This window comes from Sphingobacterium suaedae, assembly GCF_042684625.1.
Classification (GTDB): Bacteria; Bacteroidota; Bacteroidia; order Sphingobacteriales; family Sphingobacteriaceae; genus Sphingobacterium; species Sphingobacterium suaedae.
Genome location: NZ_JBHULR010000005.1, coordinates 57,672 through 173,014, shown reverse-complemented (window position 1 = coordinate 173,014; position 115,343 = coordinate 57,672). Strand labels below are relative to the sequence as shown.

105 protein-coding genes and 1 riboswitch (2 of these 106 cut by a window edge) are annotated in these 115,343 nt (G+C 42.7%); of the genes, 71 read left to right on the top strand and 34 right to left on the bottom strand.

Annotated features, from left to right (window positions below; genetic code table 11):
• Nucleotides 1–1,782, top strand: partial view of a prolyl oligopeptidase family serine peptidase gene (locus ACFSR5_RS13560; protein ID WP_380904662.1) — the 3' portion only. Its footprint begins 366 nt before the window's first position; 1,782 of the gene's 2,148 nt are visible here — the last part of the coding sequence; the start codon falls outside the window, past its left edge; its stop codon occupies nucleotides 1,780–1,782.
• Between the two features lie 65 nt (nucleotides 1,783–1,847).
• Here the strand turns inward: ACFSR5_RS13560 and ACFSR5_RS13555 are convergent, their stop codons facing one another.
• The 18 genes from ACFSR5_RS13555 to ACFSR5_RS13470 form a co-directional block, all read right to left on the bottom strand.
• Entirely contained in the window at nucleotides 1,848–3,086 is a 1,239-nt protein-coding gene (locus ACFSR5_RS13555; protein ID WP_380904660.1) for a thioredoxin family protein, read from the bottom strand.
• A 106-nt stretch (nucleotides 3,087–3,192) separates the two neighbouring features.
• Nucleotides 3,193–4,377, bottom strand: a complete 1,185-nt coding sequence (locus tag ACFSR5_RS13550; RefSeq protein ID WP_380904658.1) for a C1 family peptidase — start codon at nucleotides 4,375–4,377, stop codon at nucleotides 3,193–3,195.
• A gap of 179 nt (nucleotides 4,378–4,556) precedes the next feature.
• The gene (locus ACFSR5_RS13545; protein ID WP_380904656.1) at nucleotides 4,557–5,609 is read right to left on the bottom strand and encodes a TerC family protein; all 1,053 of its coding nucleotides are present in this window, start codon (nucleotides 5,607–5,609) and stop codon (nucleotides 4,557–4,559) included.
• A gap of 13 nt (nucleotides 5,610–5,622) precedes the next feature.
• Nucleotides 5,623–6,594, bottom strand: coding sequence for a polyprenyl synthetase family protein (locus ACFSR5_RS13540; protein WP_380904654.1), 972 nt, complete (start codon nucleotides 6,592–6,594; stop codon nucleotides 5,623–5,625).
• Nucleotides 6,595–6,659: 65 nt separating this feature from the next.
• A complete protein-coding gene (locus tag ACFSR5_RS13535; protein ID WP_380904652.1) occupies nucleotides 6,660–7,223 on the bottom strand; it encodes a DUF3109 family protein in 564 nt (187 codons plus the stop codon).
• An 8-nt stretch (nucleotides 7,224–7,231) separates the two neighbouring features.
• Nucleotides 7,232–8,023 carry a DUF3108 domain-containing protein gene (locus tag ACFSR5_RS13530; RefSeq protein WP_380904650.1) on the bottom strand — a complete coding sequence of 264 codons (792 nt, stop codon included), beginning with the start codon at nucleotides 8,021–8,023 and terminating at the stop codon, nucleotides 7,232–7,234.
• A 30-nt stretch (nucleotides 8,024–8,053) separates the two neighbouring features.
• Nucleotides 8,054–8,569, bottom strand: a complete 516-nt coding sequence (locus ACFSR5_RS13525) for a DUF2480 family protein (protein WP_380904648.1) — start codon at nucleotides 8,567–8,569, stop codon at nucleotides 8,054–8,056.
• A gap of 61 nt (nucleotides 8,570–8,630) precedes the next feature.
• A complete protein-coding gene (locus ACFSR5_RS13520; RefSeq protein WP_380904646.1) occupies nucleotides 8,631–10,739 on the bottom strand; it encodes a peptidylprolyl isomerase in 2,109 nt (702 codons plus the stop codon).
• A 155-nt stretch (nucleotides 10,740–10,894) separates the two neighbouring features.
• A complete protein-coding gene (gene lptC / locus ACFSR5_RS13515; protein WP_380904644.1) occupies nucleotides 10,895–11,497 on the bottom strand; it encodes an LPS export ABC transporter periplasmic protein LptC in 603 nt (200 codons plus the stop codon).
• A 5-nt stretch (nucleotides 11,498–11,502) separates the two neighbouring features.
• Nucleotides 11,503–12,870: a hypothetical protein gene (locus ACFSR5_RS13510; RefSeq protein ID WP_380904642.1), complete on the bottom strand. Its 1,368-nt coding sequence runs from the start codon at nucleotides 12,868–12,870 to the stop codon at nucleotides 11,503–11,505.
• 185 nt (nucleotides 12,871–13,055) lie between these two features.
• Nucleotides 13,056–14,039: a beta-carotene 15,15'-monooxygenase gene (locus ACFSR5_RS13505; RefSeq protein ID WP_380904640.1), complete on the bottom strand. Its 984-nt coding sequence runs from the start codon at nucleotides 14,037–14,039 to the stop codon at nucleotides 13,056–13,058.
• Nucleotides 14,040–14,055: 16 nt separating this feature from the next.
• On the bottom strand, nucleotides 14,056–14,253 hold the full coding sequence (locus ACFSR5_RS13500) for a CcmD family protein (RefSeq protein ID WP_380904639.1): 198 nt from the start codon (nucleotides 14,251–14,253) through the stop codon (nucleotides 14,056–14,058).
• A gap of 20 nt (nucleotides 14,254–14,273) precedes the next feature.
• The gene (ccsA, locus tag ACFSR5_RS13495; protein WP_380904637.1) at nucleotides 14,274–14,939 is read right to left on the bottom strand and encodes a cytochrome c biogenesis protein CcsA; all 666 of its coding nucleotides are present in this window, start codon (nucleotides 14,937–14,939) and stop codon (nucleotides 14,274–14,276) included.
• Nucleotides 14,940–14,956: 17 nt separating this feature from the next.
• The gene (locus ACFSR5_RS13490) at nucleotides 14,957–15,616 is read right to left on the bottom strand and encodes a heme exporter protein CcmB (protein WP_380904635.1); all 660 of its coding nucleotides are present in this window, start codon (nucleotides 15,614–15,616) and stop codon (nucleotides 14,957–14,959) included.
• Between the two features lie 59 nt (nucleotides 15,617–15,675).
• Nucleotides 15,676–16,050, bottom strand: a complete 375-nt coding sequence (locus ACFSR5_RS13485) for a YtxH domain-containing protein (protein WP_380904633.1) — start codon at nucleotides 16,048–16,050, stop codon at nucleotides 15,676–15,678.
• Between the two features lie 166 nt (nucleotides 16,051–16,216).
• Nucleotides 16,217–18,055, bottom strand: a complete 1,839-nt coding sequence (locus ACFSR5_RS13480) for an ABC transporter ATP-binding protein (RefSeq protein WP_380904631.1) — start codon at nucleotides 18,053–18,055, stop codon at nucleotides 16,217–16,219.
• Between the two features lie 62 nt (nucleotides 18,056–18,117).
• Nucleotides 18,118–18,657, bottom strand: a complete 540-nt coding sequence (locus ACFSR5_RS13475) for a hypothetical protein (protein ID WP_380904629.1) — start codon at nucleotides 18,655–18,657, stop codon at nucleotides 18,118–18,120.
• Between the two features lie 78 nt (nucleotides 18,658–18,735).
• Nucleotides 18,736–19,521 carry an SAM hydrolase/SAM-dependent halogenase family protein gene (locus ACFSR5_RS13470; RefSeq protein ID WP_380904627.1) on the bottom strand — a complete coding sequence of 262 codons (786 nt, stop codon included), beginning with the start codon at nucleotides 19,519–19,521 and terminating at the stop codon, nucleotides 18,736–18,738.
• A gap of 439 nt (nucleotides 19,522–19,960) precedes the next feature.
• On the opposite strand from ACFSR5_RS13470, the gene ACFSR5_RS13465 reads away from it, so the two are divergent.
• From ACFSR5_RS13465 to ACFSR5_RS13415, 11 genes are all read left to right on the top strand, one after another.
• The gene (locus tag ACFSR5_RS13465) at nucleotides 19,961–20,923 is read left to right on the top strand and encodes a PhoH family protein (RefSeq protein WP_380904625.1); all 963 of its coding nucleotides are present in this window, start codon (nucleotides 19,961–19,963) and stop codon (nucleotides 20,921–20,923) included.
• 30 nt (nucleotides 20,924–20,953) lie between these two features.
• Entirely contained in the window at nucleotides 20,954–21,901 is a 948-nt protein-coding gene (locus tag ACFSR5_RS13460; protein WP_380904623.1) for a phosphoribosylaminoimidazolesuccinocarboxamide synthase, read from the top strand.
• A 171-nt stretch (nucleotides 21,902–22,072) separates the two neighbouring features.
• Nucleotides 22,073–22,450, top strand: coding sequence for an STAS domain-containing protein (locus ACFSR5_RS13455; protein WP_380904621.1), 378 nt, complete (start codon nucleotides 22,073–22,075; stop codon nucleotides 22,448–22,450).
• Entirely contained in the window at nucleotides 22,447–23,361 is a 915-nt protein-coding gene (locus ACFSR5_RS13450; RefSeq protein ID WP_380904619.1) for a ribonuclease Z, read from the top strand. The genes ACFSR5_RS13455 and ACFSR5_RS13450 overlap by 4 nt, the downstream gene beginning before the upstream one ends.
• A 48-nt stretch (nucleotides 23,362–23,409) precedes the next feature.
• Nucleotides 23,410–24,477, top strand: coding sequence for a histidinol-phosphate transaminase (gene hisC, locus ACFSR5_RS13445; protein ID WP_380904617.1), 1,068 nt, complete (start codon nucleotides 23,410–23,412; stop codon nucleotides 24,475–24,477).
• A gap of 52 nt (nucleotides 24,478–24,529) precedes the next feature.
• Nucleotides 24,530–25,669 (top strand): bifunctional histidinol-phosphatase/imidazoleglycerol-phosphate dehydratase HisB, encoded by a 1,140-nt coding sequence (gene hisB, locus ACFSR5_RS13440; protein ID WP_380904615.1) that lies wholly within the window; start codon nucleotides 24,530–24,532, stop codon nucleotides 25,667–25,669.
• An 82-nt stretch (nucleotides 25,670–25,751) separates the two neighbouring features.
• Nucleotides 25,752–26,342, top strand: coding sequence for an imidazole glycerol phosphate synthase subunit HisH (gene hisH / locus ACFSR5_RS13435; RefSeq protein ID WP_380904613.1), 591 nt, complete (start codon nucleotides 25,752–25,754; stop codon nucleotides 26,340–26,342).
• Nucleotides 26,343–26,412: 70 nt separating this feature from the next.
• A complete protein-coding gene (locus ACFSR5_RS13430) occupies nucleotides 26,413–27,165 on the top strand; it encodes a 1-(5-phosphoribosyl)-5-[(5-phosphoribosylamino)methylideneamino]imidazole-4-carboxamide isomerase (protein WP_380904611.1) in 753 nt (250 codons plus the stop codon).
• Nucleotides 27,166–27,169: 4 nt separating this feature from the next.
• Nucleotides 27,170–27,922: an imidazole glycerol phosphate synthase subunit HisF gene (gene hisF, locus ACFSR5_RS13425; protein ID WP_380904609.1), complete on the top strand. Its 753-nt coding sequence runs from the start codon at nucleotides 27,170–27,172 to the stop codon at nucleotides 27,920–27,922.
• 50 nt (nucleotides 27,923–27,972) lie between these two features.
• Nucleotides 27,973–28,557 carry a bifunctional phosphoribosyl-AMP cyclohydrolase/phosphoribosyl-ATP diphosphatase HisIE gene (gene hisIE / locus ACFSR5_RS13420; RefSeq protein WP_380904606.1) on the top strand — a complete coding sequence of 195 codons (585 nt, stop codon included), beginning with the start codon at nucleotides 27,973–27,975 and terminating at the stop codon, nucleotides 28,555–28,557.
• A 206-nt stretch (nucleotides 28,558–28,763) separates the two neighbouring features.
• A complete protein-coding gene (locus ACFSR5_RS13415; RefSeq protein ID WP_380904604.1) occupies nucleotides 28,764–29,678 on the top strand; it encodes a WD40 repeat domain-containing protein in 915 nt (304 codons plus the stop codon).
• 10 nt (nucleotides 29,679–29,688) lie between these two features.
• Here ACFSR5_RS13415 and ACFSR5_RS13410 read toward each other — a convergent pair whose 3' ends face one another.
• The 4 genes from ACFSR5_RS13410 to dacB all read right to left on the bottom strand — a co-directional run bounded on the left by ACFSR5_RS13410 (nucleotide 29,689) and on the right by dacB (nucleotide 34,855).
• Entirely contained in the window at nucleotides 29,689–30,162 is a 474-nt protein-coding gene (locus tag ACFSR5_RS13410; protein ID WP_380904602.1) for a GAF domain-containing protein, read from the bottom strand.
• Between the two features lie 102 nt (nucleotides 30,163–30,264).
• Entirely contained in the window at nucleotides 30,265–30,849 is a 585-nt protein-coding gene (ruvA, locus tag ACFSR5_RS13405; RefSeq protein ID WP_380904600.1) for a Holliday junction branch migration protein RuvA, read from the bottom strand.
• 79 nt (nucleotides 30,850–30,928) lie between these two features.
• On the bottom strand, nucleotides 30,929–33,208 hold the full coding sequence (locus ACFSR5_RS13400) for an NADP-dependent malic enzyme (RefSeq protein WP_380904845.1): 2,280 nt from the start codon (nucleotides 33,206–33,208) through the stop codon (nucleotides 30,929–30,931).
• A gap of 225 nt (nucleotides 33,209–33,433) precedes the next feature.
• Nucleotides 33,434–34,855: a D-alanyl-D-alanine carboxypeptidase/D-alanyl-D-alanine endopeptidase gene (gene dacB / locus ACFSR5_RS13395; RefSeq protein ID WP_380904598.1), complete on the bottom strand. Its 1,422-nt coding sequence runs from the start codon at nucleotides 34,853–34,855 to the stop codon at nucleotides 33,434–33,436.
• 189 nt (nucleotides 34,856–35,044) lie between these two features.
• On the opposite strand from dacB, the gene ACFSR5_RS13390 reads away from it, so the two are divergent.
• Nucleotides 35,045–36,826, top strand: coding sequence for an aminopeptidase P family protein (locus tag ACFSR5_RS13390; protein ID WP_380904596.1), 1,782 nt, complete (start codon nucleotides 35,045–35,047; stop codon nucleotides 36,824–36,826).
• A 212-nt stretch (nucleotides 36,827–37,038) separates the two neighbouring features.
• Nucleotides 37,039–39,282: a beta-N-acetylhexosaminidase gene (locus ACFSR5_RS13385; protein WP_380904594.1), complete on the top strand. Its 2,244-nt coding sequence runs from the start codon at nucleotides 37,039–37,041 to the stop codon at nucleotides 39,280–39,282.
• 457 nt (nucleotides 39,283–39,739) lie between these two features.
• Here the strand turns inward: ACFSR5_RS13385 and ACFSR5_RS13380 are convergent, their stop codons facing one another.
• Together ACFSR5_RS13380 and ACFSR5_RS13375 are read right to left on the bottom strand one after the other, a co-directional pair.
• On the bottom strand, nucleotides 39,740–42,625 hold the full coding sequence (locus ACFSR5_RS13380) for a PD-(D/E)XK nuclease family protein (protein ID WP_380904592.1): 2,886 nt from the start codon (nucleotides 42,623–42,625) through the stop codon (nucleotides 39,740–39,742).
• A gap of 28 nt (nucleotides 42,626–42,653) precedes the next feature.
• Entirely contained in the window at nucleotides 42,654–46,043 is a 3,390-nt protein-coding gene (locus ACFSR5_RS13375) for a UvrD-helicase domain-containing protein (protein WP_380904590.1), read from the bottom strand.
• Nucleotides 46,044–46,238: 195 nt separating this feature from the next.
• Here ACFSR5_RS13375 and ACFSR5_RS13370 point away from each other — a divergent pair, with 195 nt between their 5' ends.
• The 4 genes from ACFSR5_RS13370 to ACFSR5_RS13355 all read left to right on the top strand — a co-directional run bounded on the left by ACFSR5_RS13370 (nucleotide 46,239) and on the right by ACFSR5_RS13355 (nucleotide 51,859).
• A complete protein-coding gene (locus tag ACFSR5_RS13370) occupies nucleotides 46,239–46,769 on the top strand; it encodes a 30S ribosomal protein S16 (protein WP_380904588.1) in 531 nt (176 codons plus the stop codon).
• 147 nt (nucleotides 46,770–46,916) lie between these two features.
• The gene (gene rimM, locus ACFSR5_RS13365) at nucleotides 46,917–47,441 is read left to right on the top strand and encodes a ribosome maturation factor RimM (protein ID WP_380904586.1); all 525 of its coding nucleotides are present in this window, start codon (nucleotides 46,917–46,919) and stop codon (nucleotides 47,439–47,441) included.
• A gap of 103 nt (nucleotides 47,442–47,544) precedes the next feature.
• Nucleotides 47,545–47,650: riboswitch (SAM riboswitch) on the top strand.
• Between the two features lie 49 nt (nucleotides 47,651–47,699).
• A complete protein-coding gene (locus ACFSR5_RS13360; protein WP_380904584.1) occupies nucleotides 47,700–48,656 on the top strand; it encodes a methylenetetrahydrofolate reductase in 957 nt (318 codons plus the stop codon).
• Nucleotides 48,657–48,847: 191 nt separating this feature from the next.
• Nucleotides 48,848–51,859 (top strand): glycosyltransferase family 117 protein, encoded by a 3,012-nt coding sequence (locus ACFSR5_RS13355; protein ID WP_380904582.1) that lies wholly within the window; start codon nucleotides 48,848–48,850, stop codon nucleotides 51,857–51,859.
• 71 nt (nucleotides 51,860–51,930) lie between these two features.
• On the opposite strand, the gene ACFSR5_RS13350 is transcribed toward ACFSR5_RS13355, so the two are convergent.
• Nucleotides 51,931–53,601: a glutamine--tRNA ligase/YqeY domain fusion protein gene (locus tag ACFSR5_RS13350; RefSeq protein WP_380904580.1), complete on the bottom strand. Its 1,671-nt coding sequence runs from the start codon at nucleotides 53,599–53,601 to the stop codon at nucleotides 51,931–51,933.
• A 147-nt stretch (nucleotides 53,602–53,748) separates the two neighbouring features.
• Between ACFSR5_RS13350 and ACFSR5_RS13345 the strand changes: the two genes are divergently transcribed.
• Nucleotides 53,749–55,035, top strand: coding sequence for a hypothetical protein (locus ACFSR5_RS13345; protein WP_380904578.1), 1,287 nt, complete (start codon nucleotides 53,749–53,751; stop codon nucleotides 55,033–55,035).
• A gap of 90 nt (nucleotides 55,036–55,125) precedes the next feature.
• On the opposite strand, the gene ACFSR5_RS13340 is transcribed toward ACFSR5_RS13345, so the two are convergent.
• The 3 genes from ACFSR5_RS13340 to ACFSR5_RS13330 form a co-directional block, all read right to left on the bottom strand.
• Nucleotides 55,126–55,773: a carbonic anhydrase gene (locus ACFSR5_RS13340; protein WP_380904576.1), complete on the bottom strand. Its 648-nt coding sequence runs from the start codon at nucleotides 55,771–55,773 to the stop codon at nucleotides 55,126–55,128.
• Between the two features lie 67 nt (nucleotides 55,774–55,840).
• Complete coding sequence (locus ACFSR5_RS13335) at nucleotides 55,841–57,376, bottom strand: SulP family inorganic anion transporter (protein WP_380904574.1); 1,536 nt, start codon at nucleotides 57,374–57,376, stop codon at nucleotides 55,841–55,843.
• 100 nt (nucleotides 57,377–57,476) lie between these two features.
• The gene (locus tag ACFSR5_RS13330) at nucleotides 57,477–57,818 is read right to left on the bottom strand and encodes a hypothetical protein (protein ID WP_380904572.1); all 342 of its coding nucleotides are present in this window, start codon (nucleotides 57,816–57,818) and stop codon (nucleotides 57,477–57,479) included.
• 168 nt (nucleotides 57,819–57,986) lie between these two features.
• Here ACFSR5_RS13330 and ACFSR5_RS13325 point away from each other — a divergent pair, with 168 nt between their 5' ends.
• Together ACFSR5_RS13325 and ACFSR5_RS13320 are read left to right on the top strand one after the other, a co-directional pair.
• On the top strand, nucleotides 57,987–59,540 hold the full coding sequence (locus ACFSR5_RS13325) for a helicase HerA-like domain-containing protein (RefSeq protein WP_380904570.1): 1,554 nt from the start codon (nucleotides 57,987–57,989) through the stop codon (nucleotides 59,538–59,540).
• Between the two features lie 63 nt (nucleotides 59,541–59,603).
• Nucleotides 59,604–60,518: a nucleotidyltransferase family protein gene (locus ACFSR5_RS13320; protein WP_380904568.1), complete on the top strand. Its 915-nt coding sequence runs from the start codon at nucleotides 59,604–59,606 to the stop codon at nucleotides 60,516–60,518.
• Nucleotides 60,519–61,008: 490 nt separating this feature from the next.
• On the opposite strand, the gene dnaK is transcribed toward ACFSR5_RS13320, so the two are convergent.
• A complete protein-coding gene (gene dnaK, locus ACFSR5_RS13315; RefSeq protein WP_380904566.1) occupies nucleotides 61,009–62,916 on the bottom strand; it encodes a molecular chaperone DnaK in 1,908 nt (635 codons plus the stop codon).
• 312 nt (nucleotides 62,917–63,228) lie between these two features.
• Here dnaK and ACFSR5_RS13310 point away from each other — a divergent pair, with 312 nt between their 5' ends.
• Nucleotides 63,229–63,780: a thioredoxin family protein gene (locus tag ACFSR5_RS13310; protein ID WP_380904564.1), complete on the top strand. Its 552-nt coding sequence runs from the start codon at nucleotides 63,229–63,231 to the stop codon at nucleotides 63,778–63,780.
• 2 nt (nucleotides 63,781–63,782) lie between these two features.
• Nucleotides 63,783–64,145, top strand: a complete 363-nt coding sequence (locus ACFSR5_RS13305) for an MmcQ/YjbR family DNA-binding protein (protein WP_380904562.1) — start codon at nucleotides 63,783–63,785, stop codon at nucleotides 64,143–64,145.
• Between the two features lie 29 nt (nucleotides 64,146–64,174).
• Here the strand turns inward: ACFSR5_RS13305 and ACFSR5_RS13300 are convergent, their stop codons facing one another.
• The 4 genes from ACFSR5_RS13300 to ACFSR5_RS13285 all read right to left on the bottom strand — a co-directional run bounded on the left by ACFSR5_RS13300 (nucleotide 64,175) and on the right by ACFSR5_RS13285 (nucleotide 70,016).
• The gene (locus ACFSR5_RS13300; protein ID WP_380904560.1) at nucleotides 64,175–65,050 is read right to left on the bottom strand and encodes a GLPGLI family protein; all 876 of its coding nucleotides are present in this window, start codon (nucleotides 65,048–65,050) and stop codon (nucleotides 64,175–64,177) included.
• Nucleotides 65,043–67,718 carry an outer membrane beta-barrel protein gene (locus ACFSR5_RS13295; RefSeq protein WP_380904558.1) on the bottom strand — a complete coding sequence of 892 codons (2,676 nt, stop codon included), beginning with the start codon at nucleotides 67,716–67,718 and terminating at the stop codon, nucleotides 65,043–65,045. The genes ACFSR5_RS13300 and ACFSR5_RS13295 overlap by 8 nt, the downstream gene beginning before the upstream one ends.
• A gap of 234 nt (nucleotides 67,719–67,952) precedes the next feature.
• A complete protein-coding gene (gene pyk, locus ACFSR5_RS13290; RefSeq protein ID WP_380904556.1) occupies nucleotides 67,953–69,383 on the bottom strand; it encodes a pyruvate kinase in 1,431 nt (476 codons plus the stop codon).
• Nucleotides 69,384–69,509: 126 nt separating this feature from the next.
• Complete coding sequence (locus ACFSR5_RS13285) at nucleotides 69,510–70,016, bottom strand: IPExxxVDY family protein (RefSeq protein WP_380904554.1); 507 nt, start codon at nucleotides 70,014–70,016, stop codon at nucleotides 69,510–69,512.
• Between the two features lie 248 nt (nucleotides 70,017–70,264).
• Between ACFSR5_RS13285 and ACFSR5_RS13280 the strand changes: the two genes are divergently transcribed.
• The 10 genes from ACFSR5_RS13280 (at nucleotide 70,265) to ACFSR5_RS13235 (ending at nucleotide 82,456) form a co-directional block, all read left to right on the top strand.
• Nucleotides 70,265–70,504: an acyl carrier protein gene (locus ACFSR5_RS13280; protein WP_037498900.1), complete on the top strand. Its 240-nt coding sequence runs from the start codon at nucleotides 70,265–70,267 to the stop codon at nucleotides 70,502–70,504.
• A 22-nt stretch (nucleotides 70,505–70,526) separates the two neighbouring features.
• Nucleotides 70,527–71,780, top strand: a complete 1,254-nt coding sequence (gene fabF, locus ACFSR5_RS13275; protein WP_380904552.1) for a beta-ketoacyl-ACP synthase II — start codon at nucleotides 70,527–70,529, stop codon at nucleotides 71,778–71,780.
• Nucleotides 71,781–71,862: 82 nt separating this feature from the next.
• Nucleotides 71,863–72,615 carry a ribonuclease III gene (gene rnc, locus ACFSR5_RS13270; protein WP_380904550.1) on the top strand — a complete coding sequence of 251 codons (753 nt, stop codon included), beginning with the start codon at nucleotides 71,863–71,865 and terminating at the stop codon, nucleotides 72,613–72,615.
• 42 nt (nucleotides 72,616–72,657) lie between these two features.
• Nucleotides 72,658–74,052 carry a histidine--tRNA ligase gene (hisS, locus tag ACFSR5_RS13265; RefSeq protein ID WP_380904548.1) on the top strand — a complete coding sequence of 465 codons (1,395 nt, stop codon included), beginning with the start codon at nucleotides 72,658–72,660 and terminating at the stop codon, nucleotides 74,050–74,052.
• A 141-nt stretch (nucleotides 74,053–74,193) separates the two neighbouring features.
• The gene (pdhA, locus tag ACFSR5_RS13260; protein WP_380904546.1) at nucleotides 74,194–75,189 is read left to right on the top strand and encodes a pyruvate dehydrogenase (acetyl-transferring) E1 component subunit alpha; all 996 of its coding nucleotides are present in this window, start codon (nucleotides 74,194–74,196) and stop codon (nucleotides 75,187–75,189) included.
• A 48-nt stretch (nucleotides 75,190–75,237) separates the two neighbouring features.
• Nucleotides 75,238–76,878: a pyruvate dehydrogenase complex dihydrolipoamide acetyltransferase gene (locus ACFSR5_RS13255; RefSeq protein ID WP_380904544.1), complete on the top strand. Its 1,641-nt coding sequence runs from the start codon at nucleotides 75,238–75,240 to the stop codon at nucleotides 76,876–76,878.
• A gap of 249 nt (nucleotides 76,879–77,127) precedes the next feature.
• Nucleotides 77,128–78,279, top strand: a complete 1,152-nt coding sequence (locus ACFSR5_RS13250) for a serine hydrolase domain-containing protein (RefSeq protein WP_380904843.1) — start codon at nucleotides 77,128–77,130, stop codon at nucleotides 78,277–78,279.
• A gap of 108 nt (nucleotides 78,280–78,387) precedes the next feature.
• Nucleotides 78,388–78,747, top strand: a complete 360-nt coding sequence (locus ACFSR5_RS13245) for a CoA-binding protein (RefSeq protein WP_380904542.1) — start codon at nucleotides 78,388–78,390, stop codon at nucleotides 78,745–78,747.
• Nucleotides 78,748–78,983: 236 nt separating this feature from the next.
• A complete protein-coding gene (locus ACFSR5_RS13240; RefSeq protein WP_380904540.1) occupies nucleotides 78,984–80,234 on the top strand; it encodes a glycoside hydrolase family 88 protein in 1,251 nt (416 codons plus the stop codon).
• Nucleotides 80,234–82,456 (top strand): glycosyl hydrolase family 95 catalytic domain-containing protein, encoded by a 2,223-nt coding sequence (locus ACFSR5_RS13235; RefSeq protein ID WP_380904538.1) that lies wholly within the window; start codon nucleotides 80,234–80,236, stop codon nucleotides 82,454–82,456. The genes ACFSR5_RS13240 and ACFSR5_RS13235 overlap by 1 nt, the downstream gene beginning before the upstream one ends.
• Here ACFSR5_RS13235 and ACFSR5_RS13230 read toward each other — a convergent pair.
• Nucleotides 82,429–86,301: a hybrid sensor histidine kinase/response regulator transcription factor gene (locus ACFSR5_RS13230; RefSeq protein WP_380904536.1), complete on the bottom strand. Its 3,873-nt coding sequence runs from the start codon at nucleotides 86,299–86,301 to the stop codon at nucleotides 82,429–82,431. The genes ACFSR5_RS13235 and ACFSR5_RS13230 overlap by 28 nt on opposite strands.
• A 201-nt stretch (nucleotides 86,302–86,502) precedes the next feature.
• Here ACFSR5_RS13230 and ACFSR5_RS13225 point away from each other — a divergent pair, with 201 nt between their 5' ends.
• From ACFSR5_RS13225 to proC, 38 genes are all read left to right on the top strand, one after another.
• Complete coding sequence (locus ACFSR5_RS13225; protein ID WP_380904534.1) at nucleotides 86,503–89,784, top strand: SusC/RagA family TonB-linked outer membrane protein; 3,282 nt, start codon at nucleotides 86,503–86,505, stop codon at nucleotides 89,782–89,784.
• Between the two features lie 12 nt (nucleotides 89,785–89,796).
• Nucleotides 89,797–91,551, top strand: coding sequence for a RagB/SusD family nutrient uptake outer membrane protein (locus ACFSR5_RS13220; RefSeq protein ID WP_380904532.1), 1,755 nt, complete (start codon nucleotides 89,797–89,799; stop codon nucleotides 91,549–91,551).
• Between the two features lie 368 nt (nucleotides 91,552–91,919).
• Nucleotides 91,920–93,179, top strand: a complete 1,260-nt coding sequence (locus tag ACFSR5_RS13215) for a DUF2264 domain-containing protein (protein ID WP_380904530.1) — start codon at nucleotides 91,920–91,922, stop codon at nucleotides 93,177–93,179.
• A 13-nt stretch (nucleotides 93,180–93,192) separates the two neighbouring features.
• Complete coding sequence (locus tag ACFSR5_RS13210; protein ID WP_380904528.1) at nucleotides 93,193–94,452, top strand: glycoside hydrolase family 88 protein; 1,260 nt, start codon at nucleotides 93,193–93,195, stop codon at nucleotides 94,450–94,452.
• Nucleotides 94,453–94,504: 52 nt separating this feature from the next.
• Nucleotides 94,505–95,635, top strand: a complete 1,131-nt coding sequence (locus ACFSR5_RS13205; RefSeq protein WP_380904526.1) for a glycoside hydrolase family protein — start codon at nucleotides 94,505–94,507, stop codon at nucleotides 95,633–95,635.
• 540 nt (nucleotides 95,636–96,175) lie between these two features.
• Nucleotides 96,176–96,793 carry a 50S ribosomal protein L3 gene (gene rplC, locus ACFSR5_RS13200; protein WP_380904524.1) on the top strand — a complete coding sequence of 206 codons (618 nt, stop codon included), beginning with the start codon at nucleotides 96,176–96,178 and terminating at the stop codon, nucleotides 96,791–96,793.
• Nucleotides 96,794–96,798: 5 nt separating this feature from the next.
• Complete coding sequence (gene rplD, locus ACFSR5_RS13195; protein ID WP_380904522.1) at nucleotides 96,799–97,428, top strand: 50S ribosomal protein L4; 630 nt, start codon at nucleotides 96,799–96,801, stop codon at nucleotides 97,426–97,428.
• Between the two features lies 1 nt (nucleotide 97,429).
• Entirely contained in the window at nucleotides 97,430–97,720 is a 291-nt protein-coding gene (gene rplW, locus ACFSR5_RS13190) for a 50S ribosomal protein L23 (protein WP_380904520.1), read from the top strand.
• A 6-nt stretch (nucleotides 97,721–97,726) separates the two neighbouring features.
• Nucleotides 97,727–98,551, top strand: coding sequence for a 50S ribosomal protein L2 (gene rplB / locus ACFSR5_RS13185; protein ID WP_380904518.1), 825 nt, complete (start codon nucleotides 97,727–97,729; stop codon nucleotides 98,549–98,551).
• Nucleotides 98,551–98,817 carry a 30S ribosomal protein S19 gene (rpsS, locus tag ACFSR5_RS13180; protein WP_037498931.1) on the top strand — a complete coding sequence of 89 codons (267 nt, stop codon included), beginning with the start codon at nucleotides 98,551–98,553 and terminating at the stop codon, nucleotides 98,815–98,817. Before rplB ends, rpsS begins: the two co-directional genes overlap by 1 nt.
• A 7-nt stretch (nucleotides 98,818–98,824) precedes the next feature.
• Nucleotides 98,825–99,256, top strand: a complete 432-nt coding sequence (gene rplV, locus ACFSR5_RS13175; protein ID WP_380904516.1) for a 50S ribosomal protein L22 — start codon at nucleotides 98,825–98,827, stop codon at nucleotides 99,254–99,256.
• A 12-nt stretch (nucleotides 99,257–99,268) separates the two neighbouring features.
• Nucleotides 99,269–100,063 (top strand): 30S ribosomal protein S3, encoded by a 795-nt coding sequence (gene rpsC / locus ACFSR5_RS13170; RefSeq protein WP_380904514.1) that lies wholly within the window; start codon nucleotides 99,269–99,271, stop codon nucleotides 100,061–100,063.
• A gap of 57 nt (nucleotides 100,064–100,120) precedes the next feature.
• Nucleotides 100,121–100,543: a 50S ribosomal protein L16 gene (gene rplP / locus ACFSR5_RS13165; protein ID WP_085472369.1), complete on the top strand. Its 423-nt coding sequence runs from the start codon at nucleotides 100,121–100,123 to the stop codon at nucleotides 100,541–100,543.
• 95 nt (nucleotides 100,544–100,638) lie between these two features.
• Nucleotides 100,639–100,857, top strand: coding sequence for a 50S ribosomal protein L29 (rpmC, locus tag ACFSR5_RS13160; protein WP_380904511.1), 219 nt, complete (start codon nucleotides 100,639–100,641; stop codon nucleotides 100,855–100,857).
• A 14-nt stretch (nucleotides 100,858–100,871) separates the two neighbouring features.
• A complete protein-coding gene (gene rpsQ, locus ACFSR5_RS13155; protein WP_136900226.1) occupies nucleotides 100,872–101,126 on the top strand; it encodes a 30S ribosomal protein S17 in 255 nt (84 codons plus the stop codon).
• Nucleotides 101,126–101,494: a 50S ribosomal protein L14 gene (gene rplN, locus ACFSR5_RS13150; protein ID WP_002997484.1), complete on the top strand. Its 369-nt coding sequence runs from the start codon at nucleotides 101,126–101,128 to the stop codon at nucleotides 101,492–101,494. Before rpsQ ends, rplN begins: the two co-directional genes overlap by 1 nt.
• 2 nt (nucleotides 101,495–101,496) lie before the next feature.
• The gene (gene rplX / locus ACFSR5_RS13145) at nucleotides 101,497–101,838 is read left to right on the top strand and encodes a 50S ribosomal protein L24 (RefSeq protein ID WP_380904508.1); all 342 of its coding nucleotides are present in this window, start codon (nucleotides 101,497–101,499) and stop codon (nucleotides 101,836–101,838) included.
• Nucleotides 101,838–102,407, top strand: a complete 570-nt coding sequence (gene rplE, locus ACFSR5_RS13140) for a 50S ribosomal protein L5 (RefSeq protein WP_380904506.1) — start codon at nucleotides 101,838–101,840, stop codon at nucleotides 102,405–102,407. The genes rplX and rplE overlap by 1 nt, the downstream gene beginning before the upstream one ends.
• Entirely contained in the window at nucleotides 102,400–102,669 is a 270-nt protein-coding gene (rpsN, locus tag ACFSR5_RS13135; RefSeq protein WP_093100399.1) for a 30S ribosomal protein S14, read from the top strand. Before rplE ends, rpsN begins: the two co-directional genes overlap by 8 nt.
• Nucleotides 102,670–102,893: 224 nt before the next feature.
• Nucleotides 102,894–103,292, top strand: a complete 399-nt coding sequence (rpsH, locus tag ACFSR5_RS13130; RefSeq protein WP_449325436.1) for a 30S ribosomal protein S8 — start codon at nucleotides 102,894–102,896, stop codon at nucleotides 103,290–103,292.
• A gap of 23 nt (nucleotides 103,293–103,315) precedes the next feature.
• On the top strand, nucleotides 103,316–103,870 hold the full coding sequence (rplF, locus tag ACFSR5_RS13125; protein WP_380904504.1) for a 50S ribosomal protein L6: 555 nt from the start codon (nucleotides 103,316–103,318) through the stop codon (nucleotides 103,868–103,870).
• 5 nt (nucleotides 103,871–103,875) lie between these two features.
• On the top strand, nucleotides 103,876–104,229 hold the full coding sequence (rplR, locus tag ACFSR5_RS13120; RefSeq protein WP_380904502.1) for a 50S ribosomal protein L18: 354 nt from the start codon (nucleotides 103,876–103,878) through the stop codon (nucleotides 104,227–104,229).
• An 11-nt stretch (nucleotides 104,230–104,240) separates the two neighbouring features.
• Nucleotides 104,241–104,759: a 30S ribosomal protein S5 gene (gene rpsE / locus ACFSR5_RS13115; protein ID WP_380904500.1), complete on the top strand. Its 519-nt coding sequence runs from the start codon at nucleotides 104,241–104,243 to the stop codon at nucleotides 104,757–104,759.
• Between the two features lie 5 nt (nucleotides 104,760–104,764).
• Nucleotides 104,765–104,944 (top strand): 50S ribosomal protein L30, encoded by a 180-nt coding sequence (rpmD, locus tag ACFSR5_RS13110; protein ID WP_380904498.1) that lies wholly within the window; start codon nucleotides 104,765–104,767, stop codon nucleotides 104,942–104,944.
• A 109-nt stretch (nucleotides 104,945–105,053) separates the two neighbouring features.
• Nucleotides 105,054–105,500, top strand: coding sequence for a 50S ribosomal protein L15 (gene rplO / locus ACFSR5_RS13105; protein ID WP_380904496.1), 447 nt, complete (start codon nucleotides 105,054–105,056; stop codon nucleotides 105,498–105,500).
• Between the two features lie 6 nt (nucleotides 105,501–105,506).
• Entirely contained in the window at nucleotides 105,507–106,850 is a 1,344-nt protein-coding gene (gene secY, locus ACFSR5_RS13100; protein ID WP_380904494.1) for a preprotein translocase subunit SecY, read from the top strand.
• Nucleotides 106,851–106,858: 8 nt separating this feature from the next.
• Nucleotides 106,859–107,641 (top strand): type I methionyl aminopeptidase, encoded by a 783-nt coding sequence (gene map, locus ACFSR5_RS13095; protein WP_380904492.1) that lies wholly within the window; start codon nucleotides 106,859–106,861, stop codon nucleotides 107,639–107,641.
• 74 nt (nucleotides 107,642–107,715) lie between these two features.
• Entirely contained in the window at nucleotides 107,716–107,934 is a 219-nt protein-coding gene (gene infA, locus ACFSR5_RS13090; RefSeq protein ID WP_002997456.1) for a translation initiation factor IF-1, read from the top strand.
• A gap of 45 nt (nucleotides 107,935–107,979) precedes the next feature.
• Nucleotides 107,980–108,096: a type B 50S ribosomal protein L36 gene (gene ykgO / locus ACFSR5_RS13085; RefSeq protein WP_013665024.1), complete on the top strand. Its 117-nt coding sequence runs from the start codon at nucleotides 107,980–107,982 to the stop codon at nucleotides 108,094–108,096.
• A gap of 29 nt (nucleotides 108,097–108,125) precedes the next feature.
• Nucleotides 108,126–108,503, top strand: a complete 378-nt coding sequence (rpsM, locus tag ACFSR5_RS13080) for a 30S ribosomal protein S13 (RefSeq protein ID WP_380904490.1) — start codon at nucleotides 108,126–108,128, stop codon at nucleotides 108,501–108,503.
• A gap of 8 nt (nucleotides 108,504–108,511) precedes the next feature.
• A complete protein-coding gene (rpsK, locus tag ACFSR5_RS13075) occupies nucleotides 108,512–108,901 on the top strand; it encodes a 30S ribosomal protein S11 (protein ID WP_380904488.1) in 390 nt (129 codons plus the stop codon).
• A gap of 66 nt (nucleotides 108,902–108,967) precedes the next feature.
• The gene (rpsD, locus tag ACFSR5_RS13070) at nucleotides 108,968–109,576 is read left to right on the top strand and encodes a 30S ribosomal protein S4 (protein ID WP_380904486.1); all 609 of its coding nucleotides are present in this window, start codon (nucleotides 108,968–108,970) and stop codon (nucleotides 109,574–109,576) included.
• 89 nt (nucleotides 109,577–109,665) lie between these two features.
• A complete protein-coding gene (locus tag ACFSR5_RS13065; RefSeq protein ID WP_380904483.1) occupies nucleotides 109,666–110,658 on the top strand; it encodes a DNA-directed RNA polymerase subunit alpha in 993 nt (330 codons plus the stop codon).
• Nucleotides 110,659–110,769: 111 nt separating this feature from the next.
• On the top strand, nucleotides 110,770–111,309 hold the full coding sequence (gene rplQ / locus ACFSR5_RS13060) for a 50S ribosomal protein L17 (RefSeq protein ID WP_380904481.1): 540 nt from the start codon (nucleotides 110,770–110,772) through the stop codon (nucleotides 111,307–111,309).
• Nucleotides 111,310–111,577: 268 nt separating this feature from the next.
• A complete protein-coding gene (locus ACFSR5_RS13055) occupies nucleotides 111,578–112,711 on the top strand; it encodes an aspartate aminotransferase family protein (protein ID WP_380904479.1) in 1,134 nt (377 codons plus the stop codon).
• A gap of 130 nt (nucleotides 112,712–112,841) precedes the next feature.
• A complete protein-coding gene (locus ACFSR5_RS13050; RefSeq protein WP_380904477.1) occupies nucleotides 112,842–113,807 on the top strand; it encodes an acetylornithine carbamoyltransferase in 966 nt (321 codons plus the stop codon).
• Between the two features lie 11 nt (nucleotides 113,808–113,818).
• Nucleotides 113,819–114,613 carry an acetylglutamate kinase gene (gene argB / locus ACFSR5_RS13045; protein ID WP_380904475.1) on the top strand — a complete coding sequence of 265 codons (795 nt, stop codon included), beginning with the start codon at nucleotides 113,819–113,821 and terminating at the stop codon, nucleotides 114,611–114,613.
• A 9-nt stretch (nucleotides 114,614–114,622) separates the two neighbouring features.
• Nucleotides 114,623–115,343, top strand: partial view of a pyrroline-5-carboxylate reductase gene (gene proC, locus ACFSR5_RS13040; protein WP_380904473.1) — the 5' portion only. Its footprint extends 80 nt past the window's final position; 721 of the gene's 801 nt are visible here — the first part of the coding sequence; the start codon lies at nucleotides 114,623–114,625; the stop codon falls past the right edge of the window.

Below are 115,343 nucleotides of genomic sequence, written 5' to 3'. Positions count from 1 at the left end.
AACCAATATGTGCTGTATCGAAGAAAAGGGGATAATGGAGAAGAAGAGGTGTTTCTAGATCCTAATAAGTTTTCCGAAGATGGAACGACCTCGTTGGCGGGCATATCCTTCAGCAAAGATGGTTCGTTGGTTGCATACCAGATCTCAGAGGGAGGGTCAGACTGGCGGAAAGTTATTGTATTAAACGCTGCGGATAAAAAGGTGATTGGCGATACATTGGTTGATGTAAAATTCTCCGGTCTCGCATGGCGCGGAAATGAGGGAATCTATTATAGCAGTTACGATAAGCCAAAGGAAGGTTCGGCGTTGTCAGCCATGACAGATCAGCATAAATTGTATTTTCATCAGCTGAACACGCCGCAGGCGACAGATAAACTTGTGTTTGGAGGTTCAGCTAAGCCTCGTCGTTATATTGGCGCGGGATTGACCGAAGATGAGCGATTTCTGATTGTGTCGGCTGCGAATGCAACCTCCGGGAATGAACTTTATATCAAAGACCTTTCTAATCCCAATGCCGATTTTGTAACCGTGGTTGACAACATGGAAAAAAATCACTCCATTATCGATAACGATGGGTCGAAACTGTTCATTTATACGGAGCTTAATGCACCGAATGGTAGAGTGGTCACAACGGATTTTGCGGCGCCACAGCCAGCGAATTGGAAAGATTTGATTAAAGAAACAGACCAAGTACTGTCGCCGTCTACCGGCGGAGGTAAGCTGTTTGCAAATTACTTGAAAGATGCTACATCTTTGGTTAAGCAATATGATCGAACAGGGAAATTAGAACGGGAAATCGAATTGCCTGGGGTGGGGTCAGCTTCTGGCTTCGGAGCAAAACGGGATGATAAAGATTTATACTATTCATTCACAAATTATGTGAATCCTGGGACAATATACCGATACGATATCGCTTCCGGAAAATCGGAAATCTATAAAACGTCCGCTATCAAATTTGATCCTTCTCAATACGAGTCGCATCAAGTATTCTATACATCTAAGGATGGGACGAAGGTGCCGATGATCATCACACATAAGAAGGGAATTCAATTGGATGGTACAAACCCAACCATGCTGTATGGTTATGGTGGCTTTAATATCAGTTTGACGCCTTCTTTTTCAACGAGCAATGTCATCTTGTTGGAACAAGGCGGGATATATGCGGTAGCTAACTTACGCGGAGGTGGGGAATATGGAGAGAATTGGCACCTTGCGGGCACGAAGATGAAGAAACAAAATGTTTTTGATGACTTTATCGCGGCTGCTGAGTACTTGATCAAGGAGAAATATACATCAGCAGAAAAATTGGCCATTGCTGGTGGATCTAATGGAGGCTTGCTTGTAGGGGCTTCGATGACACAGCGTCCGGACCTATTCAAGGTGGCGTTTCCTGCCGTCGGGGTATTGGATATGTTACGTTACCATAAATTCACGGCGGGCGCAGGATGGTCTTTCGATTATGGTACCGCGGATGATAACAAAGAGATGTTTGAGTATTTACATACATACTCTCCATATCATGCTTTGAAACCCGGAACGGCTTATCCGGCGACTATGGTAACGACGGCAGATCACGATGACCGCGTGGTTCCTGCTCATTCGTTTAAATTTGCTGCGCGTTTGCAAGAATACCACAAAGGGAATAATCCGGTGTTAATCCGTATAGACACTAAAGCGGGACATGGGGCAGGTAAATCGACAGCGATGGTCATTGCCGAACAGACTGATAAGTGGGCATTTATGTTCCAAAATATGGGGGTCGGATATAAAGAGATAAAATAAAACCACTGGACAAAAGAAAATAGACGTGTTTTTTACACGTCTATTTTCTTTTGTCTATGTAGGGTTTACCAAGTTGGTTCTCCTTTTTTCATTTTGTTTAAGGTGGTTGCATAATTTTCTTTTTCGTCTTCCGTGGCGGTAGCGAGTGCTTTTTCTTGCCATTTTATAGCGTTCTCTTTATCTCCGGATTTGTACAGCAGATTGGCATAGGTATCTAAAAAGGCGGGATTTTCGTTGTCTTGCAACGATTTTTGACTCCAGCTTAAGGCTGCTTGTAGGCAGGCCGGATCGTCGCAGTTTTCGAAGATAGACCAGGCAAAGGAATTCAATGAAATAGGTGAGACATTTTTATTTTTTGTTGCAATCAACGTATTGACGGCGTCCTTAAATGCGGGCCAATTCTTTTCTGCAAAGTAATATTGCGTTTTAGCGTATGTGATAGCTGCGGTCATATCCACATAGGGGTGGTCGTGCTCTATTTGTTGTTGCAAGGATTTGAAATCAAGCTGTTTTTCTTTATGTCGGATTTTAGGCAACACCAATTCATTGGCTAGAACCGAGGATAATACATCGTTGGCCGTACTGTTTTTAGAGGAAAGTAGTTCATCGACTTTGGTGCGGTTGTTTTTGATAACGGCATAAGCCGATGATTTGCTCGATTTGGCGCCTTTTACCAAGAACTGAATGTTTTCGGCAGTAAGTAGGGCATCGGAGCCTACCAATTCTACGTACCGGTTGATGGCTTCGTTCGCCAGTTCCTGGTCATATGAAGCTAGGGCCGCTTTAGCCGTCTTTTTTGCTATTTCTGCGTCCGTTGGATGTTTTTCGAACTGTTTGACTAACGTGACGTATTGTGTTTCGGGATGCAGGGCTTGTTGTGCTTTGGCAATAAAGGCATCGGCTTCGCCGCCACCGACGATGCGGTGCACGAGCTCTCCATCTGGGTTAAAAATCAAAAATGTTGGGTATGCCCGCACCGCATATTCGGTGGCAAACCGTTTGGCCTCTTCATACCAGGATTTTACCTCGTCGCTGTCATCCTTGGTTTCATCCATCTGTAATTTGAGATTGACAAAATTTGCGTTGAAGAAATTGCCCACTTTCTCTTGTGGAAAGATCGTAGAGGACATATATTTACATGGTCCACACCAAGTGGTAAAACAGTCCACAAAAATATGTTTGTTCTCGGCTTTGGCCTTGGCTTTTATCTTTTCCCAAGTGCTGTGGTGCTCAAAGTGTATCCCCTTTTCTTGCGCGAGGGCTAAGAAAGGAATACAAAGGAGGATAACGAATAGCTTTCTCATAATTTTTGTTGTTAGTTGAACGGTGTTATATGTTTAAGCTACAAATTCTAATAAAAAATCCCAAGAATTAATTCTCGGGATTTTATAGCATTTTTCAGAAACAGGCTTAAAGACTCAGTTTCGACTGCATATTTTTCGTCAACGCCTTTTTATGTAGTAAAATAGAAATCGTTTTGTAACGAACATATTCCTTCGTCGCATACATGTAGCCTTTGTAATCATTGGATTCGCCCCATGAATTTTTAACAATATAATATTCTTTTCCGTTTTGATCCTTGACTAGTCCCACGATGTGCATGCCGTGGTCGTCAGTTGTCGAATAATTATCAAAAGCTTCCTGCCGTTGCGCTGCTGAGATCGTAGGTTCAGCTTTAGGTCCATTAAACATATTTTCGACTTGTTCTTTCGTCATTTGTTCGACAGGTGTTTCCGGAACATATGCCACACCGTTTTTCCAGCTGAAACTTTTCTCGGAAACATCGGTAGCCCATGCTACTGTATAACCGTTTTGTAGGGCATTGTCGATGATGTCGGTTAGGTCGTTCATCTGAACATTGTAGAACCTTTCGAATGACCAGTTGTCAGGGATTAACAAGACAAACGGTTTGTAATAGGCATGCTCATCAAAGGATGAAATGCCGACATAATCGTCCGGATTAATGCCGATTACCTCATCGGCAAAGGTACGTGGTGTATACGTTTTATTTTTATATTGGAAAGACTCAGGTGTTTCGCCCAAGTAGGCATCCATAGCTGCCGTGAATGCTTTTAACCAATTGCTACTTGGCTTTTTGCTTTTAGCTACAGTTTCGGTAATGCCTTGTAATAGTGGTCCCATTTCTGAAAAGTTATTACGCGCTTGCCCAGGTTGTAATCCGGTGTATACTTCGCGCGGTACGGCGCCATATTGACGAAAAATGGTTAATACATCGTGTAGCTGTCCTCCATCTCCTTGCGCTTGATCGCCGTGTAGACGAACGAAATTTTTTGCTTTTTCAATATATGTATTACGCGCTGTAAAGATTGGCGAAATTTCTACAGGCTGCTTTCCCATGCGAATCATCTCGGACTCCAAAAAGGAGTTGCCGGAATAGGACCAACATGTTCCTGAGGATCCCTGGTCTTTAATAGAGGTGTTACCTAGATTAATAACTTCTGTAAATTTAAAGCCTTCTTTGCTGTTGTCACTGACGTTGCCTTTTAAGGAGTTAATCAGGTTGTCTTGAGCTTGTACATGGATGGAGGCGGTGAATAGAGCGGCAGCCAACCATATCGATTTGTTCCAGTTCATTATGTTGTTGTGTGTTATAATTTTTACGAAGTTAAAATTTTCTGCAGGAGTTAACTCGTTTTCCGTGTAAAAATCATAACACAGATAGGGATTCAAAAGCGACAACTAGTCCGCCGTTTGCATAAACAACAAAGTCCTCGTGCATACGAAGACTTTGCTGTGTATAGATCTTCCTGGTATCAGTGCAATAGGTCTTGCTTTTTTGGAAACATTAATGAAGCGACAATACTCAAGACCAAAATAGACACGATGATAATCAACGAGTGTATCGTTTCAAATCCTATCTTTTCAAGCCAGCTATGTAAGAGCATTTTTGCTCCGATAAAAATTAGCAGAAAGGCTAATCCCACTTTCAGATAATGGAATTTGTGAATAATATTGACGAGAAGGAAAAACATAGAACGAAGTCCGAGCACAGCAAATATATTCGAGAAGAAGACAATATAAGGGTCTTTCGTTACAGAAAATATAGCTGGAATTGAATCAACGGCAAATATTAAGTCGGTGAATTCAATAACCAAAAGCACCAAAAATAAAGGAGTCATATATTTTACGCCATTTTCTACGTGGAAGAAATGTCCGCCATCCAGCCGCGGAGTCACCTTAAAATATTTTGATGCAAATTTGACGACGGGGTGGTTCTGTGGATCAACCTCTTCTTCTTTATTACGGTTTATATACATATTAATACCAGTATAAACCAAGAAAGCACCAAATACATAGAGTATCCATCCGAATTTTGCGATCAACGCGGCACCAACGAAGATGAAAATACAGCGGAGCACAATCGCACCGATAATTCCCCAAACGAGAACTTTATGGTAGTATTTTTCCGGAATGCCGAAAGAGGAGAACAATAAGACCATGACGAATATATTATCTACGGATAGGGCATACTCCACGACATAACCAGTAAGGTATTCAATAGTTAGATTGCGGTTATAGAGTTGTATACTGGCCGCTAGATCGTTTTCGTTTACGCCAATATTATGATAATGTTTGGCAATGACCTCTCGTAATGTAGCAAAGTCATGTACGTTGTGCAATTCATTTCCCCATATGTATAATACTAACCCAAAGGCTAAGGCAAATAACACCCAGACGGCGCTCATGATAGCGGCAGATTTTAGCGAAACAGGTTTGTCACTCTTCGAAAATAATCCGAGATCGATGGCTAGCATGAGGATAATGAAAACAATAAACCCTCCAAAAAACAATAACTCGTGGCTCATATATGTAGATGTTCTATTTAGTTCTTTCAGTCGTAAATCGTACCAGCTGTTCCAAAGCGGTTTTGTATATGTTGTCCGGAAACTCTCTTAAAATCTCGAAAGCTTCCTGTTGATAGTGCATCATTTTTTCGGTAGCGTAGGCCATGCCACCGCTACTCCGTACAAATGCGATAACTTCAGCAACCTTCTCCTTGTTCTCACTATGGTTCCGGATCAGGTTGATGATGCGTCTTTTTTCTGTGGAAGACGTGTTCTTTAATGCATAAATAAGTGGAAGCGTCATTTTCTTTTCTTTTATATCGTTTCCTACTGGCTTTCCCACGTCGTCTAAACCGAAGTCAAACAGATCGTCTTTGATCTGAAAGGCAATGCCTACTTTTTCGCCGAAAGTCTTTAACAACTCTACATGCTCGGCGTCTGCTCCCGCTGAGGATGCCCCACATGCGCAACACGAGGCAATCAGTGAGGCCGTCTTTTTGCGGATAATCTCAAAATAGATATGCTCCTCTATATCCAGTTTACGCGCTTTCTCAATCTGTAACAACTCGCCTTCACTCATTTGTTCCACTGCTTCTGAAACGATTTTGAGGAGGTCATGCTCATTATGTCGGACGGAGAGGAGCAAGCCTTTTGCTAATAGATAATCGCCAACTAATACGGCGACTTTGTTCTTCCAAAGGGCGTTGATCGAAAAAAAACCCCGGCGCTCGTTGGCATTATCGACCACATCATCGTGTACCAAAGATGCGGTATGTAGCAACTCTACCAACGAAGCTCCCCGATATGTGGAGTCGTTGATCGTTCCTGACAGACCTGCCGAAAGGAAAACAAACATCGGACGCATCTGTTTTCCTTTTTGTTTAATTATATATTGTGTGATACGGTTAAGCAGCGGGGTCGCACTTCTCATCGATTCTTTAAATCGACCTTCAAAAAGGTCAAGCTCCTTCGCTATCGGCGTTTGTATATCTTTTAATTTCAACATGAAAAATGGTTACTGAACCATGTCTTTATAAAGCGGTTAAAACTGGAATAAAGATAAGAAATAGATTATAAAGCGTCGACAGCTAATTCCAATTCTTTGTACCAATCTTCGCCATATTCACGTATGAGCGGATCTTTTAGAAATTTATAAACAGGGACACCGAGATCTTTGCCAAAGGTGCACGCATCGTGGCAAATATGCCAGCGATCGTAATGCAAAACATCGAACTCCGGATAATGGGTAGCGCGGATCGGATACAGGTGACATGAAATAGGCTTTTTCCAGTGTACTTCTCCCAATTCGTACGCTTTTTCGATGGCACATTTAGTGATGCCGTTTTCCCAGGTCACATATGCGCACTCCTTGTCGCCATCTACACAGGGTGTGGTGAGGTCTCCATCTGCATCAATCACATGGGTACCCTGTTCTTCAATGGCCGCAATGCCCTTCGGCGTCATATAAGGCTTGACTTTTGGATATATCTCTTTCAGCACACTTGTTTCGTGTGCGAGCAAAGGTGCACCTGCGTCACCTTCGACACAACAGATGCCTTTACATTTTGTAAGGTTGCAAACAAAATCGTTCTTTATGATATCCTCATGCACTAAAACGCTTCCTACTTCAATCATGTTCGTATTTATTTTGAATAACTGACACGCTCGCCCAATTTATGCTTTAGGCCGCTTGCTTGGACTAACTCCATTGTGACAGAACCGATTAATATCTCCACTTGCGCTTTAACAGGTATACGGTTTCCGTCGTTGGTTACCCATAAGAAAAGTTGACTATCTTTCTTGAAAATCCGTCCTGGGGTTATCTCCGGGCTGAACTTAATGCACTCCACAGTGCCCAGTGAGGTTTTTATCTTTTCTATACCGATATACTTGACACCCAGTTGGGCCACCTCGTCATTCAAAAAATAGGTGATCTTAAAGGTATCGCCTTTCTTGAGCGATGACAGGTCAAGATTCCGTGAAAAATAATAGGCAGAGAGCAGATCAAAAAACTGACCCGTAGGGCTCTTAAATGTTCCTTTTTTGCCCGATACCTTTTTGTTTTTATGATCAAATGTTGCGTACTCTCGCCGCGTATAACTCCCTTCATGTATATCTTCGGTATACAGATAGGGTAGATAACTATCAGCATCTATATACGAATCGTATTGATTTTTTACCGTATAAAAAACAGAGAAGGCGCCAGACGTTTGGCCAAAGGCCGATAAATGAAAGGCATTTGGATTGCTAAACCGGAGTTTTGATTTTTCGACCTTCAATGTCCCTGTGGCTGCTGATATGATTCCGTAACGTAGCTTGTACGTTAATTTTTCTCCTTCCTTATAGGTAGGATTTGGCAAATAAGGTAATGTTTGGGCCATAGACAAGCCCATGCTTCCTATGAATATAATAAAGGCGACATATAGATTTCTCATATAAGAGGGACAATGGTGGCGGTCAATGGTTTAACTTTTTCGTTTGAAAACGGGTACGGTCGAACAGGGCTCGCCATACATAATGCTCTTAGCTACTTTGCTAAGTCCCACGGTAAATCGGACGAATGCAGATTCGGGGACATATATATCTCCACATCCTTTAACGACTACCCGTTGATCAGTATATTGGTGGAAGTCAATGACGTCCAATGCTTGGTTAAAAAGATTGTTGATCACCATGTCTTTGTCTCCAAAGTGTACCGAAGATGCATAGGATGATATTTTATTGGCGAGTAACATGTATGCCCAAGTAGGAACAATTGCGTCTGTTGAGCAGACGATGCCTACGTGTTTTTTAGCATATTGACTCCAATCGTGATCTTTAATAAACGCTCTGAAGTCTTTCTCTTTTAGGATGAGGCCGTGGAATAAATTTTCTTTTATATCGTATACCACGATCTCTTCCTTAGGAGCATAGTTGGCCAAATCTATGGTCATCAAACCACTTTGGGCGACCTTATTAACGATGTTTTCTTGAATATCCATATGATCCGTAAAACAAAAAGCCGAGCAATATCTGCTCGGCTATAAAGTTAAGGATTAAATCTTAATAGAATCTAATACGATTGTCATCAATATCTGCTTTGTTTTGAAGTGCCTGATACACGGCAGACCACGCGCGCTGTGTCTTAGCGGATTGTAGCTGCTTCTTCTGGTTGCTCATGTCGCTGGCGACAAGTTCTTTCGGATTGACAAAGCCGGTCACCTGAACAGCGAACACGCCTTGTTCACCCTTTATTGATTTTGAGAGCTTATTAGGCTGCAATCCAAATGCCGTGCCGACTACAACCGGTTCTAGAGCTACGCCTGGAAGCACTGGATTGGCCAATACGATGTTTTCTACGCTCACAGCAGTTTTGCCCACTTTTTGTGCGGCCTGATCTATTGCTGATGCACCATTTAAGGCGTTGTTGAGTTTTTCCGTAAGCATCTTGGCTTTCACCTCGTTGCGGACTTGGGCTTCAATATGGGGTTTCACGGCTTCCAGTGAAAGGAGACCTTTAGGTTGTACATCGACCACACGAGCGACGATAAAGTTTTGCTCGGTGTCATAAATCTTGTCGGATACATCTCCCTTTTTCGCTTCAAATACCCATCTTACGAGCTCCCGTGGAACTTCTACACCATTGAAATTATTATCCATGGCAACAGCACGGTCGATTTTCTGAACTTTCGCGCCTTGTTTGTTTGCAATTTCGGTGAAGTTTTTGCTGTTGGCATCACCAAAGAAATTATTTGCTTTCGTGTACGCGGCGTCTGTCGTTGCTTTTCCAGCGTTGATAGCTTTATCAATGATCGCTGCTTTTACAATTTTAGAGTTTCCAATTTGTTTCTCGATTTTAATGATGTGTGTGCCGTAACGACTGTTGAGTACGATAACATCACCCACTTTTCCAGAGAACACGGCCTCGTCAAATTCAGGTACCATCTGGCCACGAGCGAACGTGCCCAAATCGCCTCCGTTTACTTTGCTAGCTTGGTCCACACTAAATTGAACCGCTAAAGCAGCAAAATTTTCTCCCTTTTGAACAAGCCCTTTAATGGAATCTGCTTTGGCTTTTGCTTTATCTACACCACCTTCTGCTGTGGTGTTGAGTAAGATATGCGCGGCCTTTACCGAATCGGGACTAAATTTGGCATCGACAACTTTGGCGATCTCAAAAGCACCATTCGATAGGAATGGGCCGATAGTCGTGCCAACCGGAGTATTGAAAAGAACGGAGTCTAGCGCTGGATTTACCTGTCCTTTACGTAAGTAAGTAAACGGGTATTTCGTGTCGGAATTGGAAGTAGCAAACAGAGAGTCGGTTTTTGAGGCCACCAATTCTGTTTTAAGCTGCTCGATAATGGATTTTGTTGCCGCAGTATCATTAACCGTCGGGGTAGCATCAAACAGTACGTACTCCACAGTTCTTGTTTCTTCTGGATTTTTGAAACCGTTTTTGTGTGCATCATAATACGCTTTGTAGTCCGCGTCAGTCAACTTTATTTCTCCGTCTTTGATCGACGAATAATCCAACATCAAATACTTAAAGTTAACGAGTTTGTTCCGTTGGTTGTATTCTTCCTGGGCTTCGAGTGACGTGACATAAACACTGTTGCTTAAAAGATTGGAATATTTTTGATTCAAACGTTCGTTGCGAATATTTTCCAACAGTACGTTCCACTGTTGCTGCATTTCTGGTGTACCCTGTGTGTTCACTTGGGAAATGAACGTGTTCAGTTGATTCTTATCGAACATACCGGTCTCGGGATTCGTAAAGGCTTGAACAATCTGCTGTGACGGGTTGGAGCCAGTAACAAGGCTATTCAGCTCGTCTTTACTCACACTTAAGCCGATTTTTTCAATTTCTTGCTTTAACAATTCTTGCGAAAGGAATTGATTCCAGACCTGCTGCACCGCATAATTGCGAATCTGTGGAGATGCTGCTCCTCCCATTTGTTGTTGGTACATAGCCGTGGTTTGCTCGACCTGTGCATTGAATTGCTGATAGTCGATGGATTCTCCATTAACACTACCCACTTGATTTTGACTCTTCATCCAGAAAGGAGTACCATAATTTACAATGTCTCCTAATAAAAACGCAACAATTGCCAAACCAATGATGGTCACTACTAACCCCGCCCGGTTCCGCAAATAGCTCATTAATCCCATAGTCTATATACTGTGTTTATTTTGTAAATGCTTCTTTTCAGTTATTTAATTGACCTATATTAAAAACAAGGCGCAAGATACAACTTTTATGAAAAAAAATAGAAAAAATTGCGTAAGTCGGAAACTAAATTTGGTAAAATTTGTTATACGCGCTACTATTGTGCGAAGGAAGGGAATTGCTGCTCCCCAGTAGGAATATAAAATCCGGTCATATTTTGCCCGTCTATCTTTTTAAATTGCGTGTCCGAAATGAAAGAAGTGGCTTGAAGACTTCCACGCTGGTCTTTGAAATCAAACGTGATCGGAACGGAGTTATAATAGATCTGTTTCTTTTCGTCGTAAAACAACTCTTCAGTTTTGATAACGGAACCATCGGCCATATTAACTACGACATTCTTATGAAATTCAGTTAAACCATCTTTTTCGCGGCGCTTAGCAATGTCTGACTTTATCCGCTGCGACTCTTTTCCTGTATCGTCAAAGAATCGGATAAGGACACCTTTGCGAAACTCGAAGATGCCCACGCTGTCGGGGTATTCCCGTAATTCCGGGCTGGTGAGTTCTGCCTTTACGATCGCCGAGTCGCTATAGACAACCGTGACATCCTTCGAAATATTTACATTTTCCTCCTGTTGAATATTGGCGATTTTCTCTACGTCTTTTAGATCATTTTCACAGGCATTGAAAATACCGGCTCCCAACAGAAGTAATACCGCTAGGAGCAACGAATTTCGACGGATGTAGTTTGCCTGTTGCATGCCGGCTAATCTAAACTTCGACGGATAAACCAGGAGTCATTAATGGTAAAACCAAAGTTAATGTTGATGTAGCGTTCGCGTACCAGATTACTTTTTAAAGTTCCCTGTTGGCCAAAATCTGCGGAAATGTTGATTTGCGAGAACGTACGTCCGAAATTGGTCTCTGGTAGTGGGAATCCAAAACCGATCGTTACGGCCATGTCGTTGATACGCTGATTCCGGTAAACGATTGGAGTCTGATTATAACGGAAGCCTAGCCGATAATCGACCTGGTTCCAATAACGGACCGAGGTTGGATCGGGTTTAACCTGTCCTCCTATGGCAAAACCATAGCTTTTTTCCAATTTATTGTGCCCTTCGCGAACTTGAAACTTAGACCAGTCTGCATATTTGAAATCGGCACCGACCATCCAGTTATAACCTTTTGATAGCGTAAAACCTACACTATGTTTTAAGGGCAAGTTTAATTTAGTGGTACCGAAGCTAAGTGTGGTAATGGTGTCCAACGGCGGCGCAATGTAATCGGGATCTGTGCTTCCTTCATTGATCGTTGTGATTCTGTCTCGTTTAACGGATACCTGATTATTCAAGCTCCCGCTATATCCGACCGTCAGGTTATATTTTTTACCTAGGGATTTACTGTATTGTACACCATAGTCAATAGTTGCTCCTCGGAAGTTTCTTGTTTCTCTTAGTTCGGTTGGATAAGCGCCCGGAACGCTCAAAAACGTTACGTTCGTGATGTCGTAGAGATTGCCGAATAAAAATCCGACGTTTGCTCCGACACTAAGCCCTTTAATTGGCGATACGCCGTATCCTAGAAAGGCTTTGTTGACTCCACCTTCACCAGATGCTGTTTTTCTATATACGATATCCTGAACAGACTCGGTGATCCCACCGGAAAATCCGACATCAGAGTAAGGAAGTAACCCGAAAGCTAATCCACCATATTTGGCTAACGGAACGCCAATGGCGATATGACTAAATGCAAAATCTGCCGTGTGGTCACTTGCGTTATTTTTGGACAATTGCGTGAAGTTTCCATACATCCCTGCTTCCAAAACGGTTCTATTCAATACTGAATAAGAAGCTGGATTGGCAATATTTAACGTAGGAAGGCCGTTGAGATATCGCACTCCTGCCGAAATGCCGCCCATGGCACGTGTCTGTGGCAAAAGATCTTCTCGCATTTGTCCCAGTCCAAACTGTGAATAAGGGGAATGGGAGGTCGACCGTTGTGCATACGTGTCTTGCGCGCCCAACAAAGCCAATCCTACTAATAGGCGAAATGCTATCTTAGTGAAACTTCCTGTTGAATATTTGTGCATATATAATGTGTGTGTTACATTCAGCAAATCCAGTATACTATTCATTTTTAGGCTTTTTTCCGTGCTGGGCCTCTCAAAATAGGCAACTTGCTAAAATGGTTGCTCTGTCAAAATTTGTTACAAAACTATCTAATTTTTAATTATTCCGTTAGTTCTATTTGTTAAAAAAGGTTAATCGCCTATCTGTTAGTGATTTAGCTTGTTTTGCGTGTGGCGTAAACCGTTGCAGTTTACGTAAACTGAAAGTAGACGATTGCCGCTACGATAAGCACGTAAAGGGTTTCGTAAACCCATTTAGCTTTTGAGTTGGTGAAATAAAATGCCAAATAGATGGCGATCGGGGGGGCACATAATAAAAAATGATTAACCGTTATGTGATCGTTCAGGTAAAAGGATCCGAAAGTAAGCAACACCATAAAGAACAACAGTTGAAAGGATTTGCGGAGATGCACGACGCTCTTAAAAAAATGATCTTTCAACACAAAAAGGAAAAACAACAAGGCGACGATAATAGGCAATACCACGAGGTAATCATATACATTTAGAGATAGCTCGGTCGGAAATGCGTAACTGAGTGGTTTAAATATGGCATAAAATGTTTGGATGCGCCCAATCCAATAATAAACAACACCCAGCAAAAAGTAAATGGCAGAAAAACCGAGCAAGGGTGTAGTCCATTCCCTCCAATTGAAGGGGCGGAAAATGATTAAGCTGATCCACAACAGAATCATCATGACCATAAACGGGAAGTAGATCAGACTGCCAATAGCGACAATCATCCCGAGATCAAACATGAGCCCTTTTATATCTTGTTGCTTGTAAATGTTGAACAGTTTGCCCATCATCCAAATCGCGATAAAATTACAAATGAGTGGTGGAGATAGCACTAAAAAGGGAGCTAACATACTAACCAGCGTCATATACAACAGCGCGGTTAGAAAATTGGGCTTACCTAAAAAGTTGAAGTGGTTGATTATCCGGTTTAGAAAGAACGCTTGTAGCAAAGTGAGGGCAAGCGTTATCATGACATTCTCTCCGGGGGATAAATTTGAGCCAATCCGGATGCCGATCAGGTTGTTGATGGCCGGTTCGAAAAGAATAGGCGTTATCTTCTCGGGAAGATGAAGGAATATACCTAAACATAAAGCCAAGCCGATAAGTGAAACCGATATGATATTGAAAGGGGTAAACTTTCGATGTTGGTTTATTAGCATAGGCGTGCCGCGGTGTTTATTTTTCCAATTTCTTAATCCGTCTATCCAATATGTATAGAAAGATGCCTAATACGGCAAAAATGGTTAGCAGAACAAGTACGACCACGTATATCTTTCCAGAGCTTCGAAGACCGCTCGCCATTTCCACATCATTTTGTGCGAAAGTCGATGCCGCAGAAAACAATAAAAGCAAAGCTGCAATAATATTTTTCATTTATATTCTTAATTCAACAATTAATCAATTTGATTTTTTTTATTCTCCAACAGACGCAGGCGATACCGTAACGTACAGATCCACGTACCGATCAATATCCAACCGATTACTGCAGAATAAAATATCGGCCGCATCTGATTGTCCATATCTAAATCGCCAAATGTGCCATTTCCGCCACTTCCAGGATGCAAAGAGTCCGTTAGCTTCGGTAGGATATAGAGTAAAACAATCATCACAGGAAAAGCGAAAATATTGTATATAGCGGAAATTTTTGCCCGTTTCTGTTCTTCTTCCAACGCGTTTCGAAGAACTAAATAGGCGAGGTACATTAACGTAGCGATAGCAGAGCCGTTTAGTTTTGGATCATTAGGCCAAGGTTCACCCCAAGTGATGTTTGCCCAGAGCATTCCGGTTAGTAACCCCATGCCACAGAAAATTATTCCAGTATTGACCGCTTCCACAGCCAACAAATCATACGACTCTTTGCCCGTGTTCAGGTATTTTATGCTGTAAATTACGGAGATCAGGTAAAGCGTTAGCATGGTAAACCACATCGGAACGTGAAAGTAGACATTGCGAATAGTCTCATGCAGAATAGGTAAGGCCGGAACGGGGCCTAGTAGGCCTGCAACAATGGCAACTCCAACCAGCACTAGCCCCAAAATTTTCCACCAAGATGTTCTCATGTTCGAAAAATTGAAAATTAATCACGCCAAAGGTACGGAAATAACAACAAAGAAATTGTAACCGTAATTACATTAATTGCCAAAAGGACCATTATCTCACCTAAGCTTATCGCGCGGTCAAGACCGGTCAACGCATTTTGAGACAGTTTGATCAGAACGATGAGAAGGGGAATGATGACCGGAAAACTGAGGATGGCCATCAAGGTACTGTTATTGCCTGCCTTTGCACTTATACCCGATACCATGGTGAAGACAGAAGCAAAACTAATGCTACCTAGCAATACAGCCACCGTATACAAAAAAATGTCGCCTACCGGGTTTTTAAAAGTAATGGAGTAGGCTGTATATGCTATCATTGAAAGCAGCAACATCACCAATGTATTGTAAATTATCTTGGCGAGAATCACGGCTTGCGGACTAATGATGGTATAATAATAAAGTTGCCTGTATGTACTTTCTTGCGTAAAACTACGGCTGATGGCGTTGATACTCGCAAATAACAGAATGATCCAGAATAAAGCGTTCCAAACGAGTGTATCTACAGATTTGAATGCTTGATAGCATACAAAAACTGTAGATACAACATAAAGTAAGATACCATTGATAGCGTATTTAGAACGCCATTCTAAAATGATATCTTTATATACTAGTATTTTTACCTGTTGGAGAATTGTCATGCGCAACGCAAAGATACAAATACTTCACGTTGAATTGCCTACAGTTTCTCCAAATTGACTTAGGCTTTATTAATTTCTGATTTAGCGTCAGCTAATAATTCGTCCGCCTTGTTGCCTGCACCATTTGCAGCTTCAGAAGCTTTGCTCGCCCATTGATTCGCCTTTTCTGAGGCGGCGTCGATCGCGTGCTTTCCTGCTTCCTTTGCTCTATCCTTAAGGTGTTCTAAGTCTTCCTTGGCAGATTTTGCTAATTTGGCTGCTCGTTTAGCTTCTTTTTTTGACAGCTCTTTAATCGATTTGGTTAAGCTTTTTACGCCTTCATTTGCGCGATCTAATTGACGCTTTCCATCTTCCGTACCTAACAAATAGTAAGCGGCTGTACCCACTGCTAATCCTAAAAGTGCAAATGCAACTAATCCATTTTTATTTTCCATGATTTATCCTTTTAATATTTCCTTATTCCACTTTTAATTACTAACAAGAGAGTATAAAAAAGGTTTGGTGAAAAAGATATTTAACAGATTTTTAACATGACGCTCTTTCCAACAATGTAGTAATTCTGTTGGAAGGCTTTTTTAGCTAGCAAAAGCCCCCTGTGTTTTATTCAACCTGGATTTTCTGTGCAGATTGGAGCGAGTACAGGTGGTGATAGAGACCACTTCCTTTAGTCATCAGCTCGACGTGATTGCCCATGTCCGATACTTGGCCGTTCTCTACAACAACAATATGATCTGCGTCTTTTATGGTGCTTAAACGGTGTGCAATAATAACCGATGTGCGATTACGCATAAGTTCCTCCAGCGCAAGCTGTACAAGGCGTTCAGACTCGGAGTCTAAAGACGAAGTGGCTTCATCCAGAATGAGTATGGCTGGATCTTTTAACAGCGCCCGTGCGATGGCGATGCGTTGGCGTTGCCCGCCAGATAGTTTTACACCGCGTTCGCCAACCAAGGTGTCGTAACCTTGTGGAAAGGCCATGATAAAGTCATGCGCATTCGCTCTCTTGGCGGCTTCAATAATGTCTTCGGCGTCGGCATCCAGTCGACCGTATCCGATATTTTCGCGAATAGTCCCCCCAAACAACAGTACATCTTGCGGAACTATAGCTACCTGATTGCGGATGTCTGTCAACGAGAAGGAACTGCTGTCATTTCCGTCATAAGCCATGCTACCGGTTGTTGGTTTATAGAACTGGAGAATAAGGGAAGCAATGGTTGACTTTCCCGTTCCACTCGGTCCTACGAGCGCTAACTTTTTTCCAGCCTCCACATGGAAAGATATGTCTTTCAGGATTGGGACATCCGGTCGGGACGGATACGTGAAACCTACATGGCTAAACGTGAGTGATCCATGGATCTGTTTTCGGATATCCTTATTTTCTTCGGAGATGATAATGTCTTCCTGTTGTTCGTTGAGGATTTCCAAAACCCTCTCGCTAGCGCCAATGGATCGTTGTATATTTGCGTACAGCTCCGGAAAACTGCCCATTGATCCGGCAACAAACATAGAGTATAAGATATACGTGGTTAAATCTCCTACTGTGATTTCGCCCTGCGCAACAAGCGATGCGCCATACCAAATGACGGTAATGACCGCCCCGAAAATGCAAAAAATGATGAATGACGCAAAAATACCTCTGTACGTTGCTCCCTTCACTGCCAGACATACAACGGCGTCTAATTTGTTCGCATAGCGATTCGTTTCATAGTATTCATTGACAAAAGCCTTTACATTACTGATGCCTAATAATGTTTCCTGTACAATACTGTTTGAATCAGCGAGCTGGTCTTGCGCTTGCCTCGAAAGATTACGGATGAAGCGTCCGAAGATCATCGCGGTGATCACAATAATGGGCAAAATACATAGATTCATTAAGGCCAGCTTTGGCGATACAAACACTAACAAGCACACGCCGAAGGCTAGGCTGATTGTCTGACGCAGTATTTCCGCCAATGTAGTCGTCAACGTATCCTGAATCTGGGCCAAGTCTGCCGAAAGCCGGCTATTTAATTCACCCACACGTCGATTTGCAAAAAATTCGATGGGCAATGTAATTAACTTATGATAGGTGTCTTTACGGATATTGGATAGAGCCTTCTCGGCAATTTCGACAAACAGTCGTATACGTCCGAATGATACGATGGATTGAAAAAAAAGAATAATCATAGATATACCACCAATGGTTAGCACACTTGCTGGAAGCCAGAGATAGGTTTGTTTGCCCTGAGCGGCGTCGATCATGGCACCGAGCAGGGCGGGAAATGTCAGCATGGTGAGACTGGAGAGTGTCAAAAAGATCATTCCCAAGATGAATTTACCACGATAAGGACGTAAATACGAGAAGATTTTTAAGGCCTTCTTAATTAGTTCTTTGTTTAGCTTGGGTTTGGGTAAATCATCTGACTGTGTATTACCACTGTTCAATCGCGCTCTAGCCATCCGTTACATTAAATTTGCCAGCAAAAATACAGTATTATTTAACGCAGCATATCAGGGTTGCGTCAAATTTTGGAGGTATATTGCCTGTACTGCCGATACAGCACGAAAAGCAGTGCAGCGATAATAATGAGGAGGACGTATGTCAGGACGTGGCTTGAATGATCTTCTTTATCCAACGTATCGATCTGGAGACGTAATCTGTCATTTTCGTCCTGGAGCTTTGTGATGGTCTTCATGTATGCCGACACTTGTTTGTCATATTCGGCAGCCAATGCTCGGTTTTTGTCACTTTCAAAATCTTTAATGTCCAACAGCCGTTTTGTTTCCACAAAGATGTTGTTGTCTGTCAGTACGATCTGTTTCAAGATGTCGATAGACTTTTGCATATCTCCCTTCGTTTTGAAGATGCCAAAAATGCCCGTTTTCTTTTGAAGACTGCTGTCGTACTCTCCAAATCGACGACTTCGCTCTTCCAATAGCGTATTCACTCGGTCACGTTGCTGCTCGAAATTGACAGAGTCGGTCGTTGGTGTCTGTTGTGCGGCGAGCGAGCTGGCGAATAGATTCCAAATTAAAATAATGAAGTAAATGATTTTTCTCATGTCGTTTTGAATAGTTGCGTCGGTTTTGATCAACGTAAATACCCATATTGACATCGATCGGGACTACGCGATTAAACATTAATGTTCAAGAAATTCGATCATGATGATTTCATCTTGATGAAGTCCTAAGAGCCGGCTTGCATGCCCTTTATTGATCGCAATTTCAAGAAAGTTACTGATGCCAAAAAGACAAAGCTTTTCTCCTTCCGGTACTTCATTGTAATGCCAGCTTAGCCTGTTAATCGTTTCATTTCGCTTAAAATGTAAACGGAAGCTACGCCCCTTTTGTGTTTCGTTGAAGAGCTCTTTACTGATATTGCTGATCACGTTGCCAAAAGCATCGATATAAGAAACGTGCCCCTTGATGGTATTATTGTCAACCAAAGGCTGCACCATCACCTTTTTCAGAGGCCGGGCTATAGGCTGTCCGATTTCAGCTAGTTTACCACCCTTCGCAATGTGGCATGCCGCTTTGGTCAGGATATCAGCTAAAGGAAAATGGAGATATCGTAAGTCTTGCATAATATCGATTTCGAAGAGTTCTTGAGGTTGCCGGTCGCTTAGGATAATGCTAAATATACCATTATCTGCCCCTACAAAAAAATGATCTTCAAACTTCATCATGGTGTAGTGAGCCCCTTCTTGGAAAACAGTATCTATCCCGATTAAATGCACGGTGCCTTTTGGGAAATAGTGAAACGCATTTCGAAGAACAACTGCTGCGCGTTGGATGTCAAACGAAGGGATTTCGTGGGTGATATCTACCAGGCGCACATCGGGCAACTGCGATATAATGCTGCCTTTTAATGCTGCTTGGTAAAAGTCGCGGTGTCCCAGATCTGTCGTTAGCGTTATTACTCCCATATTGTACCTGCTAAAGATACTAAACGTAATCTTTATTGTGCTGAATCCTTAATGAAAAAAGGACTACAAAAGTAATAAAAGAAAGTGCAATAACGATCTTAAAAGCGGTAATTTGTCCATTTTTTGATTCATTTGAATAAATACACAATTATACTTTGTACTTTCGTAAAGTAAAATGGTTCAGCACAGCCGCTTACAGAAAAATGTAGACTAGATACACGGATTTCAAAGTAAAATAACGTGATTTTCGTTGAAATGAAGAGCAATTTCCGGAGGCCTACCCCATGGTCATATCTGGGACTCTTTTAAGATATGAATACGGTCTTTCAGTAGTGAGAGCTGGGCAGGCAGATGATCACATCGTTTTTTCGAGCATAAAGAATATTTTGCAAAGAGAAACAAATTATCTAAGTTTATTACAGAATTTAAAACGAAAAATTTGAACGAAGTACTTATACAATTAGATGACGTCAATTTGGTGACGTTATGGGGCGCCCAAAACGAAAACTTTGAGCTCATAAAAAAAGGATTTCCGAAGCTTCGTCTCGTAGCCCGTGGTAATGAGTTAAAAGTATTGGGTGAGGAAGCGGAACAGGAACGTTTTCAGACTGTTTTTGAAGGGATTTTAAGCCATATTGAGCAGTTCCAATCATTGAATTCTAATGCGTTGGAGGATCTCGTTGGAGTCCCGGTTAAGGCAGACCGAAAGGAAGAAAAGAAAGAAGGAGAACCTACTGCGTTTAAGGGCGAGCCCATTGTATATGGGCCGAACGGGTTGATTGTTCGTGCGCGCACGCCGAACCAACGGCGCATGGTGGACAGTATTGGGAAAAATGATATCCTGTTTGCAATAGGTCCGGCTGGGACCGGAAAAACGTATACCGCGGTTGCCTTGGCGGTTAGGGCCTTGCGCAACAAAGAGATAAAACGGATCATCTTGACTCGCCCTGCAGTGGAAGCGGGGGAAAATCTAGGTTTCTTACCAGGAGATTTAAAAGAGAAAGTGGATCCCTACTTGCGTCCGCTGTACGATGCGTTAGATGACATGATCCCGGTAGATAAACTTAAAGACTATCTGGAACGCAGGGTTATTGAAGTCGCTCCTTTAGCTTTTATGCGGGGGCGAACACTCGATAATTGCTTTGTAATTCTAGACGAGGCTCAGAATGCGACCGACATGCAGTTGAAGATGTTTCTGACGCGGATGGGGCCAACCGCGAAATTTATTGTTACCGGTGACCTCACGCAGATCGATTTGCCTAAGAAAACCCAATCTGGATTGGCAACGGCGGTAAAATTATTAGACAATATAGAAGGTATTGAAGTAATTCACCTTAGCGGCTCAGATGTCGTGCGACATAAACTAGTTCGTCGTATTTTGGAAGCCTACGGAGATATTTAACAAAGAATGGTGCTGTGGCACAATGGAGATATGAATGCAATAAACGAAACGAATTTTAATTTTGACAGGCAAACTGCCTTTTATCGGGGAAAGGTACGGGATGTGTATACCATCGCCGACACGTATTTGGTAATGGTTGCTTCGGACCGTATTTCGGCATTTGACGTGGTCCTGCCGAAACCTATACCCTACAAAGGACAGGTCCTCAATCAAATCGCTGCGAAATTTTTACAGGCGACGACGGATATTTTGCCCAACTGGGTACTTTCCGTGCCAGATCCTAGTGTGACGATTGGACATCAATGTGAGCCATTCAAGGTGGAGATGGTTATCCGCGGTTACTTGGCAGGACATGCCTGGCGAACGTACAAAGAAGGTGGGAGAAGTCTATGTGGGGTTTCATTAGTCGGCGGCTTGAAAGAAAACGATCGCTTGCCTGAACCGATCATCACACCGACAACGAAAGCATCCGTTGGCCATGACGAAGATATTTCTCGTGAGGAAATAATTGCACAAGGAATTGTGAGCGAAGAGGATTATGTACAACTGGAGGCTTACGCGCGGGCCTTGTATCAGCGTGGAGTGGAAATGGCCAAAAATCGTGGACTTATTTTGGTGGATACAAAATATGAATTTGGAAAAAAGGATGGGAAAATTTATCTCATGGACGAAATCCACACCCCAGATTCATCGCGCTATTTTTACGCGGAGGGGTATGAAGAACGTCAGGCAAATAATGAGCCACAACGGCAGCTTTCTAAGGAATTTGTTCGTCAATGGCTTATAGAAAATGGTTTTCAAGGAAAGGAAGGACAAGTAGTTCCGGAAATGACCGAGGAAATTGTACAATCGATATCGGAACGATATATTGAGCTCTACGAACATATTACTGGTGAAAGCTTTCAGTATCCCGCTGAGGGCGAAGTCATTGCGCGTGTCGAACATAATGTGCAGATGGCACTTGCCCAAATGGTGTAACGACATACTTGCGATATGAACAAAAATGATGCTGTCGGAAACCAATAAGACAGCATTGTTGTTCTAAAACGCGTAGTGGAATTAGGAATAGGAATAAGGATCTGACAAACGTAGTACCGTGTATAGGCTACCCTGCGTATGTACGAATAATCATAGAACAAATAATTACTTATGAAATTTACAGTTGACAAGCACGAACGTTATGTGGTAATAGAACCGCTTACTGATTTTTTGAATGGTGAGGCGGCAGCAAAATTGAAGGGAGAGTTTATGTTGCGCCACACTGGGGGGCAACGTAATATTGTTCTTAACCTTTGTCACGTAGGGGATGCGGATGAAGACGGACTGCGGATGGGTTTATTGGCGAGACGGTTATGTAAGGCCTCTGGAGGATTGTTTATTCTGACGGGATTAAATAAAAAACTCATTGACTTGCTTAAGGTTACGAACTTGGAAGGATATTTTAAGATCGCCCCGTCGGTTTCTAAGGCTGAGGATATGATCTTTGGGAATGAAATCCGATTAGACTTACGAGAGGGACAGCAATGACACGGTTCGAGGTATTGATTTTGGGAAACAGTTCGGCGACGCCTATGTACGGGCGTCACCCTACTGCACAAATTATCAATTACAATGAACAACTTTTTCTTGTCGACTGTGGTGAAGGAACACAGATGCAACTTTTCAGGTACGGTATCCGGAGCAATAAGATCAATCATATATTCATTAGCCACTTACATGGTGACCATTATCTTGGACTCGTAGGGTTGTTATCGTCTCAACATTTGATGGGAAGACAAGCAGACCTGCATCTCTATGGTCCGGCAGCACTCAAAGAAATTTTAGATTTACAGTTTAAGCATTCGGATACGCGTTTACGTTATGCGTTAATATTTCACCCTACCAATCCCGAGCACGAAGACCTATTACTTGAAACACCCATGCTGAAAGTCCGAAGTTTTCCATTGCGGCATCGAATCGCGTGCACTGGCTTCCGGTTTGACGAAGGCAGACGGTCTGCAACCTTAAAGGCCGAAGAAGTGGAGCGTTTGCGTATCCCTACACCTTACCTCAAATTATTGAAGAAGGGCATTGATTATTTAGGGGCAGATGGCACGGTTTATCCGGCAAAGGACCTGACGTTTCCAGCTCCCGCATCAAGAAGTTACGCTTACTGTTCAGACACAGTCTTGACGGACGCTTATTTTGATGCCATACGTGAGGTTGACCTGCTTTACCATGAATCAACCTTCTTGCACGAAATGGTTGATCGGGCAAAGGAAACGTTTCATACTACAGCATTGGAAGCCGCACAAGTAGCACAAATTGTGCAGGCCAGGAAGCTGTTGCTCGGACATTTTTCCGCTCGTTACAAAGATTTACAACCATTATTAGACGAATCCCGTGCAGTTTTTGCTAATACTGTCCTATCTGAAGAAGGTAAGTGGTTTTTAGTATAGGGATTTTGTAGATTTTTCCTCATCTTTACACGCTCAATAAAAAACGTTATGAAAGAGTCTTTTAGCCTAGACGCTCTGCTGAGAGATAATATTAAAAAATTAGTGCCTTATTCATCCGCACGGGATGAATTTAAAGGAGAGGCTTCGATATTATTGGATGCGAACGAAAATGCTTTTGGTTCGCCTTACAGTAAGAATTTTAATCGGTATCCCGATCCTTTGCAGCATCGGGTAAAAGAGAAGCTATATAAGATCAAGGGAGTGCCTGCCGAAAACATGTTTCTCGGAAATGGCAGTGACGAGGCGATCGATATACTCTACAGGGCGTTTTGTGAGCCAGGAAAAGACAACGTAATTTTAGTACCCCCAACGTATGGCATGTATGAGGTGTCGGCGAATATCAATAATGTAGCCTATCGTAAAGTGAATTTAACGATGGACTACCAACTCGATTTGGATAATATTGCTGGAGCAATTGATCCGTATACGAAATTAATCTTTATTTGTTCACCAAATAACCCTACCGGTAATAGTATTCGTCGACAAGATATTGAAACCATTCTGGTTAATTTTCAGGGTATTGTGGTGGTCGATGAGGCCTATATTAACTTTGCAAAACAGCCCTCGTTTTCGAAGAATTTAGCCGAATTTCCAAACTTAGTCGTTTTGCAGACATTGTCAAAGGCTTGGGGGTTAGCAGCGCTACGATTGGGTATGGCATTTGCAAGTCGCGAAATCATTGACATTTTTAATAAGATAAAACCTCCTTACAATATTAACCAAGCGACGCAGGACATTGTCTTGGAGGCGTTGGACAATGTTGATATGGTAAACGAATGGATCAAGGAAATTGTTGCCGAGCGCGACAAGCTGACCGTCTCATTAGAGCGGCTTCCTCAGGTCGCCCGTGTAACGCCATCGGACGCCAATTTTATTTTGGTAAAATTAGAAGAGCCCCGGCGCTTATATAATTTTCTGGTCGATAAAGGCATTATCGTCCGGGACCGTTCCAAAGTTGAACTTTGTGAAGGATGTCTTCGATTGACGATCGGGACACCTGGAGAAAATAAAGTTTTGTTACAGGCTATTCATACATTTTATAATACTACTGCATAGGCCTGAACTCGGGTTTGGCCATGCAATGACATACAGATTTTTTAAACATATTATGCCTGATTTTGTGAAAAGAGTGTTATTTATCGATCGTGATGGTACGTTGATCTTAGAGCCGGAAGATGAACAGATAGATTCTTTTGCGAAGCTTAAGTTCTATCCTGGCGCTTTGCAGTATTTACCGCGGATTGCGCGAGAGCTTGATTTCGAACTGATCCTCGTATCGAATCAAGATGGCTTGGGAACAGATGCTCACCCGGAAGCGAACTTTTGGCCCGTTCATCAATTTATTATCGATACATTTGCCGGGGAGGGAGTCATTTTTGCCAATGAACATATTGATCGTACTTTTCCCCACGAAAATGCGCCGACCCGTAAGCCCGGCATAGGTATGTTAAGGGATTACTTTGATGCGGAAAAATATAATCTTGCTGAATCTTTTGTTGTTGGGGATCGAGTTAACGACGTGAAGTTAGCCGAAAATCTTGGGTCGAAAGCGATTTGGCTTCGGAACGATGACAATTTGGGAAGATCCGAGAACGTTCGTTTTGAAAGCCAGTGTATAGCCTTAGAAACAACGGATTGGAAATCAATTTATGAGTTTTTGAAATTGGGGACTCGTACTGGCGAGCATCGGCGTAAAACAAATGAAACGGATATATTTATTCAATTGAACTTAGATGGCTCGGGTAAATCCGATATCGATACAGGACTTCCGTTCTTTGACCACATGTTGGATCAAATTGCCCGACATGGAGCGATTGATCTAACAGTAAAAGCCAAGGGTGACCTGCATATCGATGAACATCACACAATCGAGGATACCGGGATTGCTTTGGGGGAAATTTTTTTGCAGGTTTTAGGAGATAAACGGGGGATTGAACGGTATGCTTATACGCTGCCGATGGATGATTGCTTAGCGCAGGTCGCTATCGATTTCGGAGGTAGAAATTGGATTGTTTGGAATGCGACATTTCACCGGGAAAAAATTGGCGATATGCCTACGGAAATGTTTTTCCATTTCTTCAAATCCTTTTCTGATGCGTCAAAATCAAATTTAAACATCAAAGCAGAAGGTGATAATGAGCACCACAAAATTGAAGCTATTTTTAAGGCTTTTGCAAAATCAATCAAGAAAGCGGTACGTAGGGATGCCGAAAATATGCAATTGCCAAGCACAAAAGGCGTTTTATAGGTAGATGTTAGTTACGGGATGAGAGACGGAGATGAAGTCTCCACGTTTGATATTCTCGATCGCTCATTCGAAATTTTTTACAATGGTAGGAATAGTGAATTACGGTGCCGGCAATATTTTTTCCTTGACGGCTGCATTAGATAGGGTGGGAATCAGCTACGGCATGATCAATAGCGTAGACGATTTTGACCGTTACGAGCGGATCATTATCCCGGGTGTGGGGCATGCGGGCGCAGCGATGGAAAAATTGAAGGAATCCGGTCTTGCGGAGCCAATTTGTCGGTTGACCAAGCCTGTTCTCGGAATTTGTGTGGGGATGCAGCTGTTGACGGCGCATTCGGAAGAAGGGGATGCCGACCTGTTGGAGATCGTCCCGTTGAGGACGTTACATTTTGATAAACGCGTGGGCGAAAAGGTGCCACATATGGGCTGGAATGCCATTTCACCTAAGAAAGGATGTCCCCTGTTTCAGGATATTCCCGATAATAGCTATTTTTATTTTGTTCATTCGTATTATATCGAGTCTGACGAAAACTATACCAGTGCATTTTGTCATTATGGCATAGATTTTTCGGCAGCATTGCAAAAAGATAATTTTTTTGGGGTGCAGTTTCACCCGGAGAAATCGGGAGAAGTTGGGGAGCGCGTGCTGCTTAATTTTTCTACAATATAAACAGGGTTTGTTGATTGACGGAAATAATGTCAGTCATCCTATAAATGAATTTTAACTTAGTATAGAAGATATGTATATCATTCCTGCAATTGATGTATTGGACAAAAAGGTTGTCCGCTTAAGAGAAGGTAATTATGACGATGTAACCACGTATGCTATTTCTTTGGAAGAGCAGATCGAGAACTACCACGCCAACGGAACCGAAATTGTTCATATTATTGACTTGAATGGTGCCAAAGGGGATTTCAGTAATCAGGAATATCTTTTCGAAATCATTCAGAAAACTGACATGAAGGTGCAGTATGGTGGTGGCGTTCGGAGCATTGAGAAGGTAAAAGAACTCGTTGATGCAGGTGTGTATCGTGTTATTGTAGGAACACAGGCCATTACGAATCCGACATTTTTGGAGGAATTAAGTAAACTGAACGAGGGGCGCGTGAAATATGCGGACCATATTGTTATTGCTATCGACGTACTAGACGAGGTAATTAAATATTCGGGCTGGTTGGAAAGTTCGCCCATCAAGCTTATTGAGTACATCGACAAATGTTTGGGCCTAGGTTTTTTCCGCTTTTTGTGTACAGACATCAGTAAAGATGGGAAATTGGGTGGTGCAGGAGTTGAACTTTATCAAAAGTTATTGGATCACTCCCCGATCATTAAATTGATTGGATCGGGAGGAATAAGCTCGATGGATGATATTCGCGCGTTAAATGCGTTGGGACGAATGGAATCTTGTGTGGTCGGTAAGGCGATTTATGAAAACAAAATCACGATCGAAGAGATTAAAGATTGGAACTTAAAATCGCTTATCAACTTCTAAACATATGTTAGCGAAGCGCATCATACCCTGTTTAGATGTAAAGGACGGCCGGACGGTTAAGGGGGTTAATTTCGTTGATCTTCGAGACGCTGGAGATCCTGTAGAGCTCGCGTGGCAGTATTCACAACAAGGAGCCGATGAGTTGGTCTTTTTAGATATTACCGCAACGCACGAAAAACGTAAGACAACGCTTGATCTAGTACGGGCGGTCGCACGTCAGGTTAATATTCCGTTCACGATTGGTGGGGGGATCAACGAATTGAAGGATGCGGAATTGTTGTTGAATTCGGGTGCTGACAAAATTTCTATTAATTCAGCTGCTGTTCGACGTCCGGCATTGATCGATGAATTGGCGCGATCGTTTGGACGACAGTTTGTTGTGGTTGCGGTTGACACGCGGGTTGTCGACGGCAAAAATTTTGTACATCTCCGTGGCGGACGTGACAAGACCGATGTACAAACCGAAAATTGGGTCAAGGAGGCGCAGGAAAGGGGTGCTGGAGAGATCTTATTAACTTCCATGGATCATGATGGAACGAAGGGCGGATTTGACAATACTTTTTTAAAACTTATTAATGATACGATACATATACCGCTGATTGCCTCAGGTGGGGCCGGTAATCAACAACATTTCATTGATGTTTTTCAGCAAACCAATGTGGATGCTGCTTTAGCAGCCTCGGTTTTCCATTATGGAGAAATATTGATTCCGGCGCTTAAGGATACCCTACGCCGGAATGGAGTAGTGGTACGTTGATAATATACAGAGGTGTTATCGGCTTTTTTTTAAAAATTTGATTTTTCAACATGCTAGATTTTGCAAAGGGAGACGGATTGGTTCCCGTGGTTATCCAAGATGAGCAAACGCTTGAAGTATTGATGTTAGGATACATGAATGAAGAAGCGTGGGAGAAAACCCAACGCGAGGGACGTGTCACATTTTATTCAAGAAGCAAGAACCGTTTGTGGACGAAAGGGGAAGAAAGTGGACATTTTCTTCACCTAGTGTCTTGGCATTCAGACTGCGATCAGGATACCTTATTGATTAAGGTCGTTCCCGCAGGTCCTACCTGCCACACGGGGTCAAGAAGTTGCTTTAAGACCGAGTACAACCAAAACTTTCTACTTCAGTTGGAACGTATTGTTCATCAACGTTACGAAGTTCCATCGGAGGAATCGTATGTGAATAGGTTACGGCAACGGGGAATCAATAAGATTGCTCAGAAAGTCGGAGAGGAAGCTGTTGAAACGGTGATCGCAGCATTGGCAGAAACCGAACATGATTTTATTAACGAATCGTCCGATTTACTTTTCCATTTACTTGTCCTGCTTAGGGAAAAAGGACTGGATTTACAAACAATAGCAAAAAATCTGGAAGGTCGACATCAATAAATCTTTGGCTTTTCAATGACATAGTATAAGAAGAAGTGCTGTATGTTTGTATAGCACTTTTTTATTGAAGTGTATGTATTCCATGGATAATAAGAATTTTTACGCCAATTGGTGATCCAAAGGTAGAATGGAATTTTTTTGTAATACGGAGTAATATAAACCCGTATCGGCTCGGAACAAGAACAAAATCTTTTACAAACAATTTTATGTATACTGCTGATATCAGTTTATCGACCACATTAACAGGACATCAGAACCCAATTTTTGCGTTGGCGAACGGTTTAGATGCATCCTCGATATTTTCCGCTGGAAATGACAAAGGCGTGGTGGAATGGGATCTTCGAACTGGAAAATTTAAACGGATTTTGTGCGCTGTTCCCTCGTCCGTTTATGCCTTGGAGCTGTTGAAAGATCGTGGGCTTTTGTTAATCGGCATGCGTAATGGTGAATTATGGGTGGTTGATGTGGAGAAGCAGCGTTTACTCCACAAGCTGAAAACGGAGCGCGGAGCGGTGTTTGCTGTTCGAGCGCTTATGGAAAAAGGCGAGCTGATCGGAATAGGTGAAGAGGGGGTCGCATACGTATGGTCGTTAGACTCTTTCGATCTCTTATATCGTTTTCGTGTTTCCCATACCACCGTACGGACTGTACAGCCGTTTCCCGGAGCGAATCAAGTCGTGTTCGGAGATAAGGATGGGGTCATTCATGTATACGACGTTGATGACTTCAAGGCGCTCTATAAAAAAAAGATACATAGTCTCCCAGTCACGGCACTGAGCGTAAGTGAAACATATATATATTCGGGTGGACGGGATGCGCAGTTCTATCAGCTAACACAAAGCGATTTGTCGGTTGTGCGAACCATGACACCACATATGTTTACGGTGTATGGTATATTGCCCCATCCGGTTCATCCTGTTTTTGCGACAGTGAGTCGTGACAAATCCATCAAGATCTGGGATACCGTTTCACTGGGATTGATGAAAAATATCAGTGCTGACCGAGGATATGACACACACCGGTTATCTATCAACACAGCGATTTGGAATGGTGATCAATTTCTTACCGCGGGCGATGACAAAGTAATCAAAGTTTGGGACGTCGTCATCCAAGATATTTAATGCGGTCCTGTTAGAAACGAACTGCCGCACAAATCTGCTGTAAATAGTGAGCGTCAATAGTGTCGAAATGATCCAAATGCTCGCTATCCACGTCTAGAACGCCAATACAGTGTCCATCTTGAAAAAAAGGAATAACAATCTCCGATCGTGATAATGAACTGCAAGCAATATGACCGGGGAAAGCTTCTACGTCAGGGACAATAAGTGTTTCGCTATTTGCCCAGGCGGTTCCACAAACGCCTTTGCCGCGTGCAATACGAGTGCAGGCCACAGGCCCTTGAAATGGACCCAATACCAATTCTTCTTCTTTTACGAGGTAAAATCCTACCCACCAGAACCGAAACTGCTCTTTTAGTGCTGCCGCGATATTGGCCATGTTGGCGATTGGATCTCTCTCCCCGCCGACTAACGCCTCAATTTGTTTGGTGAGTAATCGATACTGTTCTTCTTTACTTCCTGTCGCTATTTGCAAATCTTCTGCCATCGTACCTGGTTCTTTTTACGAAGGTACAGCTTGTCGTGAATAGTTGTGTCATAGTGTCGTTAGGAATTTCACAGTTGTTTTTTCTTTTGTGAGAAAAGAATACTACAAACGTTTGAGTGCGGATTTAATTAATTCTTCAACGCTTTGGTTGGGATCCTCTGCTACTAAACTATTCAGAACCTTTTCTGTCTGCGGTTTACCGAAACCTAACATAATCAAAGCCGAAAGGGCTTCTTCCGGTATCGATTGTTTTGTAATGGGTAACGGAATCAGTGCGTCAGGCCCTTGTTTTTTTAGTTTATCTTGAAGTTCGAGAATAACACGCTGTGCTGATTTGGGACCTATGCCCTTTATTTTCTGGATCACTTGAACCTGTCCCTGTATGATGGCTGACTGAATCTCTTCTGGAGTGATGGAAGATAACATCATGCGCCCTGTATTAGGACCTATGCCCGATACCGAAATGAGATGGTTAAAGAGTTGTCGCTCAGCTTCTGTTCCAAATCCATAGAGTGTATGGGCATCTTCCCGCACTTGAAATGACACGAACAACTTACAGTTTTCCTGATCTTTGATTTGCGAAAATGTTGTAAGTGAAATATGTATGTGGTAACCTATACCATTGACATCAAGGATGACATGCGTTGGCGACTTAAAAACCAACTTACCGTTGAAATAATCGTACATAGAGAGGGGACGTTTTCATTTAAAAATACAACCAACAGATGGCTGACCATACCAGCTATCTGTTGGTTGGAATAAATTTTTAGCTTCCAGCTTTTTCGTGTTCTTGCACATCTACGACGGCGATCGTCACCATATTGACAATTTCGCGTACAGAGCTGTCAAGCTGCAGCACATGCACAGGTTTATTCATACCTAAAAGAATTGGTCCTACCGCTTCAGCGTTACCAACTTCTTGCAATAATTTATACGCAATGTTTCCCGATTCCAAATTAGGGAATACCAAGGTATTAGCGGCTTGGCCATTCAGCACACTGAATGGAAAATTGGCTTTTAACATATCGCTGTTTAGCGCAAAATTAGCCTGAATATCACCATCAACGATAATATCAGGTGTCTTTTCGCGTAAGATTTTCGCCGTTTCTCGAACTTTGGTTGCTACACGTCCATCGTTAGATCCAAAATTCGAATAGGATAGCAGGGCTATGCGGGGTTTAATATTAAAACGTTTAATGGCATTTTCCAGCAACACGGTGATGTCGGCCAGCTCTTCCGGTGTAGGATCTTCATTGACGGTTGTATCGCCAAAGAAAATAGGGCCTTTAGCGGTCAACATCATGTACATCCCTGCGACACGGCTGTTGGGTTTTGCACCGATAACTTGCAAAGCAGGCTTAATTGTTGCGGCGTAATTGCGGGTTAATCCTGATATGAGCGTATCCGCTTCGCCAAATTGTACCATACTCGCCGCGAAATAATTACGGTTGGTCATCAATTTGCGAGCGTCGTTTTCCGAAATACCGCGACGTTGTCTCCGTTTGTAGAGATGTTGTGCAAACCTATTAAAGCGTTCGGAGTTTTTCTCTTCGTTAGGATCGATAATATTGACGCCTTGTAAATCGAAATCGTATTCGCGAATTAGGTCTTCAATTTTTTGTCTGTTTCCAAGGAGAATAGGATAGGCAATTTTTTCTTCCTTTACGATCTGCGCTGCGCGAAGGGTTTTGTAGTTGTCGGCTTCGGCAAAAACAACACGTTTCGGGTTTTGTTTTGCCTTGGTTGTTAGGTTGCGCATAATGCCGTCATCTTTTCCTAGGCGTTTACGTAGGTCTTCTTTATATTGATCCCAATCTGTTATTTCCTTGCGGGCTACACCAGAGGCAATTGCGGCTTTTGCAACGGCGATGGATACCTCATAAATCAAACGAGGGTCCGTTGGTTTCGGGATGATATACTCCGGCCCAAACTTGAGGTTGCTGGTGTCGTATGCCTGATTTACTTCCTCAGGGACAGGCTCTTTCGCTAAAGCTGCTAAGGCGTGCACAGCGGCTATTTTCATCTCTTCATTGATGCCTGTCGCGCGAACATCCAAGGCTCCGCGGAATATATACGGAAAACCGAGGACGTTATTTACTTGATTTGGGAAATCTGAACGGCCTGTGCCCATGATCACATCGTCCCGTGTTTCTAATGCCAAGTCGTAGGCAATTTCTGGATTCGGATTAGCCATTGCTAGGACAATAGGACGTGGGTTCATCGATAACAACATGTCTGGTGTCAAGACATCTGCAGCCGAAAGACCGATGAAAACGTCCGAACCTTTTACGGCCTCTGCTAACGTGTAAATGTCTCTTTCTGTTGCATATTCCGCTTTAGTTTTATCTAGATTTTCGCGGTCTTTACGAATAACTCCTTTACTATCAAGCATGACGATGTTTTCCTTTTTCGCACCCACTGCCATATACATAGCCGTACATGAAATCGCAGCCGCGCCAGCGCCATTGACTACAATCTTGACCTGGGCGATATCTTTTCCAATGAGTTCACATGCATTGATTAACGCAGCGCCCGAAATAATAGCGGTACCATGTTGGTCGTCGTGCATTACTGGGATGTTCATTTCTTGTTTCAGACGACGTTCAATTTCAAAACATTCGGGAGCTTTAATATCTTCCAGGTTGACCCCGCCAAATGTCGGCTCTAACGCCTTAACGATATTGACAAATTCGTCTACATTTTTGGTGTCTAATTCGATGTCGAAAACGTCGATGTCCGCGAAAATCTTAAAGAGAAGTCCTTTTCCTTCCATAACCGGCTTACCGGCCTGAGCACCGATATCGCCTAATCCGAGCACGGCAGTACCATTACTGATTACAGCGACTAAATTTCCTTTAGATGTATATTTATATGCATCCTCACTATTTGCAGCAATCGCCAAACATGGTTCGGCTACGCCCGGTGAATATGCTAGTGATAAATCTCGTTGCGAATTGTGGGGTTTTGTTGGTACGACGGCAATTTTCCCCGGGCGTCCCATCGCATGGTAGTCCAACGCGTCTTTTTTTCTGTTGATACTCATTATTTTCTGTGAAAAGTGAAAAGTAAATAGGCCCAAAGGCGTCCATCTACTAAAGCGCTCATCGGCTGTTTTCAGGGCCGGTCAAGCGTTTGGTTTTTGGGAACATTCTTGGTTGCTATTTACTACTACTCTGTTAATTCTTTCGCTACAAAGCTAAAACTTCAAAAGAAGATTCGCTAATTTTTTTCCGAAACTGTATATTTTTCAAATAGAACATATTTGTTCGTACTATTTTAGCTGATCGAGCAGCTTAAACATATCTTGACGCATAGCTGAACCACTGCCTGAATAGTTGTTGACCAGCAGCGAGAATACTACTGGACCAGATTTGCCGGTGTGGTAGCCGGTATATCCCAGTACCCCACCTATGGTACCACTTTTCATGGATATGTTGTTGATGGTAGGTAGACTCTTTTTGAAAGCCGGGAACCACGGACGGTTCTGCGCGTAGTGCATTATTTTTGTCATGGACATTGTGGTCACTCGATTTTGAGGTGACAACCCCGATCCATCTAAGATTCGTAGTTCTCCGACCGGGATGCGAAGCTTTTGTTCCCAGTATTTGGCGATTAATGTTGCCGCTTCATCCGTGGCTGTCTTATTCCCGCTTATCATGCCAAATGTCTTGAGCAGAGCTTCTCCATACAAATTGATGCTTTTCTGATTAAACCAATGCACGATCTCCGGTAAAGGTGGAGAGTGGTGTACATTAAGCTCTTGTTGTTGTGTCGTTAGTCGTATTCCCTGATTTAGTAGGAGTTTTCCGGTTGTGGGAAGGCTATCCACTTGGACCCCTTGATCTGACAAAGACGTTGTCAGCTGCTGCGCAAGATCCATAGCTGGATCAGGAAGCGAAATTTCGATGATTTTTTTTAAGTCCTTGCCGTATGTCCCGCGCAAGTAAATCGTATTGGAATAAGGTGCTGAATAAGCGTACACGCGGTCGCCAGAGCCGTTTGTTCCAGTTGTTACTTCGTTTATGAGTCGTATGTCATGGAACGGTATGCTCGTTTTTACGACCGGCGCAAGTTGCCCCACAATGGTAGGAGCAAAGGTAATTCCCGCTTTATTTTCCAGCCAGTTCAGTCCCGAGATACCCGCACCATAATAATTGCCCATGTCTGTCCAATTCCAGCCACCGGGTATGTCATTGCCATTGAAAGAAAGGTCATCCCCAATAACTCGTCCATTGACCCGGTTGATACCTGCAGTTTTAACCGAGGATAACCATTTGCTAATGATGGATTCTTTTTTTGTTTGCGGGAAACGATCACTGCCTAATGTGGGATCCCCTGATCCGGTTATGATAAGGTCCCCGTTGAGTACACCTAGGCTATCAATGTGCCCTGTGTAAGCCAGCCGTGTTTTATATGTATAGTCGGGTCCCAAGATGTCTAGTGCGGTAATTGAGGTAATGACCTTCATCGTCGATGCGGTCGGTAGGCCGATGGCCGCGTTGTCGGAGAAGATAACATGACCTGTTTTGCCGTCCAATACGGTCAAAGAAGCGATGCCGTTTGTTAATTTTCCGTTGTCTAAGAAGGTTTGATAGGCGGACGCCATCTTATCTTTTAGCCCTTGGGCATCGACGATAGGAGCATATAACATGAACGCCGCGAGCGTGAAAATATAAGTGTATCGTGTCAACATGGTAATTCGTTTGAACAAACTTATATAAAAAAGATCTTTTTGCGGAATTTTTCGCACGGGTATCCACTTTAGTGTATGTTGCTTTGTAGTGAACGAAAAGGGAGTATATATCTTATCGTGGTCAAAAAAACAGGTAAAAATCGGCATTTTCCTGACTTATTTTCTAACTTGCGCGAGTACTAGAAAAGAATGAAAATGGCACATGCAGAACGACTACAAGCACTACGCGAGCAAATGAGCGCCCGTGGTATCGATGCGTATATAATTCCTTCATCTGATCCGCATATTAGCGAATATCTGCCCGAACGCTATAAATGCATTGCTTGGACTTCCGGTTTTACGGGATCGGCTGGGACGTTAGCGATCACACAGGATTTCGCAGGATTGTGGACGGATTCCCGGTATTTTGTCCAAGCCGCCGATCAATTGGCAGGGACAGGTTTTGAATTGGTGAAATTAAGCGTGCAAGCCGCGGCAGAGTACGCGTTTTGGCTTGCAGATCGGCTGCCTGCAGGCAGTACGGTGGCCTTCGATGGTAATCTTGCGTCCTTGGCAGTGGCACAGGCAGTGGAAGGAGCGCTTCTCCCGCTGGATATACAGGTTAACGGGCATGTTGACTTATTAGATGTCATCTGGAAAGATCGTCCGTCACTTCCTCGGTCAAAGGCCTATCTGTTAGATGAATCGACTACTGGAGAGACAGCAAATAGCAAATTAGTGCGCGTGCGTGAACAGTTGCGCCTAAAGCGTATTAGCGCACATCTCATATCCTCTTTAGATGACTTAGCATGGATATTGAACTTGCGGGGGAGCGATGTAAAATGCAACCCGGTCGTCTTAGGGTTCTTGTTGCTCGAAGACGAAAAAAATACGCTGTTTATTGATGAGACGAAACTTTCCGTAAACGATCAACGTAGCTTGCAGCAAGCCGGAGTATCTATTCAACCCTATTGGGAGGCTTTTCAGGCTGTAGCAGCGATACAGACAGAACGTATTTTGTTGGATCCCAAGCGTACTTGTTTCGCGATGTACGATGCCGTGCCGGAGGGGGTGGAGATTATTGAAGATATTAATCCATCGACGCGTTTGAAGGCGATAAAAAATGACGTCGAGATTGCGCATACCCGTACCGCGATGGTGAAGGATGGTATTGCAATGACGCGTTTTTTCAAATGGGTTGAAGAACAAGTTTCACATGGAAAGCTAACCGAGATCTCCATTGCAGACCAACTACAGACACTTCGCGCGGCAAACGAAGGTTTCGTTGATATATCCTTCGACACGATTGCCGGCTATCTGGAGCATGGCGCTTTGCCCCATTATAAAGCCTCTGAAGATAGTAATGCGCCTTTACAGCCAAACGGGTTACTGTTGATAGACTCCGGCGGACAATATAAGGATGGGACTACGGACATCACCCGGGTTATATCGTTGGGAGGAATCACCGATGCCGAACGTTCAGACTATACAATCGTGTTAAAAGGTACCATCGAAGGTTCTATGGCCATATTTCCGAAGGGTACGCGTGGCTATCAAATTGATGCCATTACTCGACGTCCGATTTGGGAAACGTTGCGGAACTACGGACACGGGACCGGACATGGTGTGGGATTTTTCTTGAATGTGCACGAAGGCCCGCATACCTTTAATCCATCCAATATCGATATCCCTGTAGAAGAGGGGATGATAACGTCGATTGAACCGGGTTTGTACCGGGAAGGAGAATATGGAATCCGTATTGAGAATTTGGTGCTCAGTAAAGCGTTAGAGAGCAATCCTTTCGGTGATTTTATACATTTCGAAACCCTAACAATCTGTTACATCGCGACGGATCTCGTAGACAAGACCTTGTTAGATCAAAAACATGTTGATTGGCTAAATCGCTATAATGCTTGGGTATATGAGCAGTTAGCGGGGCACTTAACAGATGTAGAGCAAGCTTGGTTACAGAAGAAAACGAAAGCGATCTAATACCGATTGAATTATCACAACGGGTTCTGTCCGATGAAGCCAAACAGAGACAAGTGCGTCGGAAGTATAGCTTTATCGACGTGCCATTAGGTAACTCGAAATGTAATGGAGAAGGACTTGGTTCTTTCGTCGATCGCATGGAACATGAACAAATGTCTCCTCCGCCAGTAAAGTGACGACACAACGTTATAAAAAGTTCATCTTTGTAAGATATGAAAAAAATAATCTGGGGCAGTGTGTTCTGTCTTTCGTTATCCGTTGGGTCTGTTTTGGCTCAACAACAGTTAATTCCCCAACCGCAAGAAATGCAAGTGGGCAAAAAAAATTTTTTGATCAATAAATTGACGATCTCTGCAGATGATCAAACGCCGGAGATAACTTATCTCCAACAACAATGGCAATCCATTTTGGGGACGGAACTGAAAAGATCAAATCAGCCTACCTTAAAGTTTACTGTGCGTACAGATGTAGGTATTGCTCCAGAGGGGTATAAGTTGTCCGTTGATGATACCGGGATCTTGGTCTCAGCTTCGAGCGAGCATGGTCTCTTTTATGGGATACAGAGCTTGCTGCAATTGCTTGAAGAAAACCGTACAGCAAAGAAACTTCCCTATCTGCAAATTAGCGACTACCCAAAATTTGCCTATCGAGGCATGCACCTGGATGTCTGTAGGCATTTTTTCTCGGTAGAGGAGGTCAAGCACTTTTTGGATTATATCGCAACTTACAAAATTAATAAATTCCATTGGCACCTAACGGACGACCAAGGTTGGCGCATTGAAATTAAATCGCACCCGAAGCTTACTGAAATCGGTGGCTTTCGTAAAAGGAAGCCGTTTGATGGGCATGCGCATCAAACCGCCAATCCCATGATATACGGCGGTTTCTACACACAAGAACAGATTAAGGAGATAGTCACTTACGCAGCAGCACTTCACATCGAAGTGATTCCGGAGATTGAGATGCCCGGACATGCGCAAGCGGCTTTGGCCGCCTACCCGGAACTTTCTTGTACGGGCGGACCATTTGAGGTAGGGACAAACTGGGGCGTGATGGAAGATATCTTCTGCCCGAAAGAAGAAACATTTGCCTTACTGGAAGATGTTATTGATGAGATCATCCCGCTATTTCCGAGCAACTATATACATATCGGTGGCGACGAAGCTCCAAAAACACGGTGGAAGGCATGTGCTCATTGTCAGGATTTAATTAGACGCGAAGGACTGAAAGATGAGCATGAACTACAGAGCTATTTCATCACTCGGATGGAGAAGTATATCAATTCGAAGGGCAAGAAAATTATTGGTTGGGACGAAATTTTGCAAGGTGGATTAGCGCCAAATGCTACGGTGATGAGCTGGACGGGTATTGAAGGTGGGATACATGCCGCGAAATCCGGACATGATGCGATCATGACGCCATCTTCGCATGTATATTTTGACTATTATCAAGGTAATCCTCAAACGGAACCGCTGGCGTTTGCTGCGGATCTGCGATTGGAAAAAGTGTATAGCTATCAACCGATACCGTCTGAGTTGACGGCAGAGGAAGGTAAACATGTTTTGGGAACACAGGCAAATATGTGGACAGAATATATTCCCAATTTCAAACAGGTGCAACACATGTTGTTTCCACGGCTGATGGCGCTGTCGGAGGTGGCTTGGGGAACCTCAAATCCAAAGGAGTACAAAACATTTGAAAACCGTGTCATCGCGCATTTTAGTAGTCTCGATCGTAAAGGTATTCACTACAGTAAAGCCATCTATGAGGTGGTAGGGAAGGTTGTGCAGCGCCAAAATCAGCTAGCATACGAGTTGCATACAGCTAAAGATCCTGCTTTGATCCGCTATACAGTGGATGGCTCCATGCCGACTGTGAGGTCGAAAATTTATGCCGGTCCAATTCTAGTTGGAGACGCATCCATCATCCGGGCCGCCTATTTTGAAAACGGTGTACAGATCAGTGCGGTGGTAGAGCAAGTATTCGTGCGTTCGAAAGCAACTGCCAAATCTGTGACATTGGCCCATATACCAAGCGAATCCTATTCAAAAGGGGGAGCGCAGGCTCTGGTAGACGGCGTGTTGGGATCCCGCTCCGTGCATAAAGAACATTGGCTGGGCTTTATCCGAACAGACGCTGTAGCGACAGTAGATTTGGGCGCGGATACGGATGTGCGCACGGTAGGTGTTTCGCTGCTGGAGAATAAAGGAATAGGCGTGCATTACCCGGCTGCTGTAGAAATTTCCATTTCGCAGGATAACCACACGTTCATACCGCTAAAAACGATTTCAACAGAGGCCATTGTTGCAGCAAACGGCATGGTGAAGATTGATGTTGGTACGCAACGAGGACGTTACGTTAAAATAAGAATGAAATCTCGCGGAAAAATTCCTAAAGGAGATCCGCTTGCCGATAGCGATAGTTGGATTTTCACCGATGAGATCATGATCGATTAACACGAAATTTACTTTCACTTGAACGATTCCGGTGATTAACTCATAGATTTAACGACCGGGATTCCCGTGACAAGAATATCTATGCTATAAAGGCAGCACTCGCACTTTCTCGATGTGCTGCCTTTTATTTATTTACGGCTATCCAACTATTGTCCTTGTTCATTTTTATTCTTCATGGATCATCAAATGACCGTATAATCTGTTCAGCATTTCGCGAGGGTCTGCATCAATTGCTTTTGCGATTAGATAGAGCTCATCGAGATATAACTTGTAGAGCTGTTGTCACTTTCCCAGTCAAAACCTTTGAGGACTTCTGTTTTATGGTGCTTTAAAGCCTTTACCATAGACTTCCTTACATCGCGCTTCAGATAAAGCGTGCAACCGCTAACCTGAGCTGTTAGGCTGTGCCCATGGGGTGCGCGCCCACGCATTGCTTTGCGGTGATTGGTAAGTCGACTTAGGTGTCATCCTCTTCGGGTGATGCACTTGCATTTCGATAGAATAGGGTGTATGGATCCGAATCATAGACTTTTGCATTAGGATGATGCTTAAAAGGAACAGCAGGGTCAAATATTTCTTCCAGCGTATGGCGCAGAAAACGGACGAATTCTTCTTGTATACAAACGAGTTGCTCGCCTTCTAAAGTTTCTTTACCGTTGTTAAACAATGTCCCTTCCTCTCGCATCTTGCGCGCGACATAGAGATGTGGTTCTAATCGTGATTTGCCGGTGACTTGTTCAAACACATAAGCGTAGAACAAAGTCTGTATTAGGGCTTTATTTTCCGTATCGGTAGCAAATACTTTTTCCAAGCTACGGAAGACAACGCTGTCGCCACCTGTTTTATAGTCAACAATTCGCGTTTTCAACTGACCATCACTTGTCAAAACTTCGTCGACACGATCGATAATGCCGAATAAACGAACGGTTTCTTGTCTACCATTTATGGTGATTGGGAAATCTAGGGTATAGTCCTCGTTATTTTCGAGTTCTATAATCCGAAACGCTTTGTACTGATCGATATCGTATTGGAGATACATTTTTACGTATTCACTGGCTACCTTGTGCATGATGCGTTGCATGCTGTTCAGTGCATCAACGGAAGGAGTCTCCGTATGATATTGTCGGCCGATTTCATTGGCGACCAGTTGATCCACCAGCATTAATTTTTCCTTTAGTTGCGTAGTTGATGTCCACTGTTTTATGCCTTTGAACGGCTTAAGGAATTGTTCCATCACCTCGTGAATAACAGTGCCCAGGCGGTTCATTTCGAATTCGTAGGAGATGGTGGGCGGTTCCTTAATTTCTGCAACATGTTTTAGGAAAAATTGTAAGGGTGATTGCAAATACGTTGTTAAGGCCGTTGCAGACAGTTTCTTTTTTCCGAGGATATAGCTGTCATACATGTTTGACCAGACAGCGCCCTGTTTGTGGACAATCAGCTCGGGCGCTGGATTTTGGAATCGGATCGGCTGTTGTTGGGTATGTGTGACAAAATGGAAGTTGCTTTCAAATTGTAGCTGTTTTATAAATCGGCTTTCTTCTCCGCTACTATTTTCATCAACGATACTGTTGTAAAAGATATGGATATCTTTGCTGTACTGAAATTGACGATAGAAGAGATAGGCTGAAAGGGCGTCTTGATTTTCCAGGACAGGGAGACCATATGCGCGTCGTAAGCTATCGGGAAGAAAAGTGGGGGCATTGGCTGTTTTTGGCAAAATGCCTTCGTTGGCGCCAAGGATATATATGCGATCGAAGTTGAGGCAACGGCTTTCTAATAACCCCATGATTTGCAATCCGCACAGGGGATCTCCTTCAATCGCCGAATTGATCGGCAAGATCGCTTTACGTATGAGTCCGAGCTGAAAGGCTATGGAAGATGGCGTCATGCTGTCCACACCGGTTTTCAACTGGTTAAGGATCTTCTTTGTTTCGACGATTAGGTTGCTGTCTAACTGGCTGATGCGATCTTGCTCAGCTATTGCGATGAGTAGGCTGTCTAGTAGATGTATTAATTCGGGGATCAACAGCCGCGAATCGGAAAGGGGACGGAAAAAATGTGGGAGGGCGCTGCTGGATATGATGATTTGATCAAGGGATATTTCAAAGAGCTGTTTTTCAGCAATTTCATTGAGTAGCTTGGTGCGCTCATGCGACGATACATGGGTTAACGGATGATTCATAAACGTTTCTACCTGCTGAAACGATATTTTGGTCTTTTTTGAGTGAGAGATATCCTGCTGCACGTCCATCCAAAGATCCAGTAACCCAAATATCGGGGACTGCGTTAAGGGATACCCGGTGGTAATATTGGGGCGAACATCCGGTAAGCTTTGCAAAAGCGGTACCAACAGATTTTCGTCAGCTAGTAAGATGGCCGAGCTTTCCTCGGGACGTTCACGGATGTTCAGGATATCATACAACAATTTAGTCTGGCTATTCTTTCCGGCTGCAGCATACAGATGGACATCGTCCGATCGGTTTCCCAAAATATTTGGACTTTCGCCTAATGCGTTCGTGAATTTATAACTATGTATGTTTCGTCGTATAAAGAGTCCTGCCTCTTGCTGTCTATCGTCTATATAATACGCGTCCGCGTCAAAGTAAAATAGCGCGCGTCCTTCCTCCTGCCACTTTTGGAAAAGAAAAACTTCAGCCTGATTGAGCGCGTTGAAGCCAACGAACAGCACTTTTTTGTACCGGTCGACGAAATTTGGGTAGGCGACATGTCCCTCTACCAGGTTTCGATATAAAGCCGGATAACTTAATTGTTTTTCCTGTTGAAGTTTTTCCTTAAATCGCTTGTAGAGGACGGGGAGTCTTTTCCAAAGCCGTAAAAAACGTTGTTGTAAACCGGTGTGCCCTGTCATACTGAAGGATTGCCAGAACTGCCGGATAAATGCTTGTTGTTCAGTTGTCAAATGTTGGAAGGCGATATCTATTTCGGTGCTGTCGTAGAGCTCCATGTAGATCTGGTCAATATCGACCAGTTCGTAATCCAACTGTCCGAAATCGCTTAAGATAATTTCGGCGATTGGATAAAATTCTTCTAAAGTTTCCAGTTCTCCCCCCTCTGTCTGTAGTAAATCGTTATGCAATTGAAATAGATAGAAGAACTGTGTAAGCGCAGAGGCTTCTGATGCGTCCGTGGCTTGCTTTAGAAATTCCTGAATCGTGAAAAACTGCGGCGACCAGATCGCTTTGGCATATACCTCTGCCAAGTGTTTCTTGAGGTAGGTGATAGGACGTTTGTTGTTAAAGACGATAGCGATGTCGGAAAGATCGTTGTCGAATCGTTTTTGTATATCTTCTGCTACTAAGCGTAAAAATGGTTTGTTCATGATGGAGATAAATGTAAAGTCTTAGGGTTTAGATGACCTCTACGAGCTCATTAATCTTGGCATAATATAAATAACCCTTGACATTTATATATCCTAGGTTTTGTAGCGCCTTTTTGTAACTGTCTACCTGCCATTGATGGTCGGCATAGTCGCCTTTGGTAAATTTAAAGTCTAATACAATAGTTTCCTGCTCACTGGTGAAGACTTTGTCCGGTCGTATAGTTTCCCCATTTGCTAAAATGATGCTTGCCTCATTCCATATTTTATACGATCCTGTTAGCCACTGATGGATTTTAGGGTGATGCCAGATTTGATGGATCTCCCGTTGTATAAATGCTCGATCGTCTTCTGTTAATACACCGTGCTCGATAAATTGGTCGATGAGTGGTTCGATCTCTTCTTCGGCAGTGATCTCCGACATGATTTCGTGCGCCAGGATGCCATATTGTGCCGCTTTTTCAAGCATTAGAATGTTGTTTATCGTGCGTTTAGTCGATTTATTAAATGCCTTTTGCAGTTCCTGAGAGATCGGGTAGACGGTCAACGCAATGCGTTCATGTCTAATTTTGGAAGATTCGCTCGGTACCATCATTTCTAGAGGTAATGGTTCGTCTGGAAGCGGAGCATTGTTGTCGATCAAAAGTCGATTCGCTTCTAAGGCAAAGGGAGCATCGGGCTCGTCCAACACCTGATAAAGGATGTCGCTGATGTATTCATTCTTTTTGTCATAGCCCAGAATTTCCCCGGTCTTTTTATCTACGTTTTCCTTAAAAGAAGGCGCCAAAATAAAGAGGTGCTGAATGGCTCGGGTGGTAGCGACATAAAACGTGTTAAGCGAATCCATATAGTTGAATAACATCTCCTCGAAATATTGTTTATAGAAGATGGAGCTGCCGACGTTACTGTTGTATTTGATTGGGATTTTTCCAAGGGCTTCAAAGGGCGAATCTTGTGTATTTATCCAGAATTCGCCATTGATCATACCGTCCAAATCCCACGAACAGAATGGAAGCATTACGACATCGTAGGCTAAACCTTTCGACTTATGGATTGTGGTTACTTCGATGGCGTCGACTTTACCATTGGCCGGTAGCGTTGCCCTATTCCCATCTTCTTCCCAAAACTGTAAAAACTGTGTCACCCCGCGTTCGCCAGTGGCGGAGAAATTCGATATCACATCTTTAAATGCAAGCAGATAAGGAAGATGAATATTCCCCGCATCGTGCAGGTTGTAAATCTCGATCAGTTGTTCGATCAAGTGGATTAAGGGTGATTGTTGGAGCTTAGACCATTGTGTCAACAACGCCTGCGGCAAGATCTCCGCTAGATCATGCATGTTGTTCGTTTTAAATAGCAACCAATAATCGTTGTCAAATGATGTTTGTTTATGGACAAGTTGAAATAAATAAGCCATATTCGCCCTATGGATGATATGCTTATTGGAGGTGTATACTAATGCTTTTAACGTTTCGATAAGCAACAGGATGGCATCGTTTCCGGCTAAAGAAAGGGCGTCTCCCGAGATGACATCGAATTGGAGCCCCTGTTGATTTTTATATTGCATGAGTGCTTGTATAACTTGCTTGGCCTGGGTATTGCTCCGTACCAGAATGCCGATTTGTTTAGGACGGTACCGTCCCGTCGAAATCCATTCGCCGATCTTCGCTGTTAGGAATTCCAGCGCCTGTTCCACTATTTGATTGCGCCGGCGCAACCCGTTTTCCACAGGCAGATAGCGGATCTCGATAGATCCTGGTCGATTTACATCAGTTTGCCGATACGTTGGAATCTCCTGTTTCGAATTTTCGTATGCTTTTATCAACAGGTTGGCGTTGCCGGACTGTGCCCACCAAACTTGTCCTTGGTCGTCGAGTTGTGTTTGTACTTTCTCGTTTAAAACTTCCTGCAGTCTTTTTGGGATTCGGTCAAATAAGTAGTTATTTAAGGTGATGATATTTGGGAGGCTGCGAAAATTGCTGTCCAGCGATCCGCTCTCTATGAACGTATACCGTTCTTGATCTGGAAGGTGAAAGGCTTGCGCCACTTGCTCCTCAACCTGTTGCAACAATATCCGCCAGTCCCCATTCCGCCATCGATAAATGCTTTGTTTTACATCGCCCACGATCAGATGTTCGCTGACCTGTTGTCGTGCGTTTGCCAAGGCATTTATAAGCAACGGGCTATAGTTTCTCCACTGTACGCGAGAGGTATCCTGAAACTCATCAAACAAAAAATAATTATACCTATTACCAATTTTTTCCCATATGAAGGTAGGATCGTTATGCTCATCTAGGCCGAGACGGTTCAATAAGATCTGCGAGTCGGAAATAAGTTGTGCGCCGTTTTCTTTCCGCCATTGGCTGAGCAGGTCGCTCATTTCTTTCAGTAGACGTAGATAGTATAAGTTTCCTTGCACCGCTTGATAGGCAATGAAGCTGGGAAATAAACGGTGTAAATCAGTAAATTGTTGGAGAATGGGCCGTAATGCAACCCGTATATCCTCGCGCAAGCTTTTATCCGAGGCAACGAAAGCATCACCGCTGTCTGCGATTTTGAGAAAACGATCCACTGTTTTTTTGAGTTCAGAAGCGGTCTGTTTGTGCACGTTACTATCGGTTTTACTCGCTATGATCAAGGCGTTTTTGGACTTTCCTTTCAGGTCATCGGGAGTCACCTGAAAAGAATGTAAAGTCCGCGCAAATGCGTCTATGGTTTGCTTCAAGGTGTCTAGGAAAAAAGAGGTTTTTTCTTGCACATCCTTATGAAGCAGATTAAAGACATCCACCGCATCGGCGACAGCTAAATAGGCGTTAAATTCCTGAAAATTTTCAGTGAAGATAAGGTTGGCTAAATTGAGCAATTGTTGCCGGTAATTCCAGTTTTCATTATTGGCAATCTTTTGTTCGGCAAAGTCCATAATCCAAGCCAATAAGTCTGGTCTGTCGTCTAGCAGTTGAGTTAACATTATAGCTAACTCTTGTTTAACCTTCGCGGTATTCATCTCGATTTTGTACGCAGCGTCCAAATTAAGCTCGTAGGTGAAGCTACGTATAACTTTCTGGGAAAAGCCGTCGATGGTACTTATGGTAAAATGTCCATAATCGTGAAGAATTTTTCGATAAACGCGGTACGCTTTTTCTTGGATAAGTTGATCCGTCCAGTTTGGAGATTGCTGCCGTAAAAGTTTCCGAAAGTCTTCAATTTTCCCTGATGGACTGCCTGTGGCAAGGCCGTTTAAAACGCTCAAGATACGTTCCTTCATTTCGGCTGTCGCTTTGTTCGTAAAGGTGACCGCTAAAATCTCCCGGTAGCTGTTTTCATTGGAGAGCAGCAGCGTGAGATAGTGGAGAGTAAGGCTAAAGGTTTTTCCCGAACCAGCGGAAGCCTTTAGTATTTTTAGTGGAGCAACTGCGTTCATGGTTTGAAAATAGCGATAAAAAGGGGAAAAATAAAGTAAGTAATGATGAGCGTTTGTCTACGAAGGCCTGCAACTCGCAGAGGTAGACAGACCTAGCTTCTTTTTTGTTTTTATTTTTCAGATTTAAATTGCTATCTTTGCGTCCCCTCTTGCATGAGGCACGGGGGATATGTTGAATACATAAACAAAAAAAACATGGCAACTAAAATCAGATTGCAAAGACATGGTAAAAAAGGAAAGCCTTTCTACCACGTAGTAGTAGCAGATTCACGTGCTCCACGTGATGGTAAATTCATCGAGCGTATCGGTTCTTACAATCCAAACACAAATCCAGCGACAATCGTTTTGGATTTTGAAAAAGCATTAGATTGGGTGAATAAAGGTGCACAGCCTACAGATACAGCACGTGCTATCCTTTCTTACAAAGGTGTACTGTACAAAAAACACTTACAAGGTGGTGTGAAAAAAGGTGCATTTGATGAAGCTAAAGCAGAAGAACTTTTTGCACAATGGTCAGAAGGTAAAGATGCAAAAATTGAAGGTAAGAAATCAGGCTTAGCACAGTCGAAGGAAGAGGTTAAGAAAGCTGCTCTTGCTGCAGAAGCAAAGAAAAAAGCGGACAAAGCTGCTGCTATCGTTGCTAAAAACACGCCTGCTGTTGAGGAGGCTCCTGCTGCTGAAGAAGCAGAAACTGAAGCTCCAGCGTCAGAAGAAACTGAAGGATAAGTATTATTCATACAGATTCAAGAAAGCCGTACCGATTAGGTTCGGCTTTTTTAATTGGGCGAATTGATCGGGCGATGAGCGGACAACATGATCTTATCATTGCTCTGCCTTTTTTGAATTGTCATTTTTTACTTCTTACTTTGCAGGATGAATCTGAACGACGCTTTTTATATAGGCTATATCACGAAAACCCGAGGATTGAAGGGGGAATTGCAACTTTTTTTCGAGTTCACTGATTACGATGAACTCGATTTTGATGTGCTTTTTCTGGAAATAAACAAGAAGTTGGTGCCTTATTTCGTGGATTCTATTAAACTGCAGAAGAATAGTACGGCTTATCTCCAGCTAGCGGATGTTGATCATATCGATAAAGCACAGGGATTGGTGAAAAAAAAGGCCTATTTGCCCACGGACAAGATGCCAGAGCGTGATCCGGACGACTTCCGTTATTCTGATTTAATCGGTTTTAGGGTAATTGACGAACACGAAGGCGAAATTGGTGAGATCATTGACGTGCAAGAACTTCCTCAACAATTTATAGCTAGGGTGGACTTTCATGGAAAGGAACTGTTATTTCCGTTGAATGAAGAGCTGATATTGGATATAGATCCTGAGGAAGAAATCATCGAAGTGGAACTGCCGGATGGTCTCATTGATCTTTACAAAGAATAAGTCTCCAATTTTCCGCTGTTTATTAGCGATTTACCCCATGTTAAAGGTTGCAAAAAACGATTTTTAATTTTTACTTCTTGATTAGAATAACGATATTAGCCTCCGCTTATAGAGAAAGGCAGAGGGAATAGACCCGCTGAAGCCTTAGCAACCTGACCATGGTCAAGGTGCTACATTCTACTCGACAAGGTGGTTGAGAAAGATAAGCTGAAGAATCACAATTCCCCGTGCGTTTTCTCTGAGCCTAAATAGAAAAAAATGAAAATTGTAGATCATATTAAGAACGCCAAGGGAAAAACCTTGTTTTCATTCGAGTTGCTACCGCCTGCAAAGGGTCAGGGGATCCAAAGTATTTTTAAAACCATGGACGAATTGATGGAGTTCAAACCTCCATTTATCGACGTAACATACCATCGGGAAGACTATTTGTATAAACAACATGATAGTGGCTTGCTGGAACGTGTTGCCTATCGAAAACGTCCAGGAACCGTTGCCATATGCGCAGCCATAATGAGTAAATACAAAGTGGATGCCGTGCCTCACCTAATTTGCGGTGGTTTTACCAAAGAGGAAACAGAAAACGCATTGATCGATTTAAATTTTCTAGGCATTGACAATGTATTAGTCTTGCGTGGGGATGCAAGAAAAGGCGATCCTGATTTCGTTCCTACACCAGGCGGACATGCCTATGCGACTGATTTGCTGGAACAAGTCATTGACATGAACCATGGCAAATATTTGCATGAGGATATTGAGAGCTCAGAAAAGACAAATTTCTGTATAGGTGTTGCCGGATACCCAGAGAAACATTTTGAAGCACCTAATTTTAACACCGATTTCAAATGGTTAAAGAAAAAGGTAGACATGGGAGCGGAATTTATCGTGACCCAGATGTTTTTTAACGTAGAAAAATACAAGGAATTCGTGACCAAATGCAGGGATAACGACATTCATGTACCGATCATTCCGGGGTTGAAACCACTGACAACCAAGAAGCAGTTGATCACCCTGCCTAAAATCTTCCATCTGGACATTCCAGAGGAATTGAGTGATGCTGTTGACGCTTGCAAAACAAATGCAGACGTGAGGCAGGTGGGCGAGGAATGGTTGGTCAACCAATGCAAAGAGCTAATTAAGTTCGGCGCACCGGTACTGCACTTTTACACCATGAGTAATCCTGGTCCGACAAAGAAGATTGTGGAACGACTAGCTTAACATAAGCGATTCACCGTCCGAATTTAAAAAAATATAAAAGCGGGATACGCCGATAAATCGTAATCCGCTTTTTCATGCAAGTCCATGGCTATGTACATGGTTCAAAGGCCTCCCGTTAAATAATGTTAATGCGAACGGATCCCCGTATTTTGTTTGTAATTTAATATCCAAATTACCCAAGAATAAACGATATGAATTACGAAAAGATTAATAACCTCATCGGTTGGCTTCTCGCCCTTATTGCTACGTGTGTTTATATGGTGACGGCAGATCAGTTTAACAGCTGGTGGGATACGGGGGAGTTTATCGCATCTGCTTATAAACTTCAGATCGTTCACCAACCGGGTGCGCCTCTATTTCTGATGATCCAGAATGTGTTTTCAAATCTTGCCATGGGAGATACGTCGCGTATCGCGTACTGGATGAACGCTGGATCGGCAGTATGTAGCGGAATGACGATCTTGTTTTTGTTCTGGACGATTACTGCCTTGGCCCGTAAAGTGTTCGATAAATCGAATATTGCAACAGGCGGGTGGCACATTGCGCGGATTATGCTGGCGGGAACGATAGGTGCTGCAGCATACGCTTTTACAGATTCATTTTGGTATTCAGCTGTAGAATCTGAAGTATATGCCATGTCGTCGTTATGTACTGCCGCGGTATTTTGGCTCATTTTAAAATGGGATAGACGAGCGGATCAGCCTAACGCAGATCGATGGCTATTGTTAATTATGTATATTATGGGGCTGTCTATAGGTGTACATTTGTTGAACTTATTGACCATTCCTGCATTGGCCTTGATCGTTTATTTCCGCAGATACCAAAAAATATCGACAAAGGGAATCGTCGCTTCCTTAACGATTGGAATTGGTATCCTTGCCTTTATTCTTTGGGGTGTCATCCAATATCTGATTCGTATAGCGGCGAAATTCGAACTGCTATTCGTCAATCAGTTTGGTTTTGATTTCGGTACAGGGATATGGATTTTTGCATTTTTGTTGGTCATTTCGTTAGGTTGGGGGATATACTACAGTGTGAAAAGATCAAAACCTGTATTGAATACTGCACTCTTGGGTATTTGTTTTGTCTTGTTCGGGTATACCTCTTTTGCGATGATCGTCATCCGTGCACACGCAGATCCGTCGCTTAACAACAATGCGCCAGATAACGTGTACTCATTTTTAGGATACCTTAGTCGGGAACAATACATTAGTGAGCCGCTCATCAAAGGCCCTACTTTTGATGCCAAAGTGGTAGATGTGGTGTACGGAAGCACGTATAAGAAGGGCAAAGATCGTTACGAGAAGATGACGGGTAGCCCACGATATGCATACGATAAAGAAATGTTGTTTCCGCGCGTGTACAGTGATAAACATCCAGATTTTTATCGGATGTATTTAGGCCTAGCTCCAGGTGAATCTCCAACCTTTTCAGACAATTTACGATTTTTCTTTTCCCATCAATTGGGGGATATGTATGGACGTTACTTTCTGTGGAATTTTGTAGGCCGGCAAAATGATGAGCAAAAATATGTAGGAAGTACCAGTGGTAATTGGCTTTCTGGAATTCCCATACTAGATAATCAACGCCTCGGAGGCCGGCAAGAATCGTCCGGTAATTCTGTCCATCCCAGTCGGAATGTTTATTATTATTTTCCGTTATTGGTCGGTTTAGCAGGTTTGTTGTGGCATATTAGGCGAGATAAGAGGCATGCATCCATTGTTGGCATACTGTTCTTTTTTACCGGTGTTGCTATCGTACTTTACCTTAACCAGTCACCGCTCCAACCCAGGGAGCGTGATTATGCTTATGCGGGATCATTTTATGCTTTCTCCGTCTGGATTGGCTTCGGGGTTCTTGCGATAATTGACGTATTACAACGAAAATTGTCTGTTCGGGCTGCCACGTGCCTTGCTGGATTGGCATGTTTCCTTGGAGCTCCCGTACTTTTGATTTCGGAAAATTGGGACGATCATGACCGGTCAGATAGGGATTTTGCGCGAAGCGTGGCTTACAACTACCTACAATCTTGCGAACCGAACGCTATTTTGTTTACTTACGCGGACAACGATACGTTTCCATTGTGGTATCTACAAGAAGTGGAGGGGGTCCGCACGGATGTGCGCATAGTTAACGTCAGCTACCTGCAGTCGCATTGGTATGTAAAGCAATTAAAGAACAAGGTAAATCGCGCTGCACCTGTTGATACATCGATTGCTGATGAAAAATTGGTACAGGGCGTCCGTGACTACCTCCCTTTTGTGGATCAGGGAATAACCGAGGAAGTGGATTTAGATATGCTCCTGCAGTTTATGCTGTCGGATAACCCAAAGAACCAATTAGAGGCACAAAACGGAAGTGCGATCAATTATCTCCCGGCTAGACATATTAAAATGTCCGTTGATCGGGAGAATGTCCTTAAATATAACGTTGTTCCTAAAAACTGGGAAAGCCATATTGTCGACGAAATGACTTGGGAATATTCAGGAAATTACGTAACTCGTGCAGAACTGGCTTTGCTCGGTATCATTCGTGCGAATAATTGGAAGCGACCTATTTATTTTACAAATTATACCCCGCTAGATAAAATGGCGGGTCTTTCGAAATACCTGGTTGAAGAAGGGTTGGTGAAGAAACTTATGCCAGTGCGGATGGATGGGCCAAGAGTGGAGAAACCACAGGAATTGGTCCATGTTGATCGATTGTATGTGCATGCGACCAGAACGTTTGCCTGGGGGAATTATGCTACTCAACGTTTTGTAGATGTTGACTCACGGAATTACATGGAGAATTTCGTGCTGCCGGATGTGTACGCGCGTACGGTACAGCTGCTATCTGCACAGGGTGATTTACGGCGAGCAAAAGAGGTTGCAATAAAAGCGGCAAAACTGCTACCTACCCGGACTTACGATGCAAAAGAAGCGTATCACTACGGTAGCATTGTAGACACGTTGTACAAGAGCAAGGAAATTGAGGCTGCAGATCGAATTGTGGACCGACATATGCAGTTCTTGGCAGATAATTTTGATTATGTGGATGCATTGGCAAGAGATAAACCAGAGGCAGTCGATGTTCGGTCGGTGCAATTTGCCTTTGCTGCACTGGAACAATATAGGAGTATCCTATCCTCTTCCCAAAAGGACCTATATGCTTCCGTCGATCACTTATATCATCGCTATCGGAATCGCTTTTTTCAGAAATAAACATACGCATAAAACAGAAGAGCGCCTTAAAAGCGCTCTTCTGTTTTATAAATTTCAGTATCTGCATCCGATCAATTTTTCTTCACCTCTTTCGCCCAAGAGTCCTTTAAGGTCACAGTTCTATTGAAAACAAGCTTTTCCTCAGTCGATTTGGCATCCAAAGTAAAATACCCTAGACGTATAAATTGATATCCCTTGACAGCCGTAGCATGAGCTAAGTCAGGCTCTATATAAGCTTTCTCGATGACATGTAAACTATTTGGATTGATGGATTCCTTAAAATCTTCTGCCGCAGCCGGGTTTTCGTCGTTAAACAATCGATCATACAACCGAACTTCCGCTTCTTTAGCATGTGGTACGGAAACCCAATGAATCGTCCCCTTAACCTTCAACCCGGATGTATCCTCGCCAGACTTGGAATTTGACACATACGTACAATGTACCTCTGTGATCTTACCTTCGGCATCTTTAACAAAATCATGACATGTTATAATGTATGCATGTTTAAGACGTACGGAAAGTCCAGGGCCCAAGCGAAAGAATTTCTTGGGAGGTTCTTCCATAAAATCATCGCGTTCAATCCATAATTCTTTCGAAAATGGAATCCTTCGCGTGCCGTCACCTCCTTCAACTTCAGGATTGTTTTCGCCGATCAATTCTTCAATCTGACCATCAGGGTAGTTTGTGAGGACCAATTTAATTGGGTCGAGCACGGCCATACGGCGCCAAGCGCTTTGGTTGAGGTCTTCTCGTATACAAAATTCTAGTAAGCTCACATCGATCATGTTCTCGCGTTTCTGAACACCAATGCGGTCGCAGAAATTTCGGATCGACGCTGGTGTATAACCTCGGCGTCGCAAACCAGAAATGGTCGGCATGCGTGGGTCATCCCAGCTTTCTACAAAACCTTCATGTACAAGTTGTAAAAGCTTGCGTTTGCTCATCACGGTGTACGAAAGATTTAAGCGGGCGAATTCATATTGTTTGGAGGGAAAAATCTCTAATTTTTCGATACACCAATCATACAATGGTCGGTGGGGAATGAATTCCAACGTACAGATGGAATGCGTGATTTTTTCAATAGAATCAGATTGCCCGTGTGCAAAATCATACATAGGGTAGATGCACCACTTATTTCCTGTACGGTGATGATGCGCGTGTTTGATTCGATAAAGAAGCGGGTCGCGGAGGTGCATATTGGGACTCGCTAGATCTATTTTCGCCCGCAAAGTTTTCTCGCCATCTTTATATTTGCCCTCGCGCATTTCCTGAAACAAACGTAGGTTTTCATCCACCGATCTGTTGCGGTAAGGAGTCGGAACGCCAGGTTCGGTAGGTGTTCCTTTTGCAGCCGCAATTTCTTCTGCAGTACTGTCATCTACATATGCCAAACCTTTCTTGATGAGGTCTACAGCGTAGTTATACAACGTTTCAAAATAATCGGATGTATATAACTCTTGCGCCCATTGAAAGCCTAACCACTGTATGTCCTGTTTGATGCTTTCCACATACTCGGTGTCTTCGGTTACAGGGTTCGTGTCGTCGAAACGGAGGTTGGTTGCTCCGTTGTACTTCTGTCCTAATCCGAAGTTAAGGCAGATCGACTTCGCATGCCCAATGTGGAGATAACCATTCGGCTCTGGTGGGAAACGCGTCAGTACACGTCCGTCGTGTTTTCCCGTGCGGAGATCTTCTTCGATGATTTCCTCGATAAAATTCAGTGGTTTTTCTTCGTCTAACATACAACAAAGTTAACTATTTATGTGCGATATCGTATGCGGGAACCGTAAATTAAAGTTCGTATAACCTCATTCAAGTTTAACATTTCTTAAAGTGGCTTGCTCGATCGAAATGTGTATTTTAGGCGGATCAGACAGTCATAACCAACAATGAAACACATCTTCTATTCGGTTTTAATTCTTTTAGCGTTGATTGCGCAGCCTAGTTGGGCACAGAAATCGAAAAAACCTCAGGTACTTATTTATGGATCCGGAGTGTTGGCATTTGCAGCGGCCATACAGAGTGCCAAATCGAGTGTACCTACGATATGGGTTACCGATACGGCGATGTGGGTGCCTGAATTTTCTGAAAAGGCTAGACAATTGGAGGGGATATCCCATACCGATGGGGGGATTTGGTTGGGCATACTTATGGATATGGCGTTATCCAAAACCCGAAGTGATTCCTTGGCTGTAGTTGTAAAACGCGATATGAATCCGCGGCTCTTTCAAAACGCACTTGAAAAAACAGTGAGCAAACAGCCGGAGCTCACAGTGATTAAAGATCAACGTATTATAGGACTTAAAAAGCATAAGAGAGACTGGCAAATAACACTCTCTAACAAACAAAAGTATGAGGTGCGAACGATCCTTGACGCGTCGGTTCCGCAATCGTTGCTGGAATTGATCGCTGCGGAGACACATCAAGCCGAAAGCAGATCGCTCCCTTTGTTGCATGACCTTACCTTGGCTCAAGTGCGTACGGTTGTCGCCTCCGGGGAGATCGAGGGTAAATTATATGCCGTGTTGTTAGACAATCTGCTTGCTGGAGAGCAGGACGGATTTTTTAGCTTAACAGCTATCCATCAGATGCAAGGGATTGGAGTTGTGGAGACAGCTCCATTTCGGGGCGCAATAGGCCAGGCATTGGGCGCTACGGCAGCCTATTTAGCATTCTTTAAAACGTCGGCTGATAAGGTCGATGTCCGGAAGTTGCAGATGGAATTGCTGAGCTATGGAGCAAGATTGCTCCCTTATCAAGATATCGACATCAGTGATGCTCATTTTGAAGTTGTTCAGAAATTTGGTGTTACGGGCATGTTGCCGGCACCGAATAGGAGCGAAGCGGTTTATAAACTAGGTAAAGATTTACCTGTGTCTTATAGGGATGTTCAGCCCATATTTGATCAGCTTTATGCCAGAAGCCAGTTATGGTTTTTGGATCATAAAGGGGAGGATTTCAGGTGGAAAGATTTTATTTCCTTGATCAAGTTTGTCGGATTACGCGGTGATGAGGTAGAAAAACAGATTGTGAAGGATTGGAAAACTAAACTAAAATTTGAAGGAAGTTTTGATCCAGAAGGGGTGGTAAAGCGTTATGAGTTTGCGGTTATCTTGGATCGTTACGCAGCTGCATTCGTAAAAGCGGTGAATCAGCAAGGTCAATTCATACGGTAGCCGGTGGACCATAATTGACGAAGAAAAGGTTTCTAAAAGCAAATGGCTTCTATATATTAGAAGCCATTTGCTTTTTGGAGTAAATAAAGGTTATTGAAATGCAAATACTTTTCCTAAGGCATCATTGCTAGTAAAGGTATTATCCAAATTGATCAACTCCCCTGTTCCGATATTGATCACCATGCCGTGGACGGCTAAATCTTGACCGTTTTTCCAAGCATTTTGGACGATTGATGTGGTGCATAAATTGAATACTTGCTCCTTTACATTTAGTTCGACTAGCCTGTCGGTCTTTTTTTCATTATCATCGATAGCATCGATTTCGTCGGCATGCAAACGATATACGTCTTTAATATGGCATAACCAGTTGTCGATGATACCAAATTGTTTACGGCTTAAAGACGCCGCCACACCACCGCAGCCGTAGTGACCGGCGACAACGATATGTTTTACTTTGAGCACATTAACAGCATAGTCTAAAACGGAGAGCATACTCATGTCCGAATGCACACACATGTTCGCAATATTACGGTGTACAAATACTTCCCCTGGTTTCGTTCCTGTAATTTCATTTGCCGGAACACGGCTGTCTGCACAACCGATCCATAGAATTTCTGGGTTTTGTCCTTTCGCCAATTGTTCAAAACGACCGGTTTTGTCTTCTTTTACAAAGTCTACCCAACCTTTGTTGCCGTCTAAAATTTTCTGAAACCCTAATTCTAATTCTTTATTTCCCATGTTTTTCTTTTTATGATATGACTGGATAAAATCCAACCAAGTTAATTTATTATTTAGTTGTTTTCAATTATTTTTTATACGTAATCGCTTCAAGCTCTATATCAATTCCTTTGCTAACAGCGTTCATTTCAAAATCTTTCAGTACTTCAATAACATCCTTATCGATAAATTTACTCTGTTTGCCATCAATACGGATAGCCTCTACACTCTTTGGTAAGCTATAGAGCTTTTGTTGGATCGGCACTTTATTTAAAAATGAAACTTCTTCAGCTAATGTCATAATAACTGTCTTTTCGCCATTTTGTTCACGGATTTCCATTTTAAACGCATTCTGCATATTGGCGCGAATGATGTAAAATATAGCGACCAAGATACCAATCCCTACCCCCATCAACAAATCAGTAAAGACTACTGCAGCAATCGTTACGAAAAACGGGATAAACTGATCCAACCCTTTTCGAAACATTTCTCTGAAAAGTGCAGGCTTAGCTAATTTGTATCCGGTGTGTAAAAGAATAGCTGCTAGACTGGCCAAAGGAATGAGATTAATGACGGTTGGAATCGCTAATAATGCAACCAACAACCAAAGTCCGTGTAACATCGCTGACTGTCTAGTACGTCCGCCGGCCTGTACATTTGCCGATGACCGTACGATAACTGATGTAAGTGGCAATCCTCCAAGAAAGCCGCTGGTCATATTCCCAATACCTTGAGCCATCAATTCTCTATTTGTCGGCGTGTTTCTTTTGAATGGGTCCAGTTTGTCTATCGCCTCAATACTCAAAAGCGTTTCTAAACTCGCAATGATCGCGATGGTGATGGCTGTAATCCATACATCTTTGTTTACGATCTGCGAGAAGTCAGGGAAAATGAATAAGCCGGTAAACTCTTGGAATGAACTGACGATCGGAATAACCACGAAATGATCCGCCGAAAGCCCCATGCCGGAACCTCGGAAGGCCATCGCTAACACAATGCCTAGAATAACAACCATCAACGGTGCAGGAATTTTATTTGCGCCTTTAATTTTGGGCCAATAAATCAGTATGGCTAACGAGATCAAGCAAATAATCGTTGCTCCCCAATTAACGCTTGCCAAAATCGTATCGCTAAACGAGGCGATTCCACCTCCATTATCTATCTCAAAGGCATGAGCTTCGGTCATGCCGAATGCTAATGGGATTTGTTTCAATATGATGGTGATCCCGATGGCCGCCAGCATTCCTAAGATGACTGCGGAGGGGAAATAGTTGCCAATCATCCCGGCTTTGATAATCCCTAAAATAAACTGAACAATACCAGCAATAACAACGGCTAACAGGAAGGTTTCATAAGCTCCTAGTTTTTCAATGGCGCCTAAAACGATCACGGTTAATCCTGCAGCCGGACCACTTACACTCAGAGGTGATTTACTAATAGAGGCAACAACGAGCCCTCCAACGACGCCTGTGACAATTCCTGCGAACAATGGCGCTCCTGAGGCCATCGCAATACCCAAGCATAGTGGTAGTGCTACGAGAAACACAACAACACTCGCTGGGAAGTCATATTTTAAGTCCCTTTTCGAAAGTTTTAGAAAAGCGGACGTACGAGTTCCTAACATAAAATTTTAAACTAATTCTGTTTGATTTAATTCCAATAAGTGCATAAAATTCCCCATAAAAGCTATTTACAGCTTTATTTACGATGAAGGAATTGGAAAATTAACAGTTAGGAGGCGGTGTGGGAACAGACGGATGAAAAGCTTCAATGAGCCGTTCGTTTTTGAGATAATGCCGAGCTTTACCTAGGTTTTCTACGATTGGACAAAAAGAAAGATAGTCTGAACTCAAGCTGCTGAAAAATTTCGAACCGGTTTCGTGCAGATCTTCCGAAGGATTATTTCCTTTCGCCGTGTTTTCAATTTCCAGTTGCAAGACAATCTGTAAAATTGTTCCTTTATCCAAGACATCCACAAACATAGGAGTAGCCGAGATCAACATCTTGATCACGAAAATCGCGAAACATATTTTGGCGGCTACGAGTTGTGTAATCTTGTTTAACACGTTTATTTAATTTTGTAGACTGTAAAAATACAATTTTTCCTTTTGATAATATAACGTTTGGCACTAAGAAATGTTATTTTTTTATTAAATATCCATATCTTTCTATTTTTAATTGAAATTGTTACAATTCTATGTCATTATTGTTTTAAAATAACTAACTTGTTGAATATGGATTCGCGCAAACAAGAATTTATTGATAAGATCAGTGCATCTTATAGCCCTAAAGGCGCTTTTATACAGCTAGGATCAGGGATATTGGATGGCGAAATCGTCACCGACGCCAAGGTAAATTTAGCTTTAAAGATGATGAACCGTCATGGTTTGATCGCCGGGGCTACAGGTACGGGAAAGACGCGTACTTTGCAGTTAATTGCAGAACAACTTTCCGATGCTGGGGTTCCTGTTTTTATGTTGGATGTAAAAGGGGATCTATCGGGACTGGCGGAGCCAGGGAAAACAAATGAGGCGTTGATCGAGCGAGGCAATTTAGTGGGAAGTCCTTTTGAGCCGGCCGCTTTTCCGATCGAGTTGTTCTCTTTGAGCGGTAAACTTGGAGCACCCATGCGGATTACGGTGGAAGATTTTGGTCCCGTTCTGTTGTCTCGGATCTTAGATTTGAACGATACACAGACAGGTGTCTTGGCAGCCATTTTTAAATATGCAGAGGATCAACAGTTTCCTGTTGTAGATCTAGGAGATTTAAAAAAGTTATTATCTTATCTCACCGATGGGCCGGGGGCTGCTGAGATAAAAGAGGACTATGGAAAAATCAGCTCGGCTACCGCCGGAACAATCTTGCGAAAAATAGTGGCAGTTGAACAACAAGGTATTTCTCATATTTTTGGCGAGAAGGAATTTGAGATTCAAGACCTCTTTAATAAGGTTGACGGCCGTGGCGTTATCTCACTTCTTACGATTTCGGATATTCAAGATCAACCATTATTGTATTCTACCTTCTTGTTGAGTTTGCTGGCGCAACTTTTCAAGAAACTGCCCGAAGCGGGAGATTTGGATAAGCCAAAGTTAGTCTTTTTCTTTGATGAAGCCCATCTGTTGTTCAATGGAGCAACAAAAGCTTTTTTATCGCAGGTTGAACAAATCGTGCGATTGATCCGGTCCAAAGGCGTGGGGGTATTTTTTTGTACGCAAGCGGCAACCGATATTCCAGAATCGGTATTAGGGCAGTTGGGTAACCGTATTCAACATGCTTTACGTGCATTTACTCCGAACGACGCTGAAAATCTTCGTAAAACGGTGAAGACGTATCCACATTCGGTGTTTTATGAAATCGATAAAGCATTAACCTCTTTAGGGACAGGTCAAGCGTTGATTACCGTCTTGAATGAAAAGGGGATCCCGACGGAAGTAGTAGCGACACATTTGGTGCCTGCACGGGCAATTATGGGCCCATGTGCTGCTGAAACATTCGCAAAAATCGTAGAAGAATCTGAATTTTTCGAAAAGTACCAAGAGCGTGTAGAACGTCGCAGCGCGGCAGAAATTATTGAGGAGCGAACAGCTGCGTTTGATGCTGAACAGGCGCAAGAGCAAGCCCGAAAGGAAGCCGAAAAGGCGGCAAAAGGCAATTCACGTCGGAGTACGAGACAGACACCTTTGGAAGCGGCACAAACACAAGCATCCCGAACGTTGGCGCGCGAAGGAGCAAAATTACTTGGTAAGATTGCTACAGGAATCCTCAATGCGATCTTCAAAAAGAAATAGAATAATATTTTTATCTTTGCCCAGCTTACATGTGTAATTGTTACTAACACTAGATAATAAATAATGAATAAACCAACATTGTTAATTCTTGCCGCGGGTATGGCCAGTCGATATGGATCATTAAAACAGATTGATGCCTTTGGGCCTCACGGCGAAACCATTATTGATTATTCCATCTTTGACGCTATACGGGCTGGTTTTGGAAAAGTTGTATTTATCATTCGTGAAGAATTTCTAGATAAAATGCGCGAAGTTTTTGATGAAAAACTTCGGGGAAAAATTGAGGTAGATTATGCTTTCCAAAGTTACGACTTGACGAAATTTGGTATTGACAAAGTTATTGAACGCGCGAAACCTTGGGGCACAGCCCATGCGGTTATGAGCGCAAAAGATAAAGTGAATGAACCGTTCTGCGTAATTAATGCGGATGATTTTTATGGTGCCGACTCCTTCGCACAAATGGCAAAGTTTCTGACGACAGACGTGGCCGACGATACAATGGCGTTAATGGGCTTTCAGGTTGGTAATACCATGTCTGATTATGGCTATGTATCCCGCGGCGTGTGTGAAGTGGATCAAAATGGTCATATGATATCGGTTACAGAACGTACCAACATCTATTACGTAACGGACGAGCAAGGAAAGAAGAGAATTGTTTATGAAGAAGATGGTGTGCAGCATGACTTAGATGCGGAAACACGTGTTTCTATGAATTTTTGGGGATTTACACCGCGTATTTTTGAAGTTGCGGAAGATATGTTCGGTCCTTTTGTAGAAGCAAACGGAGACAACCCAAAATCAGAGTTTTTTATTCCGTCTGTCCCAGATTATATGGTGAAAAATGATATGGCAGATTTTCGGGTTATTCCCACATCATCCAAATGGTTTGGAGTAACTTACAAAGAAGATAAGCCTATTGTGCAGGAGTCTATCTCGAACTTAGTTGTAGACGGTATTTATCCAGAAAAATTATTTTAAACGTATATGCTTAGTTAGAAGAGGGTTGGCGGAAGTCAACCCTCTTCTCGCTTAAAAGGTTGCGGTGTTTTTTTGTAACAAATATTTTAGTAGAAAGGTATTGGTTATTCATTTACTTTTGAAGGTGTAAACCGTTTAGAATGTAACGTATGATTTTTCTTCGAGTTTTTATCAAGTCTGTCCGTGTCCTAATGGTGGTTATGTTGCTTTGGAGCGTTTTATCTAGTATTCGTGGGGCGGAAGGGCCGTTTTGGTCTGAAGTGCGGTGTTTGCTGACTTGTGAAGTGGAAAAAGGATATGTGAACATCCGGACGGATTTGCAGTGTTTTTCTTCCGATTCCATATTGGTATCGTTGAAAATTTTGATTGACACCAGTCCAGTGTTTGGATAATTAGCGTGTGAAGCATAAAATATCCCCATCATTAAACAAAAAACAAACGGCCGATGAAATACTCATCGGCCGTTTGTTTATTTAGGGGTGAATATAAATTATTTCACTTCTTCAAATTCTACATCTTGTACATCGTCACCACCTTGTTTACCACCTTGCGCTTGCCCAGCATCACCCTGAGGTTGTTGTGCTCCACCTTGTTGAGATGCTGCATACATTTCTTCTGAAGCCGCGTTCCAGGCATTTTGAAGTTCGGCAGATGCCGCATCAATTTCTTCGAAATTTTTGGCGGCATATGCTGCTTTCAATTTCTCCAAACCAGCTTCGATTGGAGCTTTTTTCTCCGCAGAGATTTTATCGCCGTACTCTTTGAGCTGTTTTTCGGTAGAGAAAACCAACGCATCAGCTGCATTGATTTTGTCAGCTTCTTCTTTTACCTTCTTGTCTGCTTCTGCATTGGCCTCTGCTTCTTGCTTCATTTTTTGAATCTCATCGTCCGATAGGCCAGATGAAGCTTCGATGCGGATGTTTTGTTCTTTACCTGTAGCTTTGTCTTTGGCAGATACTTTTATGATTCCATTGGCATCAATATCGAACGTTACTTCGATTTGAGGAACACCGCGTGGTGCTGCTGGAATACCATCCAAGTGGAACCTTCCGATCGTACGGTTTTGAGATGCCATCGGACGCTCGCCTTGCAGGATATGAATTTCTACTGACGGTTGATTGTCTGATGCCGTAGAAAATACTTCAGATTTCTTTGTTGGAATGGTCGTATTTGATTCAATTAATTTCGTCATCACACCGCCCATGGTTTCAATACCTAAAGAAAGCGGTGTAACATCTAGTAATAACACATCTTTCACTTCACCGGTCAATACGCCACCTTGAATAGCTGCGCCAAGAGCAACGACCTCATCTGGATTAACCCCTTTGGAAGGTTCTTTTCCGAAGAAAGCTTTAACAGCATCTACAATGGCAGGGATACGTGTAGAACCACCTACTAAGATGATTTCGTCGATGTCTGCTGTAGAATATCCTGCGTTCTTTAATGCCGATCTACATGGTTCGATCGTACGTTGGATCAGATCAGCTGCTAAAGATTCAAATTTTGCACGAGACAATGTGCGTACCAAGTGTTTCGGTCCAGTTGCATCTGCGGTGATATACGGCAAATTGATTTCTGTCGACGTTGTGCTCGATAATTCGATTTTGGCCTTTTCAGCAGCTTCTTTCAAGCGTTGCAAAGCCATAGCATCCTTTTTCAAATCGAAACCACTATTTTCAGAGGCAAATTCTTCGGCCAACCAGTTGATTATAACATTGTCAAAGTCGTCACCACCCAAATGCGTGTCACCATCGGTAGATTTAACTTCGAATACCCCATCTCCCAGCTCTAATACGGAAACGTCGTGCGTACCACCACCACAGTCAAACACAACGATTTTCATATCCTTATGTGCTTTGTCAAGCCCATAAGCTAACGCTGCCGCTGTAGGTTCGTTGATGATACGTTTTACATTTAAACCTGCGATTTCTCCGGCTTCTTTTGTGGCTTGACGTTGTGCGTCATTGAAATAAGCAGGAACCGTAATAACCGCTTCTGTTACCTCTTGTCCCAAAAAGTCTTCAGCTGTTTTTTTCATTTTTTGAAGAATCATAGCTGAAATTTCTTGCGGAGTATATTTGCGATCGTCGATTTCTACACGAGGTGTATTATTGTCTCCTTTTATTACTTTATAGGGTACTTGTTGAGCTTCTTTAACCGATTCATCGTAGGATAAACCCATAAAACGTTTGATAGAGTATACCGTTTTATGAGGATTGGTAATTGCTTGACGTTTGGCCGGATCACCCACTTTGCGCTCACCACCATCTACGAAAGCTACAATCGAAGGAGTAGTACGTTTACCTTCATTGTTTGCAATGACTACGGGCTCGTTACCTTCCATCACGGCAACACAGGAGTTCGTAGTTCCTAAGTCGATTCCAATAATTTTTGACATATCTTGTTTATTAATATTTACGAGTTACTATTTTGTTATGTACCTGTTCTATCAACAGCTATGCCAACGTTAAAATCGTCATAAAAACGTAAATAATGTCTTTTTTAATGTCAACTGCTCTGCCAAACTGTCATTTTATTAGGGCGTCGTCGTGGAATCCATGGGAAACTATAAAGGATTGTTTACGGCAACGCTACAAAAAATGCGATTTAGGATGGTTATCCCCAGACATGGAAGAAGTGCGTTCTATGGTGTGCGATTTTTTTACCAAAAATAAATTGCTAAATTCGTCTGAATAACACACGACAAGATATGACCTTCCAGGAATATTTAGATTATTTTGAACAGGTATTGGCCTCTCCGCAAGATTTCGACCCCTACGGGGATGCCGAATATTTCAATTACACAAAACTGAACTGGTCTAGGATGAACCGCTGGCTAAAGCGATTTGAACCAAATGAAGCGATTAAAAACCTAATTTCATCGATAACTGAACATCAACATTGGATCGTGATTACTGAGCCTTGGTGTGGTGACGCGGCCCATTCGGTGGCACAGCTTTATCAAATCGTCAAAAATAACCCGAATATTGATTTTGAAATTCACCTTCGGGATTCGGAACCTTTCTTGATCGAAGATTACTTAACGAGCGGGGGTAAATCAATCCCTAAGCTTATTATTAGAAATGATGTTGGTCATGACAAAGTGATTTGGGGGCCGAGGCCGAAAGCCTTGCAGACTATTTTTATTCAAATGAAAGCAGACAATGCCCCTTTTGAGGAGATCAAAGAGGTGCTGCAGAAATGGTACAATGAAGACAAGGGGCAGGAGCTGCAACAAGAGCTTCTTGCCGAACTCAGCTAACCATGCACATCGAAAATTTACGTGAATATTGCCTCTCCAAAGCCGGAACCACAGAAGAACTGCCTTTTGGGCCAGATACGTTAGTATTCAAAATTGGAGGAAAGGTTTACCTACTAGTCGGTTTAGATCAAGTCGACGCCTTGCGGTTTAATGTGAAATGCGATCCCGATAGAGCGTTAGAACTTCGTTCTAATTATCCTCATTCCGTAATTCCGGGCTATCATATGAATAAAAAGCACTGGAATACGGTATATTGTAACCGAGAACTTCCGGACGATGACATAAACGAACTCATTGACCATAGTTACGATCTGGTTTTCGCGTCGCTTTCCAAAACTATTCGGGAGAACATTATAGCCGTATAGATATATCTTTTCACTGGTTCTATAACACATTAATAAATCAGGTTCTCAAACAGATTTCTTCGTGTCTGTTTGCTGTTGGCTCCGCCGCCAAAAATGCGATTGTTCCCCAGCGTGTTGAAGAAATCATTCATCGACATGCTCGTACTTTTTTTGTCCCGCCACTGTTTCGGGACGTTGTCTACGGTGAAGTCTACTTCTCTGGCCCAATAATTAATATGCATCTCAGGAATGGCCAAACCTAGGATCATTCCTGGAAGACCTTGTACTAAAGCAGGCCCGCCCGATATTGGAATTTGATCGGTATAAAAGGCAACGAGGTATAATGAATCTTCGGTCGCACCATTAACACGCCGACACTCATACCCTGCGATATTTCTATACTCGTCTGTAAAACGCCAGGTAATTTGCTGAAGGGAGTCTTGAAGGAGGTATTTTTCGTCCAGTTCCAACTCGATCTCGTTTTTGCCAGTCCGTAGATCTTGGAAATATACTTTATGTTGGTTACGGCCCATGCCGCGCCCCCCACCCCCCGGAGGCCTATTATTATTGTTTCCGCGCCGGCCGCGGCTGCTGCGATTACCGGATTCGGTCCCTGTGCGCGGAGTGCGTGTTGTTTCGGCCTCGCTTTCCACTGGCATCATCAACGTTTCGTCCTCATCAAACTGTAAACTGAACATGCTTGAGTTTTTCTCGGGTATATCATCGATATTCCCTCCGAAACGCATCATCATTCCACGGTTTTGGTTGCCTTGCCGATTACTCATTTCGCGAATGCGCGCTCGTAAGTATATCTCTTTTTCAAACTTAATAATACCTTTTTTTGGAAAATACGCGTGCTGTGCATGGAGATCGCCGCTAAGTATTCCTGCGAAAAAAAGGAGTATAATATAAATGGATCTAGTCATTCTTTTTTCCTAAATTTTTATTGAAATCCCATTTTAGACCAACCATAAGGTATTGAGACAACATCTCTTGCTGGGTTTCAGAGAAATTGTTATTTCCGAAGGAACGGTTCGTGTTGTTGAAGCTGTTGAATACATCGAAGGCCTTGATGCTAAGTAGGAGCGATTCGCTTTTTAAGAGTTTTCTTGTCAGTTCCAGGTTCATATAAAATTGTTGAATGGGCTCTGGAAATACCTTTGTTTTTCCCGTATAACTATAGAAGATAATCTGTGTGAAACTGAACTTGTATGGAAGGAAATACTTTAATTCTGCATTCATGGAAGATCGAAACGCTGTATTATTAAGTTGTGTTTGTATCGTGTTCGCTTCGTTATTGAGTCCGATGCCTAAGTTCACGTTGAAGTCGATAATCTTCGAATTTTGTTTGTTGGCATTGATACCTAGATTTGCATTGGCATTCTTACTGTTGTTGAGTTCGCCGTTGATGTACTCATAATTGTTGGAAAAATAAACCATTGCGAATGGTCCAAATTGAACGAGTCCATTAAAAATTGGCTTTCCATAATTCACATTGACGCGTCCATTCCAATTGACATGGTCCTGAATATTGACAAATGTCGCTGTTGTTCTTCCGACGCTATCCGTTATTGAGTTATTCACAATAGCATTGTTTGTGAAGCTTGTTGACGCATTTACGTTGAAAGAAGATGCTTTGAGCAAACTAAACTTACTAAAGTTGATATTTAAAGTATTGTTCACTTCTCTTTTTAGATCCGGGTTTCCGAGTTGTCTATAGAGCTCATTCGTCGGCGGCTGAAGAGGTTGCAACTGCGAAAAGCTAGGGACGTTTGTATTATTCTGATAGCCTAGGTTTACGCTTTTGCTATTGCTGATCCGGTAGGATATATTTGCGTTTAGATTGTTTTGCCAGAAGTTTCTTGCCAGGTCGATATCCCGATAACTGTCTGTCAGCTTTTGGTTCCGGTAGGTCATCCGGTTGGAAATATTTATGTTGAGTTTGTCCGAGTGGTAATTTAAATTGACATCCACTCCGTTGTTCTGCGTAGCGTCTTCTTGGTTTTTCGAGTACAGGGTATCTATCGTAGATGTGCCGCTCTGCGGATCGTTGTTAAATGCATTGACGAGCCCATGGTTCTTAGATGTACTAAACGAGTATCCCAAGGCTACATTTAGGTTTTTCGTAATTGGTTCACTGATATTAACGGATGCACCTAAACGGTTGTTTTTATTTTCAGTCATACGCGTTTGGTCGACGATCTTCGTGCGTTCGAGTGTACCCGTGCTGTCGTATAAGTTCGTTGTTTCGTCGACTAGATTGGTGCCTTCAGCGTTATTTAACTGCGTGTTTAGGTGAATATTGACACTACGTCCGTTTTTATTAAGCCTGCGTCGGTAGTCCATACGTAAGTCTAAGTTTTCGTTATCAGTTTGGCTGCTATTCTTTTGTTCGAATTCGTTCGCTTTGATTAAATCGTTATTGGTCGTGCTGTTGGAAGCATTGTTGACAGATTCTCCTCGACCCTTGCTGCCATTGAGCTGAATATTTAGATTACTCAAAGAATCTAGACGATATCGTATTTGCGAACGTAGCACATGATTTCTGTTGTCAGAGCTTGAGTTGGATGCTGATGCGGTCTCCTGCGTTCGTGTTCCATCCAAAACACGTTTACTAAAACGTGTCGATTCATTGGCTTGCCCATTATTATTAAAATTATAGCTCGAGGTGAGATGCAGTTTTTTCTTTAAAAAATTATTCTCGTAATTGATACCTGCACTTTTATATATCGGGTTTCCAATAATCTGGTTATTCATGCGGATACGGCTGGCGTCGCCACTATTTCCCATATTATTCCAGTTGCCGGTCACACCAACTCGTTCGGTTTGATTGAACTTTGCAGTAAACAGGTTGGCATCAAAAAGCCCCTGTGTACCTATACTCGCATTGGCATTGCCAAAAACACCTTTTCTGGCTTCTTCCTTTAACACCACGTTTACAGTCTGCAGGCGTACGCCGTCATCGATGCCGGTGAGTTCCGCTTCTTCTGATTTTCGTTCGTAAACCTGTACTTTGTCCACGGCGTCGGCGCGGACATTCCGGATCGCGATTTTGGGATCATAGCCGAAAAATTCTTCGCCATCGATTAGTACTTTTGAAACCGTTTTCCCTTGGGCAGTTATTTCTCCCGAAGCCGAAACAGTAAGGCCTGGCAGGCGTCGTAATAGATCTTCCAGTTTGGCATTTTTTTCGGTCTCAAAGCTTCCGGCGTCGTACTCTATCGTATCGCCCTTTATCTTAATTGGTATTTTTTGGTTGATTACGACTTCCTCCAGCAAGTTAGACTGGGAGCGGATCTTTATCGCTTCCAGATCGATTTTTTTGTTGTGTACGGAAATCCGTTGACTGTAAATTTCAAATTTTGGGTAGGTTGTTAACAGTAAGTATTCCCCGTTTTTCACGTTGTTAAACTGAAAAGTACCCGTTTCTGTTGCCCGGGTGAAGTACCGCATAATGGAATCACTGTCCAATAAGACAATGGAAGCGTTTTCAAGGGCCTTGTCGTCTGCTTGATCTACCACTATCCCCCGGATGCTCTGCGCACCAGCATACTGTACAACAACCAATAAAACAAGCAGGATAATTCTCTTCATAATCGCAGTTAGATGTCCAAAGAAAAAAAGAAATAGAGTAAATTAATGTTAAATAGTTGCGTGTAATAGCTTTGATACAAATGTGCTGACGATGGACGGCAGGTGTGTTCTCAAACAAATCAAAATCTTTTGGAGAAGAAGGGTTGATGAGTGGACGAGATTGCTGAGATTGGAGCAAAACAAAAGGAGCCGTTCGCAATGAACAGCTCCATATCGATTTGCTCCAATACGTTTTTATTTAACTTCTGACACACGGATGGTGTTCGTCCTACCTTTTTCGTGCAGTGGCGTGGACGATGTGTTAATAACGATTTGTCCAGGTGCAACCAGGTTGTTTTCTTTTAACAATCTGTTTACATCTTGGATAGTTCCATCAGTGCTTTCAAATTTTTCATAGATAAATACACGGACACCCCATACTAAACTGAGTAAGTTTAATAATTTTTTATTACCCGTGAAGACATATATATCTGCATTCGGGCGGTAGCTAGAAATTTCGAAAGCGGTATATCCTGAAGACGTCATGACAGCGATGGCTGACGCTTCGGTGTGAGCAGCTAAGTGAATGGATGAGCCACAGATGGCATCCGGAATTCGTGTTACGGCCTCATGTACCCCTTGTTTACTACTGTAGTAGGGATATGAAGTATGTTCCACGTGTGTGATGATTTTTGCCATAGTTTCGATGACGATCTCGGGAAACTCGCCCACAGAAGTTTCTCCACTTAGCATTACCGCATCTGCACCATCCAAAACAGAGTTTGCAACATCGTTTACCTCGGCACGTGTAGGGCGAGGTGTCGTGATCATGCTTTCCAGCATCTGCGTAGCAATAATGACTGGCTTTGACAAGTTACGGCATTTTTGTACGATCATCTTTTGTAAGCCTGGTACTTCTTCCATAGGCATTTCGACACCCAAGTCGCCACGCGCCACCATCACAGCGTCCGTAGCTTCGATGATCGCATCGATATTGTCTATAGCTTCTGGTTTTTCTACTTTCGCAATAACTAACGCGTGGCTACCTTTTGCTTTGATGATTTCTTTACATTGTTTAATGTCATCGGCAGAACGAACAAAAGACATAGCTATCCAATCGGCTCCGTTATCCAAGGCAAAATTTAGATTATCTAAATCTTCTTCTGTCAGCGAAGGGATAGATACTTTGGTGTTTGGAAGGTTAACACCTTTACGGGAAGTTAAAACACCGCCATGTACCACCTCGCATTTAACCGTATCTTTATAGTTGGTATTTAATACGCGGAGTTGAAGCTTTCCGTCATCTAACAAAATGATTTCACCTTCTTTTACATCGTTCGGAAAATTTTCATACGTAATGTAAATACGATTTTCATCACCGATCAGCTCTTCGGTTGTGATTTCAACTTGAGACCCGTTAATAAGCACCGCTCCGCCCTCTTTCATTTTGCCAATGCGTATTTTTGGGCCTTGCAAGTCTGCGAGGATGCCGACATTGAACGGATGCTCAGTATTGATTTCTTGAATGGTTTTGATCACTTTTAAATGGTCATCTTGGCTTCCGTGTGAGAAGTTCAGACGACAAACATCCACACCTTTGGCAATCATATTGGTCAATATAGTCTTGTCCGACGATGCTGGACCAAGTGTGGCAACGATTTTTGTCCTTTTTTGAAGCTTGTTCATTTACAGTATTTTAATTATGTTCGTTTATGTTCTCTTCTAAGAAAAAACTTATTCTGCAAAAATAGCAATCTGTTTTTAAGTTAGGTTTACTAATGTGTAAAATTTACACTTTGCTAAGTTATTTCACTAAAATATAAGATTTTCTTTGGATTTCAATGAGGTAGGGTCTAATTCTTTTATTAAAATAACTTCCGGAATCGCCTTAATGTCCTCCTGTAGTGCTCGAAGATCGTCTTGGTCGATGTAGTGTTTAACGATGAGAAAATAATCGAAATTTGGTAGCTCTGGTACAAGGATGCCTCCTTCGAGACTTCGATTATTTACCACATAAAATTCAAATTCAAAGTTAGCCTCACAGTATCGGTATATGGTGAAAAGATGCTTAGTAAGTTTCTTTTGCCTGTTTCGTTCAAAAACGATGTGATAATCCATTTCGTCCCGTTCCTTTTCCTTAACGTAGCCTTTATGATCAATATAGTCTTCCTTTCCCCGGACGAAGGCTAGCCCCGTGTGTTTATATATGAAATGACAAAGGCGATAATCACGTAAGGGCGAGCTGATGCCGATCAACACGAAATCCAATTCCAGGTCAAAGTCGAGATCGAGGGTTAGATGTTTTTTTGTTACGCTCACGGTTTCCGAATTAACTTCGAAATTAGAAAAAATAGGCGAGGTTTCTATTTTTGTATATAAAATCTTTGTTTCTTGGTAGATAAAAAAAAAATTATTAATATTGGGTATATGCCTAATGATGACGGTTTTTAAAACAAATAGGGGGTAAAAACGTTCTTATTTCAAATCTTCAAGTCAAAAAAGGTTTGATAATTGGGGAAATTTATTTTTCTTTGCACAGATTTATTAAACAATTAAACTATAAAATCATGTCAGATATCGCATCAAGAGTAAAAGCAATTATCGTTGAGAAGTTGGGTGTAGACGAAAACGAAGTAACACCAGAAGCTTCATTTACGAATGATTTAGGTGCAGACTCACTTGATACAGTTGAGTTGATCATGGAATTCGAAAAAGAATTTAACGTAGCTATTCCAGATGATCAAGCTGAAAACATCAGTACAGTAGGTCAAGCTATCTCTTACTTGGAAAAGAACGTTAATAACTAATTTATTAGGCCAAACATATTTAATGGAGCTTAAAAGAGTAGTTGTAACAGGGTTAGGCGCTCTTACACCACTAGGCAACACCGTCTCAGCTTACTGGGAGGGATTGGTTAATGGTATAAGCGGCGCTGCTCCTATTACGCATTTCGATGCATCAAAATTTAAGACCCAATTCGCTTGTGAAGTGAAGGGATTTGATCCACATGATTTTATGGATCGTAAAGAGGCTCGCAAAGTCGATCCTTTTGTTCAGTATGCCATTGCTTCAACAGATGAAGCAGTAAAGGATGCTGGATTAGAATTTAGTAAGCTGGATACCAATCGGATAGGTGTGATTTGGGGTTCGGGTATCGGCGGTTTAAAGACGTTTTTGGATGAAGTAGTGACCTTTGCTAAAGGGGATGGCACGCCGCGGTTCAACCCGTTTTTCATTCCAAAGATGTTAGTTGATATTGCACCAGGCCATATTTCGATGCGCCATGGACTTCGCGGTCCCAATTTTTCTGCAGTATCAGCCTGTGCTTCATCCACCAATGCGATGATTGATGCTTTTAACTATATACGTATGGGAATGGCGGATATCATTATCACGGGAGGATCAGAAGCTACTATTAATGAAGCAGGTATTGGCGGCTTTAACGCCATGCATGCGCTGTCCACCAGAAATGATGATCCAAAAACGGCATCACGGCCTTTTGATAAAGATCGGGATGGGTTTGTCTCCGGAGAAGGCTCGGGCGCCATCATATTGGAAAGCTTGGAGCATGCGTTAGCACGCGGAGCGAAGATATATGCAGAAGTTGCTGGTGGCGGAATGAGCGCCGATGCGCATCACATCACCGCATCTCATCCTGAGGGGCTCGGTGCGAAATTAGCCATGAGTAAGGCTATTGCAGACGCAAACTTTGGTTATGCCGATATTGATTATATCAATGTGCACGGCACATCGACTCCTGTGGGAGATATTAGTGAGACAAAGGCGATTATCGATTTATTTGGTGAGCATGCCTATAAGCTGAACATCAGTTCAACTAAATCGATGACCGGACATTTGCTAGGAGCTGCAGGTGCTATTGAAGCCATTGCGTCAATACTGTCCGTAAAAAACGATATTGTCCCTCCAACGATCAATCATTTTACGGATGATCCGGATATTGACAACAACCTGAACTTTACCTTCAATACTGCACAGGAGCGTGTAGTGAACGCGGCCTTAAGTAATACATTTGGTTTCGGCGGTCATAACGCTTCCATTATCGTGAAGAAGTATCACTCTTAATGCATATAAAGAGGATCATGTAGATACAAATGATAGGTGGTTTCGATGAGAAACTACCTATTCCTTATTTATACATACTAGAATGCCTTTCGCAAGGATATATTATTTATATTTCTCTCCCCATAAAGCTTACGTTCGTAAACTGAAGAATATTCTTGGTTTCGTCCCGGGTAATATCAAGCTCTATCAGATGGCTTTTCGTCATAAATCGGTGGCAACAACGATTCGCGACGGGGTGAAGAATAGTAATGAACGACTGGAGTTTTTGGGCGATGCCGTATTGGGATCGGTCGTTGCGGAATTATTATTCAAATTGTATCCCTACAAAGATGAAGGATTTCTAACGGAACTCCGGTCGAAAATTGTCAGTCGTGCGAATTTAAATCAGTTATCCCGTAAGTTAGGTTTTAACGAGTTTATCGAATACGATGCGCGGATGATCAGCTACCCAAATAAACAAGGCTCGTTGCTGGGGGATGCTTTTGAAGCGGTAATCGGAGCCGTTTATATGGATAAGGGGTATCGGTTTACGAAGGAATTTTTGCTTACCCGTATCATAAAGCCGCACGTGGATATCCATACACTGGAGATTACAGAAACCAATTTTAAAAGCAGGCTTATCGAATGGTGTCAACAATTTGGCAAAGAAATCCAATTTCTTCAGGTAGAAAATCCACAGGGAGAGTCGGCCAAACTATTCACCATGGAGGTGTTGGTCGATGGTGAAGTATGTGGTTTAGGACGTGATTTTAACAAGAAGAGCGCCGAGAAATTAGCTGCAGAGAAAGCTTGCGAATACCTTAAAATATTCGAAACGGAAGAATTTTCGCGGTAAACTAGTCTTTCGCATTTCATTCGGATATCTTACCTTTGCCGTATGGCAAATATCAAACCTTCACTTGCTAAAGGTACACGCGATTTCTCCCCTCTGGAGATGGAAAAACGCAATCATATTTTCAATACGTTACGCTCTGTTTTTCGAAAATTCGGTTACAACGAAATCCAAACCCCGTCTTTCGAAAATTTGTCCACATTGACGGGCAAATATGGCGATGAGGGCGATAAATTGATCTTTAAAATTCTGAATTCGGGCGACTATTTAAGTAAGGTTCCCCAAGATGTGCTGGCCGAAAAGGCGTCTAATAAGTTGATTCCAGTTATCTCGGAAAAAGCATTGCGCTATGATCTTACGGTGCCGTTTGCCCGTTACGTTGTGATGCATCAACATGAACTCACACTGCCCTTTAAGCGTTTTCAGATACAGCCTGTTTGGCGTGCAGACCGTCCGCAGCGCGGGAGATATCGGGAGTTTTATCAGTGTGATGTGGATGTCGTGGGCTCTTCGTCGTTATTGAATGAGGCAGAATTTATCTTGATTTACCACGAGGCGTTATCTGCATTAGGATTAAAAGACTTCACGATTAAGATCAATAACCGAAAAATACTTTCCGGTATTGCGGAGGTAATCGGAAAACCTGAACTTATCGTGGATATGACGGTAGCCATAGACAAGCTCGATAAAATCGGCTTAGAGGGGGTAAACAAAGAATTGCTGGAGCGCGGTTTCACAGAAGATGATCTCAATGTATTGAAACCTATTATTCTGTTAGACGGCACAAACGTTCAAAAATTGACATCCCTTCGGTCTGTTCTTGCATCGTCGGCTGTCGGACTTGCAGGCATTGCTGAACTCGAAGAAGTATTTTCTTACATCTCAGCTTTCGGACAAGCAACATTGCTCGAGCACGAGGTTGAGGTAGACATTACATTGGCACGAGGTCTGAATTATTATACGGGCTGTATCTTTGAAGTGAAAACAAACGAGGTCGCGATGGGAAGCATCGGTGGTGGAGGACGTTACGACGATTTGACAGGTATGTTCGGACTGAAAGATCTAACTGGTGTGGGTGTTTCATTCGGGGCAGACCGAATCTATGATGTACTTGAGGAACTGCGTCTTTTTCCGGCTTCATCCACCGCATCGACTCAAGTTTTGATTGTCAATTTTGGAGAAACGATTGAGCAATACACGCTTCCCGTGCTAGCGCGGTTGAGGGCTGCTGGTATTCCTGCCGAAATTTATCCGACGGCAGCGAAACTCAAGAAGCAAATGAGTTATGCGGACGATAAAAAAGTGCAGTATGTTCTCCTTGTGGGTGAAGAAGAGGTAGCTTCAGGCCAGTTTTCCGTAAAAAACATGAGTTCAGGAGAACAGCGGAAACTCAACTTGGACCAATTGATAATTTTGTTAAAAAAGGAAGCGGCCGTGTAGGCCGTTTGCTTTTGGAAGAATTCAGAAAATAAAATACTTTTGTGACAAAAAAGCATGATTTCGCCCCGATTTTTTATCCGAAATATCGTTATAAATGATTAGATTTGTGGTCGGATTAGTTAAGAAATTCAATACTTTAAAATGAGTTCAACACCTATAACAAAAGAAACATATTTAGAGTGGTATAAATCTATGCTACTTATGCGTAAATTCGAGGAAAAGGCTGGACAGTTATATGGACAGCAAAAAATCCGTGGATTTTGTCACTTATACATCGGTCAGGAGGCTGTTGTAGCAGGAACAATGTCTGTTATCAAGCCCGAAGACTCTTTGATTACGGCGTATCGTGACCACGCGCACGCATTGGCAAAGGGCGTTTCTGCCGATGCCTGTATGGCGGAGCTTTTCGGTAAGGCTACGGGATGTTCTAAGGGTAAAGGTGGTTCTATGCACTTTTTTTCTAAAGAGCACAAGTTTATGGGTGGACATGGTATCGTAGGGGGGCAAATTCCACTTGGTGCCGGTATTGCATTTGCTGAGAAGTATTTAGGAACGGATAATGTTAACGTTTGTTACATGGGGGATGGTGCGGTGCGTCAGGGGGCTTTCAACGAAACGTTGAACATGGCGATGACGTGGAAACTGCCTGTCATTTTCGTTTGTGAGAACAATGGATATGCCATGGGTACTTCCGTAGCTCGTACGACAAACATGATAGATATCTACAAAATGGGACATGGTTTCGATATGCCAAGTGCTGCTGTGGACGGAATGGATGTGATTGCTGTACATAATGCTATGGATGAAGCTGTACAACGTGCGCGTGCCGGCGAAGGACCTACGTTTTTGGAAATCCGTACTTACCGTTATAAAGGACACTCGATGTCCGATCCTGCGAAGTACCGTACCAAAGAAGAATTGGAAGAGTACAAAGGAAGAGATCCATTGTTGTCTATTAAAGCAGCTATCGTGGAGAATAGATATGCCGATGAAGCTTGGTTTGCAGAAGTAGATGCCGAGGTAAAAAAAGTCGTAGAGGAATCTGTGAAATTTGCGGAAGAGTCTCCGTATCCAGACGCTTCAGAGATCTATAAAGACGTGTACGTTCAAGAAGACTATCCGTTTATATTGGACTAATTTTAAAAGAGGAATTACTTTAACTTAAAGATATAATCTACTATACAAATGGCTGAAGTAGTAAGAATGCCGAAAATGAGCGACACCATGACCGAAGGTGTAATTGCTAAATGGCACAAAAAAGTCGGTGATAAGGTGAACTCCGGTGATTTGATCGCTGAAGTTGAAACAGATAAAGCGACAATGGACTTCGAGTCTTATCAAGAAGGCACATTGTTATATATAGGTCCAAAAGAAGGCGATGCTGTGGCTATTGATGCTGTTATCGCTGTTTTGGGTGAAGAAGGAGAAGATTATAAAGCGTTATTAGATGGTGGTGCTGCTGCTCCTGCAAAAACAGAAGAAACGAAAGAAGAGTCTCCGGCTGTTGCAGAAACCGCGGCGCCTGCAGGGAATGCTGTTTCTGCAGAAGAATTAGGCTGTACAGTGATCACGATGCCGTTATTGAGTGACACGATGACTGAAGGCGTGATCGCGCAGTGGAACTTCAAGGTGGGTGATACCATAAAATCGGATGACGCGATTGCTGATGTAGAAACTGACAAAGCGACTATGGAGGTGACGGCTTATGCCGAAGGAACACTACTTTACATCGGTGTTGAGGCTGGTTCTGCGGCCAAAGTTAATGATATTATTGCTATTGTTGGGCCTGCAGGTACTGATGTAACACCATTATTGAATCAGAAACCTTCCGGTGGTGCCCCTAAGGCGACGACGGAGGATGTAAAGTCAGAGGCGGTTGAGGCAAAATCGCACGCTGCTCCAGCAGCGTCGTCAAATGAAGACGACTCGCGTGTCAAAGCATCTCCTTTAGCACGTAAAATCGCTAAAGATAAAGGAATTAACCTGAACGATGTTAAAGGTTCTGCTGATGGTGGGCGTATCGTAAAGAAAGACGTGGAAGGTTTTACTCCATCTGCGAAAACCGAGACACCAAAGACGGCTGCATCGTCGTCAGCCCCTGCGCAAGACGCAAAATCCATCACCTTGCCACAATATATCGGAGAAGAAAAATACACAGAACAGAACGTTTCGCAAATGCGTAAAACCATTGCTCGTCGTCTTGGTGAGTCTCTGTTTACTGCTCCACATTTCTATTTGACGATCTCCGTAGATATGGATAATGCTATGGCTGCTCGCGGACAGATTAATGATGTTGCTCCGGTCAAGGTTTCATTTAATGATATTGTTATCAAAGCGGTAGCTATCGCCCTGAAACAGCATCCAGCTGTGAACTCATCTTGGAGGGGGGATAAAATTCGTTTCAATGAACACGTGAATGTTGGTGTAGCAATGGCCGTTGAAGATGGATTATTGGTTCCGGTAGTGCGCTTTGCAGATGGTAAATCATTATCTCATATTTCCGCAGAAGTAAAGGAATACGGTCAAAAAGCGAAAGCTAAGAAACTGCAACCAGCCGATTGGGAGGGCTCAACATTTACGGTATCTAATCTAGGAATGTTTGGTATCGATGAGTTTACATCTATTATCAACTCCCCAGACGGAGCTATCCTTTCTGTAGGTGCTATTCAACAAGTGCCTGTTGTGAAGGGCGGCGCAGTCGTACCGGGCAATGTCATGAAGTTGACCTTAGGTTGTGACCACCGTGTCGTGGATGGAGCTACAGGTGCTGCATTCTTGCAAACATTAAAAGGACTTTTGGAAGCGCCTATTCGCTTATTGGCGTAATTCTGTCTTGATGATATATAAAGCCCCTCGGTAATACCGGGGGGCTTTTCTGTAGGTTTGCTTTTCGGCAAATACCTGATTGAAAATTTTTCCTGTAAAAAAAACGCTGTAAATGGCTTCGCCGTATGTTTTAGTTGATTTTTAGGTTTATTAATACTATTTTGGAAAAATCAGCATTTATATATTTGAAACGAACATTTTTGAAGTAGACTAGTGAGAGTAAATTTTTTGACTATAGCCTTCGCGTGTATGGTGGTAGCGTTTAGCGCTTGTTCTTCACCGGAGGCCAAACAGAAGGAAATCGAACAGAAACAAGAAGAGAAAGACAGCATAGCTCTTTTATATAGCCCCGCAGAAGCAGATAAGGAAATCGACGCCTTTATGCAGAAGCTCCATCAGAAGTCGGCCTTTAACGGCAATGTACTGATCGCGCGAAAAGGGAAAATTATTTATCAGCATTCATTTGGTTGGGCCGACTATCTGTTAAAAGACAGTCTCAAGATCGATGATAAGTTCGAACTGGCGTCTGTTTCCAAGCCGCTTACTGCGTTGGGTATCCTTAAGCTTGTGGAAAATGATAAATTGAAACTCACGCAAACGGTTAACGACTTTTTTCCGGACTTTCCGTATCCAGGTATTACGATACAGATGTTGTTATCCCATCGCAGTGGCTTACCTAACTATGTATATTTTTCAGAAGGGGTATGGCAGGATAAGAAAAAAGGGATGAGTAATATGGAGGCAATGAGCTTGTTGATTCAACATAAGCCCGCACGATATGGAGCTCCTGACGGACGATTCCATTACAACAACTCTAACTTTATGGTATTAGCATCTATTATCGAAAAAATAACTGGCAAGAGCTTTACGGAATATATGAAAGAGACCGTTTTCGACCCAGCTGGAATGAAAAATACAGCGGTTTTATCCAAGGCAGTATACGAGAAAATTCCCACGAACGTCATAGGGCATGATAAAGTTTGGCGGAGATCGGTTGTGCAGAACTACTTAGATGGACCCGTTGGCGATAAGGGGATCTACAGCACGGTTCACGATTTATTTTTACTTGACATCGCTCTAAAGGAGGGGCGTATTTTGTCGAAAGCAATATTGGATTCCGCCTATGTACCAAGAAGTGATGCAAAAAGGAGCCTTTTTAGTTACGGGTATGGTTGGCGTACATTTTCTCCAAAGGAAGCGCAGATCGTGTACCACACCGGTTGGTGGCACGGATTTAGGAATCTTTATGTACGGGATCTTACGAATGATGTTACCATTGTACTTTTGTCGAATATGGCTAACGGCAGTTTAGTGAAATTGGACGACTTGTATAAGATCTTAAAAATGCCTATTTTGAGACAAAATGCCTATAATGCCAACGGCGATTTCGTGGTGAATTAAACGAAACAATAGCAGGTTGGTCTATATAGCATACGTCGGGGCGGAGCCTTGCTAGGCTTTTGCAAGCTACGGTTACAATTAATCAATATTGACGAATAAGGAAATTATATGAAAAAAACGCTTATACTTGGCGCAAGTCCAAATCCAGCCCGATACGCCTATCTGGTAGCAAATAAGTTGGTGCGAAAGGGATACCCTATCGTAAACGTAGGACGTAAAAAAGGGGCGGTAGCAGGTGTCGACATCGAGCAGATGGATGTTATCCATTCGGATATAGACACCATCACGCTATATGTCGGCCCACAAAATCAAGCACCGTACTATGATTATATCCTGCAGACAAATCCAAAGCGGGTAATCTTTAACCCGGGAGCGGAGAATGAGGAGCTAAAGACAAAATTACAAGAGGTCGGAATTGAGGCAGTAGAGGCTTGTACCTTGGTCATGCTCAATACCGGACAATATTAGGCCGTTGCATTGGTTTTAATATGAGCCACCCGACTGATGACCCTATCAGTCGGGTGTTTTTGTATCGTAGACGTTTCTTCCCTTTCTAACTTTCACAGCATTTAATTCTTCAAGTCGTTGAAAATAGGACAAACGTTTGCATGCGTTTTGAAAACGTTATCGTTAATCTCGTAGTCTATTGTCGCTTGGGTAGTCGCTTTTAAAAAGCTATATTTAATGCTTATAGACTATTTGTTATGAAAATTTTTTCGTGGATTTTAAGTGCATTGCTGTGTATCACCTCGTCTATTGTTGGGCAGACGCGCGAGCCCTTAACATTGAAATTAGGTAAAGAATTTATTGCAGAACAGCTCGGGATGGCCGGACAACAGATCCTTTTTCTGGCTAATGTGACACCGGCGGATAAGTTCCCGCGGACATTTGAGCATGATGCGCAGAAATTCTCTGGTTCGTCGTGGTGGTGTTCGGGATTTTATCCCGGTACATTATTATATCTGTATGAAGGTACGGGTAATAAAAAACTATTGACATTAGGACTTCAGAAACTCGAGCCTTTAGCGAAGGAAAAGAACAACAAAGGGACGCATGACCTAGGTTTTATGCTGTATTGCAGTTTTGGCAATGCACTGCGTTTAACTGGAGATTCCTCACGATATAAGGATGTATTAATTTCGGGCGCCAGTTCATTGGCAAGCCGCTTCAGTCCGATTACCAAAACCATTCGTTCATGGGACCATAAACCATGGCATTACCCAGTGATCATCGATAATATGATGAATCTGGAGTTTCTCACTCAGCTCTCCAAAGTAACTGGCGATCGTAAATTGTATGATGTTGCCGTTATGCATGCTAATACAACCTTAAAAAACCACTTTCGGAAAGATTACAGTTCATATCATGTGATTGACTACGATGGTGAGACGGGGAAGGTATTGGCCAAGAAAACCCATCAAGGTGCATTCGATGAATCGGCTTGGTCTCGAGGGCAGGGATGGGGCTTATATGGGTATACCATGATGTTTCGAGAAACGGGCGAAAAAAAGTACCTGCGCCAAGCCCAGAGCATCGCCCATTATATCTTTACCCATGCTAATCTCCCAAATGATTTGGTACCGTATTGGGATTTCGACAAAGATAAGATATCAGCAACCGATAAGATGTATGGGCGAAAGGACCTTCGTGACGTATCGGCAGCCGCGTTGTATAGTGCTGCATTGTTGGAATTGTCGCAATATGTCGATAGAAACGAAGGTGAAAAGTACCTGCGTTGGGCAGAAACACTACTTACTAACCTTTCTAAAGGACCTTATCGTGCGCAGTTGGGAACGAACGGCGGATATATCCTCCAGCATAGCGTGGGTGCCTTACCTTTAAATTCTGAGGTTGATGTACCCCTTACGTATGCCGACTACTACTACGTGGAAGCATTGGTACGGTATCAACGATTGTTAGAAGGGAAATCGGTTGTATCGCAACTAGTTAAGTAATGCGGACTACGCTATTATCCATTTTTTTTGTAGCGCAGGTGATTTTTGCGTGCGCCCAACAGACGGAGGGAATATTCCCCGTGGAACAGCTTGGCAATACCATTTATTCTGGTGTTTTTACTGGAAACGGTCTTCTTGGTACCATGACCTACCGAAAGTCTAACCACGCCATCCGAATTGATATCGGACGCACCGATGTCTATGACCATCGGAAAAATTCAGAGACAGCCTTGTTTGACAAAGCGCGTTTACCAATCGGTCATTTTGAATGGTCCTTTATGGATACCATACAACAGGCGGTAGGAAGAATGGATTATAGAAATGCTGAAGCAGAGGCAACAGTAATTGTGGGAGGCAAGCCGATCGTATTTAGGACGATTACCTTTGCACACCGTGATATCATATATATCGAATTATCCGGCGATCTATCCACATTTGAACAATCTGGCGTATTGCAGTGGGTATCCGAGCAAGCAAAAAGCCCCCGAGTGAATTTCGCGCATGCCAAAAAGCCCGATCAATATCCACCGAACCCTCCAGCACACACAGGGAAGCAAGGTGATGTGCAGTTTCACCATCAGCCTTTATTGGCTGGTGGCGGTTACAGCGTAGCATGGAAACGAGTGTCTCGAGGTGATAAACCGGCCTATTTGGTCAGCGTTGCTTATGATACCGTAGGCTCCGACCATTTGGCAAATGCAGTGACCAATGTGCGAACATTCCCCTGGAGAACGTTGGATGAGGAGCTACAGCAACATCGTCTATGGTGGCAGAAGTATTACGCCAAGTCCTCTATCAATATACCCGATCCTGTAATCCAGCAATTCTATCATATGCAGCTGTACAAGTTGGCTTCGGCGACGGGCGATGGCCGACCTGCAATGGATTTACAGGGACCGTGGACGGCTAATACACCTTGGCCGGCGTACTGGCACAACCTGAATATACAATTGGCTTATTCACCTACCTTTACCGCTAATCACTTAGAAATTTCAAAATCGCTTATACAGATGATCGACCGCAATGTCGACAATCTGATTCGGAATGTCCCAGCGCCTTATCAATACAACAGTGCCGCCATAGGGCGCAGTTCGGCTCCAGACATGGTGAGCCCTGTCTATGTAGCGCGTGGCAAGGATGGCCGTGCCTGGGACGACGGAAAGCGTGAGGTCGGAAATCTTACATGGATGCTGCACAGCTACTACCAATATTATCGTTACAGTATGGACAGCAGCGTGTATGATCGCCTCTTTCCGTTGCTGAAGCGGTCGGTTAACTACTATCTGCATCTATTGGACGAAGATGAACAAGGACGTTACCATATCGTTGAGAAGACCTATTCGCCAGAATATGGGAAAGGATATGCATACGATACGAATTACGATCTGGCCATATTACGTTGGGGGCTTCAAGCATTGATCGCGCTGGATGATGAACGGCCGGGGAGAGATCCACTGTACGAAAGATGGAAGGATGTACGTGCAAATCTCCGGGATTACCCGCAGGATGAAGATGGCTTTATGATCGCCAAAGACGTTCCTTACGCGGAATCACACCGGCATTATTCCCATCTAATGATGATATATCCCTTTTATGACGTGCATTGGGAACAGTCAGAAAATCGGGACCTGATTGTGCGCTCTATGCAGCACTGGCAGAGCAAGGATGCGTATCTGCAGGGATATTCTTTTACAGGTGCAGCATCAATGTATGCGATGATGGGGGATGGAGACAAGGCATTGCAATCGTTGCAAACCTTGTTGAAGCATTATGTTAAACCCAACACGTTGTATGCCGAGACGGGCCCCGTTATTGAAACCCCTTTGGCAGCGATGACGAGTATACAGGAGCTATGCCTGCAATATTGGAATGAAACTGCTCGTATATTTCCAGCTATGCCGAAGACATGGCGCGATGTTAGCTTTCACGACCTGTTGACGGACGGCGCCTTTTTGGTGTCCGCAGAAAGAAAGGAAGGCAAGACAACACACGTTGTTGTCAAAAGCCAATACGATGGTGTGCTGCGATTGCAAACCGGCATTTGGGAAGGGGACGTGCGCATACACGGAAAGGGCAAGCTTTTAGAACGAGATGGCGAAGAGGTGTTATTGCAGCTTGTTAAAGGCGATGTGGCCACCATTACACGAGATACCGACGGTTTAGCAGACAAGTACCACAATATCGGGCCTCGAGGTCACGTATTGTCGGAATTGTCTCCATGAACGAACTCCGAGGGATTAATACCGAAGTGCTTTTTAAACTCCTTACTAAAATATTTGCGATCTGAGAATCCGACGGCGTAAGCAACTTCACTGATGTTCATGGTAGTTCCAAGCAACTGTTTTGCTTTGTTCAATCGGTAAATTTTGACGTAGTTGTTTAGCGATAAATCGGTGATTGCCTTTAGTTTACGGTACAGGATGGGGGCACTCATACCCATAGATTTTGCAATAAAATTTACGTCGAACCCTTCACTACACAGGTGGTTATCAATCAGCTCATCGAGTTTGTGTATGAATTCGAAATCCAAATCGTTTGTGCCATACATCTGGTGTTTGATAAAATTCCGTCTTTTGTTTCGGCTGATTTGCAAGAGATTGATCACAGACAGATAAAGTTCGTTACGGTCAAACGGCTTCTGGAGGTATAGGTTTGCCCCAAACTGCAATGTTTCGGTTTTCAGGTCGTTGTCTGAAACGGCAGTAAGAAGGATAAATGGAATGTGGCTGGTTGTTACGTTCGTTTTTACATTTTTACAAAATTCCACACCGTTCATGTTCGGCATCATAACGTCAGAGATGATGATATCGGGTAAATGGCTTTGCGCTATTCGCAGAGCCTGTTCACCATCGGATGCTTTGATAACCGTGTAATTCTCCTCAAAAATACGGTAAATAAGATCCAGTAACTCTTTATTATCTTCCACGATTAAGATTACTTCTTGACGATCATCAGCAGGTGTGCCTGGCCGCCAAACCGAAAGTTGCTGGTCTTGAGTATGCGTGTCTATGCCGGGCTCCTGCAGTTCCTTCCAAGTGGTCTGGTTTAACACGATAGTGAATATCGTCCATGCTTGTTCGTTTTCGACCACGGTTCGGCAAGATATGGAACCGCCATGTCTTTCGACGATGTGTTTGGTCAAAGCTAATCCTATTCCTGTGCCAATAACATTTGCTGTCTCGTTTTCCCGGTAATACTCCTCGAAGATCTTGAACTGGTTATCGATCGCTATACCGATGCCGCTATCGACAATTTGGATCTCGATGGTGTCGCCGTTCTTCAGCAGATCCAGATAAACGGATCCTCCTTCTGGGGTGTATTTAATCGCGTTGGAAAGTAAATTGAAAAGCACTTTATCAAATTGTAAGGTGTCCAATGGAAAGAGTCCTACGTGATCAATTTTTCGAATGTAATAGTTGAGATGCTTGGCGTGTGCAAGTTCGTACAACAGGTAAAAATTATCTTCTACATATTCTCGTAGTGGAACCTCCGTGAGTTGCAAAATCTGGCGTTTATCATCGAATTTTTTGAAGTCGAGTAGTTCGTTAATGATTCCCAATAGTTTGTTTGCATTTTTTTTTATCCGTTTTACTTTCAATTGTGTCTTTGCGTCGTTTGCCGTTTCGGCGATAATTTCATCCAACGGAGCAGTAATCAATGTCAAAGGTGTCCGGATTTCATGCGAAATCTGTGTAAAAAATTTAATTTTCTTTTTTTGTTCTTTTTCTGCATTTATTAAAACCTCGCGTTCTACAATAAATTTAATCAGTAAGTGGATGATAGAGGCGAACAACAAACCATATATCAAGTATGCCCACCATGTCTTCCAGAAAGGAGGGTGTACAACGATATTGATATGTAGCGGCGTTTTACTCCAAACCATGTCGTTGTTGCTGGCATAGACTAACAACGTATGTTTTCCGATGGGAATATTCGTATAACGAATGGTGGGAGTGCTGATTTCTATCCAGTCTTTATCAAACCCATCCAGTTTATACCTGAACCTATTTTTGGCCGGTTTGATAAAATTCGAACTTGAAAAATCGAGAGTTAGGAAATTTTCATCATAGCGTAGCTCCAAACGATACGTGTTTTTATTCCCGTCTTTTGACAAACGGTTGAAAGGTAGAAGTTGATCATTTACCCACAGATTTCTTAAAATGGTGGAAGGCACGTTTTTATTGAAAACGAGATGTTCCGGACGGAAAGCAATCAATCCGTTTAAGGTCGTAACAAAAATAGTTTGGTCCTTACTGAGAAAAATCTTTGCGCCCTGAAGGTTTTTGACTGGAAGACCATCGTGCTCTGTCAAAATATTTGTATACTTATTTTCTAAGTTATAGTAGATCAGTCCTTTCTTACTCGTAATCCATAATGTGTTTTCTACAGCTATTGGCCATCCCAAAGTGTTGCCTTTAAAAGTCGCTACACGTTCGAATCGACCATTGGTCGGACGTCTGTATACAGATTCTTTCGACGTGAACCACAAAGTCGCATCTGCATCGATAAAAAAACCATCTACACTAAGTTTGTCTAAGCTGTCTAAGCGAAATATGTCTTCGTCTTTGCTTTTTCGGTAAATCTGTGAGTTGGTAAGTGCATAAATGGTTTGATTGTGCCCCTCTTGTATATCGGTTACAGGACCGTTTCCTAATTCAGGCAAAAACTGAGGGGTGCCCCCCTTTAAAACGCGATGCAGTCCGAGGTTTGTGCCAAGGTATATGGTCTCGCTAGTGTCAACATAAATACTATAGATGTTATTTTTTGGATGAAACGGGCTTTCATTCAGAGAAAAATGTGTACCGGACTTTGTCGATGGAGAAATGACTGAATAGCCACCAGCGTATTGCGCGACGTAGAGCTTATCATGGCGGGCATACACATCTTTGATGAGGTTGGATGTTGTCCAAGACGGATAGCTGGTAATCTGGCGGGTTTGTTTGTTCATGGCGCTGATGCCTTCCTCTTCGGTGCCTATCCAGTACGTATCTGCTGATTCGGTAAAGCTTGCGACGATGTCGCTATTCAGCCTTTGGGTCGACGATGACCTCGTGGAATAATGTTGTAATTGGATGAAATTTGGATAAAGGGCGTTGATACCCCCGAAATAGGTTCCTATCCAAACAATTTGTTGCTCATCAATAAAGATATCGTAGATGGAGTTTTGACTTAAGGAATAAGGAGTCAGTGCATTATGCCGGAAATTGTCGAACGAGCCCGTACGATGCATGATGGACAGTCCTTTCAGGGTACCAATCAGTAACCGTCCCTTGTTGTCATGGATAATCTTCCGTACGTTGTTGCTCAGTAGATTACTGTTTTTCTCTGTATAGTTCGTCCAAGATTTTGAGACCATATCATACCGAAATAGACCGTGAAATTTGGAGGCTATCCACAGGTTTTTACGATCAAAGTACATGCAGGGGATTGTTCGCTCGGATGCATTCGTTATGGGCAAGTGTAAATCGGTTACGGAGGTCACGCGACGATCATCGATCCTAATCAGTTCGACTCCTTTTCCGCTGGCAAGTGCAAAACGACCGCCACCCAAACTCTCTAAGGTTTGTACCTTGGGGCGCGGAAGGATGCGCTTGATGGTGTAACTATTGTTTTCGAAAATCGCTAGGTATAGACCATCGGAAGCGCAGATAAAGGTTTCTTTGTTAAAAATTCGAACATCATAAACGATTAGATTTCTAATGAAGGGTACGCCATGATCGGCGATAGGCATTCGTTTGTTGATATCGTAAATACGGAAATCGGTAGAGGTGGCAACAAAAAGATGATTCTCGGCATTGATCGCAATTTTAGTAATGTACCCAAGCGTGGAAAAAATTGTATCGTTGGCAGCGACATTCAGTACTTGTTGGGAATCATAAACAAAGAGATTATTTTCGCCACCGAACCACAGTTTTCCTTGTGCATCTTGTGCGATGGTGAGCACGGGCTGTTTGTCGAATACATTCTCTTGGGTTAGTGGTTCGAAACGTAAATCCTGCGCATAAGTGGCAATCGAGATATAGAACGCGATAGCGAGTAAGTAACGCAGGGTGCTGCAGAATTTCATGGCTAGTATTCGGTATTGTTATAGATTCCGAATTTAGGATTTTCCCCCTATAAAAAGCTCTCCCAGTCGGTATATCTTTGCGGAATTTAGGATTTTCCCCCTAAATATTTAAAAATGTCCCCCTCTTGAACCCATAAGATCATACACTTTTGATTTCAAGTTAAGTAACCAATTTTCATTGTAACACAAATAACCAAAACTATGATGAAGTTTTACAAATTGGGGCTACTGATGTTGCTGCTCAGTGCTGCGCATTTAAGTATTGCCCAACAGAAGATTACTGTTTCCGGACGGATAACAGATAATCAAGGACGACCAATATCCGGTGCAACAGTAAGTGAAAAAGGAGGAGGCACTTCAACATCAACGAATGGAGAGGGACTGTTTTCGTTGTCCTTGGCGAACGATGGCACTATGGTCATTTCGTATATCGGATTCGAAAATCAAGAAGAGCCTGTACGGGGGCGTTCTACAATTAATCTAACTTTGAGCAGTTCCGATGCTGCAATCGATGAGGTCGTCGTCGTGGGATACGGTACCCAGAAGAAGGCAAAATTATTGGGGTCGGTCGCAACTATCGATGCAAAACAGCTGGAAAACAGAGCTGTGACAAATGTGTCCTCTGCGCTATCGGGACTTGCAGCTGGTGTTCAAGTCAAAGTGGGGAACGGTAAACCTGGAAGTGATGGTGCAATGATCCGTGTGCGTGGTGTCGGTACAATGAACAATAATGACGCTTTAGTTATTATCGATGGAATTCAAGGCGTGATGGATGCGGTCAATCCAGAGGATATCGAAAGTATTTCCGTATTGAAGGACGCTTCGTCTGCGGCTATTTATGGGGCTCGAGCGGCAAACGGAGTTATCTTGATCACGACCAAAAAAGGTAAAGTTGGGCAAGCTCCTCAAATTTCGTATTCGGGTCTGTTTTCTAGGACAACACCAAGTGTGAAACCGGTATTTTTAAGTGATTACTTGACACATATGAACCTGTTTCAGGAAGCAGCCCAAAATATTGGTGATGCTGATGGTCCGTACACACAGGCTGCTCGTGATGCCTGGGCAGCGGCCAATGCAAATCCCAACGGTATGGCCGAATCAGGTGTGCCAAACTACGTGGCCTATCCCAATACTAACTGGGGGGATTGGATTTACGATGATAGTTGGCTTCAAAATCATAATTTAAGTGTGCTGGGCGGAAGCGAAAAGATAAAATATAATTTATCAGGAAGATTACAAGATAATCCCGGGATTATGCATAATACGGGTATGAAACGTTATGAAGGTCGTGTTAATTTAGAAACGGATATTACCAACTTTCTAACGGTTGGTACACAAACGTTCGTAATCAATGAGCATCGCTCAATGGCATCCGATGCCAATCTATACAACTATTTGCGTCAGACGACACCAGGTATCTATCCGATGTATGAAGGGAAGTTCGGTGGGGCGGTAATTAGTTCTGGTGAATCATCGCAGCTAAATAATATTTTGTTGTATTTGTATGATAATAAAGGGAGTAACGAGCGAACTCGTTTGAACTCTACCTTTTTTGCGAATATACGACTATGGAAAGGATTGACTTTCGAGACGAAATTCAACTACCAAAATCGTTTCGATGAGGTGAAGAGCTGGTCTGATCCCTCTGATCGATACGATTTTTCCACCATGCAGATTATATCGACACCTGTTAATTTATCACAGTTGACTACTGGCCAGTCCTACGGTAAAATTTACAGAAAGTCCTTTGACAACGTGTTACGTTACCACACAGAAATAGGTAGGCATTCGATCAGCGCTTTAGTTGGTCATAATGAATTCTATTATAATGACTCTGGTTTTAGCGCATCAAGGAAGGGGTTGATAGACCCGACAATCACGAATATTGGTACAGGAACAGAAATGAATAGTATCGGGGGGAGCGAATCGGACAATGCTATGCGGTCATTTTTTGGACGAGTAAGTTACGATTATGACGCGAAATATCTTGCGGAATTTAGTCTTCGAAGAGACGGAGCTTCTAAATTTGGCTCAGGGAGGAAGTATGGGACATTTCCTTCGGTGTCGTTGGGATATATCCTTTCTAGGGAATCATTTATGGAGCCTGTTGCTCCTTATGTACAGGATATCAAAATTCGTGGTTCTTGGGGACGGTTGGGAAATGACGGTGGCGATGATCTCAATGTATACGGTTGGCATGGAGTTTATGGCTCCGTGGGATATTCTTACAATAGTGCTCAAGCCAATGGATTGAGGTTATCGCGTTTTGGGAATGACCTTTTACAATGGGAGGAATCTGAAAACAGAGAGCTTGGGCTGGAGTTTTCTACTTTGAACCGTAGGGCATTTTTGGAGTTCAACGTGTATGACCGCAGAACATCGGATATCATTCGTACCGCCCAAATGCCGATTACCGCAGGGACTGCTAGTCCCCCGTATTATAATCAAGCGTCTATGCGTAATAACGGTATTGAATTGAACCTGAGTTGGAGGGACAATATAGGTGACTTTAGATATAACATCGGAGGCAACTTTGCATACAATAAAAATAAGGTAACCAAATTTGAAGGTAAATTGGTTCAGGGAATGGTTGATGACGGTGCAGGTAACCAAGTTTGGGAAACTAATTTAGGTGATGTATCGACAGGCGGGTTAAACCGAACACTGGAAGGATATCAATACAACGAATTTTATCTTCGTCAGGTTTATAAGGGAGACGGCAGTTATTTCAATAGCGATGGATCGGTTAATATCAATGGCGGACCTACAGGAGGGATGATTCGAACGGATCAGGACTATGAATGGGCTAAAGCCATGAAGGCTGCTGGTTATTCTTTCTTAAACTCGAATCAGCAAGTGGGTGAAACGTATGGAACAACGAGCATGTATTATGGTGATTTGATTTACGCCGATTTGAACGGAGATGGGATATACGGTAATAATGCTGATCAGTATTTTACCGGTACATCAACTAATCCAAAATACATATATGGTTTCAATTTAGGGTTTTCCTACAAAGGCTTTGATTTATCTATGATATGGGCAGGAGAGTCTGGTTTACAGTACTATTGGACAGATCATGGATACAATAGCAATATATTAATTTTAGGTAATCAGGTGACCACGCGGGTCGCCGAAGATCATTACTTTTATAATCCTTCAAATCCTTCCGATCCGCGCACGAATACGAACGGATATTTTCCGAGACTGAAGTATGGCACATCGGCGGAAAATATTAACAACCAAGCCAGTGATTATTGGCTATATAATGCCAATTTCTTAAAGCTGCGGAATTTGCAGGTAGGGTATACCTTTAATAAAAGTCTGACAGATCGATTTAAAGTGCGTAATCTTCGTGTGTTTTTCTCGGGAGAAAATTTGTTAATGTTTACCGATTTTCCAGGTTTGGATCCGGAGGTTGGAGCAGGAGCAGAATATCCAACGATGAGACAATTTGCTTTTGGATTGAATATTGGATTCTAAATAAACTAGATTATGAAAACGAATAATAAAACAAAATATAACTTTTGGAACAGGGGTGTTCTGTTAGGAGTGTTTCTTGCAGGTGTAGCGCTTATTTCTTCCTGTGAAAAAGGATTGTTGGACACCGTACCGAAGACACAGGTATTGACCAATAATATGTGGCTAACAGAAAACCTAACGGATCAGGGGGTAAATGGTGTTTATCACGCTCTGCGTCTTGGACAGAACCTCTATGTATACGATTCTTATGTTAGTATGCAGGGACGTGATAATTCTGCACTCATGAATGGTACGGCGACAACTTCCTACGGTCTTTTTTCGTCAACGTGGCAAAATCTTTATGAAGGCGTTCATCGGGCGAATACAGCGATCTATGGTATTACGGAAGTCTCGCCTGTCGCGGCAGAAAAAAAAGCACGTCTGGTAGCGGAAGTTAAATTTTTGAGAGCCTATTATTATTATCGTCTCAACCAACTCTACAGAGGGGTACCTATTTATATTGAACCCATAGAATGGGATAAGGTGGATAAACCCCGAAATACTGAGCAAGAGGTTTGGGATTTAATTATAACTGATCTCACCGATTGTATTAATGAGACGCAGCTTCCCGATAGGTACCCCAAAGGTAATGCAAATTTTGGGCGTGCGACGAAATCAGCAGCGTACGCACTTCGAGGCAAGACCTATATGTATATCGGTGAATGGGCAAAGGCTATTGCAGATTTTGAGGAAGTCAAAAAGTTAGGACATAGCTTGTTCGAGAACTACGCGACGTTGTTCAAAGGAGATAATGAGCAAAGTCCAGAAATAATATTTAGCATACAGAATATGCCGCTAGCGGGATTCGGATCAGATTATCAATTTCGATTTGGGAGTAGATCAGCCTTTGGGTCAAACTGGAATACGTATCTAATAGGACCCGATATGATTGACCGATATCAGAAGAAAGACGGAACGCCCTTTAATTGGAACGATTATATGCCTGGTTACAATCAAATGGATCCTAAGAAGCGAGAAGTTTTTTTCCTGCGAAACAATTTGACAGAGTCGGAGATACAAGGAATGACAACAAAAGGACTGGATATGTCATTGTATCTACCAAATGGTAATGAAGAAAGGGTAAAGGCAGCGTATGCAGATCGTGACCCTCGTTTAGCAAGTACAGTTATTTTGCCCTATTCGACGTTTATAGGGGCAAATGGCGCGGCAGATCAAGTATTCACATCCCGGTGGCCTTATAGGCAGGAGTTCGGAGGTGTATTTGACCTCCGAACAGATATCGTACCACGCTTTTACTACTATCCGCGTAAGTTTGTGTATGAAGGCGCGAATCCGGGTATCCCCAATAGAGAAGCGGGGGCGTACGATTATATTGTTATGCGTTATGCTGATATTCTATTATTGTGGGCAGAAGCACTAAATGAATTGAAGAGACCGAGTGAAGCCGTATTAAAAGTTAACGAGGTGAGAGCACGGGCAGGTGTTGCGCAGATTTTGCTAAGTATTGGCGAAAACGAACTACGAAACGAGATTAGAGAGGAACGAAGACGAGAGTTGTTAGGTGAGGGAGTGATATATTTTGATGAATTGCGATGGAAGACATTGAAAGAAACCTCTTTTAAAGCAGGTAGTGGTATCAAGGAAGTTTGGGGCACCATTAATTCTCCTTATGCTTGGGGGGGTGATCAATTATATATTTGGCCGATTCCCCAAGTGGAAAGAGAGCGCAATACAAATTTAACTCAGAACCCGGGGTGGGATGACTAAAGTTTGTTCGCATTTTTTTGTGCGACCAGATTTGAAGGACGATAGGACATCGAAAAAATGTAAGATATCGTAGGAAATGATTGTTTTTTTGAATCAAACAACTACAAGAAAGACGGTTGTCGCTTTGTAATGAAGAAGTTACTGATTGCTTTGTGCTACGCAACCGATTGAGGACAACTTCTGTCTAACGATAATTTTGCTGACCGTTTGATTTTTTACATCTTCGAGAAATGTATCTGTACCAGATGGCGAGAGTGAAAAGGATATGTTGAATTCCATTTGCTTGTAAGACAAATTAGCTAAACGATATACCACGTGTTTTCAGAGCTAGTAGGTTGGTGATTAAAAGCATGATCAAAGACTTAGTTATGAACAGAAGATTTTTATTAAAACTTTTTGGGGGCGCCGGACTTGCTTCATTGGCATCGCCAGTTATCGGATTACCAAACCCGAAGAGGGTGAAAGCATCCACGGGTACCGATGACCGCGCTTATTGGGTTAATTTACTGTCGAAAATTGCTGCTCCTATTTTGGAGAATATCAGCAAGCAACAGTTTCGCAAAAACATGCCTATGGAGGTTAGTCCGACGTTTGACTCGCGAGATCCGGGAGTCGGTTATTTAGAAGCGTTCGGTCGATTGCTGGCAGGGATGGCCCCTTGGTTAGCTTTACCAGATGATGTGACAGCTGAGGGACTGGTACGTAAAAAATTTCGGGAGCAAGCGTTATTAGGCATTCAGTATGGGGTAGATCCGGAATCTCCCGATTACTTTACGTGGCGAGGGGCATCTTCCCAAACGCTTGTTGATGCGGCGCACCTCGCCCTGGCGTTTTTGAGGGCACCTAAAGCATTGTGGGAGCCGCTGACCGACCTCACAAAGAAGCGGATCGTCGAAGAGTTTAAACTTTTGAGGCGCATCAAGCCTAATGAAAGCAACTGGCTACTTTTCGCCGCTATGACCGAAACCTTTCTATATAGTATTGGCGAGCTGTGTGCGCGCGAAAAAATTGACTATGCTGTGAACAAATTCGACAAAGAATGGTACGTAGGCGACGGTTGGTATAGTGACGGGGCTCGGTTTAGTTTCGACCATTATAACGGTTACGTTATTCATTGTATGCAGGTAGAGTCTCTTAGGCACAACCTATCAGCGGGCCCCGTATATCAGGAAATGTACAATCGTGCATATCAACGCATGCAACGATACGCCCATCATTTAGAGCGTCTTATATCTCCCGAAGGTTATTATACTGTCGTGGGACGATCGTCGACCTACCGAAACGCAGCATTCCAACCGTTGGCAGCGGTAGCACTCGACAATAAGTTGCCAGATGACATTACAAAAGGACAGGTGCGTGCCGGTTTGACGGCTGTGCTTCGGCATATCTACAAAGACGCTACGATCAGTAAATCGGGTTGGTTGACTATGGGAGTGGTAGGTGATAAACAGCAAAATCTGGCCGATTACTATACGAATGCCGGATCCATGTATGTGGTCTCTCTATCGTTCTTGCCGCTTGGGCTGCCCGTAATTGACGAATTCTGGACATGTAAGCCGGAGAAGTGGACTTCCCAAAAAGTATTTGCAGGCGAGCCTTTTCCGAAAGACTATTATGTAACGTATTAATATGCGAATTGATTTGAAAAAAACATTCACGATGTGGGCAGCCTTATTGTGCATAGGCTGCCTTCGCCCGGACGCTATGGCACAGCAGCGCAGCTTGAAGCTGTCTAAGCAGTTTATTCAAACGAACTTGAACGATGCGGCGAAGCAAATCCACTATTTGGAATCCCGGATCAAGGAGTCGGATATACCGACTACTTACCGCGAAGGCAAGCATGTTAATTGGGGCACGTCTTGGTGGTGTTCCGGATTCTATCCTGGAACCGCGCTGTACCTATATGAGGCTACAGGTGATACCCGTTTACTGGATATTGCAGAATCAAAACTCCGCTACTTGGAGAAAGAAAAAAATAACACAGGAACACATGATCTTGGATTTATGCTGTTCTGCAGTTTTGGTAACGCGTTGCGGTTGACAGGCGATTCCGCAGCTTACCAACCTGTCCTGGCTACCGGTGCAGCCTCTTTGGCGTCTCGGTTCGGAGAAACCACGCAGGCGATCCGTTCTTGGGATGGGGGTAAAAACTGGGATGGACAACCCTGGTCCTATCCAGTCATTATTGACAATATGATGAACCTTGAATTTTTGATGCAAGCGACGAAACTGACCGGAATCTCAACATATGCAGCAATAGCTAAAGCGCATGCGAATACAACTTTGAAAAATCATTTTAGAAAAGACTACAGTTCTTACCACGTTGTGGATTACAATCCTGCAGATGGCTCTGTCCTCGCTCGGAAAACGGCTCAGGGGGCATTTGATGAGTCATCGTGGGCGCGGGGGCAGGCTTGGGCATTGTATGGCTATACCATGATGTTCAGGGAAACTAAGGATAAGAATTATTTAAAACAAGCGCGTAAAATCGCTTCATTCTATCTGAGTCATCCGAACCTCCCGGCAGATTTGATCCCGTATTGGGATATGGATCAGAATAAGCTAACATCGGATAGCCCATATTACGCTCAGCGAGACCTGCACGATGCATCGACGGCGTCGGTTGTTGCTTCGGCGCTGTTGGAACTAAGCTTATATACTAAAGGCAAAGAAAAGATGATCTATATTGCTAAGGCAGAGAAGATGCTACAATCGCTATCAGAGGCGCCCTATAAGGCTGCGTACGGGAGTAACGGCGGCTACATCTTGAAACATAGCGTTGGCTCTATCCCGCACAAGACCGAAGTGGACGTGCCTTTAACGTATGCTGACTACTATTATGTAGAAGCGTTGGTTCGCTATGGTAGGATGCTACGGGGAGAGAACGTTATAAAACAATAGCGCGTGATACCGCATTGCTGCCACTAATAAATGGGAAAATAAAATCGGTTATATGAAAACATTAGTCGAAGAAATACGGTATGTCAACCAGTCGGTTATTTGCATTATCTTTTTACTACTGTTGACCTTGGCGTGCCGTGGGCAGCAAACGAATCCTTTCGCAGGTAAACTCGGGCCAGTTGCACACAATAGTGGTTTTTCAATGGACGATTATTGGGTCTGGTGCGGTTCCGTCATCAAAGATGACGAAGGTATTTATCACATGTTTGCCTCGCGATGGCCTAAGAAATTTCCGTTTCATCCGACGTGGATGGTTGCCTCGGAGATTGTTCGGGCAGAAGCAAGGAAGCCAGAAGGACCCTACACGTTCAAAGAGGTCGTATTGCCGGCACGTGGCGCGCAGTATTGGGATGGTCGCGCCACCCATAATCCAAGCATTACAAAATCAGGTGATAAGTATATCCTGTTTTACATGGGGTCGACCCATCCCTTTGCGGATCCCACGGAAGCCGCACAATTGACGCTCACATCGGCATATGCTACTGTTGGACGATCGAACAAGCGGATCGGCATAGCCACAGCCGCCTCACTAAAGGGGCCTTGGACACGATATGATAAGCCTATACTGGATACTAGGCCGAACACGTTTTATAGTTTTCTAACCTCAAATCCTGCGCCGCTGATCCGCAAAGATGGATCCGTTTTGCTTGTTTTTAAAGGGAGGGCTTATGGCGAAAAGTATCCTTTTCAGACCCGTCAAAAAATAGGTATAGCCTATGCTAAATCTATTTATGAACCCTTTATTATACTTCATGATGATATGCCGTTGTTTAATAAGCCCGAATATAGCGAGTTTGAAGATCCGTTTCTTTGGGAGGATAGTGCTGGGCTTCACTTGCTGATGAAAGATATGTCATCGAAAATGACGGGTGAACATCATGCAGGCGTGCTCTTTCATTCATTGGATGGCAAGATCTGGAAAATGGATAAAACCCGAAAAGCGTATTCTCGTACATTGACGTTTGACGATGGAACGACCAAGACTATGGGGCAACTGGAGCGCCCTTTCGTCTTGTTCGAAAACGGAAGGCCGATTTGTATGTTTTTTGCCACCATGGATGGTCCGGGTGGTTTCGAGCACGGTACCCGGTCCTGGAATATCGCCATTCCCATTAGGCCGTAAAGGAGGGGTGCTGCCATTTGCGCTTGGCTGGGACTGTCGTAATTTGAAATGCACGACGCTCAGTTGGGCGAAATCCCCCGACTAAACATTTAACTTATCGTGTAGATTCCGGTGGCGATAAAGAATCAAGTCTTTTATTCCTAGTTGAGTAAAATATCGGTCGGAACCTGTGGTAATCTATCCCGTCAAATGGAAATTCTCGTTCGCATATCCATCAAAAAAACGTCGCTCAGAGGGTTGTAAAGTATCCGCCTATATAGAGAGTCTACTGAGGAAACGAGTACGGCAGTGTCATGTATGCCCATGCTAGAAAATGAAGCAGAACGGTAGGTTAGTCGCCTCGAAAAGTTATCCAAAAAAATAAATAGTGTCGGAAGGAGCTCAAATTGATATCCGAGAATTCTAAAAATAAAAAAAATAATGCACTAATTATTTGACAGTTAGAAAAATGTTTGTACTTTTGCAATCCCTTAATGGGGATAGTATGTCTTGAGCGAAGCCCTACTGCTTCGATGGACTTTTAATTAATTAATTTATAACATGTCAGGAATTATTGGTAAAAAAGTAGGAATGACCAGCCTGTTCGATGCAGAAGGGAAGAATATCCCTTGTACAGTAATTGAGGCTGGGCCGTGCGTGGTAACGCATATACGTACGGTAGAGAAGGATGGCTATGCGGCTCTTCAACTTGGCTATGATGATGCTAAGGAAAAGAATACATCAGCTCCTTTAAAAGGACACTTCGCAAAAGCGGGCGTGACTCCTAAGCGTAAACTAGTTGAATTCAAAACTTTCGAAGATGAGAAACAACTAGGTGACATCGTGGATGTAACGATTTTTGAGGAAGGCGAGTACGTAGACGTAGTTGGTACTTCAAAAGGTAAGGGATTCCAAGGTGTAATGAAGCGTCACGGATTTGGTGGTGTAGGAGGTGCGACTCACGGTCAGCACAACAGACTACGTGCTCCAGGTTCATTGGGTGCTTCTTCTTGGCCTTCACGTGTATTCAAGGGAATGCGCATGGCGGGTCGTACAGGTGGAGAGCGAGTGAAGGTTCAAAATTTACAGATTTTGAAAGTTTACGCAGAGCAAAACCTAATTGTTGTTAGTGGTTCCATTCCAGGAGCTAAGGGTTCATATGTAATCGTAGACAAATAGTAGAGATGGAAGTTAATGTATTAAATTTATCAGGTAAAGAAACAGGTGCCAAGGTGCAACTACCTGAGTCCGTATTTGGTGTAACACCTAACGACCATGCGATCTATTTGGATGTGAAACAATACTTAGCGAACCAACGCCAAGGAACTCACAAATCAAAGCAACGTAACGAAATCGCGGGTTCAACTCGTAAACTGCACAAACAAAAAGGTACTGGTGGCGCTCGTGCGGGTTCTATCAAATCTCCATTGTTTAACGGTGGTGGTCGTATTTTCGGTCCTCAACCACGTGACTACAGCTTTAAATTGAATAAAAAATTAAAGCAAGTAGCGCGTAAATCAGCATTGAGCTATAAAGCGCAAGAGAACAATATTTTAGTATTGGATGAAGTAAACTTCGATTCGATCAAAACAAAAAATTACCTCGCTTTGATCAATGCATTAAATGTAGCTGACGAAAAAACTTTATTAGTATTGCCAGCATACAATAACAATGTTTATTTATCAAGCAGAAACTTGAAGAAAGCAAAAGTAATCGCTGCTTCAGATTTAAACACATACGATGTGTTGAATGCAACAAAACTTTTGTTAACTGCAGATTCTGTTAAAACTTTGGAGGAAGCATTCGCTAAGTAATATGGAGATTATCAAAAAACCTATTTTGACTGAGAAAGCTTCGTTATTGACGGAGAAATTGAACCGTTATGCTTTCAAAGTAGATCACAGAGCTAATAAGATCCAGATCAAACAAGCTATTGAGGAAATGTTCGGTGTAACTGTTGTGACAGTAAACACAGCGGTTGTAGCTGGTAAAGCGAAAAGCCGTTACACAAAAGCAGGTTTCGTTTCTGGCAGAAGCCCTAAGTATAAAAAAGCCATCATCACGGTGAAAGATGGTGAAACTATTGACTTTTACAGTACACTATAATAAGAAATGGCAGTTAAAAGATTCAAACCGGTTACCCCTGGTACTCGCTTTAGAGTAGGTGCTGATTATTCAGACGTTACAACTAACGTTCCTGAGAAATCATTAGTAGTTAGCATCAAGAAGTCAGGCGGTCGTAACAATACCGGTAAAATGACTATGCGTTATCTCGGTGGGGGACATAAAAAATCATACCGATTAATTGATTTCAAACGCGATAAAAAAGATATCCCTGCAAAAGTTGCTACTATCGAGTACGATCCAAATCGTACGGCACGTATTGCTTTATTGCACTACGCGGATGGTGAGAAACGTTACATCATTGCTCCTGCTGGTTTAACAGTAGGTCAAACTGTTGTAGCAGGTGAGAAAGTAGCCCCAGAAATTGGTAATACATTGCCACTAGCAAACATTCCTCTAGGTTCGATCATTCACAACATTGAGCTTAACCCGGGCCAAGGAGGTTCTATTGCACGTTCTGCAGGAACATATGCGCAATTGTCTGCTCGTGACGGTAAGTATGCCATCATTAAATTGCCTTCAGGTGAAACACGTATGATCTTGTTAACTTGTGTTGCTACTATTGGTTCAGTATCCAATGCTGAGAAAGCAAACCAAGTACTAGGTAAGGCGGGTCGTAAACGTCACTTGGGTCGTCGTCCTCGTGTTCGTGGTGTGGCTATGAACCCAGTAGATCACCCAATGGGTGGTGGTGAAGGCCGTACTTCAGGAGGTCACCCTCGTTCACGTACAGGTGTGTTGGCTAAAGGCTTCAAAACACGCTACAAGAAGAAAACATCGAATCGTTACATCATTGAGAGAAGGAAAAAATAATGGCTCGTTCAATTAAAAAAGGTCCTTATATCGATCACAACTTAGAAAGAAAAGTTCTTTCTATGAATGAAACAAACAAAAAATCAGTTATTAAGACTTGGTCTCGTAGATCAATGATTTCACCTGATTTTGTTGGCCATACCTTCGCAGTGCACAACGGGAATAAATTCATTCCGGTTTATGTAACAGAAAACATGGTTGGTCACAAGCTTGGTGAATTCGCGCCTACGCGTACATTCAAAGGCCACGCAGAAAAGAAAAAATAATTAGGTAATGGAAGCAACAAAAAAACTTAAAAAATCTGTCCTTATTAGACAGCGCAAAGAGCAGGAAAAAGCTCAAGTAGGAGGAGCTTCTACTGCCAAGTTATTGAACTGCCCTACTTCGCCACGTAAAATGCGCTTAGTAGTGGATCTGATCCGTGGCGAAAAAGTGGAGACCGCTCTTTACATCTTGAAACACTCTGGAAAAGAGGCTGCAATCCGCGTTGAGAAATTATTATTATCAGCGATCAAAAACTGGGAAGCTAGCAACGAAGGGGCTTCTTTGGAAAGTAGTGCCTTGTTTGTAAAAGAGGTATCTGTTGGTGGCGGCCGTCAATTGAAAAGATTGCGTCCGGCTCCGCAAGGCCGTGGTTACAGAATTCGTAAACGTTCAAACCATGTAACTTTGGTAGTAGACAGTTTAAACAACGTAAACAACTAATTTATAATAAGAATGGGACAAAAAGCAAATCCAATAGGTAGCAGGTTAGGTATCATCAAAGGATGGGACTCTAATTGGTTCGGAGGCAACAACTATTCTGATAAGTTAGTTGAGGACGAAAAAATCAGAAAATATCTTTCTGTACGTATCGCTAAAGGTGGTGTAGCAAAAGTTGTAATTGAAAGAACATTAAAACGTATCACTGTTACGATCCACACTGCACGTCCAGGAATCGTTATCGGTAAGGGGGGTCAAGAAGTTGACAAGATTAAGGAAGAATTGAAAAAATTGACGAAGAAAGATGTTCAAATCAATATTTTCGAGATCAAACGCCCTGAGCTTGATGCGAAGCTGGTAGCAGAAGGTATCGCTAAGCAATTAGAAGCACGTATTTCATTCCGTCGTGCAATGAAAACGGCTATTGCGTCAACTATGCGTATGGGTGCTGAAGGTATCAAAGTAATGTGTTCTGGCCGTTTAGGTGGTGCTGAAATGGCACGTACTGAACAGTACAAAGAAGGAAGAACTCCTCTACACACATTGCGTGCAGATATCGACTATGCATTAGCGGAAGCGTTGACAACTTACGGTAAAATCGGTGTTAAAGTTTGGATCTGTAAAGGTGAGGTTTACGGTAAACGTGATTTATCTCCAAACATCGGACAAACTTCCAACACGAAGACCCGCGGGGGAAACGAAGGCGGTGAGCGTCGTGACAACCGTGATAACCGTAAAGGTGGACGCGGTGGAAACCGTGGTGGAAACAACCGTGGCGGAAATAACCGTGGCGGTGCAAACAGAGGATAATTAGTTTAATTAGATTACAACAGATGTCTGCGTAGGCAGATTAAATAAAATACGAACATGTTACAGCCAAAAAGAACGAAGTTCAGAAAGATGCAGAAAGGCCGTATGAAAGGTAATGCTTCTCGTGGAGCAGAATTAGCTTTCGGTTCTTTCGGTATCAAATCACTGGAGCCAGCATGGATCACGAGTCGCCAGATTGAGGCAGCGCGTATCGCCGTAACACGTTATATGAAACGTGAAGGTCAAGTGTGGATCCGTATTTTCCCGGACAAGCCTGTTACGAAAAAACCTGCAGAGGTACGTATGGGTAAAGGTAAGGGTGCTCCAGAATACTGGGTAGCAGTAGTACGCCCAGGCCGTATGTTATTTGAAGCAGAAGGTGTGCCTTTGGAAATCGCCAAAGAAGCATTACGTTTAGCTGCTCAAAAATTACCGGTTCAAACTAAGTTTGTTATACGTAGAGATTACGTAGAAGCATAAAAATCGTTGGTAATGTCAATAGTTTAGCCTTGTGGCCGTTACCCACAAGGCTCTTCATAAACATAATTGATAACCCAACACAACACTGAAAGAAAATGAAAAATTCAGAAATCATCGAATTATCACAAGAGGACCTTACAGCTCGTCTTAAAGAAGAGAAAGCTGCTCTTAACAAGTTGAAATTTGCACATGCTGTTTCTGCTATTGAGAACCCTAACGTAATCAAAGCAGCGCGCAAGACTATCGCTCGTATCTCTACAGAGATTTCGAAACGTAAAATTGCTGCTAAATCTGAAACAGCCGCTGAGGCATAAAAAGTAAAGTCGAAATGGAAAGAAAATTAAGAAAAACAAGAATCGGCTTAGTAGTTAGCAACAAGATGGACAAATCTATTGTCGTGGCTGTTGAACGTAAAGTAAAGCACCCGATCTACGGTAAGTTCGTTAAAAAAACTACTAAATTCAAAGCTCATGACGAAACAAATACCTGCGGTATCGGCGATACGGTATTAATCATGGAAACTCGTCCGCTGAGTAAGACAAAGAACTGGAGATTAGTTGAAATTTTAGAAAGGGCTAAATAATGGTACAACAGGAATCAAGATTAAATGTGGCCGACAATTCTGGAGCTAAAGAAGTTTTAGTAATCCGTGTATTAGGCGGTACGCGTAAGCGTTATGCATCTATCGGTGATAAAATTGTTGTTACCGTAAAGAGCGCTTTACCTTCAGGAAACGTGAAAAAAGGGTCAGTTTCTAAAGCAGTAGTGGTTCGTACGAAAAAGGAAATCCGTCGTAAGGATGGTTCATACATTCGTTTCGATGACAACGCTGCAGTATTATTAAATAATAACGATGAACCACGCGGTACACGTATCTTCGGGCCTGTGGCTCGTGAGTTGCGTGAGAAGCAGTTCATGAAAATTGTATCACTAGCACCGGAGGTTTTATAATTATGGCACAGAAAACAAAAACAACTCACAAGATCAAAATTAAAAAAGGTGATTTAGTGAAAGTTATCGCTGGTAACTCTAAAGGTAAGCAAGGAAAAGTATTGCAAGTTTTAGTGGATGCAAACAGAGCTGTTGTTGAGGGCGCTAACATCGTAAAAAAACACACTAAACCTAGCGCAGCTAATCCTAATGGTGGTATCATTGAAAAGGAAGCTGCAATAAACATCTCAAACTTGGCTTTGATCGATCCAAAAACAGGTGCTCCTACCCGTGTTGGTCGTAAAGTTAATGCAGATGGGAAAATTGTTCGTTACGCAAAAAAATCAGGGGAGGAAATTAAATAATGACTTACGTACCAAGATTAAAAGCGAAATATGCGGAGGAAATCCGTACAGCGCTTAAAGATAAGTTCCAGTATAAAAGCGTTATGCAAGTTCCTAAACTGGAGAAGATTGTAGTGTCACAAGGTATCGGTGCGGCTACAGCAGACAAGAAATTGATCGATAACTCTATTTCAGAATTGACATTGATTACAGGTCAGCAGGCGGTTCCTACTAAATCAAAAAAGGATATCTCAAACTTCAAATTGCGTAAAGGCATGCCAATCGGTGCGCGTGTGACATTACGTGATAACACCATGTACGAGTTCTTAGACCGTTTGATTTCAGTTTCGTTACCTCGTATCCGCGATTTCCGTGGTATTAACGAAAAAGGTTTCGATGGAAGAGGTAACTATAACTTAGGTATTACAGAGCAGATCATCTTCCCTGAGATCAACATTGACAAAATTAATAAGATCCAAGGTATGGATATCACGTTCGTAACTTCAGCAGGAAACGATGTGGAAGCGTTGGAGTTATTGAAGCAATTCGGTTTACCATTCAAAAATCAAAATACAAACAACAATGGCTAAAGAAGGATTAAAAGCGCGCGAAGTAAAGCGTCAAAAATTGGTAGCTAAGTTTGCGGAAAAACGTGCTGCATTAAAAGCAGCAGGTGACTATGCAGCATTAGACAAATTACCAAAAAATGCTTCACCAGTTCGTTTGCACAACCGTTGTAAATTGACTGGTCGTCCAAAAGGATATATGCGTCAATTCGGTATCTCTCGTGTAACGTTCCGTGAGATGGCCTTAGACGGTAAAATCCCGGGAGTGAAAAAAGCTTCTTGGTAATAAGAAAAAAAAAATTTACTTTTGCCCGGATAAACCCCAAAAAGGGTTTATCGGGGTTTTTCATTGAAATGGCTTGTCCAGCAGTGACAGGAGGTTCTGTATGAGTGGTCTAGCTATCGCTATTTGTCTCTCATGCCGTTCTTTATCAAGTAATTTATGAACAGACAAAAGGTCTGGAGCTTTGGTTAGTATCCGGAAACCCTTGTCATAATTTAAGTATAATAATGAATACAGATCCAATAGCGGATTACCTTACACGAGTAAGGAATGCCATTAAGGCCAACCACAGGGTTGTTGAAATTCCTGCATCGAACCTGAAAAAAGAGATCACTAAAGTTCTTTTTGACAAAGGTTACATTGCTAATTACAAATTTGAGGAAAATGGTCCTCAAGGAAACATCAAAATCGCTTTGAAGTATCACCCAATTAGCAAAATTCCGGCTATTCGCACATTGACACGTGTGAGTAAACCTGGTTTAAGAAAGTATGCAAGTGTAGATGACATGCCTCGCGTTTTGAATGGTTTGGGTATCGCTATCTTGTCAACTTCTAAAGGAGTAATGACAGATAAAGAGGCTCGCTTACAGAACGTAGGTGGTGAGGTTTTATGTTACGTTTATTAATCTAGGTAAAAAACACAAAAGAAATGTCAAGAATTGGAAAAGCGCCTATCGCTATTCCTTCGGGAGTATCGATCACTGTATCAGATAAAAATCTGGTAACAGTAAAAGGACCGAAAGGCGAATTAACACAACAAGTAGATCGTGACATTACCGTTAAAGAAGAAGATGGTAATATTTTAGTAACACGGCCTACAGAACAAAAGAAACACAAAGCGTTACACGGATTGTACCGCGCCTTAATCAATAACATGGTTGTAGGTGTTACTGAAGGTTACAAAACTACGCAAGAGCTAGTGGGTGTAGGTTATCGTGCTGCAAACACGGGCAATACCTTAGAATTGACCTTAGGTTTCTCTCACCAGATTGTTTTCGTATTGCCAAAGGAAATTAAAGTAACAACAACTGCTGAAAAAGGTAAGAACCCAACGATCATTTTGGAGTCGGCTGACAAACAATTGATCGGTCAGGTAGCCGCAAAAATCCGCAGCTTCCGTAAACCTGAGCCTTACAAAGGAAAAGGTATCAAGTTTGAGGGTGAAGTATTAAGAAGAAAAGCAGGTAAATCAGCTAAAAAATAATAACCATGGCAGGAAATAAAACATCTCGCAGAGAGCGAATCAAACAAGGAATAAGAAAAAACCTGGCTGGATCGGTTGAGCGTCCACGTTTATCAGTTTTTAGAAGTAACAAAGGTATTTACGCACAGATCATTGATGATACGACTGGCAAAACATTAGTTTCTGCATCTTCTATCTCTAAAGATTTGGCAGCTTCAGGAACGAAAGTTGAGCAATCGAAAGCTGTTGGTAAATTGGTTGCAGAGAAAGCTGTAGCAGCAGGTATTAGCAAAGTAGTTTTTGACCGTAATGGGTACTTATACCATGGCCGTGTGAAATCATTGGCTGAAGGTGCTCGCGAAGGCGGTTTAGACTTTTAATCAATAAAAACATGGCATTAAGCAATATAAAAAGAGTGAAATCAAGCGAAATTGAATTAAAAGATCGCTTAGTAAGTATCCAACGGGTTGCGAAAGTGACTAAAGGTGGTCGTACATTTAGTTTCTCCGCTATCGTAGTTGTCGGTGACGAAAACGGTATCGTGGGTTACGGTCTTGGAAAGGCAAAAGAGGTGACTGAAGCGATCACGAAAGGTATCGATGATGCCAAGAAAAACTTGATCAAAGTTCCTGTTATTAACGGTACGGTTCCGCACGAACAATATGGTAAATTCTCTGGTGGTCGCGTTTTGGTTCAACCGGCTGTACACGGTACAGGTGTACTTGCAGGTGGTGCTATGCGTGCGGTATTAGAGAGTGCAGGTATTAAGGACGTATTGGCAAAATCATTGGGGTCGTCTAACCCACACAACGTGGTAAAAGCGACAATCGATGCATTGTCCAATCTTCGCGATGCATATACAGTTGCACAAAACCGCGGCGTCGATTTGAATAAAGTATTTAACGGTTAATTATCATGGCAAAAATCAAAATCACCCAGATAAAGAGCGTTATCGACAGAAGCGAGCGCCAAAAGAGAACTATTGAGGCTTTAGGTTTGAAAAAAATCAATCACTCAGTAGAAGTTGAAGCTACACCTGCCATTATCGGTATGGTTAGAAAAGTGAATCACTTAGTAGCTATCGAGACTATTTAATATGACAATGGAAAGGATCTTCGGATTCTTTCCGTTCCGTTTATTAATTATTTATTTATCGTTACGACCTGTTTAGTGAGAGCGAAGGCGTAACACAATCTTAAAAAAAATGAATTTAAGTAGTTTAAAACCAGCTAAAGGTTCTTTAAAGAGCAAGAAACGTATTGGTAGAGGTCAAGGTTCTGGTCGCGGTGGTACGTCCACTCGTGGTCACAAGGGAGCTGGTTCTCGTTCTGGTCATTCCACAAAGATCGGTTTCGAAGGTGGTCAAATGCCATTACAACGCCGTGTGCCTAAATTTGGTTTCAAAAACATCAATCGGGTTGAATATATCGGTATCAACTTAGATGTGCTTCAAGGCTTGGTAGAGAAACACAACTTGACGGCTATTGATTTCGATACGTTGAAAGCTTACGGTTTAGTTTCTAAAAACGATGTGTTCAAGATCCTAGGTCGCGGTGAGTTTTCGGCTAAAGTTGAAGTGAAGGCACATGCTTTTTCTGCTTCAGCTCAGAAAGCTATAGAAGCAGCTGGTGGTTCTATCGTAAAACTTTAAAATTACATGAAGAAACTAATCACAACCTTAACCAATATATGGAAAATTGAAGAGTTGCGTAATCGTATTATTACGACTTTGCTACTTCTTCTTATATACCGTATCGGTTGTCACGTGGTTCTACCAGGTGTCAATCCCGATGCATTAGCGGCTAAAAGTAGCGAAGGCAATAGCATATTGGATCTGATCAATATGTTTGCCGGAGGTTCTTTCTCTCGTTCAGCAATTTTTGCGTTGGGCGTCATGCCGTATATTTCTGCATCGATCGTTGTTCAATTATTGGGGATTGCGGTTCCTGCATTTCAAAAGATGCAAAAAGAAGGTGAGTCTGGTCGTAAGAAAATGACCCAGATTACACGTTATTTGACATTGGCCATTACGTTGGTACAGGCTGTAGCTTATGTGAAAACACAGGTTCCTGCCGAAGCGAAAACGTTGGCGGAGCCGATGTTCACGATTCTTTCAGCTATTGTTTTGACTGCGGGTACGCTGTTTGTGATGTGGCTTGGTGAAAAAATCACCGATAAGGGTATTGGTAACGGTATCTCATTGATTATCATGGCGGGTATTATTGCACAGTTACCAGCGGGTATCGTAGCGGAGTGGGGATCTCGGATGAGCCCTAGCGGCGGTGGACCGATTCCACTTTTGCTAGAGTTTGTGGCCTTATTCTTTGTGGTTATCTTTGCAATTTTGGTGGTGCAGGGTATTCGTAAGGTCCCGGTACAATATGCTAAGAAAATTGTGGGCAATAAGCAAGTTGGTGGTGTTCGCCAGTACATTCCTTTGAAGGTGAATGCTGCGGGGGTAATGCCTATTATTTTCGCGCAAGCGATTATGTTCTTGCCTATGGCTTTATCGCAGTTTTTTCCAAATTTACAATCTGAGTTTTTAACTTCTTTGAGCAATTATACGTCGGTAGCATATAATGTGACTTTTGCAGTGTTAATCATTGCGTTCACCTTTTTCTACACAGCTATTATGGTCAATCCGCAGCAAATGTCTGAGGATATGAAGAAGAACGGAGGATTCATCCCTGGCATAAAACCAGGATATGACACTAACCTTTTCATCGATAACGTGATTTCACGTATTACGTTTCCAGGCGCGATTTTTATTGCCATCATTGCAATCATGCCAGCATTGGCCAGCAAGTTGGGTGTAAATAATCAGTTTGCTCACTTTTACGGAGGTACATCGTTATTGATTTTAGTAGGGGTGGTTTTAGATACACTTCAGCAGATAGAAAGTCATTTATTGATGCGTCACTATGACGGGTTAATGAAGACAGGGCGTGTGAAAGGTCGTTCAACGGCTACAGTGGAAGGTATTGATCAATCAGCGATTTAAGAAAATTAATGTCTAAAGTTTATTTTAAAACCGAAGAACAAATCGAGCAAATACGAGAGTCGGCAAACGTACTCTCGTTATTGCTTGGAGAAATCGCCAAGGAAATCAAGCCGGGTATTACCACCCTTTCACTGGATAAGTTAGCCTATGATTTCATTCAGGATCATGGAGGCACGCCAGCCTTCTTGAACTATCACGGTTTTCCATATTCACTTTGTATTTCGGTGAACGATCAAATTGTTCATGGCTTTCCTAGTGATTATGTGATTAAAGACGGGGATTTGGTTTCGGTAGATGGAGGTGTCAACCTGAATGGTTTTATTAGCGACTCTGCCTATACGTTTGGTGTAGGGGAATTAACACCGGAAGCACAACAGTTATTGGACGTTACGAAGGCTTCTTTATTTAAAGGCATCGAACAAGCGGTTGCTGGAAAGCGGGTTGGTGATATTTCTTCTGCCATTCAGGAGTATGTGGCTCCCTACAATTACGGAATTGTCCGTGAGTTGGTAGGACACGGAGTGGGTTTGCACCTGCATGAAAAGCCGGAGGTGCCGAATTATGGAAAACGTGGAGCTGGACCTAAGTTGGAATCCGGCTTGGTGATCTGTATCGAGCCGATGATTAATGCGGGAAAAGCGGGTGTGAAATTTTGGGACGATGGCTGGACGGTCAGCACGGTTGACGGTAAACTGTCTGCACATTTTGAACAGATGGTCGCCATTCAAAAGGGAACACCCGATGTTTTGCTCACGTTTGAGCACGTAGAGAAAGTTTTGGATAAAAAGTAGTTGAGTTTCAATATTTTTTATTTATCTTTGCACTCCTGTTTGTGCAGGCTAAAATGTAAATTAAGTTAGAGCATATGGCTAAACAAGCCTCAATAGAACAAGACGGTATAATTAGAGAAGCGCTTTCAAACGCTATGTTCCGTGTGGAATTGGAAAATGGGCATGAAATCATCGCACATATCTCTGGTAAAATGCGTATGCATTATATCAAGATTCTTCCGGGGGACAAAGTGAAGTTGGAAATGTCTCCTTATGATTTAACAAAAGGAAGAATTACGTATCGTTATAAGTAACGGTCTGTTGTTCTTTATGGTAATTAGCTTTTAAATATTATTACAATGAAAGTAAGAGCATCAATAAAAAAACGCAGCGCGGATTGCAAAATCATCCGTCGTAAAGGAAAAGTTTTTGTAATCAACAAAAAGAACCCTAAGTTCAAACAACGTCAAGGGTAGTTTATTAACATAATCGCTTAAAATATTATATGGCAAGGATATCAGGTATAGATTTACCTAAAAACAAAAGAGGTGTTATAGGCCTTACCTATATTTTCGGTATAGGACGTGCTACTGCTGCTTATATCTTGGATAAAGCCGGTATCAGTGAAGACGTTAAAGTTTCTGAGTGGAACGATGATCAATTGGCAGCTATCCGTACAATTATTAACGAAGAGGTAAAAGTAGAGGGTGCACTGCGTTCAGAGGTTCAGTTGAACATCAAGCGTTTAATGGATATAGGTTGTTACCGTGGTCTACGTCACCGTAAACATTTACCGGTTCGTGGTCAACGTACAAAAAATAACTCTCGTACACGTAAAGGTAAACGTAAAACAGTTGCTAACAAGAAAAAAGCTACTAAATAATAAATAAAATGGCTAAGAGTAAAAAGGTTACTAAAAAGCGTATCGTCGTTATTGAGCCTGTAGGTCAAGCTCATATCAACGCTACCTTTAACAACATCATCGTTACATTGACGAACAACCAAGGGCAAACTATTTCATGGTCTTCGGCTGGTAAAATGGGTTTCCGTGGTTCTAAAAAGAACACACCATATGCTGCTGGTCAGGCTGCACAGGATTGCGGTAAAGTAGCGTATGACTTAGGTTTACGTAAGGTAGAAGTGTTTGTAAAGGGTCCTGGAGCTGGACGTGAGTCGGCGATCCGTACATTACAAACAGTAGGAATAGATGTGACTACGATTAAAGATATCACTCCGCTTCCACATAACGGCTGTCGTCCTCCAAAACGCAGAAGAGTTTAATAAAATTAGTGTTTAAGATAAGATTCGTCAGCTATAGGCTGATAGATACTTCAAACAGAACGAAAAATGGCAAGATATACAGGACCTAAGTCCAAAATAGCTCGTAAATTCAGAGAACCAATTTTTGGACCTGATAAAGCATTAGAGAAAAAGAATTATCCTCCAGGACAGCATGGTCCTTCAAAAAGAAGAGGTAAACAATCTGAATATGCAATTCAGTTGTTAGAAAAACAAAAAGCAAAATATACATACGGTGTTTTAGAGCGTCAATTCCGCACATTGTTTGGAAAGGCATCTGCGAAACAAGGTATTACCGGTGAGAACTTCTTAAGATTATTGGAAGCTCGTTTGGATAATGTTGTTTACCGTCTAGGTATTGCAACAACTCGTGCAGCGGCACGTCAGTTGGTTTCCCACAAGCATATTACTGTTAACGGCGAAGTTGTTAACATCCCATCATATAGCCTACGTCCAGGTGATGTAGTTGCTGTTCGTGAACGTTCTAAAACTTTAGAAGCGATCACCGCTTCTGTAGAAGGTAGAAAAATCAACAAATTTAGTTGGTTAGAGTGGAACGCAAACGAATTACAAGGAACGTTTGTTGCTTTCCCTGAAAGAGCTGATATTCCTGAAAACATTAAAGAGAATTTAATCGTAGAGTTGTACTCTAAATAATAATTAATAAAAGTAAGCGTAGTCTGAAGAGATTGGGCTTACTTTTATTATATTTTACGTTATTAATAAAAACTTTTAAAAAGAAATAAATGGCAATTTTAGCATTTCAAAGACCGGATAAAGTTATCATGCAAAAATCGACTGATTTTGATGGTACTTTCGAATTTCGTCCATTAGAGCCAGGTTTTGGTGTAACTATTGGTAATGCTTTGCGCCGTATTTTATTGTCCTCCTTGGAAGGATATGCAATTACGTCGGTAAGGTTTTCAGGCGTTTCGCACGAATTCTCTACGATCAAAGGTGTTGTTGAAGATGTTACGGAAATCATCCTAAACTTGAAGCAAGTACGCTTCAAGAAAACAGGTGAGCAAGGTGATAACGAAAAGATCTTTGTCGTAATCAATGGTCAGGAACAATTCAAAGCTGGTGACATTACTAAGTTCTCCAATAACTTCACGGTATTAAATCCTGATTTGGTTATCTGCAATATGGATAACGGGGTGACTATTGAAGTGGAGCTATCGGTAGCGAAAGGACGTGGTTATGTAAATGCTGAAGAAAACAAGGTTACTGACGGTCCTGTAGGCGTTATCGCTGTCGACTCGATTTACACGCCAATTAAAAATGTAAAATATACGATTGAGAACTACCGTGTCGAGCAAAAGACGGATTATGAGAAATTATTGCTTGACATCTCTACGGACGGTTCTATTCATCCGGAAGAGGCTTTGAAAGAAGCTGCTAAAATCTTAATCCAACATTTCATGTTGTTCTCGGACGAGAATATGTTGTTGGAGTCTCAAACAAAGGAAGAAACGAAAGTGGTTGATGAGGAGATTTTGCATATGCGTAAAATCTTGAAAACTGAGTTGGTTGACCTAGACCTTTCTGTACGGGCACTGAACTGCTTAAAAGCTGCTGATATACGTACATTAGCGGAGTTGGTTACCTATGACGTGGCTGATATGTTAAAATTTAGAAACTTTGGTAAGAAGTCTTTGAGTGAGATACAAGAATTGGTAAAATCGAAAGGGTTATCATTCGGGATGAATTTGGCCAAGTATAAACTTGACGAAGAATAAGTACATTTATTAAAACAAAATAAGCGACCTGTTGCGTAATTCCTCTTATACTTATAATAGTATAAATACTAATGAAGTAAGAACGGTACGCACGAAAAAACAACTAAGAACATGAGACACGGAAAAAAAGTAAATCACTTAGGCCGCACTGACAGTCACCGTAAGGCGATGTTAGCTAATATGGCGACTTCATTAATCAAACACAAACGTATTACGACGACGTTAGCTAAAGCTAAAGCGTTGCGTACCTACGTTGAACCTTTGATTACAAAATCAAAAAGCGATACGACACATTCTCGTCGTACAGTATTTGCTTACTTAAAAGATAAAGAAGCAGTAACTATCTTATTCCGCGAGGTGTCGGAAAAAGTTGCTACACGTCCAGGTGGATATACGCGTATTATCAAGTTGGAAAATCGGTTAGGTGACAACGCGGAAATGGCGTTTATCGAATTGGTTGACTACAACGAAGTGTATGGAGCGAAAGCCGCCGCTGAAAAGAAAACTACTCGACGTCGTGGTGGCGCTAAAAAGAAAGCTACTGAGGTTGCTGTCGAGGCCACTGAAGAAGTTAAAGCGGAAGAACCGGCAGTTGCAGAAGAAGCTTCAGCTACGGAGACTCCAGCTACGGAAGAAAAGAAAGAAGATTAATCTGCTTTATTCTTTTACTGATAAAAATCCTCGACGCAAACGGTCGGGGATTTTTTTTAGTGTTCGGAGGATGTTTTATATTATATTATTGTTTTAACAAAGCGAAATTACTGTTTTCAATCTGATTGGCTTGACGATGGACGAAGGCATATTTTATCGGAAGACTTTGATAATTTTGCTTTTATATTCAAGGATTTATCGTTGTCTATAAAGGTAAATTTATCTAAGTTTGCATACAGTTTTTTGCTTCAGTCATTAATTTTAAAAAATGGACTTATTTAATGTTTACCCTATTAATCCCATCAATATTGTTCGGGCAAAAGGCTCTACAATATGGGATCACGAAGGGAATGAATACCTAGACTTGTACGGTGGTCATGCGGTAATTTCGATTGGACATACCCATCCGCACTACGTGGACACATTGACCCAGCAATTAAATCGAATTGGTTTTTATTCGAATTCTGTAGAGATTCCCATTCAAAAACAGTTGGCTAAGCAGTTAGGTGAAATTTCGGGAAAAGAAGATTATACATTGTTTCTTTGCAATTCCGGTGCGGAGGCGAACGAAAATGCACTGAAGTTGGCATCATTTCATAACAAAAGAAAGAAGGTAGTTGCATTTTCAAAATCCTTTCACGGACGGACATCACTAGCGGTGGCAGCAACGGATAACCCCGCTATTGTCGCCCCCGTAAATGAGACAGAGAATGTGGTGTTTCTGCCTTTTAATAATGAGGAGGCATTGCAGCAGGCTTTCGATCAATATGGCGCTGAGATTGCTGCGGTGATTATTGAAGGTATTCAAGGCGTTGGTGGAATACGGGAGGCATCTGCATCTTTCCTCCAACTAATCCGTAGATTGTGTGATCAATACGATTCTGTGTACATTGCCGATGCAGTACAATGTGGCTACGGGCGTACTGGCGAGTTTTATTCCCACGATTATGCAGGTGTGAAGGCGGATATCTATACGATGGCTAAAGGGATGGGTAATGGTTTTCCTATCGGCGGTATAGTTATTGCACCTCGATTTGAAGCGTCATTTGGTTTACTCGGTACCACCTTTGGTGGTAACCATTTGGCGTGTGCTGCTGCTGTGGCCGTGTTGGATATCATAAAACAGGAAGAATTGCTTGAGAATGCCCGGAAGGTAGGTGAATACCTAATACGACAAGTAAAAACCCTTGATAAAGTAAAAGAGGTACGCGGTAGAGGGCTTATGATCGGCATTGAGCTTCCGGAAGAATTGAATACAGTAAAGAAAGATCTCCTCCTTAAAAACCGTATCTTCACGGGTGAGGCAAAGCCAAACGTGATCCGTATATTACCGGCGCTTAATATTACTAAGGAAATCGCGGACAGATTTTTGGACGCCTTGGACGAGCGCCTGAAAGCATAGGGAAGAGACGTACTGGAGTACGATTTTTATAAAATAGAAATATAGAATTCGGTAGGACGAGTGGTGTGGTGTATCATGTTATTTAGGAAGAGAGAAACGCACTCAACATGCCAATAAATTGATAGTGTATATGAAAAAATTTTTCTCTGTGGCAGACGTTGATAACTTGGGAACTGTCGTCGAAGAGGCACTGGCTATAAAAGCGGCACCTTATGCTGAGGAGCAATTGGGAAAGCACAAGACCTTAGGACTTGTTTTCTTGAATCCGAGCTTGCGGACACGTTTAAGTACACAAAAGGCGGCCATGAATTTGGGAATGCAGGTGATGGTCATGAATATGGATAAAGACGGCTGGGCGCTGGAAACGCAAGATGGTGTGGTGATGAATGGGACGACGGTGGAACATATTCGGGAAGCTGCTGCCGTAATGGGCGAGTATTGCGATATTCTTGGATTACGCTCCTTCCCGAGTCTGAAAGATAAAGAGGCTGATTATACAGAAGACTTGTTCAATAAGTTTGTGAAATTCTGCGGTGTGCCGGTTGTCTCACTCGAAAGTGCTACGCGTCATCCTTTGCAGAGTTTGACAGATTTAATTACCATCACCGAACATAAGCGCGTAGATAGGCCAAAAGTGGTTCTGGCGTGGGCTCCGCATGTCAAAGCCCTGCCCCAAGCAGTACCGAACTCGTTCTCGGAATGGATGTGCCAAGCGCAAAAGGAAGGGTTAGTTGATTTTACGATCGCACACCCTATGGGGTACGAACTGAGTAAAGAATTCACGCCAGGTGCGCAAATATCCAATAATTTAGAGGAAGCCCTTCAGGGAGCTGATTTCGTATACGTGAAGAATTGGTCTTCGTTTGTAGATTATGGTGCGGTGTATCCAGTTGCGCAAAACTGGATGATGGACAACGAGAAGTTAAAGCTGACTAATGACGCGAAAGTAATGCATTGTTTACCGGTGAGACGTGATTTGGAACTTTCCTCAGAGATCTTGGATGGGCCGAACTCGTTGGTTATTAAAGAAGCAAGCAATAGAGTGTGGGCTGCGCAAGTAGTCCTAAAAAGAATGTTGGAAGATTTAAGGAAATAGCAGGAAAATCGATGGGAAGTGTGTTGAACATTATTAAAATTGGAGGAAATGTTATTGACAATGCCGAGCAACTCGAGCAATTCCTGGAAATGTTTGCCGCGTTGCAAGGCAAGAAAATATTAGTACATGGGGGAGGCAAGATCGCTACCCGGGTTGCTTCGGACTTAGGGATAGAAGCTAAGATGGTAGACGGCAGGCGCGTAACTGACGAAGCCATGCTCGATGTGGTTACGATGGTGTATGCCGGTCTGACTAATAAAAAAATCGTGTCGTTGTTGCAAAAATTTGATTGCGATGCATTGGGACTGAGCGGTGCAGACGGTAACGCGATCAAAGCAGTGAAGCGCCCTGTTAAGGAGGTGGATTATGGACTTGTGGGGGATATTTTGGTGGATTCAGTGAATGCCCTTAGTATCAAGAAGTTTTTGGAAGCTGGGTTTACCCCAGTTTTTTCGGCGATCACGCACAATGGCTTGGGGCAGTTGTTAAACACGAATGCAGATACCATCGCTTCGGCTTTAGCGGTTTCCTTATCGAAAATTTACGAAACCCGATTGATATATTGCTTTGAGAAGAATGGGGTCCTTCGTGATGTAGAAGATCCGACATCGGTCATACGAATCATAAAAGCCGGGGAATTTCAGGAGCTAAAAAGCAGTCGGACAATTTACGAAGGAATGATACCGAAATTAGAGAATGCGTTTCATGCTATTGGCAAAGGAGTTAAAAATGTCTATATTGGCAATGCATTAAACCTACACCTATATCAACAAGGGGAGTTTGGCACCTGTCTAGTATCCAAATAAATACCTTACATGAGTAAAATAACGATAATCGGTAGTGGAAACATAGGATTTTCATTAGCCAAAGGATTGGTGAAATCGGGACAATTCGATCCCTCGGCGATTACTTTGACGCGTCGGTCGATTGCGGCGCTTAAAGAGGAGGCGACCTTAGGATTTGCTGTCAGTGATAACAACTCCGAAGCAGTGGTTTCGGCGGATATCGTAGTATTGGCCATATTGCCTCAGCAGTTAAGAAAGGTTATGGAAGAAATCAAGCATGTGCTAACAAAGAACCAGGTTATTGTGTCAGTTGTGTCAGGTGTGACGTGCGCTGATGTAAAACAGGTCTTGGGAATCGACAAATCGGTGGTTCGTGCGATGCCAAATACGGCAATTGCGATTGGTCAATCCATGACATGTATCGCTACAGACGATGCGGCGGAAGAAAAAGTATCTATGGTAGAACGTCTTTTTGAGTCTGTAGGATCGGTTGTTGTTATTCAGGAAGATTTAATGACATCCGCGACAGCCTTGTGCGCTTGCGGTATTGCTTTCTTTTTGCGCGCTATCCGAGCAGCTTCACAAGGCGGTGTGGAAATCGGTTTCCATGCGCACGACGCGTTGAAGATGGCGGTTCAGACAGCAAAGGGGGCTGCAGATTTGTTATTGCAAACACAGAATCATCCCGAAGGAGAAATTGACAAGGTTACATCTCCAAAAGGTTGTACGATTGCAGGGCTTAATGAAATGG

What these genes read in the sequence shown, in the direction of transcription:
- ACFSR5_RS13475 (WP_380904629.1), bottom strand. Translation starts at nt 18,657, where the DNA reads ATGAGAAAAATCATTTACTTCATTATTTTAATTTGGAATCTATTCGCC.
- ACFSR5_RS13350 (WP_380904580.1), bottom strand. Translation starts at nt 53,601, where the DNA reads ATGTTAGACGAAGAAAAACCACTGAATTTTATCGAGGAAATCATCGAA.
- ACFSR5_RS13320 (WP_380904568.1), top strand. Translation starts at nt 59,604, where the DNA reads ATGAATAAACCAACATTGTTAATTCTTGCCGCGGGTATGGCCAGTCGA.
- rplX (WP_380904508.1), top strand. Translation starts at nt 101,497, where the DNA reads ATGGCACAGAAAACAAAAACAACTCACAAGATCAAAATTAAAAAAGGT.
- hisH (WP_380904613.1), top strand. Translation starts at nt 25,752, where the DNA reads ATGGTAGGAATAGTGAATTACGGTGCCGGCAATATTTTTTCCTTGACG.
- ACFSR5_RS13300 (WP_380904560.1), bottom strand. Translation starts at nt 65,050, where the DNA reads ATGACTAGATCCATTTATATTATACTCCTTTTTTTCGCAGGAATACTT.
- ACFSR5_RS13335 (WP_380904574.1), bottom strand. Translation starts at nt 57,376, where the DNA reads ATGTTAGGAACTCGTACGTCCGCTTTTCTAAAACTTTCGAAAAGGGAC.
- ACFSR5_RS13340 (WP_380904576.1), bottom strand. Translation starts at nt 55,773, where the DNA reads ATGGGAAATAAAGAATTAGAATTAGGGTTTCAGAAAATTTTAGACGGC.
- ACFSR5_RS13240 (WP_380904540.1), top strand. Translation starts at nt 78,984, where the DNA reads ATGAAAATTTTTTCGTGGATTTTAAGTGCATTGCTGTGTATCACCTCG.
- rpmD (WP_380904498.1), top strand. Translation starts at nt 104,765, where the DNA reads ATGGCAAAAATCAAAATCACCCAGATAAAGAGCGTTATCGACAGAAGC.
- ACFSR5_RS13310 (WP_380904564.1), top strand. Translation starts at nt 63,229, where the DNA reads ATGACCTTCCAGGAATATTTAGATTATTTTGAACAGGTATTGGCCTCT.
- ACFSR5_RS13390 (WP_380904596.1), top strand. Translation starts at nt 35,045, where the DNA reads ATGAAAATGGCACATGCAGAACGACTACAAGCACTACGCGAGCAAATG.
- rpsD (WP_380904486.1), top strand. Translation starts at nt 108,968, where the DNA reads ATGGCAAGATATACAGGACCTAAGTCCAAAATAGCTCGTAAATTCAGA.
- ACFSR5_RS13380 (WP_380904592.1), bottom strand. Translation starts at nt 42,625, where the DNA reads ATGAACAAACCATTTTTACGCTTAGTAGCAGAAGATATACAAAAACGA.
- ACFSR5_RS13430 (WP_380904611.1), top strand. Translation starts at nt 26,413, where the DNA reads ATGTATATCATTCCTGCAATTGATGTATTGGACAAAAAGGTTGTCCGC.
- ykgO (WP_013665024.1), top strand. Translation starts at nt 107,980, where the DNA reads ATGAAAGTAAGAGCATCAATAAAAAAACGCAGCGCGGATTGCAAAATC.
- ACFSR5_RS13455 (WP_380904621.1), top strand. Translation starts at nt 22,073, where the DNA reads ATGAAATTTACAGTTGACAAGCACGAACGTTATGTGGTAATAGAACCG.
- ACFSR5_RS13460 (WP_380904623.1), top strand. Translation starts at nt 20,954, where the DNA reads ATGAATGCAATAAACGAAACGAATTTTAATTTTGACAGGCAAACTGCC.
- ACFSR5_RS13480 (WP_380904631.1), bottom strand. Translation starts at nt 18,055, where the DNA reads ATGGCTAGAGCGCGATTGAACAGTGGTAATACACAGTCAGATGATTTA.
- ACFSR5_RS13500 (WP_380904639.1), bottom strand. Translation starts at nt 14,253, where the DNA reads ATGAAAAATATTATTGCAGCTTTGCTTTTATTGTTTTCTGCGGCATCG.
- hisC (WP_380904617.1), top strand. Translation starts at nt 23,410, where the DNA reads ATGAAAGAGTCTTTTAGCCTAGACGCTCTGCTGAGAGATAATATTAAA.
- pdhA (WP_380904546.1), top strand. Translation starts at nt 74,194, where the DNA reads ATGAGTTCAACACCTATAACAAAAGAAACATATTTAGAGTGGTATAAA.
- ACFSR5_RS13545 (WP_380904656.1), bottom strand. Translation starts at nt 5,609, where the DNA reads ATGAGCCACGAGTTATTGTTTTTTGGAGGGTTTATTGTTTTCATTATC.
- ACFSR5_RS13525 (WP_380904648.1), bottom strand. Translation starts at nt 8,569, where the DNA reads ATGGATATTCAAGAAAACATCGTTAATAAGGTCGCCCAAAGTGGTTTG.
- map (WP_380904492.1), top strand. Translation starts at nt 106,859, where the DNA reads ATGTCTAAAGTTTATTTTAAAACCGAAGAACAAATCGAGCAAATACGA.
- ACFSR5_RS13450 (WP_380904619.1), top strand. Translation starts at nt 22,447, where the DNA reads ATGACACGGTTCGAGGTATTGATTTTGGGAAACAGTTCGGCGACGCCT.
- rpsQ (WP_136900226.1), top strand. Translation starts at nt 100,872, where the DNA reads ATGGAAAGAAAATTAAGAAAAACAAGAATCGGCTTAGTAGTTAGCAAC.
- rpsE (WP_380904500.1), top strand. Translation starts at nt 104,241, where the DNA reads ATGGCATTAAGCAATATAAAAAGAGTGAAATCAAGCGAAATTGAATTA.
- rplP (WP_085472369.1), top strand. Translation starts at nt 100,121, where the DNA reads ATGTTACAGCCAAAAAGAACGAAGTTCAGAAAGATGCAGAAAGGCCGT.
- ACFSR5_RS13345 (WP_380904578.1), top strand. Translation starts at nt 53,749, where the DNA reads ATGAAACACATCTTCTATTCGGTTTTAATTCTTTTAGCGTTGATTGCG.
- rplQ (WP_380904481.1), top strand. Translation starts at nt 110,770, where the DNA reads ATGAGACACGGAAAAAAAGTAAATCACTTAGGCCGCACTGACAGTCAC.
- rpsN (WP_093100399.1), top strand. Translation starts at nt 102,400, where the DNA reads ATGGCTAAAGAAGGATTAAAAGCGCGCGAAGTAAAGCGTCAAAAATTG.
- hisIE (WP_380904606.1), top strand. Translation starts at nt 27,973, where the DNA reads ATGCTAGATTTTGCAAAGGGAGACGGATTGGTTCCCGTGGTTATCCAA.
- ACFSR5_RS13325 (WP_380904570.1), top strand. Translation starts at nt 57,987, where the DNA reads ATGGATTCGCGCAAACAAGAATTTATTGATAAGATCAGTGCATCTTAT.
- hisF (WP_380904609.1), top strand. Translation starts at nt 27,170, where the DNA reads ATGTTAGCGAAGCGCATCATACCCTGTTTAGATGTAAAGGACGGCCGG.
- rplN (WP_002997484.1), top strand. Translation starts at nt 101,126, where the DNA reads ATGGTACAACAGGAATCAAGATTAAATGTGGCCGACAATTCTGGAGCT.
- ACFSR5_RS13485 (WP_380904633.1), bottom strand. Translation starts at nt 16,050, where the DNA reads ATGGAAAATAAAAATGGATTAGTTGCATTTGCACTTTTAGGATTAGCA.
- ACFSR5_RS13205 (WP_380904526.1), top strand. Translation starts at nt 94,505, where the DNA reads ATGAAAACATTAGTCGAAGAAATACGGTATGTCAACCAGTCGGTTATT.
- rplW (WP_380904520.1), top strand. Translation starts at nt 97,430, where the DNA reads ATGGAGATTATCAAAAAACCTATTTTGACTGAGAAAGCTTCGTTATTG.
- rplD (WP_380904522.1), top strand. Translation starts at nt 96,799, where the DNA reads ATGGAAGTTAATGTATTAAATTTATCAGGTAAAGAAACAGGTGCCAAG.
- ACFSR5_RS13255 (WP_380904544.1), top strand. Translation starts at nt 75,238, where the DNA reads ATGGCTGAAGTAGTAAGAATGCCGAAAATGAGCGACACCATGACCGAA.
- dacB (WP_380904598.1), bottom strand. Translation starts at nt 34,855, where the DNA reads ATGTTGACACGATACACTTATATTTTCACGCTCGCGGCGTTCATGTTA.
- ACFSR5_RS13230 (WP_380904536.1), bottom strand. Translation starts at nt 86,301, where the DNA reads ATGAAATTCTGCAGCACCCTGCGTTACTTACTCGCTATCGCGTTCTAT.
- ACFSR5_RS13220 (WP_380904532.1), top strand. Translation starts at nt 89,797, where the DNA reads ATGAAAACGAATAATAAAACAAAATATAACTTTTGGAACAGGGGTGTT.
- ccsA (WP_380904637.1), bottom strand. Translation starts at nt 14,939, where the DNA reads ATGAGAACATCTTGGTGGAAAATTTTGGGGCTAGTGCTGGTTGGAGTT.
- argB (WP_380904475.1), top strand. Translation starts at nt 113,819, where the DNA reads ATGGGAAGTGTGTTGAACATTATTAAAATTGGAGGAAATGTTATTGAC.
- ACFSR5_RS13505 (WP_380904640.1), bottom strand. Translation starts at nt 14,039, where the DNA reads ATGCTAATAAACCAACATCGAAAGTTTACCCCTTTCAATATCATATCG.
- ACFSR5_RS13215 (WP_380904530.1), top strand. Translation starts at nt 91,920, where the DNA reads ATGAACAGAAGATTTTTATTAAAACTTTTTGGGGGCGCCGGACTTGCT.
- pyk (WP_380904556.1), bottom strand. Translation starts at nt 69,383, where the DNA reads ATGAACAAGCTTCAAAAAAGGACAAAAATCGTTGCCACACTTGGTCCA.
- ACFSR5_RS13375 (WP_380904590.1), bottom strand. Translation starts at nt 46,043, where the DNA reads ATGAACGCAGTTGCTCCACTAAAAATACTAAAGGCTTCCGCTGGTTCG.
- rplC (WP_380904524.1), top strand. Translation starts at nt 96,176, where the DNA reads ATGTCAGGAATTATTGGTAAAAAAGTAGGAATGACCAGCCTGTTCGAT.
- ACFSR5_RS13470 (WP_380904627.1), bottom strand. Translation starts at nt 19,521, where the DNA reads ATGGGAGTAATAACGCTAACGACAGATCTGGGACACCGCGACTTTTAC.
- ACFSR5_RS13355 (WP_380904582.1), top strand. Translation starts at nt 48,848, where the DNA reads ATGAATTACGAAAAGATTAATAACCTCATCGGTTGGCTTCTCGCCCTT.
- ACFSR5_RS13415 (WP_380904604.1), top strand. Translation starts at nt 28,764, where the DNA reads ATGTATACTGCTGATATCAGTTTATCGACCACATTAACAGGACATCAG.
- ACFSR5_RS13305 (WP_380904562.1), top strand. Translation starts at nt 63,783, where the DNA reads ATGCACATCGAAAATTTACGTGAATATTGCCTCTCCAAAGCCGGAACC.
- ACFSR5_RS13490 (WP_380904635.1), bottom strand. Translation starts at nt 15,616, where the DNA reads ATGACAATTCTCCAACAGGTAAAAATACTAGTATATAAAGATATCATT.
- rpsK (WP_380904488.1), top strand. Translation starts at nt 108,512, where the DNA reads ATGGCTAAGAGTAAAAAGGTTACTAAAAAGCGTATCGTCGTTATTGAG.
- ruvA (WP_380904600.1), bottom strand. Translation starts at nt 30,849, where the DNA reads ATGTACGATTATTTCAACGGTAAGTTGGTTTTTAAGTCGCCAACGCAT.
- ACFSR5_RS13535 (WP_380904652.1), bottom strand. Translation starts at nt 7,223, where the DNA reads ATGATTGAAGTAGGAAGCGTTTTAGTGCATGAGGATATCATAAAGAAC.
- hisB (WP_380904615.1), top strand. Translation starts at nt 24,530, where the DNA reads ATGCCTGATTTTGTGAAAAGAGTGTTATTTATCGATCGTGATGGTACG.
- ACFSR5_RS13065 (WP_380904483.1), top strand. Translation starts at nt 109,666, where the DNA reads ATGGCAATTTTAGCATTTCAAAGACCGGATAAAGTTATCATGCAAAAA.
- ACFSR5_RS13520 (WP_380904646.1), bottom strand. Translation starts at nt 10,739, where the DNA reads ATGGGATTAATGAGCTATTTGCGGAACCGGGCGGGGTTAGTAGTGACC.
- rpsM (WP_380904490.1), top strand. Translation starts at nt 108,126, where the DNA reads ATGGCAAGGATATCAGGTATAGATTTACCTAAAAACAAAAGAGGTGTT.
- dnaK (WP_380904566.1), bottom strand. Translation starts at nt 62,916, where the DNA reads ATGTCAAAAATTATTGGAATCGACTTAGGAACTACGAACTCCTGTGTT.
- rplV (WP_380904516.1), top strand. Translation starts at nt 98,825, where the DNA reads ATGGAAGCAACAAAAAAACTTAAAAAATCTGTCCTTATTAGACAGCGC.
- ACFSR5_RS13530 (WP_380904650.1), bottom strand. Translation starts at nt 8,023, where the DNA reads ATGAGAAATCTATATGTCGCCTTTATTATATTCATAGGAAGCATGGGC.
- rplB (WP_380904518.1), top strand. Translation starts at nt 97,727, where the DNA reads ATGGCAGTTAAAAGATTCAAACCGGTTACCCCTGGTACTCGCTTTAGA.
- ACFSR5_RS13550 (WP_380904658.1), bottom strand. Translation starts at nt 4,377, where the DNA reads ATGAACTGGAACAAATCGATATGGTTGGCTGCCGCTCTATTCACCGCC.
- ACFSR5_RS13280 (WP_037498900.1), top strand. Translation starts at nt 70,265, where the DNA reads ATGTCAGATATCGCATCAAGAGTAAAAGCAATTATCGTTGAGAAGTTG.
- ACFSR5_RS13250 (WP_380904843.1), top strand. Translation starts at nt 77,128, where the DNA reads ATGGTGGTAGCGTTTAGCGCTTGTTCTTCACCGGAGGCCAAACAGAAG.
- hisS (WP_380904548.1), top strand. Translation starts at nt 72,658, where the DNA reads ATGGCAAATATCAAACCTTCACTTGCTAAAGGTACACGCGATTTCTCC.
- rplR (WP_380904502.1), top strand. Translation starts at nt 103,876, where the DNA reads ATGGCAGGAAATAAAACATCTCGCAGAGAGCGAATCAAACAAGGAATA.
- ACFSR5_RS13385 (WP_380904594.1), top strand. Translation starts at nt 37,039, where the DNA reads ATGAAAAAAATAATCTGGGGCAGTGTGTTCTGTCTTTCGTTATCCGTT.
- rplO (WP_380904496.1), top strand. Translation starts at nt 105,054, where the DNA reads ATGAATTTAAGTAGTTTAAAACCAGCTAAAGGTTCTTTAAAGAGCAAG.
- ACFSR5_RS13555 (WP_380904660.1), bottom strand. Translation starts at nt 3,086, where the DNA reads ATGAGAAAGCTATTCGTTATCCTCCTTTGTATTCCTTTCTTAGCCCTC.
- rnc (WP_380904550.1), top strand. Translation starts at nt 71,863, where the DNA reads ATGCCTTTCGCAAGGATATATTATTTATATTTCTCTCCCCATAAAGCT.
- rpsS (WP_037498931.1), top strand. Translation starts at nt 98,551, where the DNA reads ATGGCTCGTTCAATTAAAAAAGGTCCTTATATCGATCACAACTTAGAA.
- ACFSR5_RS13510 (WP_380904642.1), bottom strand. Translation starts at nt 12,870, where the DNA reads ATGAATAGTATACTGGATTTGCTGAATGTAACACACACATTATATATG.
- ACFSR5_RS13540 (WP_380904654.1), bottom strand. Translation starts at nt 6,594, where the DNA reads ATGTTGAAATTAAAAGATATACAAACGCCGATAGCGAAGGAGCTTGAC.
- lptC (WP_380904644.1), bottom strand. Translation starts at nt 11,497, where the DNA reads ATGCAACAGGCAAACTACATCCGTCGAAATTCGTTGCTCCTAGCGGTA.
- ACFSR5_RS13050 (WP_380904477.1), top strand. Translation starts at nt 112,842, where the DNA reads ATGAAAAAATTTTTCTCTGTGGCAGACGTTGATAACTTGGGAACTGTC.
- rplF (WP_380904504.1), top strand. Translation starts at nt 103,316, where the DNA reads ATGTCAAGAATTGGAAAAGCGCCTATCGCTATTCCTTCGGGAGTATCG.
- ACFSR5_RS13370 (WP_380904588.1), top strand. Translation starts at nt 46,239, where the DNA reads ATGGCAACTAAAATCAGATTGCAAAGACATGGTAAAAAAGGAAAGCCT.
- rpsC (WP_380904514.1), top strand. Translation starts at nt 99,269, where the DNA reads ATGGGACAAAAAGCAAATCCAATAGGTAGCAGGTTAGGTATCATCAAA.
- rpsH (WP_449325436.1), top strand. Translation starts at nt 102,894, where the DNA reads ATGAATACAGATCCAATAGCGGATTACCTTACACGAGTAAGGAATGCC.
- ACFSR5_RS13360 (WP_380904584.1), top strand. Translation starts at nt 47,700, where the DNA reads ATGAAAATTGTAGATCATATTAAGAACGCCAAGGGAAAAACCTTGTTT.
- infA (WP_002997456.1), top strand. Translation starts at nt 107,716, where the DNA reads ATGGCTAAACAAGCCTCAATAGAACAAGACGGTATAATTAGAGAAGCG.
- ACFSR5_RS13235 (WP_380904538.1), top strand. Translation starts at nt 80,234, where the DNA reads ATGCGGACTACGCTATTATCCATTTTTTTTGTAGCGCAGGTGATTTTT.
- ACFSR5_RS13410 (WP_380904602.1), bottom strand. Translation starts at nt 30,162, where the DNA reads ATGGCAGAAGATTTGCAAATAGCGACAGGAAGTAAAGAAGAACAGTAT.
- ACFSR5_RS13295 (WP_380904558.1), bottom strand. Translation starts at nt 67,718, where the DNA reads ATGAAGAGAATTATCCTGCTTGTTTTATTGGTTGTTGTACAGTATGCT.
- ACFSR5_RS13055 (WP_380904479.1), top strand. Translation starts at nt 111,578, where the DNA reads ATGGACTTATTTAATGTTTACCCTATTAATCCCATCAATATTGTTCGG.
- ACFSR5_RS13225 (WP_380904534.1), top strand. Translation starts at nt 86,503, where the DNA reads ATGATGAAGTTTTACAAATTGGGGCTACTGATGTTGCTGCTCAGTGCT.
- rplE (WP_380904506.1), top strand. Translation starts at nt 101,838, where the DNA reads ATGACTTACGTACCAAGATTAAAAGCGAAATATGCGGAGGAAATCCGT.
- rimM (WP_380904586.1), top strand. Translation starts at nt 46,917, where the DNA reads ATGAATCTGAACGACGCTTTTTATATAGGCTATATCACGAAAACCCGA.
- ACFSR5_RS13245 (WP_380904542.1), top strand. Translation starts at nt 78,388, where the DNA reads ATGAAAAAAACGCTTATACTTGGCGCAAGTCCAAATCCAGCCCGATAC.
- fabF (WP_380904552.1), top strand. Translation starts at nt 70,527, where the DNA reads ATGGAGCTTAAAAGAGTAGTTGTAACAGGGTTAGGCGCTCTTACACCA.
- secY (WP_380904494.1), top strand. Translation starts at nt 105,507, where the DNA reads ATGAAGAAACTAATCACAACCTTAACCAATATATGGAAAATTGAAGAG.
- rpmC (WP_380904511.1), top strand. Translation starts at nt 100,639, where the DNA reads ATGAAAAATTCAGAAATCATCGAATTATCACAAGAGGACCTTACAGCT.